This window comes from Paenibacillus lutrae (assembly GCF_009757775.1).
GTDB lineage: Bacteria > Bacillota > Bacilli > Paenibacillales > NBRC-103111 > Paenibacillus_F > Paenibacillus_F lutrae.
Genome location: NZ_RHLK01000003.1, coordinates 373,059 through 488,401, shown reverse-complemented (window position 1 = coordinate 488,401; position 115,343 = coordinate 373,059). Strand labels below are relative to the sequence as shown.

Here is a 115,343-nt window from a genome sequence, read left to right as displayed (position 1 = left end):
GCAGCGGCTTCCTTTTATTTGTGGTTAGGCTTTACGGAGAAGAAAGACGAGGAATTCATGACACATTTCCTGGATTTGAACACATTTTAAATCTATGAAGTGAACAACTAGGAGGAAGAATCCCTATTGCTTTTCCGTAGGCTCACTCTGTTGCTTTCTTGCTATCTGGATTGGATGTGTAAGGTCCCACGCAACAGATTCATCCATCTGACTTCCCTATGTGACTAGAGCTTCGATTCCGCTGAATCGGGCTTTTTTCTGTTCCGGGCACAACCGGGAGATCGATTGGAATGCGATAATTGCCCAACAATAAAAGGAAAAGGAATTAAGTTTTGAACGAAATGGCATAGGATAGTATAATTATGGAAATGTATCAAAGTGTTTTCCAGAATTTCTGAGGCATTTATGTTTAACGGTCAGTTGTTAGTCCACAATTCACAATCAAGGAAACGGGGTGCGTTTTTACATTACGGACACTAACTAATCAATCATTGGAGGTATCGAATTTTCTAAGATTGCGAAGGAGTCATACATGAGAAACATAAACAAGCCGCTTTTAATCGGATTGGTTGTATCTTTATTTTTCAATATGTGTCTAGTAACGAAGTATCTGGATCATAAGGAACACGAAGAGGAGATGGAGTACAAATATTTAGCGGCGATGGGGAGAATTTCCGTAGGGCTAAGGGAGGTTACGGCAGAGGATTCGAGGGGGTACATATTTGCGATGGAACAAGCCGCCAATGCAGCAGCGCTCGTGGAATTCACCCCGTATCCGAGAAGTTATTCGAAGGGAATCTATGATTCTCTAAAAAACCTTTATTTGAATCATACGAAATTTAAGAATGGAGATGAATTGTTCCGTCTTTTGGAGAAACTCTCCAATAACCCTCATGACGAGGGAAGCTACTTCCGAATTCAACATATATTAATCAATAGTTTGTAAGGAATAAAGGCGGTGCATAAGCCCCGCCTGCTTATCCCAAGCTTCTGTTCTAGTTAATATTTGCCGGGTTCAAATAGAAGTAATGTTTGAGGCGGTGCTTGCCATCCGGATAGGCTTGTGAGCCCGATTCGAAGCTGATGTACAGATTTGAACCATAGAAAGCAATTCCTTCCGCCATCGGAGGGATGGTCAGGTCTTTGATTTTAGTTCCATTCGCCCCCTTATTATGAATAAGAAGCATACTGCTGTTGTTCCTGCCGCAGGACTGGCTGTAAATAACCTGGTCGCTGGTCATGGCCATTCCCTGAATGCGGTCAGGTGTTTTCCATGTATAGGTCGGTGTTGTGGAAATTCCTTCGGTGCTGTTCAGCTTATAGCCATAGACGGTCCCTTGAGAACCCTTCGAACACTGAGTCGCTCCTTCTACATACTCACCAACCCATAAAACCCCGTCATAGAAAGTCGCATAGGAAGCTTTATGGCTCAAATCGTATTTCTGCATCTGGAGTTTGGCGTAATCGCTGGAGCCGGATATCGTGGTCAGCGGAATCCGGTATACATCGGTTCCCGATGCGACCCACAGATAACTGCCGCTGATCGCGAGCCCGCCTACATGACCCGTATGTTTAGTGCCATCCTCATGATACAAATAATAGGTCCGGACTCTTGTGTCCGCTGAATCTTTCTCTGAAATCATCAAGCTGCTGGCATCTGCATTAATGCTGGAATAATAAGAAGAGATAATCCACTTTTTGCTGGACCAGATCGCCATTCCTTGAGGAACCCACTTCTTCTCGCTGATGAGGCCGGGAGTAAGAGGGCCCTGCGCAGCTACGCTGTAAAAACCAGGATATTCGGATTGATCAGCCGCATACACAGCCGCCGGAATGACAGCTGCCGCCGTGCTGAATAACAGAGTGGTGCTTAGCAGTACAGCTGCGGAAAGCTTCTTTATTGTTCTCAATATATAACATCTCCCTTCTTCTTCACTTCATATTAAAGCGTTTTCATGAAAAAATAAATAGAAAATCATAAAAATAATATTTAGATTATGTTAATACGGTAATAAAAGGGGTTAGTTTACATTTGTATAATAATTGATTACAATACAGCCGTTCTGCAACAAGATAAACCAAAATAAAATCAACATAAAAGGACAGCAGAACGCTGCCCTTTTACTGTTTTAAATCTTGCTCGGGTTCAAATAGAAGTAATTTTTGAGCCGGTGCTTGCCGTTTGGATAAGCTTGCGAGCCGGATTCAAAACTTACATACAGATTGGAGCCGTAGAAAGCAATTCCTTCCGCCATTGGAGGGAGAGTCAGGTCTTTGACCTTGGCTCCATCATAGCCTCTTTTATGAATGAGCAGTTTACTGCTGTTATTGCGGCCGCAGGATTGACTGTAAATAACCTGGTCTTTGGTCAAAGCCATTCCCTGAACCCGGTCAGGCGTTTTCCATTTATACGTCGGGGTGGTGGAAATTCCTTCGGAGCTGCTTAGCTTATAGCCGTAAACAGTTCCTTTAGAGCCTTTCGAACACTGGGTAGAACCCTCCGTGTACTCGCCGACCCACAGAACGCCGTCACGGAAAGTGGCATAGGATGCTTTATGTTTTAAATCGTATTTTTTCATCTTCAGTTTGGCATAGTCTTTGGACCCGGAAATTGTAGAAAGCGGAATCCGGTACACATCGGTCCCTGAAGCGACCCACAAATATTTGCCGCTGATTGCAAGGCCTCCTACATGACCCATATGTTTGCTGCCGTCCTCATTGTACAAATAATAAGTCCGGACACGTTTGTCCTTCGAATCCTTCTCCGTAATCATCAGACTGCTGGCATCGGCTTTGGAGCTTGAATAATAAGAAGAGATAATCCACTTTTTGCTGGACCAGACAGCCATGCCCTGAGGCACCCATTTCTTGTCACTGACCAGCCCGGGAGTAACCGGTCCCTGTTTGGCTACATTGTAGAATTTGGGATAGTCCGATTTGTCTGCCGCATAGGCTGCCGTTGGTGTGATGACCGCAGCTGCGCTGCTGAATAACAAGGTTGTACTTAAGAGAGCAGCTGCCGAATTTTTTCTCCACATCTTAATCACTAAATCCTCTCCTTTCACACCTATTTAAAGTTTTTAGCTAAAAACTAAACAAAAAATCCGTAACAGACCTTTAATAGCATATATTTTTCTAATTAAAGTAACTAATTTACGAATATATAGCGAAATAATAATGGGCAAATTCACATTCAGTTAAATGTAAGACTGGCAAACCATATATATCCAAATCCAATGCAATCATGATAAGATGTGAAGAAAATCGACGTTGTGAGGTCAAGTGAGAGGCTTTATTTTGAAAAAAGTTCCAATCATCGTTTATAATGAAGAGATCAACAGATATATGGCGACCGCGGCATTGTAGGCCGGTCTAACGGACAAGCATGGAAGAAGAGCAGCGTTTGTAAATGGGGTACTTCATACACATAAAGAGGGAATAACGATGTTAATTAAAGATGATAGAGACAGTCTGGAAAATCTTAAATTGTTCGTGGAAGATTGGGCAGGCCCCGTACTGCCGGAGTATGGGCTGAAAGAGGAGGAAGTACCCGCTTATTTTCCCAAACCGCTAAGAGACCTTTATCTTTTCGCGGGCAATTGGCCGGTGAATTCCCGCAGCAGCCGGAAGAAAAGCCCCGCCAACGGGCAGCCGGCTATTTTTCAAATTCAGGATATCCTGATGAGCGTAGAGAATACGATCCGGTCGCAGGGCCGGATTTCATTTATTACGGAGAATCAAGGGAATTGGACTTGTGAAGTGGAAGAGGGAAACGATGAATCGCCGGTGTACTGCAACGCGGCTGCACTCTGGGACGATACGGTAAAGGGGCATGAAAGGGTGTGCAATTCGCTGCAGCATTTCCTGGTTACTTTCTGTTTGCAGGAGCTGATGTTCAGCAGCAGGTTTGTAGGGGCTATTCAGGCCGATCTGAAGCAGGAGCTTTTCCGGGAACAATTGGAGCCGATTTGGCTGGACGGGTACTATGTCTTCAAAGAACCGACACACTCTTTTTATCTGTGTGCGAATAAGCTTCTCATTATGGATTATGCAGGCTTGTGGTATGCGTCTAACGATGAAAGTGCGCTGTCCCTGATCAATAATCGGGGCTTGGTTCATTCGCTTTAATCTCTTTTGGAGTCCGAGAAATTTGCAAAGGCGGAATTACATAGATGAACCACCATGTTAGCCGCAGAAGAAGGTCATGGATCGCAGTGGGATGTGCCTGCACATTTGTGGCTGCGTCGGCTGCAGCCGGCTATCTGCTTAGCACGGATAAGAACAACGATTATCTGAGCGTACTTATGTTTCTGATGTTAACCTCCGGATTTCTGACGGCTGGCAATGCCGCTGTGCTGGTGGTTCGCAGGAGGCGAAAGCATGACTGAAGTGCAGCTATAGGAGGGATTCTACTTTGATTGATCCGGATAATATTTATCGCATAACGGATGTAAGCGGGTTTACACCTCAGATCGGCCGCTTGCTCTCGATGATGAATTATGCCAGACATACTACGATTCAGGCCGTGGAAGGACTTAGCACTCAGGAACTGGACTTTCTTGTAGAGGCGCAGAGCAATTCAATCGGTGCCCTGCTGCTGCATTTTGCCGCTGTTGAATATGCTTATCAGCTCCAGACTTTTGAAGGAAGAGACCTGACGGAGGAAGAGTTGTCCGAATGGGGACCCGCTCTGAATTTAGGCGAAGAAGGACGGAAGCATATCAGAGGCCATGATCTGGCCTACTACCTTGCCCGGATGGATCAGGTCCGCCTCAGAACCTATCAGCTGTTTCAAACCGTAGGCGACGATTGGCTTGGTAAAGAGGAGCAAGATTTCTGGTATCATAAGCCTGCCAATTATTATTTCATGTGGTTTCATGTATTTGAGGATGAGATCAACCACCGGGGCCAGATCAGGCTTATTCGAAAAAGAATCGGCCGAATGGAATTGGAGACTAAATGATCATTTGGATTAACGGCGCCTTCGGGTCCGGTAAAACTCAAACCGCTTTTGAATTACATAGAAGAATTCCGCATTCCTATGTGTATGACCCCGAGAATGCGGGCTATTTTATCCGGGACAATGTGCCTGAAGAAATAAGTGAAAGCGATTTTCAAGACTACCCCGTTTGGCGTGAAATGAATTACACGATGCTGAACTATTTAAATACCCGTTACGATGGCATCCTTATTGTACCGATGACGATACCGAATGCCCAATATTTTAGCGAGATTATAGGAAGGCTTCGGCATGAGGGCGTGGAAGTTCATCATTTTACATTGTGTGCGTCCAAAGAGGTTTTGCTCAAAAGACTGAGAAGCCGCGGAGAAGGAAGCCGTTCCTGGGCGGCCCGTCAAATCGACCGGTGCATTACAGGGTTCTCTAATGAGGTTTTCCGTCCGTATATCGAGACGGACAAGATGTCAGTGGAGGATCAGGCTGTATGTATCGCTTCACAGCTAGGTATACCGTTAGCCCCCGATACGCGGGGAAAAACAAGGAAGCTGTACGACCGCATTCGCATGCAGCTGAGGCACATACGCTTCTAGAAGATGTTCTTGTGACGCATGAGTAGGTTCAATCTTCGAGATTTATAGCCGATATTGGAAGAAGCGGGTTGTCCAAAAGCGCCTGGTCAGCATACGAAGTTGCATACAAAATGGTTTAGCTTGGTCGAAACCAGCCTCATATGGGTAACTCTTATTAAGGCAAAACCAATTTGGAGTAAAGCTGTACAAGATTGATTTCTATGCGGAAATGGAAGAAACTAACGTCTTATCGACGAATTTACAGGAGATGACATGAACAGAATTTTAATGATCAGTGATATCCATGGCTGTTTGGAACCATTCAATGATTTGCTGAAAAAAGTTGAATACGACCCGTCAGAGGATCACTTGATTCTGCTGGGGGATTATGTGGACCGGGGGCCTCAAAGCAAAGAGACCGTAGAGCGGGTGATGGAACTCGCTCAGAATCACGGCGCGGTTGCTCTTAGAGGCAATCATGACCAGCGGTTGGTAGATTTAGTCCGCGGGGATAGCTTTGAAGTGCAGGCCAAGTTCTTGGAGCATGGCGGGCAGCAGACGATTCACAGCTACTTCGACTTAGCCGGTGATCTGGTCGATGAGGAAGTGATAGGCGAAGCGAAGATGCATATCAATTACTGGTATTCGAGCCAGATAGAATTCCTCAGCAGTCTTCCTCTCTACCACGAAGATGAGCATCATATCTATGTGCATGCCGGGCTGAATCCGGTCTTTACTAATTATAGAGATCAACCCGAGCGTGATTTTATGTATATCAAAAAAGAATTTTTCCAATTCGAAACGGTTGTAGACAAGCCCGTTATTTTCGGTCATACGAGAACTGCGGAACTTCATAATAGTGCGGACGTTTGGTTTGGCGGGGATAAAATCGGAATTGACGGCGGTTGTGCCTACGGGATGCAGCTTAACTGTCTGATTTATGAGGATGGAGTCTACCGGGCGGAACGGGTTACCAATGTGCCGGTCAGAAAGAGGAGATAGAAGCGGCGATGGAAACCCGTTATAAGCCGTGTCCATTCGGGTGTGGTTGAATGATTCCAGCTCCATCGAAGATCTCAGCTTTTGTAAACTGAATTAATTGGTGTAAATAAGATATCCCACACATTTGGGCTTCGATGAGCTTATCGAGATAAGACCTCACATTCTCAGCCACATTCATGACCCCCTGCAGATCCGTATGTTCTACCGCAGCGATGGATTGTTTGAAATTCACGGTATCTTCTGAATACACGGAGTTTTGAAACATTTGAATCAACCTGATTTTTAGCAAATGAGATCCACTGAATCGACGATAACGGTTGTCAGGGTCCCGATCCGCCGTTACATATCCTGCTTGCTCCCAGTAACGGATTGCCGATTTGGGAACCTGCGTCAGTTCAGATACTTCGTTGATGGAGAACGGCTCCTCTGTATACGGAGATTTACCTTCGTTAGCGTATAGTTGAATGTCCTGGATTAACCTCTCTAATTTCACTTTTTCCCCGTACAAGGCAACTTCTTTTTCCCTGATGGTCCACATTGCAACTTGCGGTTTGTCCTGACGGAGACAACGCAGCACCTCGGCCGTCACTTCCATACCGAATGCCGGGGCCATGGCTTGGATACACGACAGATAGGCTTCGTGCTGGTCCGTATAGATACGGTAGCCATTTGTTAATCGCTCAGCTGGTGGTATTAGGCCTTTAGCCTCGTAATTCCTTATAGTACTGGCGCTAATCTTGAATTTCGCCGCCATTTTTTGGGGGTGCGTCGTCAACTCGTCATCTCTCCTCATTACAATAGATCAAGATTAAACCTGCTTCTAAGGTTTTCTATAAAAATTGTTGGTATTCCTTCTCCTTTTTTGCTCAACCTTCCAATTGGCTTGCAAGTTGTACAATGGAATTGAAATGAGGAGAAGGAGGCGTTGTTTGTGAAGAAAGAATTCCTGATTTTCCAGCCAGACATGGCGATCGAAGAAATTCGTGAGGTGGCCAACAGGTATATCGAGTCCGAGTGGAGGTCCATATACGAATCCATGCATGAACAATTGACGGCTGCTTTTGTTGAAATCGAAGATGCGGCCTATGGTCTTTATTTGGATCAGCTTATACCGCCCATATTCGAACAGTTGGAAGATGCGGGTTTCAGCGCTATGGAGAACCTCGAAGAGGATGATTTCGTTATCGCCAAGCGGTTGATTTTCCGAAACTCCCTTGAAAAATGGGGTGCGGAACACAACAGATCGAGAATATTTTGGAACGTTATCCATGACAAGCAAGGCAACCCAATCGGCACCATACTCACGGAAATTCCCCACTCCCATCTGAAATTCGACATCCCTTCGGCTCCGGTCATTTACTCGCTGCGGGAGAGTCTCAAAGAGCGGATCGTGCAAGAAATTCGGCTAATTAAGGAATCCGGCTGAGTTCATTAGAATTGAAATGTATAACTCTAACGGATGGAATGGATAGGTCCAAACCTGACGGAAAGGTTTGAATCGTTTAACTGGCCCCGATCGTGGATGATGGGGTCAGTTTTATTCTGCAGAGCTGGCTAAAATCGCAAGTTATGCAGGCACGCATATGTAAAAAAAATCCTCCAAGGCTTCAAATTCAAAACCGCAGAGTAAAAGTAAAAATGTTACCATATCAGGAAAATTATGATATACTGCAGCGGGTTTGCTCCGAGGGGAGGTGAAAATTCCTATGCGAACAGGCCTCAAAGGCCCTAAAAGACTGCGCATGGTAACCGCTAGCTTGAAACTCTCGCGAAGCAAGACTTCGATCTCGCAGTGAACAGCTCGAAAGCGTCTGAGTCCGCGGCGAAGTCGATGAAGAAGCTGATGGTTACGGAACAATAAGATGTGTATTCTCTCCTATAAGAACACATCAGCTTAGCAAAGCCTCCCGGGGACGCCTGGGAGGCTTTATCTTTATTCCAAATAGAAACGAAACCTACAAGGGCAAACTTGTAAAAGTTACCCGATTTTAGTATAAACGAGGATAAAGGAATATCTTTGTTTGAATAAAGCAGGAGGATTTATGAAAAAAATTGTCCTCTATGGATTAAGTTGTGTCATTGTATTCATAGTCGTATTTACTATTCACCAAAGTTTCTCGTATAAGATTAGAAACGACCTGAAAGAAATTGAAACGGCTATTGAAGTCTGGAGCAGCAGGGGAGAGGAAGTAATAACAGATTACACTCATAAGAAATCCAAAGATGTGGATGACACCAAGCTTGTTTATCTTTTTGTCGGGGATACGGATTATCAGGCTGACGCCATTTTAACTAAAGGTTGGAATGGTAAATATAAAATCGAATCTACCGGGCAAGGCTCTAATCTGTTTCGCTATAAAACGATGAAGACGGATAAAGGCAGTTATGTATGGATCATGGGAAAAAATTACGATTTGAAAATAGATAGAATAAAAACGTTTTTTAAGAATGAAACTTGTGAGATGCGTATACCAAAGGAAGAATTCTTTATTGAAGTTTGCCGTCTTAAGAAAACCGATGTAGGAGTTTACGCCTATCCTTATAAAATTAAAGTGCTGAATGATCAGGGAAGCGATATTTTACAGGATCTATATGTAAACTATCATTAACGAGATAGGAGAGTTTGCATGAATGCCGTCTACGCCCGTCTTATTTTACCTCACCCGACTGGAAATTTGAAAGAAGAGATTTACCAGTTCTTACTGCACAATCACCCTGCCACAGCTGAGCATTGTATGGAAGTGGGAGAGGAAGCTGGACGAATCGCCAAACAGTACGGGGCTAATGTTGAAGCAGCCCAAGCTGCCGGTTATCTGCATGACATCAGTGCAGTCTTTCCGAATCCGGAGAGAATCCGTGTGGCAGTTGAGCTGGGAATCGAAGTACTGCCCGAAGAAGAAGTATTTCCTATGATCATTCATCAGAAAATTTCCAAAGCCATGGCGAGAGATTTATTTCACATCCAGGATGACGAAATTTTGGATGCCGTAGGCTGCCATACGACACTGCGTGAGCATGCGACTCGGCTGGATAAAGTGTTGTTTGTCGCGGACAAGATCCGCTGGGATCAATCGGGAACCCCTCCCTATCTGGAACAAGTTAAGGCCAAGCTGGAACATTCACTGGATGCCGCAGCATTTGAATATATCCATTATCTATGGCAGCGTAAAGAAACGCTAAAGGTGATTCATCCATGGCTGGAACAAGCGTACTACGACCTGGAACAAGGAATATAGGGGAGGCAGCACCATGTTTACTAACAAAATTAATGACCATCTGGAGCTTAGATTGCTCGAGCCTAGATATGCCGAAGAATTATTCCACCTCATAGACCGCAACCGCGGGTATTTAAAAGAATGGCTCCCGTGGGTAGATGGAACAATGAAGGTGGAAGATTCACAGGCCTTCATCAGCGCCTCTCTCCAGACTTTTGCGAATAACGGGGCAGTGCAGCTAGGAATCTTTTATAGAAACAAACTGGCAGGCTGTATAGGCCTGCACGGTATAGACAGGTCCAACAAAAGTACTTCAATAGGCTACTGGCTTGGAGCCGAATTTCAAGGGCATGGGATAATGACGGACTCGTGCAGAGCCCTGGTGGATTATGTCTTTGCCGAGTGCGGGCTTAATCGGATCGAGATCCGGGCTTCGGAATTCAATGCCAAAAGCAGGGCGATCCCCGAGCGGCTTCATTTTGTGCAAGAAGGATGCGTAAGACAGTCGGAGTGGCTGTATGACCGCTACGTCGACCATGTCATTTACGGCCTGTTAAAAGAAGAATGGGCACAAATTCCGATAATCAGGGAAGGGTCAGATGAATCTTTACCATTATAGCAGCGAGCCGATACGCGATCTGATCGACAAGCTGGCCGATCTGAACATTGAAATCAGGCTGACGCCTAACCTGCATCCGCTGAAAGAAGCGATTCTAAATTCAACTCTCGATGATTTTGGGATGCATCGCTTCCATCTGGCCAGACCGCTTCATAGGAAGACCAATTAGCTGATGGCAGGGGAAATGTAACCAGGAGAAAAGAGAAGGGACGCGTCTATATTTATGAGCAGTCATACCAACTATGCCGATTGGAACGGCGAACGAGTCAAACTTACTTGGACTGCCTCCATGCAGCTTCCGGACCATGCACAAGTAACGAGCGTTCACGGGGTCTGTTTTCATAACGATAAAATTTTGCTGGTGCATGTGCACAACCGGGGCTTCAATCTTCCCGGAGGTCACGTAGAGGGAAGTGAAACACCGGAAGAGGCTTTTCACCGGGAAGCCATGGAAGAAGGATGTGTCCGGGGGCGGATCGGACTGATCGGCTGCATTGAGGTAAGTCATGAGGAGAATGAACACTTTAATCCAGACGGGAAATATCCGATGATCGGTTACCAGCTGTTTTACCGCATGGAAATTACCGAATGCCTGCCGTTCACTAGAGCGTACGAATGTTTATCCCGTATCTGGGTGGAGCCGGAGGAGATTCCTTACGTGATTGAAGACCATGCGCTTATTCCGATCCTTGTACAAGAAGCTTGCAGAGACCGGTCAAGCGGACAGCTCCTTTAGAAGAGTCTGGGCAATGAAGACCGCCTTATCAGCGGTCTTTTTCCCGTAACGGACGGTAATAAGGATAGTCCATTTTGTCTTGTACTTGAAGCGCGAATTCGGGGCTGGTCAACGTCTCTACAAGAAACAAGCCCAAATCAATCGACGTGGACACTCCACCTCCGGTGAAAATACCCCCGTCCCTCACGACCCTCTCTTGTACGACTTCTCTGCAGTAGGGAGCCAGGAGTTCGTAGGCGGACCGGTTAGTCGTTGCCCTTCTGCCTGTCAGGAAACCCGCTGCGCCCAGAAGAAGAGCTCCTGTACAGACGGATACTTTGTATCGGGCGGAATGCGCCGTCCGGATCCAGGAGACGAATTCGGGATCATGCCTGAGCTGGCGGGTGGACATTCCTCCGGGTATGAAGATCAGATCATATCCGGCAAGGTCCGGGCGGACATGCTTGATTCGGAGCGACAGCCCCCGGTCGTCCGTAATTTCCTCTTGAATGGAGCAGAAATCCCAGCTGACCTTTTCTTTTGCCTGCAAAATGCCCATCCATGTGACGGCTTCGGTGAAGCCGATCAAATCGAGTGACGTCATTCCTTCAAATGCGATAAATGCCATTTTCATCCTTGAGCACCACCTTCTAATGATCTGTTCACGACAAAAAGTACCGGATCACAAGGATCGGTACTTTGCCCAGGCGTACGGCGGTTATCCGAGTGTGCTTCCTCATGGTTCTCCATGCTACGCCAGTCGCACATCGTTTGATTTTCAATTATTTTACAAGAAGCATAATGAAAGTTCAAGCAGGTTTTAAATTGGTATAAGTACAGGCACCGTTTTATAATTAGGAACAAATGAGCTTTTAGCAGATTGGACATGAAACGATGATTACGTATAACATTTGCTTTATAAGGCAGGGAGACCGGATTCTGCTTCTGAACAGGGAAAAGCCAAGCTGGATGGGCTGCTGGAACGGGATAGGCGGCAAACTGGAAGAAGGTGAAACGCCCAGAGAGTCCATGGAGAGGGAAATTCTTGAAGAAACCGGTATTACGGATTACAGGCTTCACTATAAGGGTCTTGTGACTTGGCCCCTAAACGGAGCGGAGATAGGCGGGATGTATTTGTATGCGGCTGAGGTAGCGGAGGATTTCGTATTTGCCGGGCCTGTGAAGACCGAAGAAGGGATTCTTGACTGGAAAAAGATAGACTGGATCCTGCATCCCCAGAATAAAGGAATCTCCTCCAATATTCCGGTTTTCTTCCCTTATCTGCTGCATGAAGAGGGCTGCTACGACCATTTTTGCGATTACCGGGAAGGCAAGCTGGTCAAGCACCAATCCGTCCTGCTGGAAATAGCGGACGATAGTGTGGAAATGACCGAGTTCTATTTAAGGAATAAAGGGGCTGCATCATTTCCAAATCCATCCTGATCCTTTATACTCTTGTTTAAGACATCCGTTTATCATTTCAAAAGACGGTTTACTATGAGGTGGACGATGAAAAAAGTATTATTGCTAGGAGATTCAATCCGGCTCGGGTATCAGCCTCTCGTTAAGGAGAGACTAAGAGGGGAAGCGGAAGTTATAGGACCCGAGGAGAACTGCCGTTTTGCCAAACACACCCTTTGGGGTGTGAATCTCTGGCTGAAAGAGCTTGGCACCCCGGATGTTATTCATTGGAATAACGGGCTTTGGGATCTGCATCATGAAGCTCCTATGGTTGAAGCGCTGACGGCGCTGGACGAATACATAGAAACGCTTAGACGGATTATTAACGAGCTGCATCGTACAGGCGCTCCGATTATTTTTGCGACGACGACTCCTGTAACTCCTGATTACGTAGGGAGAAGCAATGCCGAAATCGACCTGTATAACACGGCGGCCGTTCAACTGATGAACAGGCACGGAATTGAAGTGAATGATCTGAACGCTCTCATTAAACAGAATCTCAGCGATTATCTGTGTGAAGATAATCTGCACATGAATGAACAGGGGAGCGCGGCATGCGCGGGGCAGGTTGCCTCCGTCATCCGACAATATTTGTAACCGGGATTGTTTGCTCGCGACAAGGAGAATAGAAATGGCTAGAAAGAAAAAAAAGTTCCTGATACGTTTTACACCGCCGCAAATACTCGCCTTGGGAATTCTGACGATTATCTTAATCGGATCGGTCCTGCTGTCTCTGCCGGCTGCTACCGTCTCAGGCCGGCCGCTGGCCTTCCTTAATGCTTTTTTTACCGCCACTTCGGCGGCTACGGTTACGGGGCTCACGGTCGTTAATACCGGAGCGGAGTTCTCTCTGTTCGGTCAACTGGTCATTCTGGCGCTCGTGCAAGTCGGCGGCCTGGGTTTTATGACGATGGCTACATTAATTGCACTGGTTCTGAGAAAAAAGATCTCTTTGAGAGAACGCCTTCTCTTGCAGGAAGCGATGAATCAAAGCTCTGTGGAAGGCATTGTACGGTTAATCCGCAAAGTACTGACCTACGCGCTGATCATTGAGCTCACAGGTGCTGTTTTGTTCGCCATTCGCTGGTCGTTCGATATGCCGCTGGGCAAAGCCATTTACTTTGGGGTGTTCCACAGTATTTCAATTTTTAATAATGCGGGGTTTGATTTATTTGGCAGTATCCCGGATTCCAAGGGAAGCCTGATGGAATATGTACATGACCCTTTTATTAACCTCGTTGCAATTGCGCTTATCGTACTGGGGGGGATAGGCTTTATCGTGATGGTGGATCTTCTGGATTACAAGGAGACACGCCGGCTTTCCCTGCATTCCAAAGTCGTTCTTTCCGCCACCGGACTGCTCATTCTGTTAGGGTCGATCGTTATTTTTATTTTTGAATTTACGAATCCGAATACGCTGCAGCCGCTGAGTTTTACGAGTAAGCTGTATGCCTCCTTTTTTCAATCGGCCACGACCCGTTCTGCCGGTGTAAATACGATTGATATCGAATCGATGCGGCAGGCTACCCAGTTTTTTATTATTATCCTGATGTTCATCGGAGCAGCTCCCGGTTCCGCGGGAGGCGGAATCAAAATCACGACATTTGCCATTCTCGTCGGAGCTGTGTACGCCATGAGCCGCGGCAGAGAAGAAATTGTCTTCTTCCGTAAAAGACTGGCCAAGGACAGGCTGTACAAGGCAACGACTTTGACTCTCCTCGCCTTGTTCCTGATCATTATCGGCACGATGGCGCTGTCTGTATTGGAGAGGGCTCCGTTTCTTATCATTATGTTCGAGATTACCTCGGCATTCGGTACGGCGGGCATGTCCCTAGGGTTGACATCTGAACTGTCCGTTCCCGGCAAAATGCTAATGGCGGTCCTGATGTTTATCGGCCGGCTGGGTCCGCTGACTCTGGCGTATGCCCTTACTCCTAAGGGAGGCAAGGAGCTGTACCGCTACCCCGAAGGTAAAATCACAATCGGATAAAAGAAGGCTCGGATGGAGTAGCCCTTATCATCTGCGGATACCCTAAGATGGCGTTCACTTGAGCATCACCTTGGAGGGAGGAATCAAGATGTCGGGCCAACCGAGTAACCGGGAGACGAATAAATTACCCGGCGGCGATCATCGTCAGCAGGGAATTTATGAAGATGTAAGTCCGCATGAGCGGACCGGTCTGAGGGCGGATGACTCCGTTCCGGTCTCAGAAGATTCGGATACGGACGTCACGGGAGCGATCCAGGAGCAAGACAGACAGAACGTCTGGGGTTAACTGTATATTCCCAAGAGGTGCCCGTGCCGGATAACCCCCCAGGATTGGTTTGTCCGGTCAGCTTGAGTGGTTCATAAATAGCGCGCGTCTGCGGTCGGGCGCGTGCTTTTTATAAATGCGATGCCCATCTCGCTCAGCTGATTTTCTGAAATCGTTGTTCATAAATTGACGTAGGATCTGGTTGAGTCTTCATGTTTCGTGGTTACAAAAGTAGGCAACGGTTGTTAAGTTTACATAGGAGGAGTTTAAAACTTTATGGCATCTGAAAAAACGGGCGAGAAAACAAACTGGATCGAATTGATCAAGAAAGGGAACGTATCCTCCGGCACGGCCGCAGTCGGGAATGCAGCTATCGCTGTCGCCAAAGGCGTTGCATCCGTTATGACGGGAAGCGGGGCTATGTATGCCTCGATGATGCACTCCATTGCCGATGCGGTCAATCAGGCATTTGTTTTTGTAGGAAGCGTGCTCGCTGAGAAGAAGCCGACACGCAGGTTTCCGACGGGATACGGACGCGTCATTAATATTTTCTGCATGATCGCGGTCATGGTCGTAACGTTCATGGCTTACGAAACGATTCGTGAAGGCATTCATCTTCTGCAGCACCCCTCTGAATCCAAAGGCTTTTGGATTAATCTGACTGTTCTTCTTTTTTCCATCATCGTAGACGGATTAATTCTTTTCAAAGCCATGAAAGAAGTGAACAAAGAAGCGCGTGTGGAAGCCAAAGGATTTGCGGGCACAGTCGGCAGCTCTTTCCGTAATGTTAAACGGGCAGCGCCTCCAACCCGACTTGTTTTTTACGAAGATCTCGTAGCCACCAGCGGCGCATTGCTGGCACTTGTTGCGGTCGTTGTAACAACCCTGACGAATTTTGCGGCGATTGACGGGATTTCCAGTATTCTGATCGGGATTCTGATGGTTATCGTAGCGTTCCGCGTCGGATATGATAACATGGTCGGTTTGATCGGTGTATCGGCACCTCCCGATGTGGAGAACAAGGTTGCGGCCATTATATTCTCCGATTCGAATGTGACAGATATTTATACGATGCGCGTCGTACAGGAAGGGCGCTATTATCATGTGGATGGTCTTATTGAACTGAAGCCGGGGATGACACTCGCCGATGCGGACGACGTTAAGCTAAGAATCCGTGAGAAGCTGCTGGGAGATCCGGATATTGCAGACGTTACACTCGGTATTCTGGAAGACAACGGAGTGAAGGATTGGGTGCCGAATCCCGCCGAATAATTCTCTTTCATCCAGCCCTAAATTATTTTAATGAACCGGATACAATCCCAACTTCAAAGAGGTTGGGATTTTTTTATGCCGCTGAGCCGCTCGATTATTCCTATGGTCTTTCAGTTCGTCACCTTCTGTGGGTGATTCACTCTCCGGAGTATAGACGCATACCCTGATAAGGATTCTAGTCTATTGGTTAAAGGAGTCTGCCCGCCGTGAAACCGAGTTACATGCTCGCCGTTCTTATCTTGTTTATTCTGCTGGTCGCCATTCTCTTAGGGTTTTTATAACGAAATATGAACAAACGGCTGCTCTCCGGAGACAGCCGTTTTTGTTACAGGTTATTTTTCAAAGGATTCTTGCGAAGAGGAGTCAGGACTAGCCGTTCACATTCTTTCCCATGCTTTTCCTTTCATACCTGCTTGCGGCCCGGACATGCTAAGAATTCAATTAAAGCCGGGAGGAGAGGGGATATCGTGGTCGAAGGGGTTGGGGATATTATGCTGCGCTCTCTGGGGGCGATCTTCATGCTGTTCGTGGTCACCCGGGTGCTCGGCAAAAAACAAATTTCCCAATTAAGCTTATTTGAATACGTAACGGGTATTACGCTGGGTGAGCTTGCCGGATTCTTGTCGACGGATATCGAGGCTCATTATCTGCATGGTGTAGCTGCCCTCAGTTTATGGTTCTTCATCCCGCTGACACTCGAATATACCACTTTGAAAAGCAAGCGGCTGCGTCATTTATTTGAAGGAAAAGGCAGGGTCATGATCCGGCAGGGCAAAATTCTGGAAGATAATTTAAGGAGAGAACGTTATACGGCGGATGAATTATTGGAACAGCTCCGGGCCAAAAGTGTATTTAAAGTCGCTGATGTTGAATTTGCCATGCTTGAAGCAAGCGGTGAGCTGAGTGTTCTGCTTAAGAAAGATAAGCAGCCGCTGACTGTCGAGGATGTGGGAATTATCAGCGGCCCGGACAGCCTGCCTCATACGGTTATTATGGATGGACAAATAAATGATGAAGAACTGGCGGCATCTTCCCTTTCAAGGGAATGGCTGCACAAGGAATTGGTCAAGCTAAACGCAACCGTAGACAATGTTTTTCTTGCCCAGGTAGGAGACAGCAACAAGCTGTATGTGGATTTCTACGACGACGGGAAAGGCCACAAGAAAGAGAAGCCGCAGGCTGAGCTGCTTGCCACCTTGCGCAAATGCACAGCCGATATGGATTCTCTGGCGCGTTCGAGCGGAACAATCGAAGCCCGGGTGAATTATGAAGAGACTGCGGCGGCGCTCCGGGAGGCTGTGCAGAAGCTGTCTGGCAAAGCTTATAAATAACCGCACAAGATAAAGGGGGTAATGCTGATGGCGAGTAACAAGAAGACAACGACACTTTCCCAGCAGAAATACCAGGAGTTAGCTAAGAAAAATGAACCCAAAAGACCCGTGGTCGCCAATTGTATCCGTGCTTTTATCGTCGGGGGATTCATTTGCATAATCGGGCAGGGCTTGATGATGTTCTTTGAGAAAGTGTTCGGCTTCACGAAGGAAACGGCGTCTAATCCGACAGTAGCTGTTCTTATCCTTATCTCCGTCATTCTGACCTCGATGGGCGTCTATGATAAGATCGCCCAGTGGTCGGGAGCCGGAACGGCCGTACCGGTCACGGGATTCGCCAATTCAATGTGCTCGGCGGCAATTGAGCACCGCAGTGAAGGCCTAGTGCTGGGAACCGCGAGCAATATGTTCAAGCTGGCCGGCTCCGTAATCGTATTCGGCGTCGTGACCGCTTTTCTCGTCGGTATCTTTACACTGATATTCGGAGGAGGAGCACATTGATTAGTCACAAAGGACAAACGTGGGAATTTCATAATCCCCCGGTGCTGATCTCGGCGGCAACCGTAGTCGGGCCCGATGAAGGACAAGGCCCCCTCGCTAATGATTTTGACTTGATTCATCAAGACAACACGCTTAAGCAGAAAAGCTGGGAGAAAGCCGAGAAAGCGTTAATGGAAGACGCGGCTGATCTCGCCATTAAGAAATCGGGAATGCAGAAGGACAACATCAACTTTTTCGTGGGCGGAGACTTGATGAATCAGATCATCTCCAGCAGCTTCGCGGCCAGAACCTTATCCATCCCTTACCTGGGCGTGTTCGGCGCCTGCTCTACATCCATGGAGAGCCTGGCGATCTCCTCTCTCATGGTAGGCACGGGAGCTGCCAAATACGTGCTTAGCGGCACCTGCAGCCATAACTGTACGGTAGAAAAGCAGTTTCGCTATCCGACGGAATACGGCTCGCAGAAACCCCCTACCGCTCAATATACCGTGACAGGTGCCGGCGCTTCTGTAGTAGCGGCGAAGGGGGAAGGCCCTGTGGTGACCTCCGCTACAATCGGCAAAGTCATTGACATGGGAATCACGGATCCTTTCAATATGGGAGCCGCCATGGCACCCGCTGCAGCCGATACGATCGTGGCTCATTTTCGCGATATGAAGCGCTCGCCGGACTATTACGATCTGATTGTAACCGGTGACCTTGCTTCGGTCGGATTCAAGATCGTCAATGAGCTGCTGAAGGAGCAGGGAATGCCGATTCCCAGCCGGTTGTTCAATGACTGCGGCCTGATGATCTACGATATAGAGAAGCAGGGTGTCCAAGCCGGAGGCAGCGGCTGCGGCTGTTCGGCCGTCGTTACATACGGGCACCTTCTCAAGCGGATTGAAAAGGGCGAAATCCGGCGTCTGCTCGTCGTCGCCACCGGGGCTCTGTTGTCCCCGCTGTCCTACCAGCAGGGCGAATCTATTCCTTGCATCGCCCATGCGGTAGCCATTGAAAGACAGGAGGGAGCTTAATCATGCAGTTTCTATGGGCATTTCTTATCGGAGGAGCGATCTGTGTCATCGGCCAGCTGATGATGGACCTGGGCAAGCTTACACCGGCACATACGATGACTACGCTTGTAGTGGCCGGAGCTATTCTGGACGGATTCGGCTTATATGACCCGCTGGTCCGATTCGCCGGTGCAGGCGCAAGCGTTCCGATTACGAGCTTCGGGAATGCGCTCGTACATGGCGCGATCAAGGAGCTGCAGTCAAGCGGCTGGATCGGCGTCATTACCGGTATCTTCAAAGTAACAAGCGCCGGGATCTCATCCGCGATTATTTTCTCTTTCCTGGCGGCCCTGTTCGTCAGGCCCAAAGGATAATTCGGCAGATGGGGCCCCGCTTCCCGCTTGAATAAACGTCCTGGTTCGATTCCGGAACCAGGACTTTTTGCGTACCGGGAAAAATGCGAAGCCTGCGGATTTACAATATCCTACGAAGTGTGGGATTTTTTTAAAATATAGGGAGCATTATTGTACACGCTTTCGACTTTCCTGTAATATAAAAACTAGCACTCCACAACCTTTTACCCGAAGGAGGATTTACGAAGTATGGCTGCTGTGTCCCAACCCAGAATGAGTGAAATTTCGCAAATTAGATCCAATCTGGAATCATGTATATTAGGTAAAAGTGAAGAGGTTATGCTGCTGTTAACGGCGCTTCTTGCTGGAGGACATGTCCTGCTTGAGGACGTTCCCGGCACGGGAAAGACGGTACTCGTCAAGTCGTTGGCGCGTTCGATTCAAGGACAATTCCGGCGCATTCAGTGCAATCCCGATCTGCTGCCGACCGATATTACAGGTGTATCCATCTACCATCCGAAGAATGAGGCTTTCTTTTTTCGGCCGGGCCCGATTATGGCCAACATTCTGCTGGTCGATGAAATAAACCGGGCGACTACGAAGACCCAATCGGCTTTACTCGAAGCGATGGAGGAGCATCATGTTACGGTGGACGGGGAAATCTACCCGCTCCCGCGGCCTTTTATGCTGCTCGCTACGCAGAATCCGATAGATTTTGAAGGCACGTATCTGCTTCCGGAGGCCCAGCTGGACCGTTTTATGATCAAATTCAGCCTAGGCTATCCCGACAGCGCGACAGAACTGGAAATGATATCCTCGCAGAGCCGGGTGCATCCGGTAGAGCAGCTTCAGCAGGTGGTAAGCGTGGAACAAGTTCTTGCCATGCAGGATGAAGTGAGAAGTCTTTATCTCGATGATGCGATTGCCCGCTATCTGGTGGATATAACACGCGGTACGCGGGAGCATCCGGCTGTCCATCTCGGCGCGAGTCCCCGGGCGACGCTTGCGCTTGTTCAGGCGTCTAAAGCTTACGCATACTTGAACGGCCGGGATTATGTGCTCCCCGACGATGTGAAATACTTGGCCCCTTATGTGCTCGGGCACCGGTTGATTCTTACCTCGGAGGCCCGCATGGAAGGAGAGACACCCCGGTCCGTGTTCGAATCGGTAATGGCGCGCACGAAGGTGCCGGTCCGTCTGGAGAAGGCAAGATGAAGCGCTTTGCCCCTTCGGCCACCCAAAAGAGCAGACAGGCGACATTCATTCTGGGCTTTCTGCTGGTCTTGAGCTTCCTGTTCATATTATTCCAGGGGGGCAAGCTGGCCTCGATGCTTTTTGTCATCCTGAGCTTGTTGACGGTATACCTCGTTCTGGGCAAATGGAGCGGAATCCGGCAGGCGGAAGCCCATAGAGAAATCATAACGGCAGACGATACTGAGCGAATTCAGGCCGGACAGTCGATACAAATCAAGCTGCGCATCCACGTGCCCGGCGCCTGGCCGATTCCTTATTTGCTTGTCAAAGACGAAATGATCCGCGGCAATAAGGAGAAAATGGGGATGAAAGGTTCTGTAGTCCTCAATTGGATGCGCAAAGGGGAGTATGTCTATAAAACCCCTCCGCTCCGCCGCGGCCACTACAGCATGAAGAAAGCCGAATTCGCCACGGAGGATGTATTCGGCTTGTACGAACATACCGGAACGGTAGATCTCCCGTACAGTTTCGTCGTATTCCCGCAGACAATTGAGATCCGCAACTGGGCGCAGTTTTCCCATTCTCCCCGGGGATCGAGGCACCATTCCGTCAACGCCCGCATGCAGCGGGAAACGACTCAGATAAACGGAGTCCGCGAATACATTCACGGAGACCGTTTATCCCGTATTCACTGGAATGCGACCGCGAGAACGGGCAACTGGAGATCCAAGGAGTTCGAAAGAGAGACTTTGCCGAAGATGGTCATAATCATCGACCGTAACCGCGGCATTTACCGGACGCAGGCTGATTTTGAACTCGCCGTATCGGCAGCGGCCTCCCTGCTTCAGTTCGGCGCCCAGCGCAATATCGCTGTAGGCTTATTATCCTCGGGCAAGGACACTTATATGGCCCTCCCTAAGACAGGACCCCGTCAGGCCGAGATACTGATGGACCACCTTGTAGAGGTGGAGTCTGACGGCAGCCGTACCTTGCAGCAGGTCATTAACAATAGTAAAGAGCTGTTCTCTCCCGGTACGCTTGTGATCTTCGTGACGCCCCGCAGAGGGACAGATACGCTGGCTCTTCTGCACAGCGTAGAGAAGCAGCGCATGCTTGCTTGTCATCTGTGTGTAGAAAGCGTCAAAGATTCCTCGACTGATCACTGGGTGCGGGAAATCCACAAGCTGGGCTTTATGGGCTACGCAATCCAATCGTTAACGGATCTGCCTGCCGCTTTGGGGGGTGCAAAACCGTATGCATAGGCTCTGGAGAATCATCCGGCGGCTGGCCGGCACGGAGAGCACTCAGAAAATGATGTCCCTGCTGGTTCTGTTATTCTTATTTCAATTTGTCGGCTGGATCCGCCAGGAAGAGGGCATGTGGCTTCCCGAAACCGTCACCGCCGTTGTGTGGACCTTATTTGCCGTCTGTTTTACGTATTTTATCCCCAAGTTGTATTATCTTGTACGTGAACTTTTGCAAATTATTCTTGTACTTCTTGTTCATGCCGTTGTACTCGAGTATCAGTTCGTTCCCTTATCCCAGGTAGATTCCATGACCACATGGCTTCAAGCGAATGTATCGCAGCTTGTCCCGTATATATGGTTTGGTCTTGCTGCCTGGTGGGTTTTCCTGATGATGATGTGGGCAGTCCGGACAAAAATCGGCGTATCTTTTGTTGTTATTTTGTCTATATTGTTTTTCGCCGTCCGGGATTCGTTCAGTGTCTTGCTGCTCTGGCCCCAGGTGGCAACGATTATCTTCTGCGGTTTGTGCATGCTGATCGTGCGCCATTTTGCCAATCTGAAGAAAAAAGCGCCGGAGAGCTGGGAGAATCTGGCCGAATATCCCGGTCCGCTGATCGTTCCTGTCATTCTGATTATTGTCATAACGTTCTCCATGGGGGCGATCGTTCCTGCTATCGATCCCATATTGACCGACCCGTATACAGCCTGGAGGCAGTTTAAGGGGGATAAGGTTTCTTTCCTGCCAAGCAGCGACAATTCGGGGAGAACCGTTATCCCGGAAGCATCGGATCCGCTTCTCAAATCGTCCGGTTACAGCCGTAACGATGCTCAGCTTGGCGGCCAGTTCCAGTATGACTACTCGCCGGTTTTTAATGTGGAGACGAGTGCTAGAACGTATTACCGGGGCGAGACCCGCGCTTTGTATACCGGCTCAGGCTGGGAAGCAAGCAGCGGGGATAAGCGCGCCAGGTCTGTGACGGTCGGAACGGACGGCAAGCTGGCCGCCGACCCGGCAGTGGATACCTCCAAGCTCAAGACCAATAAAATTACGCAGACGATTACGATGCGCAATAACGATGTATATCCGGTTCTCTTCGGGGCTTTCCCGATGGCTCAGATCACTTTGCTTGAGTATACCGGCAAAGAAGGTGAAAATCCCAGCCAGCCTGTGCCCGATCAGCACAACAAGCTGCGCTGGTCCGGCCGTCAGAGCGAGCTCCGTTTTAACCCCAGAACGAATTACCCCCGTCAATATGAGCTGGTGTCGGAGACACCGATGCTTGATCTGGACGGGCTTAAGAAAGTAGATATGAACAAACTGGACAAATCACAGTGGCAAGAATATTTGCAGCTGCCGGATAAGCTGCCGGATCGGGTTGGCCAGTTAGCCCGGGATATTACGAAGAACGAAACGACCGCTTACGGTAAAGTCCGTGAACTGGAAATGTACCTTTCCAGTAAATATCCGTATACGAATACACCGGATGTATCCAAAGGGAAGAGCAGTGATTTCGTAGACCGCTTCCTGTTCGAAATCAAGGAAGGCTACTGTGATTATTACTCGACCTCTATGGTCGTTCTGACCCGTTCATTAGGGATTCCGGCCAGATGGGTGAAGGGTTATGCATCCGGCACTTCCAATGAAGCATCCACGTTGGGCTATATCCGGGGTGCCATGTCCGATCCCGATGCGGGGGGTACGTACAGTATCCGCAATTCGGATGCCCATTCCTGGATGGAGGTGTATTTCGAGGGTTACGGATGGCTTCCCTTCGAGCCGACTGCCGGATTCTCCCTGCCGCAGAGCTATTACACCGAGCCGGCCGCTTCTGCGGAGGCGCCAGAAGCGAATTTAGACACATCCGGAACATCGGATGCGGCGGGCTCCTGGTCCTGGTTGAAATACACGGCATACGGCCTCTGCGCTGCGGTGCTGTTAATCGCTATCGTTGTCACTCTGATCCGTGTGTTCACCGGCAAAAATATTTTGAGCCGATTTAACCGCGGCCCCCGAGCCGACAACTATGCACAGAATATCGTGCAGGAAGTGAACCGGCTGCTCCGGTACAGCAAGCGCAAAGGCTACGTGCGCTACGAACATGAAACGATCCGGGAGGCTGCTGCCCGTTGGAATGCTCAGAGCTACTGGCTTGCTCCGGAGCTGGCACCTGTACTTGACCTGTTCGAGAAAGCCAAATACAGCTGTGCATCCGTAACAGAGGAAGACCTGGAAAAAGTGCAGCAAAGCATCAAGACGCTGCGGGCGCAAATGAAATAATGCCAGACAGGCCTCCGGGCTATTGGAAGCCGTTTCCTTCTATGGAGGAAAGCGGCTTCCTCTTTTTTATGAGGAAGTTATTTCCATTCATCTTATGCCGGTGGAACCGTTTTCTGCCCGTTGCTGTATGGATGACTCCCTTATCAGGGAAAGCTACTGAAAGACCGCTTTGTATCAAATGCTCCTTCCCCTTCATGCTGGTTGCGGCAGCCTTTTTCTTTTTGCAAGGAATTGGACATGTATGGTATAGTTCCTATAGATTCGAAAGAGGTTGGGGTGACGATGTTTGTTTAAAAAACTGGTACCGAGGCAGTTCGCACAGACGATCTACGATATTAATTTGGAGGAACTGTGGCGGAACGGAATTCGCGGGATCATTACGGACCTCGACAATACACTCGTAGGAGCGAAAGTGGCAGACGCTACACCGGAGCTTATTAATTGGCTTGGTAACGTAAAGCAGCTCGGGTTTAAGGTGGTCATTGTTTCCAATAACCAGGAACTCCGTGTCTCCGCATTTGCACTCCCGCTATCCATTCCATTCATTCATGCCGCGCGCAAACCGACGAATAACGCCTTCCGTAAAGCTTTGGCACTGATGGACACTACGGCTGAACAGACCGTTGTAATCGGTGATCAGATGCTCACTGACGTACTTGGAGGAAATCGGCTCGGCTTATATACCATTCTTGTAGCGCCGATCGCCGTGAATGATGAAGGTTTCTTTACACGAATCAACCGGCGCATCGAGAAGCTGGCCAATAACTACATCTCGAAGAATAAATAAAGCTTTCCTTCACGGGAAAGCTTCACTTTGCTTGCGGGGGGAATTCAGGTTCTCCTGCCGTAAGCTCAAGGAGGACACATGAACGAGGAAGAGATGAACTATTGCGGAGGCTGCGGTGCTACACTGCAGCAAGAGGACCCGGGTGCAACCGGGTATGTGCCGGAGGAGGCGCTGCAGAAAGAACCGATCATCTGCCAGCGCTGCTTCCGCATCAAGCATTATAATGAAGCATCGAGTGTTACTCTGAACCAGGATGATTTTCTGAAGCTGCTCGGTCATATCGGGCATAAAGAGGCTCTGGTCATCAATATTGTCGATATTTTCGATTTTGAAGGCAGTCTTATTAGCGGCTTGGCGCGTTTTGTCGGGGGCAATCCGATTGTGCTTGTCGTTAACAAAATCGATTTACTTCCCAAAGTAACCAACTGGAACCGGATCGTGAACTGGGTTCGCAGGCTGGCCAAAGAGCAGGGGCTAAAAGTTGTCGAGGTCGTCCTGTGCAGCGCCAAGAAGAACATAGGGTTCGACCGGGTTATTCAGGCGGTTGAACAATACCGCGACGGCAAAGATGTGTATGTGGTCGGTGCCACTAACGTGGGTAAATCTACCTTGATCAACCGGCTGATTTCGGATTACAGTGATCTGGAGGCTGAATTGACGACGTCCCACTACCCGGGTACGACGCTCGGTACGGTCGAAATTCCACTTGATGACGGACGGAATATTATTGATACACCCGGCATCGTGTATCAGCATCGTCTGACGGAGTTGGTATCGAAGAAGGACTTGGGCAAAATTATGCCGGGCAAGCCCCTCAAACCGATGGTCTATCAGCTGAACGAAGGCCAGACCCTGTTCTTTGGTTCTTTCGCCAGATTTGATTTCGTACGGGGTGCGCGTCAGTCCTTTACCATCTATGCGTCCAATGCCGTACCGCTGCACCGCACGAAGCTGGAGAAAGCGGACGAGCTGTATGCCAATCATAAGGGCGTTATGCTTGCGCCGCCTTCTGAGAAGGACCTGCTGGAACTGCCGCCTTTGGCGAAGCATACGCTTCATATCCAGAAGGGCAAGAGCGTAGATGTGCTTATTTCAGGCTTGGGATGGATCAAAGTAAACAGTGAAGCCGGAGCGGAACTCGCTGTTCATGCTCCTAAAGGCGTCAAAATCATTCAACGCGATTCCTTAATTTAAGGCGGGTATACCTTAAGTTGGGCAGATTAATGAGGTTCGGTAAACTGAATTTTCAAGGATCAGGATGTACGGGGGAGATATAAATCATGGTGGAGAATCTGTCTTTGGACAGCAACACGGTCCTTTATGGGGTTTTTGGTGATCCGGTTCGCCATTCCCGTTCACCGATAATGATGAACCGCGCTTTCAGCGAAGCCCGGATTAACGGCGTATACGCGGCGTTCCATGTTATGCCGGATCAGCTCGAGCGGGCGGTTAACGGAATCCGCTCGCTGGGATTCCGCGGCGTGAATGTAACCATTCCGCACAAAGTCAATGTGATGAAGTATCTGGATGAAGTCGACGCGGATGCTCAGGCACTCGGCGCCGTTAATACCATTGTGAATAACCAGGGCCGGCTAACCGGCTACAATACGGACGGCATCGGTTATGTCCGCTCTCTCAAAGAGGAGACAGGACTTAAACTGGAAGGGAAGAAAGCGCTGATTATCGGTGCGGGCGGCGCAGCCAGAGGGATCGCTTTTGCCTTGGCCAAGGAAGGCTGTTCGTTCATCGCCATCGCTAACCGGACCGTGGAAAGAGCGCATGAACTGGCTTCCGCTGTACGTAACCGTACAAGTGCGGTGGGCATGGGTCTGCAGGATTTGGGGGATATTATTCATGAAGTCGACCTCGTCATCAACTCGACTTCATCCGGCATGCATCCGAACGTTGACGAACTGCCGGTGCAGCTAGGCGGCCTCAGGCTCCGGGACGGGGTTATCGTGAGTGACCTGGTGTACAATCCCCTGGAAACGCGCTTTTTACGGGAAGCGGGAGAGCGGGGAGCTATCACCCACGGGGGTCTGGGCATGTTTATTTATCAAGGAGCGTTCGCGTTCGAATATTGGACCGGCGTTCCGGCTCCTGCCGCAGCGATGCGTCAGGTTGTAGAGCAATCATTTATTAAGAATTGAGGGAATTTTTTATATGCTTACTGGGAAACAAAAAAGACATCTGCGTGCGCTTGCACATCATTTAACGCCTATTTTTCAGGTAGGTAAAGGCGGGGTTAATGAACATTTAATCCAGCACATTGAGGATGCGATTGAGAGCCGCGAGCTGATCAAGATATCGGTGCTTAACAATTACACGGAAGATTGCAAAGAAGTGGCAAGGGAACTGGCGGAAGGCGCAGGGGCTGAACTCGTGCAGACAATCGGAAGAACGATCGTGCTGTACAAGGAATCCCGCGATAACAAACAAATCGTGCTTCCGAGATAGCCGCCGGTTGTGCCGGGCAGGAGATGTGGATATGAGAATTGGAATCATGGGAGGGACATTCGATCCCATTCATACCGGTCATTTGGTTGCAGGGGAATGTGCACGGTCTGCTTGCGGCCTGGACGAGGTCTGGTTTATGCCGGCCAATGTGCCGCCGCACAAGCCGAATGCGCCTAAGGCTTCGGCCGCGCAGCGGTGGGAGATGGTGTGCCGGGCGGTAGCGGATAACCCCGCTTTTAGACCCTTGGATTTCGAACTGCGCAAAGGCGGAGTTTCTTATTCGATTGACACGATCAAGCTGCTCCAGCAGCAGCATCCTGAGCACAGGTTTCAGTATATCATCGGCGCGGATATGGTGGAGTACCTTCCGGAATGGCATAAGATTGAAGAGATTATGGGGCTGATCGGATTTATCGGTCTACAACGACCGGGGTACGAGCTCGATTTGGATGCCCTGCCGGCCTATATTCGCTCGGGAGTGAGCATAGCTCCAATGCCCCTGCTCGATATATCTTCAACCGATATCCGCGGCCGCAGGAAAGATGGGCGTTCAATCCGATATCTTGTTCCTGCTCCGGTACATGACTATATCGAGGGGAATGATTTATATGGACCGTGAACAGATGATCCGGATCGTGCGGGAGAACATGCCCGAAAGACGCTGGAAGCACACCTTGGGTGTAATGGAAACCTCCGTTATTCTGGCCCGCCTGTATGGGGAAGATGAGAATCGCGCGGAAACGGCGGCTATTCTTCATGATGTATGCAAGTTCTGGCCGGTTGAGAAGCAGGCCGAGACGGTCCGCGAAAGCGGCACGGATACAGATGTGCTCGACTTCGACAAAGAATTGTGGCATGCTCATGCAGGAGCCTGGATTGCCGCCAAGCAGTTCGGTGTGGAAGACGAAGAAGTGCTGAATGCCATTCGTTATCATACGTCGGGAAGAGAAGACATGTCAAAGCTGGAGAAAATCGTGTGCTTAGCGGATTATATAGAGCCGAGCCGGGATTTTCCGGGTGTGGACGCAATCCGCAAGCTGGCCGAAACAAGTCTGGAGCAGGCCTTAATCGCCGGCTTTGACTCGACGATCTCCTTTTTGCTGGCCAAAGGAAAGCGGATTTACCCCCTTACGGTACTGACGCGGAATCGTTTAATCCGTGAATTAGAGGTGTAAGGAAAAGGAAGAGCTGCTGCTCAAGATCAGTCTTTTGTCTAGAAGACAAGACTTGCCGATAGAAGTCTGACCGCAAACGAACAAAAGATTGCTTAACGAAACAACATGAAGGAGATGATGGGATGAAAATAAGCCCCGAACAACTGATGAATATGGTCGTGGATGCGGCGGAAGACAAAAAGGCCATTAACGTGGTGGCGCTGGATTTGCAGGAAATTTCCCTGGTGGCGGATTATTTCGTTATCTGTCACGGTAACTCGGAGACACAAGTGCAGGCTATTGCAACGGAAATCCGCAAGCAGGCTAACGAAAAAGGCGTTACTGTCCGCGGTATTGAAGGATTCAATACGGCAAGATGGGTGCTGGTTGACTTAGGAGACGTGGTGGTTCATGTCTTCCACCGTGATGACCGGGAGTATTACAATATTGAACGTCTGTGGTCTGACGCGAGGGTTGTGGAACGCGTATGAATCTTGAAGCCGGAACACTCGTAACACTCGATGTGGCGCGGGAAGTGTCTCCTTACGGGTACTTTATGACCGATGGAGAGCGCGATGTTCTGCTGCATTACACGGAGACGACAACCAAGGTAGCGCCGGGTGACCGTCTGGAAGTGTTTCTTTATTACGATACGGAAGACCGGCTTGCCGCAACGATGCACCGGCCGATGCTTCTTCTGGGAGAGCTTGCCCTGCTCGAAGTAGTCGATCTTCATCCGCGTTTCGGCGCTTTTCTGGAGATGGGGATTGGCCGTAACCTGCTGCTTCCCTTCAAAGAAATGCCGGAACTCGAGGAGCTTCGTCCCCAAGTAGGAGACCGGATCTATGTCACGATGGATCATGACCGTCAAGGACGTCTGGTTGCCCGGCTTGCCGGAGAAGAAGTGCTGATGAACGAATGCTTCCCTGCTCCGCAGACGTGGAGAAATCAATGGAAGAACGCGCGCGTCTATAAGCCGCTGCAAATGGGCACTTTCGTCGTGGTAGACGGAGGCGTAGTCGGTTTCGGTGCCATCGGCCTTATCCCGGCTTCCGAGCGTGCCCGGCTGCTGCGTGTCGGCGAAGAAGTAAGTGTTCGTGTCACCTACATCAGAGAAGACGGGCGGATTAATTTGTCCATGCGTCAGCCCAAGGAAAAAGGGCGCGATGTAGACGCCGAGCGCATACTGGAAGTACTCCGTGAGCGGCCCAACGGAGCCATGCCTTATTCGGATCAGACCGGAGCGGATGTTATTATGACGAAGTTCGGTATCAGTAAATCCGCATTTAAGCGTGCTTTGGGCAAACTTATGAAGGACGGTCTCGTTTACCAGAAGGAAAACTGGACGTGCCTGAAGCAAGAGGAGAACTGAGAATGTCCTATCAGGATTTTGCCTATACGTATGACCGGCTGATGGAAGACATGCCTTACGAGGCCTGGATATCTTTTGCCAAAAAGGTTTGGGCAGCGTATGGAATTCAGCCTGAAACCGTCGTGGATCTCGGCTGCGGAACGGGGAATATATCCATTCCGCTGGCGAGAGACGGCTACAAAGTAACCGGGATCGACTTGTCGGATGACATGCTGGCTGTTGCGCAGCACAAGGCGGAGCGGCAGCGTGAGACAGGCCCCGGGATCCTGTGGCTCCAGCAGGATCTGCGGGACTGGGAACTTCCGCAGGACGAGGGGGCAGATACCGTTGTTTCCTTCTGTGACTGTTTCAATTATCTGCTTGAAGAAGAAGATATCCTGCAAGCTTTTGAGCAGGCTTTTCAAGGACTCCGCAGCGGCGGGGTGTTCTTGTTTGATGTACACAGTCCTGCTCAATTCACCGAGTATGCGGCTTTGCAGCCATTCGTCTTCGACGAGGAAGATATCGCATACTTGTGGACGTGTGAGCTGGATGAAGAGCGCACGGAAATTGAGCATGCCTTAACGATCTTTGTCCGGGAGAATGCTGCCGGGTCAGCGTCAGGCGAAGCTTTATTCCGCCGTATTGAGGAGACCCACCATCAGCGGGCGTACGATCCCCGGTGGATGCTGGATATGCTGGCTGCGGCAGGTTTTACCGATTTGCAGATCAGTACGGATTTTGAATGGAAGGAGAAGTTGACTCCGGATTCGAGGAGACTTTTCTTTTCGGCCCGTAAACCTTAGCGCTCCGGTGTACAGGGATACTTGACAAGATAAGTACAAATTGCCTATAATCATTACAAATTTGTATTCGTACCCGCTTTGAAGAGGACCAGTATTTTGTTTGTATATCCCAGAGAGCCGGCAGATGGTGTGAGCCGGTATATGCAGCAGAAGAACTCACCTTGGAGCCGGAAGGCGAACGGCAAATCCCACCGATGACCGAACTGGAAGCATGTCCTTACAGCGTCGGAAGAGAAGGCAGGGAGATGTCCAGTAACCGGACCGTTTAGCCCGCGTTAAGGGATCGAGTGAGCACAGGGCAAAGAATGCCGGTGTTAACTAGGGTGGTACCACGGGAATATATAACCTCTCGTCCCTAGCCAATAGAGCTAGAGGCGGGAGGTTTTTTGATTGTCAATGAATGTCAGGAGGAACGGATTATGGCTCAAGAGAAAGAACAACAAGGATACAACCCTCAGTTTATTGAACCGAAATGGCAGCAGTACTGGGACGCTAACAAGACGTTTGAAACGAAGGATGAGCCCGGCAAGCCGAAGTTTTATGCCCTGGATATGTTTCCTTATCCCTCTGGTGCAGGTCTTCATGTAGGCCATCCGGAAGGCTATACGGCTACGGATATCGTATCCCGTTATAAGCGGATGCGCGGATTTAACGTCCTGCACCCGATGGGCTGGGATGCTTTTGGTCTTCCGGCTGAGCAGTATGCCTTGGATACAGGGAATGACCCTCGCGATTTTACGAAGAAGAATATCGAGACGTTCCGCCGTCAAATCAAATCATTCGGTTTCTCTTATGACTGGGACAGAGAAATTTCCACGACAGATCCGGAGTATTACAAATGGACTCAGTGGATCTTTATCCAGTTGTACAAAAAAGGTCTGGCCTATGTGGACGAAGTACCCGTTAACTGGTGTCCGGCGCTTGGAACGGTTCTAGCGAACGAAGAAGTTATTGACGGCTTAAGCGAGCGCGGCAGCCATCCGGTGATTCGTAAACCGATGCGCCAATGGGTGCTTAGAATTACTGAGTATGCCGAGCGTCTGCTTGATGATCTGGAAGAGCTGGACTGGTCCGAAAGCATCAAAGACATGCAGCGCAACTGGATCGGCAAATCCAAAGGGGCCGAAGTGACGTTCGGCATCGAAGGTCACGATGCAGATAAGCTGACCGTATTCACGACCCGCCCGGATACGCTGTTCGGTGCTACTTATTGCGTGCTGGCTCCTGAGCACGAGCTTGTCTCCCGCATCACGACTTCCGTTCAGGAAGCCGAAGTAAAAGCGTACCAGGAGAAAGCCTCCCACAAGAGTGACCTGGAGCGTACGGATCTGGCCAAAGAAAAGAGCGGCGTCTTTACAGGAGCTTACGCGATTAACCCTGTTAACGGCGAGAAGCTGCCGATCTGGATTGCCGACTATGTGCTTGCGGGTTACGGCACCGGGGCCATTATGGCCGTTCCGGGACATGACGTGCGCGACTGGGAATTCGCCAAGCAGTACGGACTGCCGATCATCGAAGTTGTTCAGGGCGGCAATGTAGATGAAGCCGCATACGACGGAGAAGGGATTCATGTGAATTCCGGCTTTATCGACGGACTGGGCAAAGAAGAAGGCATTTCGCAAATGATTGCCTGGCTCGAAGAGCACGGCAAAGGCAAGGGCAAAGTAACGTACCGTCTGCGTGATTGGCTCTTCAGCCGCCAGCGTTACTGGGGCGAGCCGATTCCAATCCTTCATCTGGAGGATGGCACGATGAAGACCGTTCCGGAAGACCAGCTTCCGCTGCTGCTTCCCGAGATGGACAACATTAAACCGTCCGGTACCGGAGAATCTCCGCTCGCTAACGCAACGGATTGGGTGAATACTATTGATCCTGAGACAGGTATGAAAGCACGCCGCGAGACGAACACCATGCCTCAATGGGCTGGAAGCTGCTGGTACTACCTGCGCTTTATCGATCCGCGCAACGATGATGCTATCTGTTCACCCGACAAGCTGAAAGAATGGCTCCCGGTTGACCTGTACATTGGCGGTGCGGAACATGCGGTTCTTCACCTGCTTTATGCGCGTTTCTGGCACAAAGTCTTGTATGACATCGGTGTAGTGACGACCAAGGAGCCTTTCCACAAGCTGGTTAACCAGGGAATGATCCTCGGCGAGAACATGGAGAAAATGTCCAAATCGCGCGGAAATGTCATCAACCCGGACGTGATTGTGAATGAGTACGGCGCGGATACGCTGCGTTTGTATGAAATGTTCATGGGGCCCCTGGAAGCTACGAAACCGTGGAATGCAAACGGAGTGGAAGGTTCTTACCGCTTCCTTAACCGGGTATGGCGCCTGTTCGTGGATGACAATGGAGCAATAAACAGCAAAATCTCAAACGATGACAGTGCATGTGCAGATGCTTTTAAGAAAACGTGGCACCGCACCATTAAGAAAGTCACGGAAGACTATGAAGCCCTTCGTTTCAATACCGCCATCAGCCAGATGATGATTTTTGTTAACGAAGCTTATAAGACGGAACACCTGCCGGTTGCTGCCATGAAACAGTTTGTCCAGCTACTTTCCCCGATGGCGCCTCATATTGCGGAAGAGCTGTGGGCCAAACTCGGAGGCACCGAATCCATTACTTATGAAGCCTGGCCGGTGTATGAAGAGGCGTGGACCGTGGATGACGAGGTAGAAATTGTTGTTCAGGTCAACGGTAAAATCGCCGATCGCGTTAAGGTTTCCAAAGATTTGGATGAAGCTGGCATGCAGGAGCTTGCATTCGGTCTGGACAAAGTGAAAGAACTGAGCGCAGGCAAGACAGTCCGCAAAGTGATCGTGGTTAAGGGCAAGCTGGTTAACATTGTTGTCGGTTAATCGGTGCTTGAAACAGTAACATCTCTAGCAGAAGCAAAAGAAGAACCGTGTTGATTTCAGGACGAAATCGGACGGGATGCATGAATTCGGGCAGCTCAAAGCGGCGTACAGACAGCAATTCCTGACTCAGGTAAACTGCTGTACGCCGCCGTAAGGCCCGTTATTTAAACTCCTCACTCATACTCTTAAATACACAACTTGCAGGAAACCCTCTGCCATCTTTAAACTTCTATTATCCGCAGTCGCTTGAATCCTTACCTCTTCGTTGCAAAGACAGACTCCACTTTTTCCAAATCTTCTTCATATTTTGCATGTGTGATCTGGATCAGCCGGTTAAACATGCCGTCCAAATCATGATCCATCAAACGCAATCCTTCCGCTGTAATCCCCCCGGGAACACATACTCTTTTCTGCAAAGTAACAGGATCAAAACCTCCGGTCGTAAGCAGTTTACCCGTACCCAGTGTCATTTCCGCAGCCAGTATGTTAGCTTCTTCTCGCGATATCCCCGTTTCTTGAACGGCCGCATCTACATACTTTTGCAAAAAGAAAGCCAGAAACGCAGGCCCGCAGCTCGACAAATCGGAGCTTATTCTTGTATGCGCTTCGGACACCCGCACCGGTGTGGAAATATGAGTAAGTAAATTTTCTATCCATTCTTTGTCTTCGGGATGCATACGCTCTCCGTGGATGCAAAGCGAAGAACCTGTCAGCACATAATTGGTAATGCTCGGTATGACCTTGGTTACTTTGCAGGGCAGCTGGCTTTCCAGGTGCCTGAGAAGCACAGAACTGGTGATGGACACCAGAATTTGCGAGGGCTTCAGAACGGGCCGGATCTCGTCGATCACACGCTTATAATCAAACGGTTTTACGCAGAGAAACAGTACGTCGCTTCCGCCGGCAACTTCGGGGTTGTCAGAGGCTGCAACCAGTCCCGCGTACGTTTCCGCCAACCTTTTTACTTTACCGGGGGTGCGGTTTGCGGCGCAGATTTGCTCAGGATTGAGTGCTCCCGAATGGATGAGCGCTTCGATAAGAATACTCCCCATGCTGCCTGTACCGATAAATCCCGCTTTCATCGACAACCCTCCTTTTAGATTAGCCTGACCTATGCAGGAACGGGGCTCTGCCCCTCTTGCTTGCAACGCTTATGGCATCAAAGTAAGGGATAGGCCTGCTGAGGTAAAGAACCGCGCAGAGCTATCTTAAACGTTCATTCCCTAAGAACAGGAAGACGTTTCTTAACGGTATGACCATCGGGGCGCAAATATGCTTAATTTTATTAAAAAGTATTCCATTACCATGTTTTCCGGTGTTCTGTAATCTCGGTTGGCTTTCATGAGATCTAGTTCGATAACGAATCAGGAGGAACAAAGATGAATTGGATTTTTAAAATGAAAATAGGCGCGTTGTCGGCTCTGGCAGCTGCCGTTCTCGGTCTCGCGATCTGGTGGGTGCTGGCCGGCAGGGGGGAGGAGATACCCGCTGGATTTACGTCTTTGCATGGACAGATGGAAGAGGCCATGCTTCAAGCGGCTGGTGCATCTTCTGCAACTAAGCCGGGCATAACCGGAGGTTCCGGCAGCCCGGATGTTCCCGGTCAAGCAGCCGGTAAAGGCGGTGCAGAATCAGGCGCAGCAAAAGAGGCCGATAGCAGCAGGAGCGAAAGCAGTAAGAATGAAAGCAGCAAGAACGACATTGGAGCGGAATCGGCCATGCCGCCGTCCCCTTTGCCGGCCGGAGGTAATCCGCGGAACGATTCGGAAGACGGCAAGCCTGAGACTGTTGTACCGGGTGCGGTAGAGACGAGTACTATCGTATCCAGTACAGCCGCATCCGCCGAGGGGATTAAACCGGGCGAGAGCGGTAAAATCAGCGGTCAAGGAAAAGCGGACGGGGAAGGAGATCAGCCTAAAGTGGACATCAATTACGGCGGACTGGAGGAGCTCATGAAGCTGCCCGGTGTAGGGCCAAGCAAGGCTAAAGCTATCATCGCCTACCGGGAGCAGCACGGCAAATTCAAACGGATGGACCAGCTTCTCCAGGTAAAAGGGATCGGAGATAAGATGCTCGCCAAGATGAAACCGTATATATTGCTGGGTTCACCATAGTTATTTCCATTAAAACACATCCGTTTAGAAGGAATTTAGTAATCTTTCTTTCATTTTATTAGAAAATGTGAGAAAATAGGACAAAATCAGCTTGGCAAATTGCCACATAAAAGCGATAAAGGAGGAAAGAAACATGGCAGAAGAACGCCAGTATTCTCTAGAAACATTAGCCGTACATGCAGGTCAGGAAATTGATCCGACAACTCTTTCCCGTGCGGTGCCTATTTATCAGACGACTTCTTACGGTTTCCGGGATGCCGACCATGCGGCAGATTTATTCGCACTCAAAGAATTCGGCAATATATACACGCGTATTATGAACCCGACCAGCGATGTGTTTGAGAAGCGCATTGCGGCACTCGAAAGCGGAGCAGGAGCTCTTGCCACGGCATCGGGCCAGGCTGCCATTACATATTCCATTCTTAATATTGCGGGCGCAGGGGATGAGATTGTTTCGGCATCCAGTCTATACGGCGGAACTTATAATTTGTTCTCGACCACTTTTGCAAAGCTGGGGATTAACGTTAAGTTTGTCGATCCATCCGATCCGGAGAACTTCCGCAAGGCCATTACAGATAAAACAAAAGCTCTGTACGCAGAAACAGTCGGCAATCCCAAAGGGGATCTTCTCGATATTGAAGCCGTTGCGGCGATTGCTCATGAGAACGGGCTTCCCCTGATCGTCGATAATACATTCCCGACGCCGTATTTGCTTCGTCCTATTGAACACGGTGCCGACATTGTTGTCCATTCCGCGACCAAATTTATCGGCGGACACGGAACTTCTATCGGCGGCGTCATTGTAGACGGCGGCAAGTTCGACTGGAAAGCGAGCGGCAAATTCCCGGGCTTGACCGAGCCGGACCCTAGCTATCACGGTGTCATCTACACCGATGCCGTAGGACCGATCGCGTATATCATCAAAGCGCGCGTGCAGCTGCTTCGTGACATGGGGGCGTCCATTACCCCGTTCAACTCTTTCATGCTCCTGCAAGGTCTTGAGACGCTTCACCTCCGGATGGAACGTCACAGCTCCAACGCACTCCAAGCCGCCCAATTCCTAGAGTCGCATGAGGGGGTAGAGTGGGTAAGCTACGCCGGGCTTCCCAGCCACTCGTCGTACAAGCTGGCGCAGAAATATTTGCCTAAGGGTCAAGGCGCCATTATGACATTCGGAATTAAAGGCGGTATCGAAGCAGGCCGCAAGGTGATTGAGAATGTCAAATTATTTTCGCACCTAGCGAATGTCGGCGATTCCAAGTCCCTCATCATTCACCCTGCTAGCACCACTCATCAACAGCTTAATGAAGATGAGCAAGCCAGTGCGGGTGTAACGCCAGGAATGATCCGTCTGTCGATCGGAACGGAAGCTATCGACGATATTCTGCATGATTTGGATCAGGCCATCCGTGCCAGCCAGTTGTAGGTGAAGATGATGACCGGGCGCAAAGATTGGGACACTTACTTCATGGATATTGCTTACATGGCCTCAACGCGTTCACAGTGCAGCCGCCGACGGGTCGGAACCGTTTTGGTTCAAGGAAAAAAGCTTCTGGGTACCGCTTATAACGGAGCTCCTATGGGAGTTCCGGACTGCTCGGAGGAAGGTTGTATGCTGGTAGAAGAATTCGAGCTTCAGGTTATCGACGGCAAGGAGGAGATGATCCGCAAGCAGCGCTGCATCCGGACCATTCATGCGGAGCAGAACCTGCTGCTGTTTACAGACCGCGAGGACCGTGAAGGTTCGAGTGTATATGTAACGGATCAGCCTTGCTGGACCTGCTCGAACATGCTGGCCAACAGCGGGATAAAAGAAATCATATACCATCGGCCTTATCCGAAAGATAGTGAGAAAGTTCAGGCACTAATGGCGGCAAGGGGAATTATCTTTCGGCGAATGGACCATTATGAGCCTCCCGAAGGTACGGACCACAGCGTTGTTAATTAAAGAGATTGATAGATGGCGTGAGGAAGAACCTCCGCTGCTCTTACAGGGCAGCGGAGGTTTTTTCGTTGTCCGGGAGCAGGGAATCTATTAAAGGCAAACGCAGTATCGGCTCATATAGCAGCCGCTGCCCTGCGGCATTTGATGGCTTATCATGCAGCGATGCTTTAAGACTACTAAACTTCATGGAGGGGATAGATTGAATGGTATGGACTAGTAAAGACGGCGTATGGGTCGCCGTCCTATGGGTGGTCGGGTACGCTGCGGCGATGCATTGGAAGTGGCCGCTGCTGACAATCTGGGCCGGCATAGCGTGCGCTGCTGCGGCGCTGGCCGTGCTGGTGCTGCGCCTGCCGCAGCACCGCCTGATTGCCGCGGCGCTCATCGCCGCCGCGGCCTGCTGCTATTACGCCGATACCGACCGGCGTAATGTGACGGCGCTGCCCGCCGCTGCAGCCGCTGCCATGAGCGGCAGCGAAGTGGCCGTGGCGGGCACGCTTGTGACCCCTGTCGCCGTCGATGGCGACAGGGCTTCCTTCCAGCTGCGGGTTTCGCGGCTGGAAGGGGGCGGCGCGGATGCTGCCGCAGAGTCTCCTCCGGGTGAGCGCATGCAGGTGAACCTGCGCCTGCTGAGCCCGGAGGAGCAGACCACCGCCGCATCCTGGCGGAGGGGGGACCGGCTCACGCTGCGGGGCGTGGTGCAGGAGCCGGCCGCTGCGCGCAATTTCGGCGGATTCGATTACCGCCGCTACCTGCGGCAGCAGGAGATTCACTGGCTGCTTACCGCCAAGGGCACGGAGCAGGTGAATCATGCTCCCCCCGCGGCGTTATCAGCGGGAGGAGGCATGCGGCAGCTAAGTGACCGGCTGCTGCGGGGCTCGGACGAGCTGCGCTCGTTTCTGGGCAGCCGGATCGACATGCTTTTCACACCGGCTCATGCCGGGTTTATGAAAAGCATGCTGATCGGGCTCACGGATGATATGGACCCGGACCGCTACGTGCAGTTCTCGAACCTCGGCCTCACGCACATATTGGCCATTTCCGGGCTCAATGTGGCTGTTTTTACCGGTGTGCTGATTTGGATCTTGAAGCGGCTGGGGCTCGCGAAGGAAACTTACCTGCTGATTACTGCCCTCTTGCTGCCCTTTTATATTTTAATTACGGGTGCCTCACCGTCTATCGTAAGGGCAGGACTCATGACCATGATCGGACTGTTTGCTGTTCGTAAAAACCGTGAGAAGGATGTCCTTCAAATTGCATGTCTGGTTGGCTGGGCATTGCTGCTATGGAATCCGTATTATCTTCTCGATGTAAGCTTCCAGCTTTCGTTCCTCGTTACACTCGGCTTGATCGTCGGTGTTCCCCGCGTTACTCTTCTTCTCCCCGTAAAGAACGCGCTGCTCCGTAACACGCTAGCCATCACATTCGTATCCCAGCTTGCCTCATTTCCGGTATCCATTTATTATTTCAATCAGTTTTCTTTGCTATCCTGGCTGGCCAATGCCGTACTGGTACCCGTTTTCAGCCTTCTTATTTTTCCGGCCGGTCTGATCGCAATGATCGCCGGACTCGTGTTCGCGCCCGCAGGGCGTACGGTCGCTTGGGTGACGGAAAAAGTAAATGAAGTGGTATTTGAAGTTGTGCAGTGGCTGGATCAGTGGGACGGGTTTCAGACCATCTGGCCGTCTCCATCTGTTTTATGGATGTTGATGTATTTTTCTCTCCTGGTTCTGCTGTACCTATCGTTCCAGAAATATTTGACAATGCGGGATGAAGATTCGGGCGCGGGTCCTATGCTCCATATTCCCGTCGGTGGGCAGAGCCCGGGCCTGTCTCCTTCATTAGCATCCGCAACGAATTCTTATAATGGCGGAAAACACGGCACCGCTGCCGGAGCCCCGTTTTCCGTCAGGTCAGCTCATGAAGGTGCTTTCACGCGTGCTTCATCTTTGAAATCCAGCTTTCTCTCTGACGGTTCTATGCCTCAATCGGAGTATTTGGCCGAAGATTCGCAGCTGAAGGGGATTAAGCACAACCGCAGCTTTTTACATGACAAGCCGTTCGTTGTATATTTAAACAGGAGCTTTAAGAATGGGCTTGGCAGTCGAAAGTATGCCGCAGTTTCCGCCGTCCTGGCTTTTTGCTGGCTGGCTTTACTTTTCTACGGATACACACCGGACCGCTGGGACAGGACCGCCTATGTGGATATGATTGATGTGGGACAGGGCGACAGTATTCTGATCCGCTCTCCCGAGCGCAAGTTTATACTGGTGGATGGCGGCGGGACAGTTACGTTTCGCAAAGCCGGTGAAGAATGGAAGCAGCGCAGGGATCCGTTCGAGGTGGGCAAGAAGCTTCTGGTGCCTCTTCTCAAAAAACGCGGGGTTCATCAACTGGATGCCGTTATTCTCACGCATGCGGATCAGGACCACAGCGGGGGGCTTCAGGCGGTACTGGACGGGATTCCTGTGAAACAATTTATTTTCAATGGCACTTACAAACATAACGTGCAGATCGAGAAACTTTACCGGTCTGCCATGGACAAGAATATTCCGCTCTTGGCGGCATCCTACGGTAAAAGTCTGCAATTCGGTCCCGATACCCGGATTGATTTTATTTCTCCAAATTTTTCCTCCTACATAGAACAACAAAGGGACACGAATGGAACGCATGAGCAAAGGGATCCGAATACGGCTGGCAAAGATTTTGCTGATTCCTCCTTTCAGGATTCACGTGCAGAATCAAAAGAAAGCGTTTTTCTGTCCAGTGAGCAAAATGGATATTCAGTCGCATTTCTTATGACGATGCTGGGCACTCGCTGGTTATTTACCGGTGATATGGAGCTTGATGCCGAACGGAGTGTACTGGATTCTCTTCAGAGTTATACAAACGAATCTGCGGGGGCTGGTCCGGCCGGTTCTTCTGTAGCAGATATCGGGAAGACTCCGCCGGTAGATGTTCTGAAAGTTGCTCACCACGGAAGCAAGACATCAACCAGCGAGCAGTGGCTTCTGCACTGGAATCCGCGCTGGGCTATAATTTCAGCGGGAGTCAATAACAGATACAAGCACCCGTCTGAGGATGTTATGAATAGACTTGAACAGCACGGGATACCTGCATACCGTACGGACCTTTCCGGCGAGATTCAGCTGATTATCCGAAAGAACGAAATATGGGCCCGCACCAAGTTTACGGGGGATCCGATGTCTGTATCTCCCTAGGAATGGCTTATCCTTTTGAAATAGTTTAGAAATAATACTCTGTTACACTTAAATAAATGGTGTTTATCGGTTGCCGTTAGACCGTAAGGAAGCAGGATATAGGAGATTAGTTTCTCTGACATTTCCCATTATGTAAATTTTCTCCGGTTTAAGTATACCTGTGGTCTCTTTTTTGATATCCTATTAGAATGAAAGTCCTAAATTTATGTATATGTTGCAACATTCATGAATATAAAACCGTCTGTATAGTTGCAGGAGAGGGGGATTCTTGTGGTAGCGCCCGAACTGGTAAAAGCGGCTCAATCGGGTGACCGGGAAGCGCTTGTCGGAATATTGAGAGAAATTGAGACCCACGTCTACCGCACGGCATATTATTTGCTTGGTAATGAGCAGGACGCCCTCGATGCATCGCAGGAAGCGCTGATTCGTATTTATACGAAAATCCAATCTTACGAAGAGAAGGCTCTCTTCAAGACATGGGTGCAGCGTATTGTGACGAATATCTGTATCGACAAATTCCGCAAGACGAAGCCGACCGTATCGATTGATGAATACGAAATGACGTTCACTACCCCCAGGGACGTTGAAGACGAGGTCATGATCGGATACTTGGCTAAGGATATTAAAGATGCGATTGAGAAACTTCCGGATCATCACCGTTCGGTCGTCGTTTTGCGATATTTGCAGGACTTCTCGTATCACGAGATTGCGGACTGTTTGGGACTCCCGCTCAACACGGTAAAATCTTACTTGTTTCGGGCGAGACAACAGCTTCAAGGGTTACTCCAAGACTATCAGAAAGGAGGTGTACGGGGATGAATTGCAAAGAGGTGAAGGAGCTCATGCAGAGAGATCTTGATGGAGATTTAAATGATCTTGAGCGGCAGCGCCTGGCTCAGCACACACAGCAGTGTCCGGAATGCGGCGCTATGCTGCAGCGGCTGCGTATGTTGTCCAGGGAGCTTGAGAACCTGCCGAAGGTCAGACCCTCGTTCAGTATTGTCGATTCTATTCTGCCGCAGCTTGAGCAGCTGGATCAGGAGCTGAAGAAGGGAGGCCGCGAGGAGGCAGCCGGTCTCTCACATATCCATGATCGTTCCCCGCAGCCGCTTCCTTGGACGCGCCGGATAACTGCCGCCGTTTCATGGAAAACCGTGAGTGGTGTAGTAGCGGCCAGTTTTGTACTTGGTTTTTTTGCGTTCAATGCGCAGGGTCCGGTTCGTTCCGATGCGGAAGGGTTGCTGAATCCTTTCGGCGCCAGCGAGAAATCGTCGGACATCAGAACAAGTCCCTCGCCGGATGCTTCATCTACAGCGGTTTCGGATCAGAATAGCGATAAGAACAAGGCGGCACAGTCCAGCACGGACACTCCTGCCCAGACAACGGCAGGTTCCGTTAAGGAATCACCTGTACCAGCGGATAACGGAGTAAAAGCCCCGGATTCGCGTTCCTCGGATAAAGATGCCGGCCAGTCTGTTGGTACTCCTGGCAGCACGTCATCGGGTACAAAGGCTGCTAATGAGGCGTCACCGGGCGGCAGTGTCACAACGCAGCCGCCTAGTTCAGCGGTTACGCCAACGCCTCCCGTTACTCATGATAACGGGGACAAAGGAATTTCTAAAGACACTGGCAGCCAGACCACACCTGTTCCTACCCCCGGCTCTACCCCTGTTGTAGGAGAAGCGGATGGCGGCGGTCAAATCGCTACCAAAGAGCCGGATAAGGGAACTCCCCTGACGGTTCAGCAGAATGCCGGTTTATCGCCGGATAAGAAATTAACCGCTGCATTTGATGAGGGCCGGTTAACCATTCTTACAGTCAGCGGAACTTCCGTGTACGTTTCGGATAAACAGTGGAAAGAAACGGATGCCGTTAAGATAGTGGGCTGGAAAGGCAACGATGAGTTAACTTATCAGGTCACAAGCGGCGATCAGCAGCAAATCTTTATTGTATCCCTCAAAACAAAGCAGGAGCGCACTCAATAGAGTGTGCTTCTTTTTTTTGGACGCGCACCATTCATTCGATTGTGCGTATGCTGAATTAACAAGGCACTCCAAACAATGCACGGAGATCAGAAGAGATATGGGTGCTAAGCATCATGACAGCCACGGGATTAAAAGTTTCTAGAGCTTTTTTTCCGTGTTCAAATAGATGCCTTCCAAACGGTTGTATGCGGAGGCAGCATGTTCTTCTTCTGCTCGGGCACAGGGATTACGGCAAGACGGGAAACCGTTTTGACGTAATCCCTTTGTCATTGGTAAGATGGGGGAAGGGATACCGAAGAGGAGAACGAAAAGATGGATTACAAACAGGCATTAAAGCAAATAGACGAAGGCCGGTTCGAGCCGGTTTATGTATGTTACGGAAGCGAGTCGTACCTGATCCGGCAGTTTATACGGAGAATTTCAGATAAAATGATCGAGCCGGAGCATCGTGACTTTGCGGTCAGCAAATATGATTTGACAGAGACTTCTGTCCAGAATGTTATAGCGGATGCGGAGACACTTCCGTTCATGGTCCCGCGCAAATTAATTACGGCAGGCAATGCGCAGTTTTTTACAGGAAGCAAAGATAGCGGAAAGGTCGAGCATCAGCTTGATCGTCTGACCGAATATCTTCAGTCGCCTGTTGACTATACGGTGCTTATTTTCATGGTCCAGGCGGACAAGCTGGATGAGCGGAAGAAGATCGTGAAGCTCCTTAAAGAGAAGAATGTACTGGTACCCTGCCTGCCGTTAACAGCGGAGGAGCTCCAGCAGTGGGTGCGCCGGGAGGCCAAGCGAGAAGATGTGACTTTGACCGATCGGGCCGCCGAGCAGCTTGTTCTGTATACCGGAGGCCATCTGCAGACTTTAGCGGCCGAGATGGAGAAGATTGCACTGAATGTCGGGCGTGGCGGAACGGTCACGGAAGAACTGATTGAAGCGCTAGTCGTCCGAAGCACCGAACAGAATGTATTCATTCTGATCGAGCAGGTCGTGCAGCTTCGTCTCGACAAGGCTTTTGCTCTGCTGGAGGAGCTGCTTAAGCAGAGAGAAGAACCCATCAAAATTGTCATGCTGATGGCCCGGCAGTTCCGCATTATGCTTCAGGTAAAAGAACTCAGCAAACAGAGTTATTCCCATCAGCAGATAGCCGGACAACTTGGCCTTCATCCCTACGCTGTAAAGGTGGCGGAAGGGCAGGCAAGAGCCTATGATACGGAGAAGCTGAGCCGCATCATTTCCCAGCTCTCGGATTTGGATTTTAAAATGAAAAGCGGAGGAATCGATAAGGTGCTCGGATTAGAGCTATTTCTGCTGGGCCTGGCGGTATAGGGTGTACCATGTACTGCATACTTGCAGTCGATCCTTTTTTAAACGGACGAGGACCTGATAGCCTATAATCAGGGTTGTGTGCGGCGGTTTACGGGTTAATGGAATGGAGTATGTCCCGAAGCGTATGTACGATGTTGGATTAGGATCGACTGTTATATAAATGCTTGAGCAAAGAAGCGGGTTTAGTCCCCGCTTCTTTTTTCTCTGTACAAGTTAGAGATAAGAATGAGAATGATGCCCGCAATCATTCCAATAATACTGATAGTTCTATAAGGAATAAATTCCTTTATAATTATGAAGGCCAGACCCGTGGCGAATAATAAGGTGCCCAGAAGTGTAAGGCATTTCCTGATGGAGGATTTGCTCATTCTAATCCTTCTTTCTTAAATTATTATTATTGCCTGCTGCTTAACACGGGAAGAAATTAAAAAAGACCGGATCCCTTGAGGAATCCGGTCTTCTCGTCACCTATGTGTAGGTAATGCTTATTAGCCTTGTGCGGAAAGAGCGTTAAGCTTCTTCGCTAAACGGGACTTCTTGCGGCTAGCGGCATTTTTATGGATTAATCCTTTGGAAGCTGCTTTGTCCAATTTCTTGGACGCGTTGATCAGAGCTTCTTTAGCGGATTCTACGTTATTGCTGGCAACCGTCGTTTCGAAAGCTTTAACAGCTGTACGAAGAGCGGACTTGTCGGAAGCATTGCGCAGGCGACGTTTCTCACTTACTTTAACTCTTTTGATCGCGGATTTGATGTTTGGCATTGACATTCACCTCCTACTTCAGGTACACAATCGAACGTTTTCCATGATTGTTGACAACTCTATGTAGTTTAACACGGCTACTTTTAAAAATCAATAGCTTCTATCTAGCTTTCCGGAGAGTGCGAAACTGCCCGTTTCCGGTAGGAATATTGAATAATTTCTGACCGGCATCCGTACACTATAAGCACGCGAGAGGGCTGGAGCCCGTAACAGGAGGAATGATCAATGGCGGATCTTAGCGCCTATACCGTCAGAACCGATCTGGCGCTTGAAGCCAGAGACTTGGTGGCGGAAGCAAGAAGAAGCACGGAAATACCGGGAGTTATTTCGGAGATAACTGAAGATAGCGGTATTCGGATCACGAACATTCAGGTTACTACAGATGAAGGGGCGCGTGCAATCGGCAAAATGCCGGGACGGTATCTGACGATTGAAGTGCCGGAGCTTCGCAAGAAGGATTCCCAGCTGCAGGACCGCGTAGCTACAAAATTCGCCCAAGTCTTCGAGCAGTATCTGCAGCAGGCCGGGATTACGCCGGATTCCAAAATACTGGTTGTAGGGCTGGGGAACTGGAACGTGACACCGGATGCACTCGGACCGCTTGTCGTAGAGAACATCCTGGTCACGCGGCATTACTTCGAGTTGATGCCCGGACAAGTTAGTCCCGGTTACCGGCCGGTCAGTGCGGTTGCGCCTGGCGTGCTGGGCACGACAGGAATCGAGAGCAGCGAGATCGTCGAGGGCATTGTGAACAAATCGCGCCCGGATCTGATTATCGCAGTGGATGCGCTCGCTTCCCAGGCTCTGGAGAGAGTGAATACGACGATTCAGATTGCAGACACGGGAATCAATCCTGGCTCGGGGATCGGCAATAAGCGAAGAGGCCTCACGTTCGAGACGCTCGGTGTCCCGGTCATCGCTATCGGCGTGCCGACAGTTGTGTATGCCTCATCCATTGTCAATTCGTGCATTGATATGATGCAGCAATATTTCCGTTCGCAGACTTCCAATACGCAAGATATCCTCGGCATGCTGGATGATTTGCCGGAGCAGGAACGTCTGGCTCTCGTGAGGGAAGTACTGAACCCGCTCGGCCATGATCTTCTTGTGACCCCGAAGGAAATTGACGAGTTTATCGAAGATATCGCGAATATTATCGCATCGGGTCTCAACGCGGCTCTGCATGATGCGGTAGATACGAACAACGTGGCGGCTTATACGCATTAATCGCGGAGCCCCGCTGCCTCTAGGAGTATCCCGTACTGCTGACCGCAGTGCCGGATACTCTTTTTTGTATGAGATTCGGCTCACCGGCAGTCCTCGGGTATTTTGCAATTCCACAAGCAATAGCCGGGCACGGATTTAATCTGATAGATTGCGGTCTAACGTGGCAGCACAGCTAATTTTCATGGGAAAAGTGGTTCTAGCGAAAGGGACGGGCTCATAGATTGGGAGTAGATAGATTCACTTCCGCACGAAGCGGATCATTGAAACCGGACAGGTACCAGCCCAAATGCCAGGAGGAATCCCCATGAAAAGAACAGACGTTACCTTCAATCTCAGCAAAATTCGCCATACGTTTCAAAGTGCCGGAATCATAGGAAAAACCGCAGTTTCCCTCAGTTTGTGTACGTTGGTTTTGTTTGTTTTGCTTGGTATCGGAAGCATGCTGCAATCCCGGCTGTCCACTTCACCCGTCTCTTCGATGAAAGGACTGGCAGCCTCGGTTTCCAATCAGTTTTTTCTGGATATGCTGGGGTTAGAGGTGCCGCATCTCAGAAGCGATCACCGGAAATTCACTTTTTCCCAGCAGAATATGATGAGCTTCGCCGTCCGCTTCCTGACCGATATTAATCCCGGCGACCCCAAAAGTCTGATTGCCCAGGAAGTGCCCGGTCTGAAGGCGGAGAAAAGCACCGTGCTGCGCACGGGCAAAGACAGCGACGGCAGCGGACCGGTCGAGTATACGCCCGCTGAGGGCGTTGTGAACGGGAACACAGGGGGCGCGGCTTCATCGGAACCGCCGTCTAAACCGGCTCCGGCGCCGACTCCGGCAGCGGGAGATGATAAGCCGAAGGGGCCCGGACGCAACGTAGCTTTTATCTACCAGTCTCACAGCAACGAATCGTTTCTGCCGGAGCTTAAGGGAGTGACGGACCCGGATAAGGCGTACGATGCCAAAACCAACATTACGCTGGTCGGTAAGAAGCTTGCGGAATATTTGGAGAAGGAGGGCGTCGGGGCGGTTCATTCCGATTCGATCTATCCGAGCACCGTCAAGGATTTCAAATATGCGTACTCGTACAAGTATTCCTTGAAGACGCTTGAAGCGGCCGCGGGCAAGCATCCGGACCTCAAGTTCTACTTCGACATTCACCGCGACTCCCAGGAAAGAAAGCGCACAACGGTCAGTCTGAATGGAAAAGATTACGCCCAGGTTTATTTTATTCTCGGTGGCGAGAATCCGAATTGGAAAGAGAATGAGAGTTTTGCCGGTAAAATTCATGACATCTTAGAAGGCAAGATGCCCGGAATTTCCAAAGGTATTCACGCTAAAGCGGGACATGAAGTGAACGGCGTATACAATCAGAATTTTTCCCCGAACAGTGTGCTTGTCGAAATCGGCGGACCTTACAACACCTTGGAAGAGTGCTACCGGACTGCGGAGCTGCTCGCCAAATCCATCTCGGAAGTTATCATGGATGCGGAGAAAGTGACGGCTCCGGCAGGTAAAAAATCTTGATTCCTGATGAGCAGGAACAAAGACGGGAGGGCTGAACATGCCGCGCTGGTATTGGAAGCTGTTTATGTATGGGATTGTGCTGAGTTTCTGCGTCATGTTCGGAGTCGATCTGGCTTCCCGCGGCATGAACCGGATTGAAGGGCCGGAGAGCGGCGCGGACAGGCCTGTCTCATCTGCCGCAGGCGGGCTTACGGGTCCATCTGCGGATGGAAGTCCTCCTGCCGGAGAGACGGCCGTCAGGGCCCTGCCCCGTGGCGGCGTACCGGCGGCGGCCAGCCCCGCAGGCACACGCAGCGAAAGACCGGCCGGTTCGGATGCCCGGACAGGGGAGGACAGCCGCGCTCCGCAAGGAAACGGGGCTGCAGAGCAGCCAAGCCCGAAGCCTGAGCCGCCGGCGCCGCGTCCGATCACATCGGGCGGACCGGAAGAAATCGGCTCTATGAACCATCTTGGCAACAAGCTTGGCGATCTGCTGGAAATAACCGCCCAGTCCGGTATGGATGGTGTCGTTTCTTTGTTCGAATGGGTAGTGAAATAGGAGGAAACCCCCGATTTAATGGGTGTAATCCCTGTATATGCACGATGTAAACGGATAAGCATTGCCGCCGAACCTCTGGACTGATATAATAAAAGATACTGTATGTAACTGTGTGGGGGTTAGGCATGACGGACATTCGCCAAAGACAACAACAAATTCGAAACTTTTCGATTATCGCGCATATTGATCACGGTAAATCAACGCTGGCAGACCGTATTCTGGAATTTACCGGGGCTTTGTCGTCCCGTGAGATGCAGGAGCAGGTTCTGGACCAGATGGATCTTGAACGGGAACGGGGTATTACCATCAAGCTCCAGGCCGTCAGGTTGAACTACAAAGCCGACGACGGGCAAGAGTATATCCTGAATCTTATCGATACCCCGGGACATGTGGATTTCACCTATGAAGTATCCCGGAGTCTTGCCGCATGCGAAGGCGCCCTGCTTGTGGTAGACGCCGCCCAAGGTATCGAAGCCCAGACACTGGCTAACGTCTATTTGGCTTTGGACAATAACCTTGAGATTCTGCCGGTTATCAATAAAATTGATCTGCCGAGTGCAGACCCGGAGCGCGTCAAGCAAGAGGTGGAGGATGTTATCGGCCTCGACGCGAGCGATGCCGTTCTGGCTTCCGCCAAGGCGGGCATCGGCATCAAGGAAATTCTGGAGCAGGTATGCCAGAAAGTACCGGCTCCGCAGGGTGACCCTGACGAGCCTCTCAAAGCGCTTATTTTTGACTCGCATTACGATCCGTACAAAGGCGTCATTATGTACGTGCGTGTCGTTGACGGCTCCATCAAGACAGGTTCCAAAATCAAAATGATGGCAACCGGTAAAACATTTGAAGTCATCGAGGTCGGTGCTTTCATGCCTCGGATGACCATCGTCAACGAGCTTCATGTGGGCGATGTCGGTTTTATCGTGGCAGGCATCAAGACGGTCGGCGACACGCGTGTCGGTGATACCGTCACCAATGCCGCCAAACCGGCGCTCGAACCGCTGCCGGGTTACCGCAAGATCAACCCGATGGTATTCTGCGGATTGTATCCGATCGAGACCTCGGACTACAATGATCTCCGCGATGCGCTTGAGAAGCTGGAGCTCAACGATGCTTCGCTTACGTATGAGCCGGAGACTTCTACAGCGCTTGGCTTCGGCTACCGCTGCGGATTCCTGGGACTTCTCCATATGGAGATCATCCAGGAACGGATTGAACGTGAATTTAACATTCCGCTCATCACGACCGCGCCAAGCGTTATTTACCGGATAACCATGACCAACGGTGATGTGGTTGAAATTGACAACCCTTCGAACTATCCGGACCCTCAGCGTATTGATTTCGTAGAGGAGCCCTATGTCAAGGCGTCTGTAATTGTGCCCAATGACTATGTCGGAGCGATTATGGATCTTTGCCAGAACAAGCGCGGAGAGTTTCTGAACATGGAGTACCTGGATACGAACCGGGTGACACTGTCTTACAATATCCCGCTCGCCGAGATTGTATATGACTTCTTCGATTTGCTGAAATCGCGAACCAAAGGGTATGCTTCCTTTGATTACGAGATCTCGGGCTATAAGAAATCGAATCTCGTCAAAATGGACATCATGCTGAATGCCGAACAGGTTGATGCTTTGTCCTTCATCGTACACCGCGACAGCGCCTATAACCGCGGCCGCATTATATGCGAGAAGCTCAAAGAGCTCATTCCTCGGCAAATGTTCGAGGTGCCGATTCAGGCTGCAATCGGACAGAAGATTATTTCCCGCGAGACGGTCAAAGCGATGCGCAAGAACGTTCTTGCCAAATGTTATGGCGGCGATATCTCGCGTAAACGGAAACTTCTGGAGAAGCAGAAGGAAGGTAAGAAACGCATGAAGCAGGTCGGCAGCGTTGAAGTGCCGCAGGAAGCGTTCATGGCGGTTCTCAAAATCGACGACAACTAAACCTGCTGTAACAGCAGCTTAAATAGGAGCCTAGTGCTCCTATTTTTATTGGAATGACGCAAAGCAAAGCATCCCTGACTTCGATCTTGCCTACTTTTGTAGTACAATGAAGGAACGGCTTCAGCCGGACCTTGACTGGAAAGGAACAACCCGCAATGAAACCACTTTATTCCGCCCCAAAGGCGGTTTATATCCATATTCCGTTCTGTACGAATAAATGCTATTACTGTGATTTTAACTCTTACGTCCTTAAAGGCCAGCCTGTTATGGATTATCTGGACGGGCTTGAACGCGAGATGGAGCTTACGGTGAAATCAATGCCGCCCGGAGAAATTGAAACGATTTTCGTCGGCGGAGGGACACCTACTGTTCTGCTTCCGGATCAGATGGCCCATTTCCTCAAACTGGTGCGGACGTATTTTCCCGAGCGCCAGGCTGAGCTGGAGTTCTCGATGGAGGCTAATCCGGGGACGACCGATCTGGAGAAGCTTGCTGCGATGAAAGAGGGGGGTGTCAACCGGATTTCGTTCGGTGTCCAGTCTTTCGATAACGCACTGCTGGAGACAATCGGACGCATTCACAACACGGATGATGTCTACCGGAGTCTGGAGAATGCGGCAAAGCTTGGTTTTGACAACATGTCGATCGATCTGATGTTCGGCCTGCCTAAGCAGACTCCCGAAATCATGCAGAAGACTCTGGATGAAGCACTTGCACTCGATCTCAAGCATTATTCCATATACAGCCTGAAAGTGGAAGAGAATACGCTTTTCCATACGATGTATAACAAGAACCAGCTTCCGCTGCCGAGTGAAGATGAGGAGCTGGAGATGTATCTGCTCATTATGCGCCGCCTGAAGCAGGCGGGGTACGAAATGTATGAGATCAGCAATTTCGCCAAGCCGGGCTATGAGAGCCGGCATAACCGCACTTACTGGCGCAATGAGCCTTACTACGGGCTCGGCGCCGGAGCGCACGGCTACGCAGGCGGCTTCCGGCATGTCAACATTAAAGGCGTTCAGCCTTATATAAATAAGACCAAAGAAGCGATGCCTCATCTGGAACGCTTCGAGGTTACCCGTGAAGAGGCTATGGAGGATTTCATGATGGTTGGGCTGAGATTGCTGGAAGGCGTCAGAGACGAGGACTTCCGCGCTCAGTTCGGTATTTCTATAGAAGAAAAATTCGGGCCCATCGTCACAAGCCTCACATCCAAAGGACTGCTGGAAATTGCGGGGGATAGGCTCCGGCTTACTGAGCGGGGGATCTTGTTCGGCAATGATGTATTCGCCGCCTTTCTTTAGATCCAATGGGGATAACACGCCGTTTTAAATGAATTTTATGTAAAATGCCACTTGTGCGATTATGCAAGCTGATGTATATTTATTCAATAAACATACGGCTATGTATGATTCGTACAGGTGTTTTTTTACTTTTCAGCACGAAATGGTGGGAGTAGCGATGACGATAGCTTGCCGCAAAGCAAACGAAGTTGATGTGGATGAATTAGTAGAAATGATACAGGGATATGCGAGCCAAGGAATTATGCTTCCCCGCAGCAGAGAGATGGTACAGCAGCAGCTGGATTCCTTTGTTGTCGCGGTAGATGAAGGGGTCCTGATCGGCTGCGGCTCACTTACTAAACTGGGAGCGAATCTCGTGGAGATCCGGTCTCTCGGCGTATCGGAAGATTACAAGGGCAAGGGCGTCGGTTCGAAGCTCGTCGATTGTCTGCTGGAAGAAGCGAGAGATCAGAATATTACCAAAGTCATGGCGCTGACATACGAGGTGCGGTTTTTTCAGAAGAACGGATTCACCATTGTACCCAAACATATTTTTCCCGAAAAAGTGTGGACTGACTGCATGCACTGCAAAAAGCAATACTGCTGTGACGAAATTGCTGTACTTAGAGAGCTCGATTGACTTGACAACAGACCGAGAGGTCTGTTATTTTTGTATTATGATTTAGCACTCGCTAAGGTTGAGTGCTAACGAACGGACAACAGCCGGACGTTCCGGTTAGGCGTGCGTAGCGTGTACAATCCAAAGAGGAGAAGGAGGAGTTACCTGTGCTAACAGAGCGTCAACAGATGATTTTAACCGCCATAGTCGATGATTATATACGTTCTGCAGAACCCATTGGCTCGCGCAGTATTTCCAAACGCGGTGATGTAGGGTTCAGCCCCGCGACGATCCGCAATGAAATGTCGGATCTCGAGGAGATGGGCTTCCTGGAGCAGCCTCATACGTCCGCCGGCCGTATTCCTTCTCACAAGGGTTACCGCTATTACGTCGATCATCTTGTGCAACATGGCTCTCTGGATGCCCACGAAGTAGAGACGGTCAAGCGCTTCTTTGCCGAGAAACTCCAGGCTATGGAAGAAGTGATCCAGCATACGGCCAATATGCTATCGGGTCTGACGAACTACACATCCATCGTCCTTGGACCCGAAGTGTTTACGAATACGCTGAAGCATTTGCAGATCATTCCGATTAGCGACACGACCGCGGTTGCCATTATCGTAACGAATACGGGGCATGTGGAGAACAAGACAGTCCCGATTCCTCCGGGAATACCCGTAGCTGAAATCGAGAAGGTGGTCAACCTTCTGAATGCTAGGCTCAAAGGAGTGCCGCTTCTGCAGTTCAAGTCGAAGCTGTATACGGAAGTAGCCGATGAGCTGAACAAATATGCCTCCGGTTATTATGAATTGCTGGCCATGGTTGAAAGCGTACTGGAGAACGATGAGAAGGACCGCATCTTCTTGAGCGGAACGACCAATATGTTGACCCAGCCCGAGTTCAAGGACGTGGATAAGGTGAAAAGCATTTTGGATTTGCTGGAGCAGACGCCGGTTATTTTCAAATTAGTGACCTCATCGCCCAATGGTCTGCAAATTAAGATCGGCTCTGAGAACAGTCTAGCCGCTATGAATGATTGCAGTCTTATTACCGCTACGTATGCCTTTGACGACAAACCGCTCGGGACGATCGGGATCTTGGGTCCGACCCGGATGGAATATGCCAAAGTCATCAGACTGCTGGAGCATCTGTCTTCCAATATGGAAGTGCTGCTTTCGCGCTGGTATAAATAATACGGGCAGACGCCGGTTTATGCAGATTCCCTTAGGGGTAAACTTAAGCGTGGTCCGGCTGGAGCCAGCCGTCCACTCTTTTAAGGAGGTGAACACGACAAGTGAGTACCGAAGAAACGAAGAATAACCATCCGAATACCGACGCCGCAGAAACAGAAGCTACATATGAAGCGGGATACGCGGAATCGGCTGATGAGGCAGGTACTGGACAAGAAGCTGCCCAGCAAGACGGTGAACAAACCTCGGCTCGCGATGCCGAACTGCAGGAACTTCGCGTTCAGGCAGAGGAGAATCAGCAGCGCCTTTTGCGTACGCAAGCCGATTTCGATAATTTCCGCCGCCGTTCCAGACAGGAGAAGGAAGAGTTTGCGAAATACGCTTCTTTGAAGCTGATTGAGCAGCTGCTGCCGGTTATCGATAACTTTGACCGCGCCCTTCTTTCCAGCCGGGAAACACAAGATTTCGAAGCCTTGGCCAAAGGGATTGAGATGGTGTATCGCCAGCTGGAGCAATTAATGACCCAGGAAGGTCTTACGCCAATCCAGGCCGTAGGCCAGCCGTTTAATCCGGAGTTCCATCAGGCAGTTATGCAGGTGGAAACCGAAGAGTATGAAGAAGGAATCGTAGTGGAAGAGATGCAGAAAGGTTACATGCTCAAGGACCGGGTCATTCGTCCGACCATGGTTAAAGTGAGCGTGTAATATAGACCGACTACATCCCGCCCACCGGTTTAACATAGATCTACACATGACCCTATAAGGAGGACTTCGTTTATCATGAGTAAAGTAATCGGTATTGACTTAGGAACCACCAACTCTTGCGTAGCTGTTATGGAAGGCGGCGAGGCAGTCGTTATTCCTAACCCGGAAGGCAATCGTACAACCCCGTCCGTTGTAGGTTTTAAGAAAGACGGCGAACGTGTTGTCGGTGAGACGGCTAAACGCCAGTCTATTACGAACCCGGATCGTACAGTTATGTCCATCAAGCGTCACATGGGTACGAACCACAAGGAAACGATCGACGGCAATGACTTCACGCCGCAAGAAATCTCCGCCATCATCCTGCAGAAGCTTAAAGCCGATGCGGAAGCCTATCTGGGCACTACGGTAACGCAAGCCGTTATTACGGTACCTGCTTATTTCAACGACAGCCAGCGTCAAGCTACTAAAGACGCGGGTAAAATTGCAGGTCTGGAAGTTCTGCGTATTGTCAATGAGCCTACAGCGGCTGCACTTGCTTACGGTATGGAGAAATCCGAAGATCAGACAATTCTGGTCTATGACCTGGGTGGCGGTACGTTCGACGTATCCATCCTCGAGCTCGGCGACGGCTTCTTCGAAGTAAAAGCGACAAGCGGCGACAACAGCCTGGGCGGAGATGATTTTGACCAAGTCATCATCGACTACTTGTCAAGCGAATTTAAAAAAGAGCACGGAATTGACCTCAGCAAGGACAAAGCGGCTGTACAGCGTTTGAAGGATGCTGCGGAGAAAGCGAAGAAAGAGCTTTCCGGTGTTCTTACAACAACGATCTCTCTGCCGTTCATTACAGTGGTAGACGGCGTGCCGCAGCACTTGGAGCTTAACCTGACTCGTGCGAAGTTCGAAGAATTGTCCGCTGGACTCGTGGAGAGAACACTCGGACCTACTCGTCAAGCGCTCAGTGACGCTGGATTATCCCCGAACCAGATTGACAAGGTTGTTCTTGTCGGCGGTTCGACACGTATCCCGGCTGTAGTGGAAGCTGTTAAGAAACTGATCGGCAAAGATCCGCACAAAGGCGTGAATCCGGATGAAGTAGTTGCCCTGGGCGCTGCTGTTCAAGCCGGCGTTCTGACTGGCGACGTCAAAGACGTTGTCCTGCTGGACGTAACGCCTCTGTCCCTCGGTATCGAAACGGCGGGCGGCGTGTTCACGAAGATGATCGACCGCAACACGACCATTCCGACCAGCAAATCGCAAGTATACACGACCTATGCGGATAACCAGACGAGCGTAGAAATTCACGTTCTGCAAGGCGAACGCGCAATGGCTAATGACAACAAAACACTCGGACGCTTCATGCTTGGAGATATTCCTCCGGCACCGCGCGGCATTCCGCAAGTCGAAGTTACCTTCGATATCGATGCCAACGGTATCGTAAATGTATCGGCTCTTGATAAGGGAACGGGTAAGAGCCAGAAAATTACGATCACATCTTCAAGCGGCCTGAGCGACGATGAAATCGATAAAATGATGAAGGATGCAGAGGCTCATGCTGAAGAAGACCGTCTCCGTAAAGAACTCGTTGAAGTTCGCAACGGAGCCGACCAGCTGGTGTACTCCGCTGACAAAGTGATCAAGGATCTGGGAGATAAAGTGGACCAGGCCGAAATCGACAAAACCAATGCCGCAAAAGAAAAAGTGAAACAGGCGCTGGAAGGCAATGATCTGGAAACGATCAAAGCTGCGACTGAAGAATTGACTGAAATTGTTCAGCAATTGTCTGTTAAACTATATGAGCAAGCAGCTCAACAAGAACAAGGTGCAGGACCTGCCGGCGCAGCCGATGCAGGCAAGAAAGACAACGTTGTAGACGCAGATTACGAAGTTGTAGACGAAGACAAGAAGTAAACCGCGGCGTAGAACGTCTATTACAGAAGAGAAGTCAAAGCCGTCTTGACGGCTTTGACTTTCCCTGTGTTAGGGCGCTGCGGAGTCGGGTACGTTTTAGTGGGGGTGGAGCATGAGTAAACGGGACTATTACGAAGTGTTGGGCGTCAGTAAAGACGCGTCTGCGGAAGATGTTAAGAAAGCTTACCGTAAATTGGCGCGTCAGTACCATCCGGATGTTAATAAAGCGGATGATGCAGAAACGAAGTTTAAAGAAGCGAAAGAAGCCTATGACATACTCAGCGATGATCAGAAAAGATCAACCTATGACCGTTTCGGACATGTAGATCCGAATCAGGGCATGGGCGGCGGCGCTGACTTTGGCGGCGGCGGTTTCGGTGATATCTTTGATATGTTCTTCGGCGGCGGAGGCGGGCGCCGGAATCCGAATGCTCCGCAGCGGGGAAGCGACTTGCAGTATAACCTGCAAATTGAGTTCAAAGAGGCGGTATTCGGCAAGGAACTGGATTTGCAGATTCCGCGTACCGAAGATTGCGATAAGTGTTCCGGTTCAGGAGCCAAACCGGGCACTAAGCCGGAGACTTGTACGGTCTGTTCGGGTTCGGGTCAGCAGGAAGTGGTTCAGAATACGCCGTTTGGCCGTATTGTAAACCGCCGTCCTTGCTCCAACTGTAACGGGCAAGGCAAAACCATCCGCCATAAATGCAGCGATTGCGGCGGATCAGGCAAAATTAAGAAGCAGCGCAAAATACACATCAAAATTCCGGCAGGCGTGGACGACGGCGCACAGCTGCGTGTAAGCGGCGAAGGCGAAAGCGGTACACGCGGCGGTCCGTCAGGGGATCTGTATGTCGTGATTCATGTCAAAGCGCACGAATATTTCGAGCGCCGCGATGACGACATCTATCTCGATATGCCGTTGACCTTCGTGCAGGCGGCGCTTGGCGCTGAAGTCGAAGTGCCGACGCTGACAGAGAAAGTGAAGCTGAAGATTCCAGCGGGCACGGATACCGGTACGTATTTCCGTCTTCGCGGCAAAGGTGTACCGAAGCTTCGCGGCTACGGACAGGGCGATCAGCACGTGAGAGTCGTCATCGTCACACCGAAGAATCTGACAGACGAACAGAAAGATCTGCTCCGTGATTTCGCCAAGATGAGCGGAGAGGATACCAAAGAACACCAGGAGTCGTTCTTTGATAAGATGCGCAAGGCTTTCCGCGGCGATTAATGCTGCGAAAGCAGGCCGGCAGTACTGAAAGAAGCACCCTTTCATCCCTTAACGGGCATGAAAGGGTGCTTTTTTGGCGTGAGTTTGTTGAAGGGGCAAGGAGTAAAAAGTAACGCTAGATAACGATGCGAATTCATGTATAATAGTACGTTGTATCTATTCTCTAGCAGAATAAATCGTGCAGGTATACACATTTTCATCTATAAAGGAGAGCTTCGATTGAACCGACCAGTGGAACTTCAGCGAACTTTGAAGCTATGGCACATTGTTGTCATCGGATTGGGATATATGGCGCCTATGGCTGTGTTCGATACGTACGGAATCGTATCGGCAGAAACGGGCGGACACGTTCCGGCCGCCTATGCTCTGACTTTGTTAGCGATTCTTTTTACTGCTTCAAGCTACGGTAAAATGGTCCGGGTGTATCCGAATGCGGGATCTGCATATGCGTACACCCGGAATACGATCCATCCCTATGCCGGGTTTCTGGTAGGCTGGGCCGCGCTGCTTGATTATTTGTTCCTGCCGATGATCAATGCGCTCTTAACCGGCATTTACCTGTCCGCGGTATTCCCGGGGATTCCCGAGTGGATCTGGATTGTCGGTTTTGTATTGTTCATTACCGTCCTTAATTTGCTGAAGATCAAAATTACGGCTTCGGTAAACACCTTCTTAGTCTTGTTCCAGATCGTAGTCGTGCTCCTATTCGCAGCTTTGGCCGTAAGAGGCCTGATGAACGGAGACGGGCTCGGGCAGGTGTTCTCGGCACAGCCTTTCTATGGTCCGGATTTATCGCTGCCGGCTCTTCTTGTGGGCGCATCTATATTGTGCTTTGCTTTCCTCGGCTTTGACGCCGTATCCACCTTGACGGAAGAAACGGTCGATCCGGTTAAGAATACGCCGCGCGCCATTATTCTGGTTGCGATGCTCGGCGGAATTTTGTTCATGACGGCATCGTATTTTACACAATCCCTGTTCCCGGACACATCCGTTTTCGAAGATCCGGAAGCGGCTTCTTCTGAAATTGCGCTCTTTATCGGCGGCAAAGTATTTCAGCTTGTGTTCCTGGCAGCGGCTTTATCGTCCACGCTTGCATCCGGTCTGGTGTCTTTGACGAGTGTGACGAGGCTGCTGTATGCGATGGGGCGCGATCATTATCTGCCTAAGAAAATTTTCGGCTATGTTCATCCCAAGTACGGCACGCCTGTATACAATGTGCTGATTATCGGCTGCTTATCGCTGACCGCCCTGAAACTGGATCTGGTCACGGCGACTTCGTTCATCAACTTCGGCGCCCTGATCGCGTTCACATTCGTAAACCTTAATGTTATTATTCATTATGTGTTTAAAAAGAAGCAAAGAAGTGCGGTGGATTATGTACGCTATCTGATTTCACCGCTGATCGGCGCAGGCTTCGTGGCTTATATCTGGACTCATCTCGATAGTCATTCGATGACGTTGGGGTTGATCTGGACAGCGGCGGGAGCCGCTTATCTGATTTATTTGATTACGGTTGCCAAACGCGATGTCGGTAAAATGAGAATGGACGACTCGGAAGCGGACAGCTAAGTGGGCTGGCTGCATGTTCTCGCTTGCAAGGCAGAAGCAGGCATATCCGCTTCATTCTATCCGCGTATGGGCACCGGGTAACGAGCCTGGATTCAGTCCCGACACCTGATCACGAATGAAGCGTCTAATACGCACGCGCAGCGAATAAGAATGGCCTCCTTTAAGCATGCTACTGGGTAGTTTGTCATAAAGGAGGCCATTGTCATGAGCAAGTATCGTAATGAGAAGCAGAATCAAGAGAACGAGCTTCCGGTCGGGAAGAGCGAGGATGTCGAGTTCAGCGCAGAGATGGCGGATGCGGAAGACCTCGAAGCGCTGCAGCGCGCGGATGCGGCCGACAGCCGCCAGGAACGGATCAGCGAATGAGCGAGGAGAGCATTCTGGCGGCTTTTAAATCGCCGGAGGAGGCGGAAGCGGCGGCCGCTAAACTGAGAGTGCTGCGCGCGATCGATCTTCAGATCGACCGGATCGACCGCTATCAGGGAAACGACGTCCAGCAGGTGATGAATCCGCTGAGCGGAGGTTTTGCCAGCCTCGGCAATCTGACGCAGGCCGCCGAGTGGTTCAGTCCTGACGCGGGGATTCTAGGCGCGGCGGATACGACCGCAAGCGGAATGAGCGATGGCGGTCAGGGAATGCCGACCGGCAGGGATATCCTGCTGACGGTCGTGGTGGAGGAGAGCACCCGCCCGCTGGCGGTGCGCGTTATTGAGCAGTGCGGGGGCGAGATTTGAGAACCCCCGCAGTTCCAAGGTCCCGTCCAGTGAATGGACGGGACCTTAGTTATGCAGCCGCATCCGCTTATGGGTGAGCGGCTGGAGTGCCCGCGGCGGGCCTGTCTGGTTCTGTGCGGGGAAGTCCCGGCACTCCAGAACGCTGCGGCCGGAGCTCTGCGGATACCGGCGGCTGTGGAAGACGGCGCTGCGCGTAGCCGTTTCTGGCAAGGCCGCGTGCAGCCGGCTTCATAATCCGCGAATGGGCGTGTAGGGCCTAATCGGCGCCTAAGAACTGCCGGTCACAGCGGTTTGATCTTATGAAGTGCAGCAATGCCGGGGACGGATGAAACTGGAGCACCTCCCGCTTTAAGGGCGGACGCAGGTGTTCTTTTTTTATGCGAAAAAAGAGCGGAAGCACGTTTTACCGGACATGTAAAGTAGTGTACAATAGCTAGATATGTAAGCGGATAGAAAGCAGAATCCGCAAGGGGGACAAGATGACGATGCGTTGGCATGAAATAACCGTATATACCACCGAACAAGCGACCGAAATGATTTCCAATTTTCTTCATGAATTCGGGGCCGGAGGCGTTTCAATCGAAGAATCAGGTACTTTAAATAAACAGCGGGATACTTCCATGGGACAGTTTTATGAGCACCCGCTCAATGATATCCCGGAAGGATTTGCAGAGATTAAAGGGTATTTTCTCGAGGGTTCACCCCTGGAAGCTATTATGACCGAACTGAAGCAGCAGGTTGAAGGGTTGACGGAGTTCGGGATTGATATCGGAACACCGGTTTACGGACTGCGGGAAGTGGACGAAGAGGATTGGGCGAATGCATGGAAACAGTATTTTAAGCCGACCCGCATTACGGAGCGTTTAACGATTAAGCCGACTTGGGAAGAATATGAAGCATCTCCCGAAGAAATAATTCTGGAACTCGATCCGGGCATGGCCTTCGGAACCGGGACGCATGCAACTACTTCCTTGTGCCTCAAAACACTTGAAGAGGTGATCCAGGGCGGCGAAGACGTCATTGATGTCGGTACGGGTTCAGGAATTCTGGCGATCGCGGCGGCCAAGCTTGGAGCCCGGAGCGTACTTGCGGTGGATCTAGATCCTGTAGCTGTAGCCAGTGCGAGCGAGAATGCCGTCCTTAACGGCCTGGATGACCAAATTCATGTGAAGCTGAGCGATTTGCTGCAAGTATTCAAAGACAGTGAAGCAGGCCATGGAGCAGACCTGGGAGTTACTCTGCCTGTGAAAATCGTGGTCGCGAATATATTGGCGGAAGTTATTCTGCTCTTCGTGGACGATGTATACAAAGTGCTTGCACCGGATGGGTACTATGTCGTATCCGGCGTCATACAAAGCAAGGAAAAGGATGTAGAAAACGGCCTGCTGGCTGCCGGTTTCGAGGTCGAGGCGGTCCGCCGTGACGGAGAATGGGTAGCGATGGTAGCACGGAAGAGGTAGGTGGACAAGCTTGCTCGCATACGGTTTTGATGTTATTCCTTTTGTACTGCTCGTGCTTATCCTTGCGTTCACGGTACACGAATTCGCGCATGCTTATTCGGCTTATAAGTTCGGTGACCCTACGGCCTATAACGAAGGCCGGGTTACACTGAACCCGCGTGTTCATCTGGATGTATTCGGAACCATTGTGTTTATTCTCGTGGGCTTCGGATGGGCTAAGCCGGTGCCTGTGCGCCGTTCCAACTTTAAGAAGCCCCGGCTGATGGGTGTGATCGTCAGTGCTGCCGGTCCGCTCAGCAATCTGGTAATGGCTTTTGTCGGTCTGCTCATCCTGTACCTGCTGTGGACTTTTGGCGGCATTGAGACATGGTCGACCGGTACACAAAAAGCGGCTCTTCTCTTCCTGGTGCTGTTAGTTCAAATCAATATTGTGCTCTTTATTCTGAATCTCCTGCCTGTTCCGCCGCTGGACGGTTACCGGATTCTTGAGGATGTTCTTCCGGTTGCCGGACGTGAGAAAATGCGCCAGTATGAACAGTGGGGGATGATTGTACTTCTGCTGCTGGTATTTATCGAGCCCCTGTACCGGGTCACGCTGGGACCGATCTTTGCGCTCCAGTATGATATCATTGCGGCTTTTAATACAGCATTAAGCGGTATTTTCGGCTTTAGGATACCCGTCGAGCAGCTGTTCCGTGTTTCCGGCGGTTTGTAACGATAGGCCGGGCGGTGTTTTCAATTGTTACGGGAAGCAGTCTTGCTTAAGGAAAAACATTTGTATACACGTTTGGCTGCTGCAAAGATACATTCCAATTAACCCATGAAATTACCCCCAAAGGTAGCTTTTGAACCAAGAACATTGTAAGATAAAATGTATGCTTTTTTGAGTCCTGACAAAGAAAGAGTGGCCGCAATGCAAAGATATTTTGTTCCCGCAGAGAATTTCGGCGAGGATACAGTCCAGATAACGGGTGACGACGCTCACCATCTTGCGCGTGTTATGCGTGCCGAAGAGGGCGACCGCTGTATTTGCAGCGATGGGGTCGGCCGGGAAGTGCTTGTTGAAGTTACAGCCGTGGATAAAAATAAGGTCGAGGCGAAAATTGTCGAAATTCTGGCGATGACTGCGGAACCTGCTGTAGAAGTGTGGATTGCGCAAAGTCTGCCGAAAGGCGATAAAATGGAGACGGTCATCCAGAAGGGGACCGAGATTGGCGCCGCCCGCTTCCTGCCTTTCGTATCCGGGCGGACGGTCGTCCAATACGATGCGAAGAAAGAAGCGAAGCGCACGGAGCGCTGGAGTAAGATTGCCAAGGAAGCCGCGGAGCAAGCGCACCGGAACCGTGTTCCGGCTATCGATCCCGTGCTGTCCTGGAAGAATCTTCTCCAGCTTGCGGCAGAAACGAGCGGAGCCTGGATCTGTTACGAGAAAGAAGACGGATTCGGAATCGGTACGGCTATCCGGCGTTATTTTGACGATGCACGGGCAGAGAGTTCCGGTGAAGCTGTACACAGTGTCCGGGTATCCGGAGGACAAGAAGCGGGCTTAATTGCAGAGGCTCCTGCCAGATTGCTGCTGATCATCGGCCCCGAAGGCGGATTCAGCGAGCAGGAGATTAAGGAAGCGGAAGCGGCAGGTTGTGTGTCCGTTTCGCTGGGACGGCGAATTCTACGTACGGAAACGGCCGCTATGGTCGGCTTGACGTGCATCTTATACGAATCAGGAGAGATGGGAGGATAAAGTTATGTCAACAGTGGCATTTCATACCCTTGGATGTAAAGTGAATTTTTATGATACGGAAGCGATCTGGCAGCTGTTCAAAAACGAAGGCTACGAACAGGTCGATTTTGAACATACGGCAGACGTTTACGTCATTAATACATGTACCGTTACGAATACGGGCGATAAGAAAAGCCGCCAGATGATCCGCCGCGCCGTCCGCCGTAATCCGGAAGCGATTGTGGCGGTAACCGGCTGCTATGCGCAGACGTCGCCGGCTGAAATTATGGCGATTCCGGGTGTAGATCTGGTTATCGGTACACAAGACCGCGATCAGATTCTGACCCTTGTCAAGCAGTTCCAGGATGAGCGCAAGCCGATTAATGCGGTTCGCAACATTATGAAGACACGCCAGTTCGAAGAGCTGGATGTACCGGATTTTGCGGACCGGACCCGTGCTTTCCTCAAGATCCAGGAAGGCTGCAACAATTTCTGCACTTTCTGCATTATTCCTTGGTCGCGCGGACTCATGCGCAGCCGTGAACCGCAAAGCGTGGTAAAGCAGGCTCACATGCTGGTGGACGCCGGCTATAAGGAGATTGTCCTGACCGGGATTCATACCGGAGGCTACGGCGAGGATATCGAGAACTACAGCCTGGCACGCCTGTTGTGGGATTTGGATAAAGTGGACGGCTTGAAGCGCGTCCGTATTTCATCCATTGAAGCGAGCCAGATTACCGATGAGGTTCTGGAAGTGCTGAACACTTCGGATAAAATGTGCCGCCATCTTCACATTCCGCTCCAGGCGGGTCATGATCAGGTCCTGGCACGGATGCGCCGCAAGTACACGACCGCCGAATACGGCCGCAAAATCGAGCTGATCCAGAAGGCGATGCCGGGAGCTGCGATAACGACAGATGTAATTGTAGGGTTCCCGGGAGAGACGGACGAAATGTTCCGGGAAGGGTATGCATTCATGGAGCAGATGCAATTCTCCGAGATGCACGTCTTCCCTTATTCGAAGCGGACAGGCACGCCAGCCGCACGGATGCTGGACCAGGTTGACGAAGAAATCAAGAATGCGCGTGTTCATGAGCTGATTGATTTGTCGGAGCGGATGCAGCTGCAATATGCCCGTCAATTTGTCGGGAAGCAGCTTGAAGTCATTCCGGAGCGCACGTATAAAGGCGCCGCGGAAGACAGCGGACTGCTGATGGGCTACACGGACAATTACCTGCAGGTCGTATTCAACGCACCGGAAGAGATGATCGGCAAAGTGTGCACCGTACAGGTGAACGAAGCCGGTGTCAATGAATCTCAAGGTGTTCTGATTCGTACAGAGGATACCAAGCCGGCAGCAGAACGGATTCAAGCGATTGTTTAAAATTGTAAAATATGTATTGACAGTCCATATATGCGGTGATAAGATGGGGTACATCTAATTGAAGCCCTCTACCGGACCGCCGGAGACACAAGCGATTTGAGCTTGCTGTTTCCGGCTTTTTTGTTGTCCGCCGAGCAGTAGCGGAGTTGATTATCAGCAGGGGAAGGAGTGAAGAAATGAGGGTGGCAGGATGGGCAGCTATGGCTTGTAATTCTTGTCAGCAGTTGTTTGAGGAACGCTGCTGAAGTAAGAGAACAAATTTTTTTGTTTATAATTCCGAGTAAATACATGTGTTAACTATTATATAGGGAGTGAAAGTGTATGACAGTTGGCAAACAGGAAGTGGAGTTCGGCTGGTTTATCCCCACGACCGGTGACGGCAAGTACATAGGTGTGGAGCCGGAGAGAGAATCGACCGCTGATTACATGATTGAAGTCGCCCAGACAGCGGAAAAGGCCGGATTTACTTTTGCACTGATACCGACGGGCGGATCTTGCCTGGATGCATGGATCGTCGGCTCCTCTATTGCCGTACACACGAAGAAGCTGAAGCCGCTGGTTGCCCTTAGACCGGGGCTGATCGCTCCCGTACTTGCTGCGCGGATGGCCGCCACGCTGGATGTGATCTCGGGAGGCCGCGCTCTGATTAACGTCGTGACCGGCGGCTCGCCGAGCGATTTGCAGGCTACGGGAGATCCTCTGGCGCTGGCGCACGATGAGCGCTACGGGCGGACGCGGGAATTCCTTCATATTGTCAAAAGCATATGGACGCGCTCGAACGACAGCGGTGAGAAGTTCCTGGCAGGAGGAGGTTACCACTATGGCGGCGACGGGAAAGTTAATTTTAAAGGCCGCTACTATGAGCTGGAGAACGGAGCGGGCTTGCCTTTGCCTGTGCAGCAGCCGCACCCGCCCCTCTACTTTGGGGGCAGTTCTGAGGCTGGCAAACGAACCGCTGTGGAAACATCGGATGTCTACTTGATGTGGGCAGAGCCTCTTCCGTGGATTGAGGAGCAGATTCAAGAAGTCGAGCGTATTCGGAGTGAAGTAAGAGCTGAGAAGGGGACGGTCCGGGAGCTTCGTTACGGGCTTAGAGCGCAAATCGTTGTTCGGCCTACCGAGGAGGAGGCTTGGAAGGAAGCGTGGGAAATCATTTCGAAGGTAGAGCCGGATGCGGTGGAATGGTCCAGTCACCGTTTCAAAGAAACCGATGCCACGAACCAGCAGAGGCAGAATCAGCTCCGGGAAGGTTCTCGTGATAACGGATACCTGGTTGGGCCTAACTTATGGGCCGGAATTTCGATTCTGCGGGGCGGGGGCGCTATGACATTCGTGGGTACGCCCGGGCAGGTAGCGGACAGGCTTCTTGAGTTTGTCGACATTGGAATCTCGTCGTTTATTTTATCGGGCTATCCTAACTTGGAAGAAGCTCAAATTACGGGAGATCTGCTGCTGCCGGTTTTTAAGGAAAAGCTGGCACAACGCACCAACCAAACCAACCAAACCAACCAAACTAACTACACCAACCAAACTAACCAAACCAACCCAACCAATCCAACCAACCAAGAAGTCACCGTTGAAGTTTAAAAAAGGACGTGTCGCGCGGATTTTACAAATGGGATGGAACGACTCGCCGGAAGGTGACAATTGATTTGGGAAATAAAGGGGGAGCATGATGCTGAAAGGACGTAAAACCCGGTATATGTCGTTTTTACTTGCCGCAGCACTTATTGTGCCGGGGTTAATGGGCTGTTCCGCTAAGCTGGCTTCAAGCGGAGGGGAATCGGATGCTTCCCTGGGCGAGAAGAAAGAGAAGACAGTGGTTAACATCGGCATCCAGCACAGCCTTGGACCACTGTTGATCGCCAGGGAGAAGAAGTGGTTCGAGGAGGCGTACGCCCAGGTGGGAGCCGAGGTGAAATGGCATGAGTTCCAAAGCGGACCTCCTCATTTTGAAGCGATTACAGCCGGGCGCCTGGATTTCGGAATGGTCGGTAACGGACCTGTTATCGCCGCCCAGGCATCCAATCTGGATTTTAAAGAAATCGCTGTTACCGGGGACGGTAAAAAAGGCAACGCCATCCTGCTGCCCAAAGGAAGTCCGATACAATCCGTCCAGGATTTAAAAGGAAAGAAGGTAGCTGTAGCCAAAGGGAGCAGCAGCTGGATTTTCTTATACAGAGCACTGCAGGAGGCGAACGTGCAGCCTAAGGACATCAAGATCGTCCAGCTGCAGCCGGATGAGGCTAAACCGGCTTTTGGTTCGGGTGCTGTAGACGCATGGGCCATCTGGGAGCCTTTTATCACCAATGAAGTCGAATCATCAGGCGCCCGCATTCTTACCGATGGGGAGGAGCTGAATCTGCTTGGACCCGGATTTGCTGTCGCGCGAACCGCATTCACGAAGGAACACCCCGACTTAACCGTGCTGTTCTTGAAAACCTATGAAGAGTCACGCCTGTGGATGCAGGAGCATCGGGATGAAGCGGCCGAGATATTAGCCAAGGCCAAGAAACTGGAGCCTGAGACGGTGCGGAAAATTCTAGAGAATACGGAGCCGATGAATGCCGTTATTTCGGATGAATTTATAGAAGCGCAGCAGACAACGGCGGACTTCATGTACGAGAATGAAGCGATTAAGCAGCAAATTGATGTTACGAAGGTCGTGGACAATACCTTTATCAAGCAGGCACTGGCTCAGGTGGGGGGAACTGCCGCTGTCCCCGCTGCTCCATAGGGACTATTTTCATCCGCAGCCGATAAATAAACAGGAAGCAATCTGCTTTGCAGCCTATTATTTCTCCGTTTGACCGTTCCTTCTTATTAAGCTGTATGTGGCAGTCCGGATTACGGAAGCAGTCCCTTACAGCTTCCCCGCAAACTTTGAGTAAATTTATCCGCAACGTTCCTCTCATAAAGAAAGACAGCGTACTCCTGACGCTGTTTTTCTTTGTTATGGAGCTTATTTACTTTTGCACGTTTAGATAGAGAGCACTGTTGGGTAAGAGGTAAAAGAGAACTTCCATAGACGTTGGACGGAGGGGGACTTATGGCCAACAAGCAGGACAAAGCCGAGCTAGAGAAGACAACTGTTACGGCGCCTAAAAAAAAGAAAAAGAAAGCGGTTCGCAGAATCGCAGGGGTTGTCTTCATAGGTATGCTGACGATCGGTCTTGGAGCGGCCGGTTGGGCTGCCAAAACCGGATACACCATGTACGAGCAGACCGATATCACCAAACTGTCTCAGGAACCGCCTCAATCGCTCCGGATTTACGATGCCAATGAGAAACTGATAACGGAATTAACCAATTCACGGATGGAGTACATACCGCTATCTGATTTTCCGGAGAATTTGAAGAATGCCATCATTGCCGTGGAAGATTCCAGGTTCTATGAGCATGGAGGAATTGACTTTAAAGGCCTCAGCCGCGCCATGTACACGAATTTACGAAACGGTGATGTGGTTCAGGGAGGAAGTACCATTACACAGCAGCTGGCCAAGGTAATGCTATTCTCTTCCGAGCAGACGCTGGAAAGAAAAGTGAATGAAGCCGTAGCTGCCTTGAAAATCGAAAAGAACTACAACAAGAATCAAATTCTGGAGCTGTATTTGAATTATATTTATTACGGCAGAGGAGCGTGGGGGATCGAGCGGGCTTCCCAGACTTATTTTGACAAGAATGCTTCGAAATTGACGCTTGCCGAAGCGGCGCTGCTTGCAGGGCTGCCGAAATCACCGAACGTATATTCACCGCTGAACAATATAGAGAAGGCTAAGGAACGCCGTGATCTTGTGCTCTCTTTGATGGCGGAGCAGGGGAAAATAACAGCGGAGCAGAAGAATGAGGCTCAGAGCGAGCCGATTAAACTGACGGACAAATCGTCGCTCGCGGCCACGAACAAATATCCAAGCTATGTGGATCACGTGATCGAGGAAACGCTGAGCAAAACCAAAATGTCCGAGCAGGAAATTCTTTCTTCCGGTCTTCAGATCTATACGAATCTGGATCCGGCTGTCCAGGACGCCGCTGAGGCCGTGTACATGGAGAAGAAAAATTTCCCGGGCGATAAAGGCGGCCTGCAAAGCTCCGTCATTGTGCTGGATTCAAAGACGGGCGCCATTCGCGGACTGGTCGGCTCGCGCAGCGACAAGCGTGAATTCCGGGCTTTCAATTATGCGACACAGCTGCAGCGTCAACCGGGATCGACGATCAAACCGGTTGTCGTATATACGCCTGCTTTATTGGCGGGGTTCAAGCCGCAAGATTTGATCAATGATGTGGAGACGGAATTCGGAAACAGCTACAAGCCGGGCAATTCCGGCCAGCGGTTCCATGGCTGGGTAACGATGGAGACTGCACTGATGCAATCTTATAACGTGCCGGCGGTAGCATTGATGAAAGAAGTGGGGATCGGCAAAGCGATGGATTTCGGCCGCAAAGCCGGTCTGCCGCTCGAAGACGATGACCGTGTGTACGGTCTGGCGCTGGGCGGACTGAAATACGGCACCTCGCCGCTTGTTATGGCTCAGGCTTATACGATGTATGCCAATAACGGCAAACTGTCCAAGGCTTATGCGGTATCCAAAATTGTGGACCGCAGCGGTAACGTTGTTCTGCAGGAAAAACCGCAGACGAACCAGATCATCGATGCGAACACCGCATATACCATGACGCAGATGATGCAGAAGGTAGTAACGGATGGCACGGGCCGCAGTGCCCGGATCAAGTATCCGGTTGCCGGCAAGACGGGAACGACGCAGCTGCCGGATGTGGCTGAATTCAGAACAGGATCAGGCAAAGTAATCAACGGAATGAAAGATGCCTGGTTCGTGGGGTATACCCCTGAGCTGGTAACGGCTGTCTGGGTCGGTTATCCCGTCACGAACCGGGAGCATTATATTCCGTCAGAAGGCGGAACGCTTCCGGGGGAACTGTTCGCTAAGGTTATGAGCGGAGCACTCAAAAACCGTCCGGTCATCGCTTTCCAGCCGCCCAAAGGATATAGACTGGCCGGCGGTAAAATTCAGAGAATCAACGGAGAAGAAGATAAACTGTATGCTTCAGCCGATGACTCGTCTGAACGCAGGAGAAGCTCGGGCAAGACGGATTCTCCGATTAAGAAGGTTGACAGAGCGGACGTTTCTCCAAGTCCTACTCCGGCGGCTACTCCGGCTAAGAATGGCGATACAGCTCATAAGCCGGATAAGGAAACGACAGGTCCTTCTAATAATAAGGGGAATGGCGGAGATAAGAACGATTCTGAAGGAAGCAAGGATAAACCGGGCAAAGACAAACCGGACAAAGACAAAACAGACCAGACGGATCAAGACCGTCCCGGTAAAGAGGATGACAGCTCGTCCAAGGAACCGGGTAAGCCGGATAAGGACAACGGGAAGGACAAACCGGTCGTGACAGAGCCCGTAAAAACGCCGCCTGTCAAAGAAAGCGGCAAATAAACTTGAGCTTTGGTTTAACGTTGCTGCGGCTGGACATAAATCATATAAGGAAGACACAATCACCAGTCCTTAAGGGCTGGTGATTGTGGTATATATATGTACGGTTAATACCGAGCAAAGCTATCAAGAAGTCTTTCGGCTGCCGTAACTCTCCGGCGCACCGGAGCGAAGGTCTGAAGTTTATTGGTGGCTGCGAGGTTTTGGCGGAGCCGATCTGTTCGTTTCTTCCGGTTATCTGCGAAACCCTGTTGCTTGTCCGGCTGCTTATTAGTTAGAATGAAAGGCGTGACTAAAGCAAGACTTTACGAGGATTGTGAAAGGATGGTTCCAATGAAAGAAATATCAGGCGGCGGTGTGGTGTTCCGTGAGAAAGACGGACGGACAGAAGTGCAGCTGATCCAGGACCGATTCGGGAAGATGACGATTCCTAAGGGGAAGATGGAACCGGGTGAAACCATTGAAGAAACAGCGCTGCGGGAAATTAACGAGGAAACAGGTATTACCGGGCGTATTGTAGAGCCTCTTGAGAGGATAACGTATGATTACGAGCATAAAGAGTACGGCACGGTACATAAGGAAGTGCACTATTACCTGGTGGAGGCCGTCGGAGGCGACTTGCAGGCACAGATTGAGGAAATAAACGGTGTAGAGTGGTTCTCTCCGGAAGAGGCGTGGGAGAAACAGGTACAAGCCGGTTATGATAATAATGACGGCGTTCTGCGTAAAGCTCTGGATAAAATAGGATTTCGGGCGTAGCGCCCGGCGGCAATACGGGCAATACAGGCAATACGGGCAATAAAAGCCGGAACCGCTGCGGAGCACGGGTCCGGCCTGAGCTTACGTATGCGGCTGGAGACTTTTGCTGCGGCTGAAGGGCAGGTAGCAAAGCGGCAGAGCAATCAGGGAGCAGGCGATATTAAATAAAGTCTGCGCGCGCGCGATTTGAGCGGATGGATCCGAAGTCATCCAGGCGGAGACATCATGGAGCAAGCCGATCATCGGGAAAAATAAAGCGGCGCCGCCGACATTAAGCAGAATGTGCGACCAGGCAACAAAGACGCCGGCACGCGTTCCCCCTATGCTTGCCATCCAAGCTGTAATACAGGTGCCGACATTCGAACCGATGGTAATGGCGATCCCGAGCTCCGGGGAGATGACGCCGCTGGCGGCGAACCCCATCGACATGACAATGACGGCACTGCTGCTGTGAATGAGTGCCGCTACGGCGGCCCCGGCGGCTATTCCCCACAGCAGGCTGATCTTAGCGTGCTCGATGAACCAGGCGAACAGGCCGAGGTTCTCGAGTGCAGGGCCGATGCTCTGCATGATTTGGATGCCGATCAGCACAAGTGAGAACCCGGAAGCGGCCAGCGCGGCGTAGCGTACGCCGTGCAGCCAGCGGCGGGGCTTCCCGGGTTTGCCCGCCCGCCCGCCACCAGGGCCCGTCTGGCCGCGGCTGTTATGCGCTTGCCCTGCCGGCGGGATGCTTGTGCCGGGGTCAGTCCGGCGGGAGTCGACCCGCAGACTGCTGCTAGCCAGCCGGACTCCCCGGTCCGCCCGCCCTGCCGGCAGGCAGTTGTCTGCTGAGCGAGCGGCTGACGTATGCAGCAGCCGCTGCGGGCGGCCGCCCGGCCCGCCGTGTATGTGGACCGCCGGCTGCGCCGATGTTCCGCCCGGGGCAAGTTCCGCCGACCCCGGCGCTCCGCTTGTGGGGGCGTTCCCGCGGAGGTCTGCGCTGCGGGGCAAGCCCCGCGCTTCGTGCAGGCGACCCGCGGCCGTCCGGGGGCCTGGGCCTGCTCCCGGCGAGACCAGCCAGCTGCCGAGCCAGACGGCAGCGGAAGCCAGCAGCAGCGGGATTGCGATGCCCGCTGCGTTCAGCCCGATCAGCTCGGTCGTCAGACACGTGCCGATGTTCGTGCCGAGGATGATCCCGAGTGTTCTCGGGAAGGTGAGCACACCGGCGTTGACCAGGCCGATCGAGATGACGGTGACGGCGCTGCTGCTCTGGAGCAGCGCCGTCAGTGCTGTGCCGGTGGCCAGGCCGTGTGCCGGTGTCTTCGTTGCGGTTTCGAGAAACCGGTAGATGTGGGGGCCGGCGAGCTGGTGCAGCGCCAGCTCCATCATTTTCATGCCAAACAAAAAAACAGATAATCCGGCGAGCAGGGGAAGTGCAAGAGTCGTCCACATGAGGCCCAGCTCCTTTGATTTTTCTCCCGGGGTTACGGGTTGTCTGATTCATTCATTGAAGCATATATATGTACGCGCAGGACAGGGCATGACAAGTGTCCTTGTCCATAAGGTGCGGATAGAGCTTGATTTTCGCCGCCAAGCGGCGGATTCGGGCAACAGGAAGGGGCATTTACATGGCAGCGATTGTGTTGCAGAAAAAGAGAAAAAAACGGCTGGAGCAGGGACATCCCTGGATTTATGCAAGTGAGATTGAGCGCGTGGAGGGGGAGCCGGCCCCGGGGCAAGTTGTGGAAGTACGCACCCATGCCGGACAAGTGCTTGCTTATGCCTATTACAATCCGAAATCTCAAATAACGGGACGGGTGGTCAGTTATCAGCCGCTTGAGGCGATGACCAAAGAGTTCTTCTTGGAACGGTTCAGACGCTGTGCGCGTCACCGGGAACGTTTTCTGCAAGATTCAGATTCTTACCGGCTTGTATATGGGGATGCGGATTTTCTGCCGGGGCTTACGGTGGACAAGTTTGCAGACATCCTTGTTATTCAAATTTTAACGCTGGGTATGGATGTATGCCGGGAAGCGATTACGGAAGCGCTGGTTGAGGTTTTTGCCCCACAAGGGATCTATGAGCGCAGCGATGTAACGGTCCGAGAACTGGAAGGGCTGGAGCAATTGAAGGGCCCGCTGTATGGAGACTGTCCGCGTTATGTCCGTATCCTGGAAAATGGCCTGCACATTGAGGTCGATATCGAGCAGGGCCAGAAAACGGGTTATTTCTTCGATCAGCGGGAGAACCGCGCGGCGATTGACCCGCTAATGACAGGCTGGGGAGGAAGCGGCGGGATCGCGGTCCGCGAAATCGAGCACGAAGGCAAACTGCAGCAGCTTCCGGTCAATGCCAACGGCAAAGTGGTCACGTTCCCTTACTGGGACGGGGCTACTGTGCTGGAATGCTTCTCTCATACCGGGAGCTTTACGCTGAATGCTTGCAAATACGGAGCGAAGAAAGTGACCTGTCTTGATATCTCGGAGCATGCGGTCGAAAGCGCGCGCAAGAATGTGCAGCTGAACGGCTTTGAAGACCGCGTCGAGTTTGTGGTGGCGGATGCGTTCGAATACTTGCGCAAGCAGGTAAGAGGTGTCGAAGACCGGCGCCAAAGAGCACAGGCCGGACAAGGAGCCAAGGTCGACACATCCAAGCCGGTGGGCGAAGCCCGGACCTGGGATGTGGTCATTCTGGACCCGCCGGCCTTTGCCAAGACGCGCAGCGCCGTTGAAGGAGCCTGCCGCGGGTATAAGGACATTAACCTGCACGGGATGAAGCTGGTTAATGAAGGAGGCTACCTCGTCACGGCTTCTTGCTCCTATCACATGCAGCCGGATCTGTTCCTGGAGACGATTCACGCGGCGGCAGTCGATGCCGGCAAAATTCTCCGGCTGGTTGAGTTCCGCGCGGCGGGCAAGGACCATCCGAGGCTTCTTGGCGTCGATGAGGGCAATTATTTGAAGTTCGCCATTTTCGAGGTGCGAAGCCGTTAGAGGACCGTCCCGTTTTTTATTTTGCTCCACCCGCGTGTTACAATGAAGCGGAACACTTAGAATTGCAAGTAACCCGGGAGGTAATACGCATGGTTAAATTTCAGGATATCAACCCTTTTATGGATAAAGTCCGGCAGGATCTGATGAATGTGCTTCATTCGTTCGGTCCCGATGAGAAGCAGCTCAGAGAACAACCGGACGGCTGGACCGTGACTGAAGTTGTGGAGCATTTGAGTAAACTGGAAGGGATTATCCTCTATCAGCTGACTCAAGTCGTTGGCAAGGAGCCGGCCGGGCCGTCTGAGGCACCGGAGGACAAAGTAACCGATGTGATGGAGATTCTACAGAACAACGGGGTAATCGGCAAGAAAATCGATGCCCCGGAACCGTCCCGGCCGACCGGAACACTCTCCTACGAGGAGGCCCTCCAGAAGCTGGAGGAGGTCAGAGCCAAGACGAAAGCTTTCATTCCCAAGCTGGCAGAGCGAAACACAAACGACCTGCTGTTCCCGCATCCGCTCGGCTTTGAGCTGAACGCGGCCCAATGGGCGCATTTTATCGCTATTCATGAAACGGCTCACGTAAGGCAGCTTCAAAGAATCCGTGAAGCCAACCGTTAAGCGAGCGAGATCAGGCCGGTACACAAGCTGCGGAGCTTGTGTGCCGGCTTTTTTTTGCATACCCGCAGGCTTGAATCCTGTGATACAATGGGGGATGGTTTCACGCAGGCAAGCGTGCATGCATCCAGACCAATCCTAGATGAAAAGTGATGAGCTATGACTTATTTCGTACATATTTTTCTGAATAACATTGTCCCGCTGTCCATTATGATCCTTATTGGAGCGGCCATGTACAGGACGTTTAAGCTCGATATCAAAACCTTATCCAAGTTGAATTTTTTCGTATTTTCACCGGCTCTTGTCTTCGTGAAATTATATGAGTCAGAGCTTTCGGTTGCGGTACTTGGACAAGTCCTGTTTTTTTTCCTGCTGTTCTTTACGGCTATTTCCGTGATGGCAGAGATTTTTATCCGGATCCGCCAATACAAGGGCGGGATGAAGGGCGCTATGCGCAACAGTGTTGTTTTCTACAACAGTGCGAATTACGCCATTCCCCTTAATCAGATGGTGTTTGTCGGAGATGCTTTTACCATGTCCATTCAGATGATCATCATGATGATGCAGAACCTGCTGCCCAATACTCTGGGCGTCTACAACGTCAATGCCCACAAGAGCAGCTGGAAAGACATTCTGAGAACAGTCGCTTTTCTGCCTACGATTTATATGATCCCGCTTGCGTTTGTATTGAGACACTTCGAGGTTCCGATTCCGCAGCCGATTAATACCCCGCTTCATTACATTGCGGATGGTTTTATGGCGACGGCGTTACTTACGCTGGGCGTGCAGCTTGGAGGCATGAAGTGGAAGTTCATGTTCTCCGATGTGCTCTGGTCCAACTTCCTGCGTCTGATTATGGGACCGGTCATCGGTCTGCTGATCGTTCTGCTGCTTGGATTAGAAGGACCTATGGCCCAAGCCTTGGTACTGTCCTGCGCCGTTCCTACGTCCCTTAGCAGCGTGCTGCTTGCCGTCGAATACGACAATGAGCCGGATTTCTCCTCGCAGGCGGTGTTTATGTCTACGGTACTGAGTATGTTTACCGTTACACTTGTGATTTATCTGCTTCCATTTCTATAAGTTTAATCGTGAATGGGGAGCTTAAAATACGGGGATGCCATTCTTAGGTGTGGCCTACGAACAAGGAGGATTATGAATATGTTGATAGATATCAAGGCCCGCATTAGGGAAGAAGATGTGGCCGAACTGCTGGAGGCGGCTATTTTTCCTGATCCGCAGAGAATAGAGCAGGCTGTACTTACCTACGAGAATGATGCTGCGAGGCAGCTGTACGGTTACGAAGACCAGGGGGATTTAATCGGGATGGTCGGCTTTTCGGTAGACGGCGGTTCTTCCCTGACGATTCATCATCTGGCGGTACATCCGGAGTGCAGAGGAGCAGGTTATGGACGCGGACTGGTTCTAGAACTGATTGAGCTGAAAAAACCGCGCGAAATCATCGTAGAGACGGACGAAGAAACGGTTGATTTTTACCGCAATATCGGGTTTACGATCAGCAGTCTGGGCGAAACTTACCCCGGCGCCGAAAGATTCCGCTGCCACTACTTGGCTGATTTGGAAGACGGCGAATAAACTTGTACAAAGTGAAGAATGGATAGGGATAATCAGCGGACGAGAGCGGTCCGGGTTATCCGTTTGATTCGGCCGGCCGGGAGCACTTGGCCGGCTTTTTCTTGTGTCTTGCGGCAGAAGGTCTCCGCTTCAGAATTGCAAAATGTCCCACACGCCCGTCTTGGCCCCTCCCCTGTAAATTATGATACAATAGATCAATAGAGAACATAGATTCCCCATATTTGACAGGGTGAATGATTCATATAGAAGGTTGGACACAGAGCGCGAAAGGAGCGGAATGCCTTGAAGGTACGATTTATTGTAGGCCGTGCAGGAAGCGGCAAAAGCCGGCTGTGCATGGACGAAATGATACAAGAATTGAAGAAGCAGCCGGATGGGCCTCCACTCATTCTGATCGTCCCCGAGCAGGCTACTTTCCAGACGGAGCTTGCGCTGGTCGACCATCCGGATGTAGGCGGGACGATCCGTGCCCAAGTACTCAGCTTCCGCCGCCTCGCATGGCGGATTATGCAGGAAAGAGGCGGAACCGCGAGACAGCCGATTGATGATGTGGGCAAGAAACTTCTCCTTCACAAGCTTTTACATAAGCGTAAGGATGATCTCCGCTTTTATCAATCTGTCTATGAACAGACCGGTTTTGTTGACCGTTTAAACGATTTGTTCGCCGAATGGAGACGGTACTGTGTGACAGGAGACGGGCTTAGCCGCCACGTGGAGACTTACGAAGAGTTTCTGGGCAGCCGCAAGCAGCTGCTTCGTGACAAAATGCGTGATCTTCAAGTCATTTATTCGGCATTTGAAGAAGAAATATCGGTCCGCTATTTGGACGGAGAGGGTACGCTTGCGAAGCTGGCCGAAGAACTGGGGCAATCCCGGTATATGCAGGATGCGCGTATTTGGATCGACGGCTTTCATGGCTTTACACCCCAAGAGCTCCGGGTAGTCAGGGAGCTGTTCCGGACCAGCAGGGAAATAAGCGTGTCGCTCTGCCTGAACAGGCCTTATTATGCCGGAGAGATTCCGGAGGAGCTTGATTTGTTCCACCCGACCGCGAGGACGATGGTGCAGCTTCAAGAGCTGCTGGATGAGATAGACGGCGGGCCTGCTGAAACGATTGTCATAGAGCCGGCTATTAAGCCCCGCTTTGCGGCCAGTCCGATGCTGGCGCATCTCGAGCAGAATTTCGAGCAGCGCATGGGACGGTATGCAAAGCCCTATTTGCCTGCGGACAAATCTGCGGAGGGTGAACAGGTCACTTTGTATGCGGCTGTGAACCGCCGGGCGGAAGCGGAGGGCGTAGCCAGGGAAATGACGAAGCTTGCGCGTGAGCAGGGTGTCCGCTGGCGTGACATGGCTGTGATGGTGCGTGATATGGGCAGTTACGAGGATCTGCTCGAAACAACCTTTACGGATTACGGCATTCCTCATTTCTTTGATCAGAAAAGAACGGTTCTCCATCATCCGTTAGCCGAATTCATCCGCTCAGCGCTGGAAGTGGTCCTGCACAACTGGGGATATGACGCTGTGTTCCGGTGCGTCAAAACCGACCTGCTGCTGCCGTGGGCTCCCTCCGGCGCTGCACAGGCCGGGAACGGGAGCAGCTCCCCTCAAGGGGTTGATTCCGCAGAGCAGGCCGCAGCGGAGGCTATGGAAGCTCCGGCAGCGGCGGATCTGACGTTGACGGAACTGAGAGCCGCCATGGACAGGCTCGAGAACTACGTGCTGTCCTACGGGATCCAGGGGAGCAGGTGGACAGACGGCAAACCGTGGACCCACCGGTCCCGGGCATCTCTGGAAGAAGAAGAAACAGCGGCAAATGCGGCCGAGGAGAAGTTTCTGCAAGAGATTCAGCAAACCAGGCAGTGGGTGGCGCAGCCGCTTTTGCGTTTTCAGAAGCGCCTTCGCAAATCCAAAACCGTACAAGCCAGAACCGAGGCCCTTTATGAACTTTTGACGGATGTGCATGCACCGGAGAGGCTGGAAGCTTGGCACGCGGAGGCCGTGCAGGCCGGCAAACCGGAGAAAGCGCGTGAGCACAGCCAGTTATGGGGCAGCCTGATGGACTTGTTCGACCAGCTTATCGAGCTGATGGGCGATGAAGAAATTTCGGCGGAGCTCTATGCCGAGCTGCTCGAGACGGGTCTGGAGAGCATCAAGCTCGGACTTGTACCCCCGGCGCTTGATCAGGTTCTCGTCGGCAGTATGGACCGGACTCGTTCGATGAAAATCCGGTATGCCTTTATTCTAGGCGTAAGTGATGGCGTAATTCCTGCCTCTCAGGCAGAAGACGGCGTGCTGGCCGAATCGGAGCGGGAGCTGCTCCTGCAGACCGGCCTGCCGATGGCGGACGGCAACCGAAGACGGCTGCTGGATGAATCCTTCCTGATTTATTCTTCCTTGGCTGTACCCAGCCGGCAGCTGTCTTTGTCGTATCCGCTCGCCGATGAGGAAGGGAAGTCTTTGCTTCCATCGGAGCTGGTCCGGCAGATCAAGGGCCTGCTGCCCCATCTCAAGGAAGTGCAGTGGATGGGCGAACCATCCCCTGCGATGTCCGCATCAGAGCAGCTTGCCTATATGGCGAGCCCGGCCAGAGCGCTGTCCTATTTAGGCGTGCAGCTTAAGCAGTGGATGCGGGGAGCCGCCATAGGGGATATCTGGTGGGGGACGTATAATTATTTCGTTTCCGAGCCGCAGTGGCGCGGGAGTATGCACCGCCTCGTCCAAGGCCTGCTTTATTCCAACAGGGAAGAGCGGCTGCCCAGAGAGACCAGCCGTCTCTTGTACGGCCGGCATCTCCGTGCCAGCGTGTCCCGGATGGAACGTTATGTAGCGTGTCCGTTTTCGCATTTTCTGACGCATGGCCTGAAGCTCAGGGAGCGCAGAGTTTTCCGGCTTGAAGCGCCGGATATCGGACAGCTTTTTCACGGGGCATTGAATTTGTTCGTAAAGGGTATTCAGGAGGATAAGGTCGACTGGGCATCATTGTCTAGTACGGAGACTTACAGACGGACATCGGATGTGGTGGACCGGCTTGCTCCAAGACTGCAGGGCGAGATCCTGCTGAGCTCCAAACGATACCGCTATATCTCTCATAAACTCAAGCAAGTCGTCGGTAAAGCGGCGATTATGCTCGGTGAGCATGCCAAACGCAGCCGGTTCGCGCCTGTAGGACTCGAAATCGACTTTGGACCGGGGGGGACGCTGCCATCGTTGAGCTTCCAGCTCGATAATGGCTGCACGATGGAAATTATCGGCCGGATCGACCGTGTGGATCAGGCGCAGGGAGACAGCGGCCTGCTCCTGAGGGTTATCGACTACAAGTCAAGCCCGACAGCGCTGGATTTGTCCAGCGTCTATTACGGTTTGTCTCTGCAGATGCTGACGTATCTGGACGTTATTCTTACGCATGCACCGGAGTGGCTCGGGATGACGGCTACGCCTGCGGGCGTGTTGTATTTCCACGTTCACAATCCTCTGCTTCAGTTTACGAATGGAATGAACGTGCAGGATATCGAGAAAGAGCTGCGCAAACGGTATAAAATGAAAGGCCTGCTCATGGCCGATCCTGACGTTGTACGAATGATGGATAGCGGACTTCAGGATGCCAGCGGACACTCTCAGCTTGTCCCGGCGGCATTGTCCAAAGACGGGGGCTTCTATAAATCTTCATCCGTCGCATCGGAGGAGCAGTGGGATACGTTGCGCGGATTCGTACGCAGCAGAATCCGGGATATCGGCACGGAAATTACGGATGGACGCGTGGATATCACGCCTTACCGGACCGGCAATAAATCAGCCTGTCAGCACTGTTCGTATAAGGCCGTGTGTCAATTCGATCCGGTGCTGGAAGGCAATGAGCCTAATCATATGATCAAAATGGGCCGTGAGCGCGTGTGGGCCGAGCTGTCAAAAACGCAGCCGGACAGGCAAGAAAGCGGGAAGGGGGAACGGGACGCATGAGAGCTGATTCAATAAGTAAGCCGGCCGGGAGTACCTGGACGGACGAACAATGGGACGCGATATCTTTGAAAGGACAAAATATGCTCGTAGCCGCAGCAGCGGGCTCTGGTAAAACAGCCGTGCTGGTGGAAAGGATTATTCGCCGCATCTCGGACGAATCCGCTCCTCTGGATGTGGACCGCCTGCTCGTTGCCACGTTCACGAAAGCGGCTGCGGCCGAGATGAAGCAGCGCATTCGCGAGGCGCTGGAGAAGGAGCTGACGGCGAGGCCCGATTCACAGCATCTGAAACGTCAGCTTGCCCTTATGGGGCGGGCTTCCGTGACGACCCTGCATTCTTTTTGTCTGGAAGTGATCCGCAGGCACTACAGCCTGATCCAGCTTGACCCGGGCTTTCGCATTGCGAATGAGACAGAAGCCGAGCTGATGCGTCATGACCAACTGGAAGAGATGATGGAGCAGTACTACGGGGACAGTGTGGAAGACAGCCCCTTCTGGCGGCTTGTCGATACATTCGGCGGAGAGCGGAGCGATGTGCCTCTGCATCTGCTGATTCAGAAGCTGTACGATGAATCACGGAGCCATCCATGGCCGGAGCATTGGCTGCGCGAGATGGCGGCGATGTTCGGTCCCGGGCCTGCTGCTCATCAAGCCGCAGGGAATGCCACGGAAGACCGGACGCAAAGAGCAGCAGCGATCGATACCTTGACCGAAGCGTATAAGGAAGCTGCGGCGGCTGCTTCTACGGTACTGAGTGAGGGGACCGATCGCAATGAACCCTCTCTTGGGCTTGAAGACATCGAAGACACCGAAGACACCGAAGGCACCGAAGGCACCGAAGGAGATACCGGTCAGGGAGCGCCCGCAGATTTTTGGCTGGACAGCCTGATCGCAGATGTCCGGCTTGAACTTCAGGGGACCGCGGAACTGCTGAAGCAGGCCATTGAACTTACCGGACAGCCCGGCGGACCCTACCCTTATGAAGCCGCCCTGCAGGATGATTTAGCGGTTGTGAGCGGACTGTTGGAAATTGCCGATCATCATTCCTGGGAGATCCTGTACAGTGCTTTTCAAGCCGTATCGTTCGGTAAACTCAAAGCCTGCAAAAAGGAAGAAGCCGATCCGATGCTGCAAGAGCAGGTCAAAGATATGCGCAGCCGGGCCAAGGAACGGATCACTTCTCTCCGGGAAGAACTGTTCGGGCGTCCCCCGGGGCAATTTCTGGCGGAAACCCGTCAAATGGCGCCGGTCATTCATATTCTGGTCGATCTGGTTATCGATTTCTCAGAGCGCTACCGTCAGGCCAAAGCGGCCAAAGGACTGGTGGATTTTGCAGATTTGGAGCATTTCTGCCTCCGTATCCTGCGCGCGCCTGAATCGAGTCCTGCGGAGCTGTTTCCTTCGCGTGCGGCTATCGAATTCCGTGAGCAGTTTGCCGAGGTGCTGCTCGATGAGTATCAGGATACGAACCGTGTGCAGGAAGCCATCGTGGAACTGATCTCGGAGCCCGCGCCGGGCAACCGGTTTATGGTAGGCGACGTGAAGCAGAGTATTTACCGGTTCCGTCTGGCAGAGCCGGCCCTTTTCCTGGAGAAATACAAGACCTACCGGAGCGAAGGAGGCGGGCCGGGCCGGCGGATTGATCTTGCCCGGAATTTCCGGAGCCGGCAGGAAGTCGTCGATGCCGTTAACTTCATTTTCAGGCAGATTATGAACGAGGGTGTCGGAGATATCGCATACGATGCGCGGGCCGAACTGGTGAACGGCGCTTCTTATCCGGCCACGGGGAGCCAGAATCTAGCAGTTGAAATGCTCCTCGTTGACCGATCTGCCGCTTCCCAGCCAGGCGGAGAATCCGATTATACGGATGGCGATGAGGGCGCAGAAGACCAGGGTGAAGCGGCTTCGGGCGACGAAACCGGCATGATGCTCGAAGGCCAGGAGCTTGAAACGGCCCAAATGGAGGCGCGGGCCATCGCGCTTAAGATCAGGAATATGCTGGAGCCTGAGACTGGGGAGCCTTTCCTTGTGTATGACAAAAGATCCGGCAGCATGCGTGCGGCAACGTACAGGGATATCGTAGTTCTGCTTCGTGCCACTCAGCAGTGGTCGCCTATATTTATCGAGGAGCTGCGTCTGCTGGGAATTCCCGCTTATGCGGATTTGAATACGGGGTACTTTACCGCAACGGAAGTGGAAGTCATGCTGGCGCTGCTCAAGGTAATTGATAACCCTTATCAGGATGTGCCGCTTGCTGCGGTGTTACGCTCTCCTATAGTCGGGTTGACGGCTGAGCAGCTGGCATCCCTGCGGATTACCGGCAAGAATATTCCTTATTACGAAGCAGTCCGCTCTTATGCGGAAGGCGGTTCCGCGTTAAGTCAGCCTGCCGATTCCGGTCTCCAGGATGCCGCCGAATGGAAACCAGATCCGGAGCTCCGCAGCAAGATCAGAGACTTTCTTGAGCGGCTCGGGCAGTGGCGGAGTGAAGCCCGGCAGGGCTCTTTGGCCCGCTTGATCTGGCAGATCTATGGAGATACGGGTTATTTTGATTTTGTAGGCGCTATGCCCGGAGGTCTGCAGCGCCAGGCGAATCTAAGGGCGCTGTATGACCGGGCACGCCAGTACGAAAGCACCTCACTGCGCGGGCTTTTCCGCTTTCTCCGTTTTATCGAGCGGATGAAGGAAACCGGAGGAGACCTGGGTACGGCACGGGCGCTTGGCGAGCAGGAAGATGTGGTACGGATCATGTCCATCCATAAGAGTAAAGGACTGGAGTTCCCGGTCGTATTCGTCGCGGGTCTTGGCAAAATGTTCAACCAGCGCGATCTGCTCGACCCGTTCCTGATTCATAAGGAACTCGGGTTCGGTCCGCGCTTTGTCGATACGGAGCTGCGGATCGGCTACCCGACACTTCCGCAGCTTGCCATCAAACGGCGTATGCGGATCGAGACGCTGTCCGAAGAGCTTCGTGTGCTCTACGTTGCATTGACGCGTGCGAGAGAGAAGCTCTACCTGCTCGGTACGGTCCGCTCGCTGGACAAGGCTTTGCTGGGTTGGAGCCGCTATCTGGAGCACGGCAGCTGGGCCCTGCCGGATGATGAAGTGGCGCGTGCCCGCAGCTATATGGACTGGCTCGGACCTGTCTTAATGCGCCATAAGGATGCGAGCTTGTGGCGGGAGCGTGCCGGACTTCCGGAGCGCGTACCTGCTGCGCTTGCGGCTGACGGCTCCTTGTGGCACTTTGAAGTGTTGGCGCCGGATACGCTGGCTGCTATGGGTAAAGCGGATGAAGCCGTAACGATTCAGGCCGATCGCCTGGAAGCGTTAAAGACGCTTAACCGGGTGCCCACCTTTTCCAGCGAATGGGAGGTGCCGCTTGCGAAGTCGTTGTCTTGGACGTATCCGTATGCTCAATCCACCGCCTATTTCTCCAAAACCTCTGTGTCCGAGCTGAAGCGGCTGGCGGAGCGTACCGGCGGGGCGGGTCAAGATGAGAAGCCTTCAGCTCAGCTCATGCCAAGTCCCGGAAGCGGACTGATTTTACCGACAAGGCTGCTCAAACTCGCGACGGGAGAAGGCGCGCCATCATCCATAGAGAAGAAACCGTTATCGCCTGGAGCCGGCCAATTGCCAAGCTCCTCGTCCGCCAATGAAGTGAGTAGTAGGGTGAGGGCAGAAATGCCTCTTGATTTCATAGCCGAACAATTGCTGTTAACGGGTTCTGAGGATGCGCTCATAGTTGATTCCATGGCTGATTCCAAGCAGGAAGCGACCGAAGCTGCGGCGGATTCAACGCCTGCTGCCCGTTCCTCCCTGTTCAGAAGGCCTGCTTTTATGGAAGAAAAGAAGCTGACGTCGGCAGAGCGTGGAACAGTGTTCCACGCCGTGATGCAGCATATTCCGCTTGGGAATGTCACGACAGATACGGTAATGGGCACGGTACAGGAGATGATCGCCAAAGAATTCATTACACCTGCACAAGGCCGGGTGATTGATGCGGAGATCATTACGGGATTCTTTGCCTCTGAGCTGGGGGCCAGCCTGGCTTCGTCAGACCGGGTATGGCGGGAGGTGCCGTTCAGCTTGGGCCTGCCTGCCGGAACCGTGTACCCGCATGCCGATGCGGCTACCCGCCTCGAAACCGTGCTGGTGCAAGGGGTAGTGGACTGTTTGTTCGAGACGCCGGACGGGCTTGTTCTGCTGGATTACAAGACGGATAAGGTCACCGGTGTAGGAATTCCTCAATTGAAAGAGAGATATAAAGTGCAGATCGGGCTCTACGCGCAGGCTGTGGAAACCATTTGGCAGCGGAAGCTGGCCGCAACATATTTGTTCTTTTTTGACGGAGGACATGTGGTGGAGCTCGAAAGATAGTCGTTTGGATCCGAATTAATCGTGAGATATACACGCTGAATGAAATTATGAATTTGTTCGATGAAAGATTTGATTTTGTCAAAAAGAGTTGGGGGACTAGTTATGCGAGTACTGCATACGGGAGACTGGCATTTGGGCCGCACTTTGGAGGGCCGCAGCCGGTTTGATGAACAAGTGGCTTTCGTCGATGAACTTGTCGGGATCGTCAAGGAAGGAAACATTGATCTTGTGCTGCTGGCCGGGGATGTGTATGACACCGTCAATCCGCCGGCTGCGGCTGAGCAGCTCTTCTATGAAGCTCTGTCGCGGCTTTCTGAGGATGGGCGCCGTCAAGTTGTCGTGATCTCGGGAAACCACGACCATCCGGACCGGCTCGGAGCATCGTCTCCGATCGCCCGTGCGCAGGGAATCACGCTGATTGGTCTGCCCAAGGCGGGGCTTCTGGAAATCGGTATATCGCGGACGGGTGAGACGGCTAAGCTGTTTGCGCTGCCTTATCCGTCCGAATCGAGACTGGGCGAGCTGCTTAGCGACGATGCCGGAGAAGAAGTTCTGAGGCGTGCCTATTCCGAACGTGTGGGAGAATTGGTGCGGACCCAGACAGCCGGTTTCAGCCCGGATACCGTGAATCTGCTGATGAGCCACCTGTATGTGCTGGGCGGCAATGAAAGTGAATCGGAGCGCCCGATTCAGGTTGGCGGAGCGTATACCGTGGACACGTCGGCACTGGATGTCGGTGCGCAGTATGTGGCGCTCGGGCACCTGCACCGGCCCCAGACCATGAAGGGAGCAAGCCCCATCCGTTACTGCGGATCGCCTCTTGCCTACAGCTTTTCCGAAGCGGGACAGGCTAAATCCGTTACGGTTCTGGACGTGAAGCCGGGAGAGCCGGCTGTGATGGAAGAAGTTTTTTTGTCATCGGGAAGGCCTCTGGTAAAGTGGAAGGCAAAAGAAGGATTGGCGGAGATTCACCGCTGGCTGGATGAGGGACGCGACGCTAATGCCTGGATTGATTTGGAAATTCATGTGAGTGAAGCGATGTCTCTGCATGAAATACAGACACTGCGCAAAGCGCATGGGGGCTTTATACACATTAAGCCTGTTTACCCGCTGCGCAGCGCGCAAGAAGAGACGGCGGCGGCCTCAACGGCGGGGCTTCCGGTCGATGAGCTGTTCCGGCGTTTCTATGAGCGGCAGACAGGGGGAGCCGTGCCTGAGCCGGAACTGGTCCGGTTGTTTATGGAATTGCTGCAGGACGAGACAGGGAGTCCGGAGACGGCGGAATAGGAGGAGACGAAGCATATGCGTCCAATTATGTTGCAAATGTCCGGTTTGCAGAGCTACCGGGAAACACAGGAAATTGATTTTACGCAGCTGTGCGATGCGGGCGTGTTCGGGATATTCGGACCGACCGGGAGCGGTAAATCCTCGATTCTTGATGCGATTACCCTTGCGCTCTACGGCAAAGTTGAGCGGGCTTCAGGCGGCACTCAAGGGATTATGAATCATGCGGAGAATACGCTGGCCGTCTCGTTTACTTTCCAGCTCAGTTATCCGGAAGGACCGGTCCGGTACAGAGTGGACCGGCAGTTCAAACGCGGCACGGATGTATCCGTAACGAATACGGTCAGCCGCTTTGTCCGGCTCAGCGGCGAAGAACCCGTCGTGCTCGCAGATAAATCAACCGATGTTACGCACCAGGTCCAGCATGTTCTCGGATTGTCTATGCAGGATTTCACACGCGCCGTAGTCCTTCCGCAGGGGAAATTCGCCGAGTTCCTGTCGCTGACAGGCAAAGACCGGCGTCAAATGCTTCAACGGCTGTTTCACCTCGAAGCATACGGAGATCAGCTGAGCGCGCGAGTAAGCGGCAAACTAAAAGAAGCGGACGGCCTGCTGAAACAGCTTGCAGCCCGGCAGCAGGGACTGGGGGACGCTTCGGCTGAGGCGCTGGCAAGTGCCGAGCAGCGAAGGAAAGAAGCTGATCTGTATGCGGCAGAGCAGCGTAAAACGCTCCAGGAAGCGGTAAAGCGGCATGACGAGCTGAAAAGTATCTTGTCCCTGCAAGAGGAAGTGGGGCAGATCCAGGTGCAGCAGATGAAGCTGGAGCAGGAAGAATCAGCTGTTCGCGCAAGAGAAGAACGCGTCAAACGCGCAGAAGAGGCAGAGAAGCTCCGGCCTTACGCGGAACATCAGGAAGCGGCTGCGGCAGCGGAAGCCAAGCAGAGGAATCGGCTGGAGGAGACCCGGATCCTTGCAGAGGAAGCGGACCGGAAGCTAACGGCAGCCGCTCAGGTGTCCGAGCAGGCGCAGGCGGAGCTGGGGAAGCGGGAAGAGCTGCTTCTCATCCGGCTGGAGCACCTTAATCAGGCTCTGGAGCAGGAGAAAGAGCTCAAGGCTCTTCATCTTCAGTGCCGCGATATGCAGCAGCAGGAGAAGGAGCTGACCCGCGAGCTTGTTCAAACCAAGGAGGCATACCGTAAAGAATCCGACACCAAAGATAAAGCGCTCGCCAGACAGGCGGAATTAAAAGAAGCTCTTAAATCGGTACAGGTGGGATATGAGCTCCGGAGTAAACTCCAGCAGGCGATGGATGACAAAAGACAGCTGGATGGAGATAAAAGGCGCTTGAGCGAGCTTGCTGCCGAGAATCTCCGCAAGCTGGAACAAATTCGGACGAAGGAGCAGGAGGCCGCTGCTTCCGAACGGGAGATGAAAGTCTGGGCCGGGGATCTGGTGGACTGGATGGGACGTGTCGTAGAGGAGCAGCAGGAGACTTCCGCGCTGCGGGAGCAGCTGCACGTTAGCGAAGCTGCGGCAATTCGTCTGCTTGAAGTCCGCAGAGCCGAAGAGCGTGCAGCGGAACTGGAGCAGCTGGCTGCCAAGCTGGCGGAGCAGCTGCATGAAGGGGAAGCGTGCCCCGTGTGCGGAGCTGTGGAACATCCGGCTCCGCATCACAATCATTCATTGCCTGCGGCCGGCCGGTCGGCTGCCGATGGTCTGCGGGCAATAGAAGAATGTGAGCAGCTTATTCAACAATACCGGACAATCGCTGCCCAGGCGGACAAACATTTGCTTGCCCTGGACACTCTCGTGAAACGGGCAAAAGAACACGGAAGCGCAGATTCTAACCAGGCGCTGCTGCAAGCGACAGGGTCATCCGTCGGCATGCTTGCGGAAGCGGCTGCCGCAACGGCAAGTGCGGACGACGTTTCGGGAAGTGATCTTCCGGAGAGTCCTGCAGCGCCTGAAAATTCTTCTTCATCAGATCCGGATGCGGAAGACACTGGAAACCGCCTGGCAGATGCATGGAAGCGGATGGAAGCCCGTATGCGGTTGTTCGCCAGGGCGCAAGCAGAACTGGAAGAGGCTTATCAGTCACTTCTGCGGCGTTTACGTCCGCTTGAATCAGCGGCTCAGAAGAGCGAAGCCGAACTGCGCTCCCTGCGGGGGCTGCTTCAAGCGGATGAAGCCAAAGCTTCTGCACTGGAGCAGGCGATCCGCGAGCAGGACGCGCAGTGGCACGAGCGGCACGGGGCGGACGGCCTGAAGCAGGAAGATGTGGAAGGGCGGCTGAAGCAGCTTCACGAGCAGGAGCAGCAGGCGGAGGAGCTGAGCGCCCGCATAGAGAAGAGCATCCCGTTCATTGACGGGGTGCTCGCTAAGCTCGAACAGCTCCGGGGCGATGCGGCGGAGCTGGACAAAACCGTCCTGCAGCTCACAACGAAGCTGCAGGGGCTGACGCAGCTCGCCGCTGAGAAGTCGCAGCAGCTGCAGGGGCGCGCCGGCAGCGAGCCGGTGCCGCGCCAGATCGAGGCCGCCGCCGCCGAACTCGAAGCGCTCCGCAGCCGCTGCGAGCGGGCGAAGCAGGCGCACGAGGCTTCACGCCGCGAGCAGCAGGAAGCGGCGCAGAGGCTGAGCGCCGCGGTGCAGGCTGCCGCTTCGGCTGAGCGCCAGCTTGCCGAGGCGCTGGAGCGTCTAAGCCGCGCGCTGGAAGCGTCTGCGTTCGCAGATGCCGCCGCGGTGCAGGCTGCGTATATCGGCGAAGCCGAGCGCAGCGCCTGGGCGGCGGAGGCGCGTCTTCACCGCGAGCGGGAGCAGACGCTGCGCTCGCGGCTCGCGCAGCTTGTGGCGCAGCTCGCCGGGCGGTCGGTGACCGGCGACGGCTGGGCGGAGGCGCAGCAGCTGCTGCTCGGCGCCCAGGCGAGCGACGAAGCTGCGCTTGCGGCCCGCGCCAGAGCGGAGCGCGACTGCGAGGAGCTGCAGGCCAAGCACGAACAGTGGCGCGGACTTGAGGATCAGCGCGCGGAGCAAGAGACGCTGCACGGCCGGCTGGCTAAGCTGCAGTCGGTGCTCAAAGCGAATGCATTCGTCGAGTTCCTTGCAGAGGAGCAGCTCATGCAGGTGAGCCGTGCGGCGTCGCAGCGGCTCGGCCAGCTTACCCGCCAGCGCTATGCGATTGAAGTGGACTCGGGCGGAGGTTTCGTCATCCGGGATGACGGCTCTGGCGGCGTGAAGCGGCCGGTCGGTACGCTGTCCGGCGGCGAGACATTCTTGACTTCGCTCGCGCTGGCGCTTGCTTTGTCCGCACAGATTCAGCTTAAGGGCGAGGTGCCGCTGGAGTTCTTCTTCCTCGATGAAGGCTTCGGTACGCTGGACCCGGATCTGCTGGATATGGTCGTCACCTCCCTGGAGAAGCTTCATATGGACCGGCTCGCGGTCGGTGTTATCAGTCACGTACCGGAGCTGAGAGCCAGGCTTCCCCGCAAGCTCATTGTCGATCCGGCTGAACCGTCCGGAAGAGGCAGCCGTGTCCGGCTGGAGCTGCTGTAAGCTACGGCTTACCGTGAATACGTATACGGTTACTGTCCGGCAGCCTGTTTCATATCGTACGGGTGGACAGACCGGGGGCATAAGACCTTCTGTCACCCGCAGATCAATAAAGCGTATAACTCAGCGGAAGTTGAGTTGTACGCTTTTTTATGTGCGGCAAGAGGATTAGGTCTGCTCTGCAGCCGGCAAGCTGTGTTCACACAAAAAACTGCTTTCCCATGTCAGAAACCCGCATCCTGCGTGTAGTTGCCGGTTTATTTCTTACACTCTCCTTCCGCTTCGTTCACATGTTGTTCACTTTTTGTACATATTTCTGGAAGTGAATGTGATGTCCATCACATCTGCGATCCGCTTCTCCGGTTTATACTAAGTATGTGCTTAATTTCACATTATTCTTTTATAAAAGAGCAGTTTCATCAAGCAGGTTTTAAATAAGGCACAGACACCGGAGACAACGATCCGGACATGGAACAAAAGTGATGCCGCTCAAAGCAGCTTACGGAACGCGAAACGGTCCTTGATTCTTAGCTGTTAAGAGCAGCCCTATCGCTATAAAAGATCTACAATCGGCAGGAGGAGATACGCATGCGGCGAAATAAGCTGGTGCTCATCGGGAATGGTATGGCAGGCGTCGGAGTCATTGAGCAGATTTTGAAGCTGAATTCCGATTTATTTGAAATTACGATTATAGGCAGTGAACCTTACCCCAACTACAACCGGATTCAGCTCTCGTATGTTCTGGAGGGCAGTAAAACGGTAGACGATATTGTACTTAATGATTGGAACTGGTACCGCGAGAATGGAATTCGTTTATTAACAGGGACGACCGTTACAGGAATTGATACGGATGCGAGGCAAGTACTCACCGATAAAGGGGAGGCAGTGGCTTACGACAAGCTGGTGATCGCGACAGGCTCGAAATCGTTTATTCTCCCGATTCCGGGTGCAGATAAAGAGGGCGTCGTAGGCTTCCGCGATATCGCGGATTGCGACCGGATGCTGGAGGCTGCCAGACAGAAGACGAAAGCGGCAGTGATCGGAGGCGGTTTACTCGGTCTCGAGGCGGCTAAAGGACTGGCGAAGCTGGGCATGGAAGTTACGGTCGTCCATCTGATGAACGATCTGATGGAACGGCAGCTTGATCCGGCTGCTTCGAGAATGCTTCAGGATGAGCTGGAGCGTCAGGGACTGCATTTTGCCATGGGGAAACAGACCGCGGAAATCATGGGGGATGACCACGTAACAGGGCTGCGTTTTGCAGATGGGACAGAGCTCGATACGGAATTCGTCGTAATGGCGGTGGGGATTAAGCCGAACAACGATGTCGCCCGGGGCGAAACCATTGAAGTTAACCGGGGGATCGTCGTAGACGATTACATGCGCACCACGGCTGAGGATGTCTATGCGGTCGGAGAATGCTGCGAACACAGAGGTGTCTGCTATGGGCTGGTTGCCCCGCTGTTCGAACAGGGACAGGTGCTTGCCAAGCACTTGTGCGGCGTGGAAACCAAGCCCTATGAAGGAACCGTACTCGCCACCAAGCTGAAAATCTCGGGTGTAGATGTATTCTCGGCAGGAGAATTCATAGATAAACCGGAGCTGACGATTGTTAAAATGCAGGATGATTGGAGACACACGTATAAAAAAGTGCTGCTCCGCGACAACCGGATCGTCGGCGGTGTCTTGTTCGGGGATGTGACGCAGGCGACCCAGCTTCAGCAGTGGATCAAAGCCGGAGCGCTAATGACGGCCGATATGCATGCGTCGATCATGGGTCTTGCGGGTGAAGCTGCCGTGACGAATGCGGCGGAGCTGCTCGCAGATGAAGATATCGTATGCGGCTGTAACGGCGTAACGAAAGGTCAGATCATCGAAGCGGTCCGCGACCAGGGTCTTACGACTATTGATGAAGTGAAAGGCTGCACAGGTGCCTGCCGCTCGTGCGGGGGCTGTAAGCCGCTGGTCGAGCAGGTTATGCAGAGTGTGCTGGGAGATCACTTTACAGGTGCCGCCGCACAAGGCATCTGCGGATGTACCACGCACAGCCGTGATGAGGTGGTAGCTGCAATCCGTGACCACAAACTGATGACCACCGCTGATGTTATGGCACAGCTGGAGTGGAGCAACCCCGAAGGCTGCTCGAAATGCCGTCCGGCTCTGAACTACTTCCTGACTATGATGTGGCCGCGTGAATACGTGGAGGAGAAAGAATCGCGTTTCGTCAACGAACGCCTCCACGCCAATATCAACAAAGACGGCACCTACGCCGTTGTGCCGCGGATTTACGGCGGCGTTACAACCGCGGAGGATCTCAAACGGATTGCGGATACCGCAGTCAAATACGGTGTCAAAACCGTCAAGATCACGGGCGGGCAGCGGATCGACTTGCTTGGGATTGATAAGGAAGACCTTCCGAAGGTGTGGGAGGAGCTCGATATGCCGTCGGGCTACGCTTACGCGAAGGCGCTGCGGACGGTGAAGACTTGTGTCGGCTCGGCGTTCTGCCGGTTCGGCACCCAGGATTCGATGGCGATGGGGCAGCTGCTGGAGCGCAAATTTGAGCGGATCGATATGCCGGCCAAAGTGAAGTTCGCCGTCAACGGATGTCCGCGCAACTGCGCCGAAGCGTGTACGAAGGACATCGGAATCGTCGGGAATGACGGCGGCTGGGAGATCTATGTCGGCGGTAACGGCGGGATCAAGCCCAGACTGGCGGATCTGATTGCCAAAGTGAAAACAGACGAGGAATTAATTGATATTTCGGCGGCTATCCTGCAGCATTACCGGGAAACAGCCAAATACCTCGAGAGGACTTCGGATTGGGTGGAAAGAATCGGGCTTGCGGCCGTTGCACAGGCGGCTGTCCACGATTTGGAGAACCGGAAGAAGCTTGTGGAGAGAATGGAAGAAGCGCTGACCCGTGCGGCGGATCCTTGGCAGAAAGTAATCGGCAGCCCAGAAGACAAGCAGGCGCTCTTCGAAACAGTCAAGGTCGCCCCTAGAGAAACAGCGGACTAAATAAGGCAGCCCCGCAAGGGGCTGTACTCCAGCTAACCGAAAAGGAGTGGTTGAAATGATTCACGAACAGGCAGCGGTGGAAGAACAGAATGCCGTATACATCCGTGTTGGTCATTCAGAAGATTTTCCGCCCCGTTTGGGCAAAACGGTTTTTGTCGACAAGAAAGAAATTGCGGTTTTCCGGTTAACGGATGGGCGTTTTTGCGCCATCGACAACCGGAGTCCTAACCGTAAGGGAGGCCCGCTTAGCGAGGGAATGGTCTCGGGTCATACCTTATACGATCCTCTGTACGACTGGAAGATTAATCTTCTGGATGGCCAGGTAATGGCGCCCGATACGGGACAGGTGAAAATTTATCCGGTTAAAATCGAAGGAAGCGATGTTCTGATTGGTCTGTAAATGTTCCTCCTGCTTGAATCTCTTGTTTCCTTCATCTTGTTTTACTACCGCGAGGAGATGACTCTGCAATGTTTACCGAAACTGTAGAACAAATGGCGGCTGCGGCCGCAAAGAAGAAACAGTTCCTGTCGGATAGCCTGCTCCGCTACTTGGCCGCGGCAGGCTTAGCGGGCGCTTATGTCGGACTGGGCATTATCCTTATATTCTCGGTCGGAGCTCCCTTGTTCGCAGCGGGTTCGCCCGTAACGACGATGGTTATGGGCCTCTCTTTCGGAGTGGCGCTGACCCTTGTTATCTTCGCAGGATCGGAGCTTTTTACAGGGAATAATATGTTCTTTACGATCGGAACTCTCTCGCGCACGGTCACCTGGAAGGATACCCTCGTGAACTGGTTCTGGTGCTACATCGGGAATCTGGCGGGAGCGATGGTTCTGGTGCTGCTTGTGGTGGGAGCGGGCGTATTCGCCAAAATAGCGCCGGACCACCTGCTGATGACCATTGCGGCCAAAAAAATGAACATGGACCCCATGCAGCTCTTTTTCCGGGGGATCTTATGTAACTGGTTCGTCTGTCTGGCTATATGGACCTCGATGAAAGCCAAGGAAGATACCGCGAAGCTTATCCTTATCTTCTGGATGCTGTACGGCTTTATCGCTTCGGGTTACGAACACAGCATTGCCAACATGACGGTCCTTGGACTGGCTCTGATGCTGCCTCACCCGGAGACCATTACACTTGCCGGCTGGTTCAGCAACATGATCCCGGTTACTCTCGGCAACATCGTCGGCGGAGCCTTCTTCGTGGGCATGGTCTATTACTTCATCTCACCCGTTAAGAAAGGCGGCGGCAAAACGCTGTAATTCCCTAGAGCAGGAATCCACGGAGCTGCCAGAATTGCGCTATAAACGAATGTGCTTGATGACAAGAAGAAACGATTATTCGGATCTGTTTATAAGAAATACGGCCACACAGAAGAAGGACCTTCCCGCTCCATCCGTACAGGGGCTTAGAAGGTTCTTTTGCATGTCTTCCGGCCAATCGGCGATTAATCTGCGATCAATCGGGGCGTCGCGATTTCCGTGATCAGTGTAAAGCCGTAAGGCGCTATCCGGGCCTGTCTAAGGTTGCACACAAAAAAAGTGCGCCGGCTACATCCGGCACACTTCTATGGGGCAGTTCTCGCAATGGCAGATGCCTTTGAGGTAATCCAGATCACGGATCAGAATGTAGCCATTGTCCATTTCGATCGCCTGGGCTTTGCGGAGGTCGCTGAACATGCGGTTCACGCTCTCGCGGGTGGAGCCGATCATGTCGGAGAGCTCGGAGTGGGTGAGCTTCTTCGTGATTCGGATGGTTCCGTCTTCTTCATGTGCACCGTAGGTGTTCGATAAACGGATGATCGTAGAACAAAGAGCGCCCGGCTTGCCGTACAGCATCATATCCCGGTACTTCGTCTGGGTCATCCGGTGGGCAAGACCCATCCAGCGCATGAACTCCAGCGCGAATTCGCCGCTCTGCCAGATGAGCATCTCTACGTCCTTCTTGTGTGCGACGCCGATTACGCATTCTTCGAGCACCTCGGCACTGTACCAGTGCTTAGTATCGTCATAGGGGTCGATCATTCCGATTAAATCGCCTTGCTGATATAAGTAAAGGACAAGATCTTTGCCTTCGTCAGTGGACTTCGTAGCGCGGACTCTGCCGCTTTTAATGTAATACAGTTTATCAGCCGCATCGCCTTCCCAGAACAAATAGGAACCGGGCTGGAGCTTCTGCTCGTGCATGGCATCTGTAAGCTTCTGTAAGTTCTCTGATTTAAAAGAAGCGGTATTGCGCGGATTGGAGTTTATGACAGGATGTGTTTCGGTATTCATGAGGCTTCTCCTCCTCTATTCCTTCTGCTTCCAGTATAACGGATATGATCTTTATCATATATGACAAAAGTCACAGCACCGGTCTATTTTATTACCCTTTGGTAAAAAGTGCAAACTTTAGGAGTTGTCCGCGTACAACAGGCCCCGTTCATTCGTCCCTTTATAAGAATAAAAAACGGAGGGACATCATGAAACTTCTTTGGGTAGAAGACGAAAGAAGGCTTGTCGAAGAAGGTGCGTTTTTTCTGCAGCAGGAAGGTTGTGTGATCCACCATGCCGTTACAGCGGAGGATGCCCAGCATAGACTGCAAGCAAACCGGTATGATCTATTGTTAATTGACTGGATGCTTCCCGGCCGGCAGGGGATAGACCTGTGCAGAGAAGTCAGGAGCAAGTGGGGCACTCCGGTTATTATACTGACGGCAAGGACGGAAGAGGAGCAGAAAGTGCTTGCCCTTGAGAATGGGGCAGATGACTATATAACAAAGCCGTTTGGCATCAGGGAGCTTCTTGCCCGAATCCGTGCTGTGCTGCGCAGAACTTCTATGCCTGGTTCTACAGCCGAAACTTCTGCAGTTGATGGCCTTCCGTCGAACGCTTCTGACCGCTTCTTTGTTCAGTGACAAGCTCATACTGAATGTATTAAATAAACCGGCTGCACCTAATACGCCCGGATTCGGAAAAGACCCTGAACTGGAGGGAACAGCGGATATCGAAATTGCCGGATTCGCGGACACGAATACCGGTATGGAATTTTACAATACGATGTTCATCAATCCCGAGAGGGCGGATAAGTTTAGAACGGAAGGATTCAGGTGGGAGTATTTGACCGAGAAGGGTGAAGACATATTAAATGTAATTATGCACAAAAAGCTGACGCCCGTTTTCCGAAGGCATCAGCTTTCTTTTTTAAATGAAGAGACTGCGTGTGATATGACACCGGCTTCCGGCTAACTTACGAATAAAACTGCTCAATATCCGTCAGCATCTGTTCGGCAAGAGGGAAGACCCATTCTTTTTCTTTGCGCATATGCTCAAGCAGGATGAAGCACGACTGGAGTACGTGGGATACCGAACGTTTGGCGCATAAGCTTTCCATCGACTGCTCTTCTTTACAAGCCTGGAAGAATAAACGCAGGTTATGAACGGCCATCTTGTATTCCTGTTTCATAACAGCCGTCGGGCCCATTTTGTCACCGGTGTAGAGATCGACGATAGGGAATAGAGTCTCCTGCTCATCCTGCTGGTACTGCTGGAAAAATTTCAGAAAACGCTCGGCGCGCACTTTAAGCTCGTGCAGTTCCATCTTCAAAGCAGCCCGGTCACCTGTCGTACCGATACTGCGGGCAAGCATCTGCAGCTCCAGCAGATCGGTCTCCAGAAATTCATGCTGCTGCTTTAAGTAGTACAGGGCATCGGATAATTGGCTGCCGGGGTCCATTGCATGGAAGGGCAGTTGTTCCAGGGTTAACGTACTCATGATCTATTCCTCCTGTCGAGTCTTTCGGGTGACAAACGATCGGCTTGCGACTTAGGTGCGGAAAAGACGGATCCGCTGCAATTTATAACGGGCTATCCCGCTGTCAGGGCGAATGATTGCGGATCGTCCGGCGTATACATCGGATGTAAATAGCCGTTCTTAAGGGCGAGAACTTTTTCTCTCATTCCTAGGATAGGGCAGACTACGGTAATCTGTCTGTGAGAAATGTCATAGTGAAATATTTCACAATTCCCTTATAATGAAGGTGTAGAAAGAGAGATTAGGAGGCGGAGAATATGGCTGTACAGGAGGGAGAAGCTGTAAAACCGGCGGCGGCTGCCAAAGCAGAGGTAGACCGGCTGGTGGAGAGGGCTAAGAAGGCCCAGACGGCTTTTCAAGATTTCAACCAAGCTCAGATTGATACGATTGTGCAAGAAATGGCTCTGGCCGGTGCAGACCGGCATATGGTTCTGGCCAAGCTTGCTGTTGAAGAAACAGGGCGCGGCGTCTACGAGGATAAAATCATCAAGAATCTTTTTGCGACAGAGTACATCCACAACTATATCAAATATGACAAGACGGTTGGAGTGATCGAGGACGATCCTTTTACCAGCACTCAGACGATAGCCGAACCGATCGGTATTATTGCAGGCGTAGCCCCAGTGACGAATCCGACCTCTACGACCATGTTCAAAACACTGATCGCCATCAAAACGCGCAATCCGATCATCTTCGCCTTTCATCCGTCCGCACAGCGATGCAGTTCAGAAGCGGCCCGTGTCCTGTACGAGGCTGCAGTCCGCAGCGGGGCGCCCAAAGATTGCATCCAGTGGGTGGAGACGCCATCGATGGAAGCGACACATGAGCTCATGAACCACGAAGGAGTCGCGCTTATCTTAGCGACCGGCGGGTCCGGCATGGTCCGATCCGCTTACAGCTCCGGCAAACCGGCGCTTGGCGTAGGCCCGGGCAACGTGCCGTGCTTTATCGAGAAGACAGCCGATTTGCGCCAGGCCGTTACGGACCTGATTTTGTCCAAGACCTTTGACAACGGAATGATTTGCGCATCCGAACAAGCGGTAATAGTAGAGGAGGCCATTGCGGCCGATGCCAAAGCGCTGATGAAAGCGCAGGGCTGCCATTTCCTCAGCGCCAAGGATACTAAGAAACTGACTCTGTTCGGTATGAAAGGCGGTTGTGCGGTCAATGCCGCCATTGTGGGACAGTCTGCGGTGCGGATTGCCGAAATGGCCGGATTCGAAGTTCCGGCGGGAACGAAGATCCTGATCGCGGAGCTTGATGGCGTCGGACCCGCCTATCCGCTGTCAGCCGAGAAGCTCAGCCCTGTACTGGCCTGCTACACGGTGCCGGATGCAGCGGCCGGGATTGAGAGGGCTGCCGAGATTGCAGCGTTCGGCGGCCTGGGCCACACATCGGTCATCCATTCGAATGATGACGCGGTTATCGCAGCCTTTGGCAGCAAACTTCCGACGTGCCGTATTATCGTGAATGCACCGTCCACACACGGGGCGATCGGCGATATGTACAACGCCAATATCCCGTCGCTGACGCTCGGTTGCGGATCTTACGGCCGTAATTCAACTTCTTTGAACGTCACGGCTGTCAATTTGATCAACATCAAAAAAGTCGCACACCGGACGGTGAATATGCAATGGTTTAAAGTGCCGGATAAAATTTATTTCGAAAAGAATTCCACCCAGTATCTCGCCAAGATGCCGGACATTGCCCGGATTCTGATTGTCACGGACCCGATGATGGTTAAGCTGGGATATGTGCAGCGCGTGGAACATTATCTGCGTATGCGCAGGCTTCCGGTTGCGATTGAAATCTTCAGCGATGTGGAGCCGGATCCTTCCGTGGATACGGTCGAGCGCGGGACAGCTGCTATGAATGCGTTCCAGCCGGACTGTATCATCGCCCTGGGCGGAGGTTCGCCTATGGATGCCGCCAAAGCGATGTGGCTGTTCTACGAATATCCGGATGTTACCTTCCATTCCCTGAAGCAGAAGTTCCTGGATATCCGCAAGCGGACATTCAAATATCCGAAGCTTGGCAATAAAGCGAAGTTCGTTGCGATCCCCACTACATCGGGAACCGGCTCGGAAGTGACATCTTTTGCAGTCATCACGGACAAAAAGAACGGCCATACCAAGTATCCGCTGGCGGATTACGAGCTTACGCCGGATGTAGCCATAGTGGATCCGGAATTCGTATACTCGCTGCCCAAAACAGCCGTAGCGGATACCGGAATGGACGTCCTGACCCACGCCATCGAAGCGTACGTATCGGTTATGGCGAGCGATTATACGGATGGCTTGTGTCTCCAAGCGATTAAGATGGTATTCCAGCATCTGGAGAATTCGTATGCGACCGGCGACAAGCTGGCCCGCGAGAAGATGCATAACGCTTCGACCATTGCCGGTATGGCCTTCGCCAACGCGTTCCTGGGCATCAATCACAGTCTGGCGCACAAATGGGGCGGACAGTACGGTACGGCGCATGGACGCACGAATGCGATTCTCATGCCTTATGTGATCCGCTATAATGCGGCGAAGCCTACGAAATATGCTTCGTTCCCTAAATATACGCATTACTGCGCGGATGAGCGTTATGCCGAAATTGCCCGCACGCTTGGTCTGCCGGCTTCTACGACCGAAGAAGGCGTAAACAGCCTGATCGAAGCGATCCGCCGCATGAACAAGGCGCTGGGTATCCCGGCCACATTCCGCGAACTCGGATTCGATGCGGATGACTTTGAAAGTCGCGTCGAGCAGCTTGCAGACAAGGCTTTTGAGGATCAGTGCACCACTGCCAATCCGAAAATGCCGCTGGTCAGCGAACTGGCCGATGTGTACCGCGACGCTTTCTACGGCCGGATTTAACTTCATCCGCCAAGAAACCGATATAGCAGGTTAAGCATGCGGTATGCGGTAACGGCAGCCGAATACATCTTTAGAGTAAATTTCCGAACATGAACGTCTTACCGGACCGGCCGGTTGATCCGGCCGCTCCGTTCATTCCAAGGAGGGAACTGAAATGGCCATTGAAGAACGCGACATGCGTACGAAGTCTGCTGAAGAAGGAGTATACCGCGGGTTCCGCAAAGGAAAGTGGCAGCGGGCAATTGATGTGCGTGACTTTATCGAGCTGAACCTGACACCTTACGAAGGAGACGAGGCTTTTCTGGCCGCTCCGACGAAGGATACGAAGAAACTCTGGGAAGTCGTAAGCGATTTGACCAGGCGGGAACGGGATAATGGAGGGGTGCTCGACGTAGACGTCAATACAGTCTCCTCCATCGTATCCCATGCTCCAGGTTACCTGGACCGGGACAAAGAACGCATTGTCGGACTACAGACCGATGAACCGTTCAAACGGTCCGTACAACCTTTCGGCGGGATCCGGATGATGGAGGATGCATGCGAAGCTTACGGGTTTAAGCTTCCGGAGGATATGGTCCGTCTGTTTACGGACATCCGCAAGACGCATAATCAGGGCGTATTCGATGCCTACACGACAGAGATGCGCAGCGCCCGTAAAGCCGGGATCATCACAGGTTTGCCGGATGCTTACGGACGCGGCCGTATTATCGGAGACTATCGAAGAGTAGCTCTCTACGGTATTGATCGCCTTATTGCGGACAAGAAGCAAGAACTTCTCCTTCTTGAAGTGGATGCGATTACGGAGAATGTCATCCGCGACCGGGAAGAAATTTCCGAGCAGATCCGTGCACTGGCTGAACTGAAGAAAATGGCGGCGGATCACGGCTTTGATATCTCCAAGCCGGCGGCTAACGCCCAGGAAGCTTTCCAGTGGCTGTACTTCGGTTATCTGGCTGCCATCAAAGAGCAGAACGGGGCTGCCATGAGCCTCGGCCGTGTCTCCTCCTTCCTCGATATTTATATCGAGCGTGATTTGAAGGAAGGCACGCTGACCGAATCCGAGGCGCAAGAAATCGTCGACCATTTCGTCATGAAGCTGCGGATCGTCAAATTCCTACGTACTCCGGATTACAACGAATTATTCAGCGGTGACCCGACATGGGTAACGGAGTCCATCGGAGGCATGTCGCTTTCGGGCAAGACACGTGTAACGAAGAACTCCATGCGTTTCCTGCATACGCTCTATAACCTCGGGCCGGCTCCGGAGCCGAACCTGACCGTCCTCTGGTCGGAACAGCTGCCGGAAGGGTTCAAGAAATATTGCGCCAAAGTCTCGATCGAGACGAGCTCGATCCAGTACGAGAACGATGATCTCATGCGCCCGTTCTACGGTGATGATTACGGAATCGCCTGCTGTGTGTCCGCGATGAAGATCGGCAAGCAGATGCAATTCTTCGGCGCCCGTGCCAACCTTGCCAAAGCGCTCCTCTACGCGATCAACGGCGGTGTGGATGAGAAACTGGGCATTCAGATCGGACCGGAGTCCGTACCGGTTACCGCAGATGTGCTGAATTACGATGAAGTGATGCATAAATTCCGCGGTGTGATGGAGTGGCTTGCTAAACTTTATATGAACACCTTGAACGTCATTCACTTTATGCACGACAAATACTGTTACGAGCGGATTGAAATGGCGCTTCACGACCGTGAAATCGTCCGTACGATGGCTTGCGGCATTGCCGGATTGTCCGTAGTTGCAGATTCGCTCAGTGCGATCAAATACGCTAAAGTGAAGCCGATCCGCAATGACAAGGGAATCGCCGTAGACTTCGAAATCGAAGGCGAATATCCGATGTACGGCAACAACGATGACCGGGTTGATTCTATCGCCGTAGAACTGGTGGAAGCGTTCATGAGCATGATTCGCAAGCACCAGGCATACCGGAATGCGGTACCGACCCAATCCGTTCTGACGATTACATCTAACGTCGTATACGGCAAAAAAACCGGCTCGACACCGGATGGACGTAAAGCGGGAGAGCCGTTCGCTCCCGGCGCGAATCCGATGCACGGACGCGACCGCAAAGGCGCCCTTGCTTCCCTCGGTTCGGTAGCGAAGCTGCCTTACGAGCATAGCCTGGACGGTATTTCCAACACCTTCTCGATCGTTCCTAAAGCGCTCGGCAAGGAAGCCGAGACCCGGAAGATGAATCTCGTTCATATGCTCGACGGTTATTTTGAGAACAATGCCCATCATCTGAACGTGAACGTGTTTGACAGGCAGCAGCTGATCGATGCTATGGAGCATCCTGAACAGTATCCGCAGTTAACCATCCGTGTGTCCGGCTATGCCGTCAATTTCATTAAACTGACCCGCGAGCAGCAGCTCGACGTAATCAACCGGACGTTCCACGGTTCCATGTAAGCATGGCCCGGGATTCGTTCGAAGTAAAGGACGTGTTGTCATGATAGGCAGAATTCATTCCATCGAAACGTTCGGTACGGTAGACGGTCCCGGTATCCGATTTGTACTGTTCATGCAAGGCTGTGCACTCCAGTGCGGTTACTGCCACAACCCGGATACTTGGGATACGAGTACGGGGCGTAAGGTTACGGTAGAGGAGATCCTGGACGAGATGGAGCCGTATATTTCTTATTACAAGAAATCGGGCGGGGGCATCACGGTGACGGGGGGAGAGCCAAGCTTGCAGGCGGTGTTCGTAGCGGAACTGTTCCGTGAATGTAAAAAGCGCTTTGGGCTGAACACTGCGCTCGATTCATCCGGATTTTGCGAAGTGGGTCATGAGCATGTACGCGAAATGTTCGAAGAGACGGATCTTGTTCTGCTGGATCTGAAAATGATGGACCGGGACAGACATACCCTTCTTACGAGCCAGCCGAACGACAGAATTCTGCGGACAGCGCGCTGGTTGTCGGATCATGGCAGGCCTATGTGGGTGCGCCGGGTTATCGTACCCGGACTCACCGACACGGAAGATGAGCTGGTCCGTCTGGGCTCTTTTATCGGAAGTCTCGATCATGTAGAGAAATTTGAGCTGCTGCCTTACCATAGCATGGCGCTGTACAAGTGGGATTTGCTCCAGCGGGAGTACCCGCTTAAGGATGCACGTACTCCTACCGATGAGGAGATGCAGGCAGCCCAGCAAATTGTGGACCGGGCCCGCCGGGAAGCAGCTTCTCGAAATGCTGTTCATAAGAATTAGGACAAGTCTACCATCCGAATTTAATAGAATCCGCTGTCTTCTTCCTAATTGAGCTTCCGGCCGCCCCAGCGGCCGGAAGCTTTTTCGTCATGTTTGTCCAAGTTTCGCATCTGTAAAGGTTTCGTAACTACTTGTGTCGAAAGATGCTTTAGTATGAGTAATAGAGAGAACGTTGTGAAGGCAAACGATGCTCATCGTTACAGATACAGGCAGGCTCAGGCAGTTTTTGAAGACCTCATAACGATTCTATATGTAGATGGACTAACATAGACAGGCTGATAGAAACAGAGGACAGCCGGAGAGAACATAATGGGAGAAGGAAGTAAGCAATGAAGAAGAAAAGAAGGTTTAAATTGCGTTATCCGTTGATGCTGGCGTGCGGTCTGTTTATTGCCTACAATGCAGGGAATTCATTATGGCACGCAAGCGAAACGGGAACAGCGGGTACAACGGCACAGCTGGAGCAGCCTGCGGCAAGCATGGCTCCTTCGGCCGGCACGAGTACACGGCCGAGTCCGACACCGGCACATCCGGCCGAGACCTCCACACCCGCGCCGTCTCCAACGGTAACTCCGGTTAAGACGCCAAGCCCGGAACCGACGCCGACGCCGGAACCGGCACCCGCTACATCGTCACCCACACCGGTTCCGACGAAGACTCCGCAACCTTCGGACTCACTGAAGCCCGCCGTACCGGTACATTCTGTCGTCACTAATCGCAAGCTGGTCGCTTTAACGTTTGACGACGGACCTGATTTACACTGGACACCTCTGGTGATGGAAGTGCTGAGAGAATACAATGCGAAGGCGACGTTTTTTCTGGTCGGCCAGCAAATCGACAAATATCCCGATATGGTCAAGAAAATAGTTAGCGAAGGTCATGCCGTCGGCAACCATTCATGGAATCATGCCCAGCTTCCCAAGCTGACGGTGGAACAGGTCAGACTGCAAATGACACGGGCGGACGAAGCGCTGAAAAAAGCGATCGGGCATGGAACGAATCTGTTCCGGGCACCTTACGGAGCCTTGAATGAAAGTGTCAACCTGACGGCAACCAAAGAAGGCCAGACGATTGTCGGCTGGTCGGTTGATACGAAAGACTGGGCGGGGAATTCCGCGCAAAGTATTCTGAATAACGTCAAAGCGAATGTAAAGCCCGGTGGGATCATTCTCCAGCATAGCTACGGGGGCAAAGGCGGAGATTTAAGCAATACGATTGAAGCGACACGGCTCATTTGTGAGTACCTGCAAGGGCAAGGGTATGAAATTGTGACTTTGCCGGAACTTTTAGCGGCCCGATAAGCGGCTCCTGCAGCTGCCCTCTGGCGGGCGCAGAGCCGGATACAGCCGTCCATGCCTTGAGATAAGGCTGTGGGCGGCTTTGCTGTGAGAGGGGACAGGAATCGACCATATTTTTAGAGGCCCATGATCTGTAAAGCTTTGTTATAATGGACCTAGCATGAGAAAAGGGGAATGTCATGAAGTGGAGAACTGATAGGTTTCAGCGTCCGGCGGCAAGTCTGCTGACGGCTGCACTCTGTGTGCTGCTAAGCGGTTGTCAGCTTATCGCTTCTTCTCCCGTGGAATTGCTAAAGGCACCGGCTATGAGCTCTAGCTTGTACCAGTTGAGAGAAGCGGTTACGCATTATTTGCCGCAAGGCGCTGTTCTTACCAATCCCAACAAACTGCCGGACAATGGTGTGGCAGGTTCTATTTTTCAAGTGGATCTGAACGGGGATGGCCAGAAAGAAGCGGTAGCCTTCTACCGCCTTCAGAAGAACGGTTTTCAGCTGGGGGCAGTCATACTGGAGCAGGGTAACGGAGAGTGGCGTAAGGTTGCCGATATTAATGAACTCGGACGCGAGATTGACCGGGTGGATTTCGTGGATGTGACAGGGGATAAAGCATCCGAGCTTATTGTGGGCTGGAGCGCAGGCGAAACCCAGAGCAAGGAGCTTTTTGTGTATACAATGAAAGGTTCCGAAGTCAGTGAAATGGAGAAAATCGCTTATACCGAAATTGCTATCGGGGATATGGACGGCAATGGAATACCGGAGGTAGCGGCCATGCTCCTCGAGCGGGAGAAGCTGGAGGCATCCGCTTCTCTGTATTCTTTTGCAGATGGTAAAAAGAAACTTCTTCATAAATTGCCGATGGACGGCGGCGTTAACGGCTATTATCAAATGGTGATCGGTAAAGCGGCTCCGGGCCAGAATGGCATATTCGTTGATGTGGGTATAGGCTCTCACGCGTCTTATACGTCCTTGCTCGTGTGGAACGGCGGGAAGCTGAAAGATGTTTTCAGCCAGAAAGATGACATGGGCAACGTGATGACCTTCAAAGATTATCCCGGCAAAACTCAGGACATTAACGCGGATGGGGTTATGGAGATTGAGCTGCTCAAAATCCCTCCATTCAACGAAAGCAGCTCTTTGGCCGATATGCCCTGGATTCATCAGTGGTACCAGTGGGACGGTAAGAACGGTCTCAAGTGGGTGCATGATAACTACTACGACACCGGCGTATCGTACCGGTTTGATTTCCCGGAGACATGGCGGGGGAAAATTACGCTGGAGCGGTCAAAAACGGGCGGTACGGACGGTTATACGACTTTTTATTATTTGAGCGCTAACCGTAAAGAAAAAGCGGAGCTTCTGACCATCCGATATTACCCGACCGAGCAGTGGGAAGACATGAAGAAAGAAATGGAAAAGAAAGAAATCGATTTTGTTGAGCTTGACACGGTCTATGGCAGCAAAACGATTGCGTTCCTCCCTGAACGGCCGACGAATTTGTCGGTAAAGTCTCTGCAGGAATACAATCAAATGAAGCTGAGCAAGAAAGATGTTCAGGAGCGGCTGAAGCCCGCGTATTATTAAGGGACAAGGAGGAAGATCGGCTTGAGAGTACTCGTACTGGAGGATGAAGAATCCATCCGGGGATTTATCCGGATTAATTTAAAACGCAACGATATTGATGTTACCGAAGCGCAGACGGGAGAAGAGGCGCTCAGGATCGTGAAGGAGCAGGGTCCGTTTCATATGGCGCTTCTTGATGTGATGCTTCCCACTAAAATGTCCGGTTTCGATGTGTGTGCCGAGATCCGGAGAATGTATCCCAAAATGGGCATCATTATGCTGACCGCAAAATCCCAGGATACCGATAAAGCCGAAGGGCTTGAAATCGGGGCGGACGACTATGTCACCAAGCCTTTCAGCCCGGTAGAACTGATAGCGAGAATTAAAGCATTATACCGGCGGCTGGAAATACCTGAACGCGAGCCGGCTAAATTAAGCTTGTCCTGCGGGGCTTTCAGCCTGCAGCTTAAGGAGCGGAAGCTGCTTAAGGGCCAGACCGAAATTGATATTACACCGACTGAATTCGCCATCCTCAAATTATTCATGGAGCGGCCCAATCAGGGGATTTCACGCGATGAAATTCTGGATGCCGTGTGGGGGAAACACTTTGTAGGTGATTTGAAAATCGTGGATGTGAACATACGCCGCATCCGCCAAAAAATCGAAAGTGATCCTTCACATCCGGCCCATATTGAAACGGTCTGGGGTTACGGATACTTATGGAAGAAGGATTCCGGTTTTGAGCAGCATCAGGAGTAAGGTTGTATGGAATTTCTTGTTGATTATCGTATTTATTGTGCTGCTGCTTGGCGGTCTCTTCCTGGGGACAATTTACCAGTATTATTACGGAAGTGCTCTTCAGGCGCTGAGTGAGCGTGCCAAAGTAACGGTTGAATTCTACAACAAGTATTTCGCTATGTCCTCTTTGCAGGAAAGGGCCCGAGATATTTTGCAGGAGCTTGGCAATGATGAAATGACACGCGTCGAGATTGTGGATTTGAATGGAAATCTCATTATCGATTCGTACGGATTTGCCTCCAAACGCAAAATCGAAACGGCGGATGTGCAGTCGGCTCTTCTTGGCGAGCCCGGCAAATGGATCGGGATGAATGCCGATACGAAGGAAAGAATCCTGGCACTGTCGAATCCGCTCAAGAACGGAGACCGGATCGTTGGGGTTCTCCGCCATACGACGTCGATTGAAGAGATTGACGCCATGGTTATGAAGACAGCGTGGATTATTATCGGCATCGGAGCGGCGGTTATTCTTGTATCGTTGTCCGTAAGCTTAATTCTGGCGAACCGGATTGTACGGCCTATCCGGGAACTGACAGGCGTTGCCCAGAATATGGCTCAAGGCGATTTTCACAATAAGGCGCTTAAGAGGAATGACGATGAGGTCGGTCATTTGGCCGAAACGCTGAACTACATGGCTGAGGAGATTCTGCGGAACGATAAGCTCAAGAACGAATTTATTTCGTCTATTTCCCACGAGCTGCGGACTCCGCTGACCTCGATCAAGGGCTGGAGCGAGACGCTGGTTTCCGGTGATCTGAGCGAGAAAGAGGAGACGATGATGGGGTTGTCTGTCATCTCCAAAGAGACAGACCGGCTGATCGGATTGGTAGAGGATCTGCTGGACTTCTCGAAGCTGCAATCGGGGAATATGAAAATGCTGCGGGAACCCGTTGACGTAAACCGCATTGTGCAGGAAATGTACCAGCAGTTTGCGGCGAATTGTCAGCGCCGGAAGATGATTCTGCAGATATCGCTCGCCGATAAGCCGACATTCGTCATAGGCGATTCCAACCGGCTGAAGCAGATCTTGATCAATCTGCTCGATAACGCAATGAAGTTTACTCCGGAGAACGGGGTTGTCCGCATTGCGGCTGAGCAGGATGAGCATCAGGTGCGGCTGATCGTAGAGGACCAGGGGGAAGGGATTTCTCCCGAAGCGGTTAAATACGTAACCGACAAATTCTTCAAGGCGGATAACAGACAGCCGGGAAGCGGGCTGGGTCTGTCGATCTGCCAGGAAATTGCCCAGCTTCACGGCGGTACGCTGGAGATCAGCAGCCGGCTTGGCGAGGGAACGACCGTTACGGTCGTTCTGCCAAGATTTACTGAGCAAGAGTAGCTGGGGACAGGACGGGAATGCATAGGGATGAACAGACCCATTCGAGTGCGGCACCCATTTGTATCCCGATGAACGTCTCCAAACTGGAGCAGTTGGAAGTTTAGCTGCTGAAAGAGTACGAGCGTCATACGAATCTAGCGTTGTTTATTAGGCAAGCGGTAACTTTACACCGCATCCCACACCGTACACTCTACTCCGTACAAAAAGGCTCTCTTGCAGATCTGTGATCTGCAGGAGAGCCTTTTTCATTTATCGGATGTGGTTTCATCAGGTGAAACTAGGTTTGCATTTTCGTAATGAGATACATCTCCTCCGAACGACTGGAGGCCTTCGCTTCGCTCCTTCAGGATCCTTTTAGCCGTATTTCGCGCACTCACAATAGCCCGCTTCGCCTTTTACCTTGACTGGCCTGTGCGCAAAAAAAGCAGAAAGGGATGTTCTCCACGCTCCTGCTCCGTTGCAAGGGAGGGTTAATGGCGGATAGTTAGCGCATTATAGGTAGAAAACGGTTGGAAATGATTGTTTCCCAGCGGATAATGGGGGTTCTCTGCTACACTTACACCAAGTGAAAAGAAAGGGTGTTAACTGTATTGAATGTAATCGAATTAGGGTGGAATGCCGATTGGCAGGAAGCTTTGGATGAAGCAGGAATCGAGGGCGCACAGGCGGGGCGGGTAGCGCTTGAACATAAACGGATGTACCGGGTTTATACGGAAGCAGGCGAAGTGCTGGCCGAGGTAAGCGGCAATATGCGGTACCAGACCCGGAGCCGTGGTGACTTCCCGGCCGTAGGCGACTGGGTCGCAGTCCGTGTGCGCGAGCAGGAAGGCCGCGCTACGATTCACGCTCTGCTGCCCCGCAAGAGCGCCTTCGTGCGCAAAGTGGCGGGCTCGGTTGTTGAGGAGCAGATCGTAGCCGCGAACGTGGATGTGATCTTCCTTGTACTCGCGCTCAATGGCGATTTCAATCTGCGCCGGCTCGAACGCTATCTCGTTATGGCGTGGGAAAGCGGCGCCTCGCCAGTCGTTATTCTGAGTAAAGCCGACCTTTGTGCGTCGGCTGAAGAAGTTGCCGTCCGCGTAGGCGAAACCGAGGCTGTGGCGCCGGGAGTTCCGGTGCACGCCGTCTCTTCGCTGCTCGGAGCGGGCGTTGAAGAGCTTCGCGCAGCCTACCTCGGTGAAGGCCGCACAGCCGCCGTGGCCGGTTCGTCCGGAGCCGGCAAATCGACGCTGATTAACGCGCTGCTCGGGCGTGAAGCGATGGAGACCGGCGGCATCCGTGAGGAGGATGCCCGCGGCAGGCACACGACGACCCACCGTGAGCTTCTGCTCCTGCCGGGCGGCGGCGTGCTGATTGATACGCCCGGCATGCGGGAGCTGCAGCTGTGGGAGGCCGACAGCGGCCTCAGCGCATCGTTCGGCGATGTGGAGTCGCTTGCCGGCCAGTGCCGCTTCCCGGATTGCAGTCACCGGAGCGAGCCGGGCTGCGCCGTCCAGCACGCGCTACAGGAAGGGACGCTCGACCGCGGGCGGTATGACAGCTACGTCAAGCTTCAGAAGGAGCTGGCCTACCTGGCACGCAAGGAGAACAAGGCTCTGCAGCACGCGGAGACGGACCGGTGGAAGAAGATCGCCAAAGAGATGAGGCGCAAACCGCCCAAGTGACCGGAAGGAAACGGGATACTGGCGTTACAACTGGCAGCAGGGCAGTCCTGCAAGCCAGGCACGAGCCTTTGCCCGCGAGTTAACGAATAAGGTTAGAAAAGAAAAGAACTTTCAGTTCCACTCTTGCAGTGGTTTTGAAGGTTCTTTTTCATAGGTTAGAGAAGAATTCGTATTCCCCTTAACAGCGGCTTGTAAACACGGCTTAATTTTTGCCCTGGGACTTATGTAGTGGCCGGCCGGGAAAAACATGACTCCTGGAACAGGCGGTTTGGTGGAAGTCCGGCTTACACATTAGGACGTGAAGACTATTTCCATAACGATACAAATAACTGGAAAATATAGGCTTGTGTTCCGGAAGCGGAAAGCATATATTCATAACGTTTACCAAGTAATCTTTTGCTGTACCTGTTTATTGATATAGATTACGGCTGAGCGGAAAGGAATAGAGGGATGAACAACAAGTTTATAAACTCCCCGGTGATGTTTGCGTTAGGGATGTTTGCGCTGATGGTGCCGACTCAGGCGTTTAGTTCATTTTACAGCTACTTTTATGTCGAAAAATTAGGCTTGGGTGTCGGACTTGCGACTCTTGCACGTACTATTTATCTGATCTGGGATGCTCTCAACCAGCCTTTGTTCGGCTATTTATCCGACCGTACAAGAACGCGCTGGGGCAGGAGAAGACCATGGATTTATGCATCCATTCCTCTTTTTATGGCCACTTTTGTCATGGTATTTGCCGTTCCCGAAGGGCTTACCGAGACTTCCCTGTTTATCTGGTTTCTCGTGGCTCTGATTCTGTTTGAAGGCGTCTCTACGATTCTATGGGTGAACTATGGCGCTCTTTTCCCCGAACTGTTTAAAGGCGACCGGATGCGGGCTAAGGCCTCTGCGGTTCAGCAGGGTTTTCAAATCGTGGCGCTGCTCATTGGCGCTGCTCTGACTCCGCTCTTATTCGGAGCGATGGGTTTTGGCAGGATGGCCCTTGTCTATGCATTCGTTTTTGCTCTGTTTATGTGCCTGTGTGTCCTGTTCATCCGAGAGAATGCGGACGCTGCCAAGGACGAGCCGCTGCCTCTGCTGGAAGCTTTCCGGGAAACGTTCAAAAATAAGCAGTTTTGGATCTTTAATATCGCGAATTCATTTGCCCAGACGGTTAACGGTTTGCTGGGATCTATGATCCCTTTCTATGCGAAATATGTACTGGGCCTGCCGGAATCTCAAGTGTCGCTGCTGCTGGCCTCCGTCTTTGTACCGGTTATTCCGCTCGTTGCTGTGTGGTTCTGGGTCATCCGCAAATTCGGCAGCACTATGGGCTGGCGCATCTCCTTAGCTGTCTATGCCTTAAGCGTCCTTCCGCTGGGGTTTGCCTCCAGTCTTGGGACCGGCATTGCAGCCGGAGCGATAGCAGGCTTCGGACTTGCAGGTTTTCTGGTCACACCTGCCGTCCTGAGCGGTCAAATTATCGACCGGGACTTTGAGGCAACCGGCCGCAGAAGAGAAGGCATGTATACCGCAGTCGGAGGATTTATTACCCGCTCCAGCGGGCTGCTTTCGGCGCTTGCCTTCTGGATTGTGGGCATGATGTTCGGCTACGTCAGCGGTGAGAATCCCGGGCCGGACCCCGCCGGAACGTTTCGTGTGCTGATCTCGGCAGTTCCGTTCTGTCTGCTTATCATCTCCGTTGTCATATCCATGTTCTTCCGGGCTGGCCGGGGGAGTGAAGAGAAGCCCCTATAGGCTTTTTCCAGGCATAGCCGAAGTAAATCAGGCTAGAGACAGGATTAGTAACGGTTATACGCCCGACTACAAGCGGCGCTGGACAGCTCGGCATGATTGCAACATGCAGACACTGGCTGCAACAGGTTTGTTCACACATTTTTCCTTTTTTTCCAGGTTCATTCCTTATTTAGTTTGTATAATAAACATAAGAGAACTTGTAAAGGAGTGGCGCTAATGTCCCCATTCTCCCTTCATCGGTTTCACAGATCGACCGTTTACTTTATGGTATTTGTCCTGCTGACCCTGCTCGCTAACTTGACGGCGGTTCGTACGGTTACCTGGACGGCTGAGAATTCCGTGCTTCTCTATGCGATTTTATTCGACTTTATGCTTGCCATTCCCGTGTGTTATTGGCTGTTTATTCTGCGCAGGAAAGGGAAGTCGGTCTTGAAGGCGCTGCCCTTGACCTTTATCGGGGCTTTGGCTGCGTGGTTTATCCTGCCGGCCTCACTTAGGAGCGCTGCATGGGACGTCATCTGGCCGATTGAATTTCTTATTATTTTTGTAGAGGTCTTGTTTGTCGGCTACGAGATCAGAGTCGTGTACAGGATCGTAAAGCATTTTCGCCACGTAGTAAAAACAGAGCCGGTCAGAGGCGAAGCACTGCGGATTACAGTTAAGGAGAAGTTGGGACAAGGTAAGATTGCTTCTCTGCTTCTTCACGACGCCACCATGGCCTATTATCTATTTTTTTCCTGGCGCACGAGAAAGACTTCTGCCGCAATGGAATCCGGAAATTCCTTCACCTATCACCGTACAACGGGACAAATTCTTCACGCCGCGATTTTTACTAAAATTTTGTTGATCGAAAGTGTTGTGATCCACTTGCTTATCCAGCAGTGGTCCCACATAGCGGCTTGGATTCTGACTCTAGCGAATCTATGGCTGCTCGTTCTATTGTGGGCAGACTGCCGAGTCTCCGTTCTGAGGCCTGTTCAGATCACGCAGGGTGTCCTCCGGCTCCGGTACGGACTTCGTATCCAGGCCGATATTCCCCTTCGTGATATTGAATCGGCCGAAAGTGCCCGCGAGTATGCGCCGGATTCCAAGGAGCAGCGCGATGCCGCGCTTCCGGTTCTGGCAATCGCCAATGTGAGGCTCAGGCTGAGCCGTCCTGCCCCCGTCGAAGGCCTGCTATTTATGCCACGCGAGGTCAGCAGCATTTATTTGGCTCTTGATGAGCCGGATGTATTTATTCGCCAATTGCATGAGAAAATGCGCGAACAAGCTGTTTCCGAGTAACGAAAAAACGGTAGCCTTTTGCCCAGAGCTGCATATGTTGGGGTAGGAGGTGTTCGCGCATGCAGAAACAAGAAGTGCAGGGGCTGTGTCAACAGCATAAATACCGGTATGTGCTTGTTCAACTGAAGGACGGAACGATGCAGGATGGATTTGTGGAAGATGTGGACGACAATTATGTATACTTAGCTGTGCCGCACGATGGAAGAGAAAGCGAGGCTCAGGATTCCAGAGCCTACGGGTACGGATGGGGCTACCCGGGATTCAGTTATTATCCGTATCCGTACCCGTATCCGCGGCGCCGGTTTTTCCGCCGGGCATTCCCGCTGGCTGCCCTTGCAGCACTCACTTTACTGCCTTTTTATTAATATAGACGCAGGGTGTGTCTCATCCGGAGCCTTCCTTAAATAGGGGCGAAGAATAGAACCGCAGGGGATATGCAGGTTGCATCTTCTCTGCGGTTTTTGTGCGGGCTTAAAATTGATTTATTAAGTTCCGGGTATTTTCTTTTTAGTGAATTATTCAGTATGATAACAAGATAGTCCTACACTTTTTTCAGAAAAATATGAAGGAGGAAATGAAACGAATGGATTGCTTGTTCTGTAAAATACGAGATGGCCAGATTCCGTCCAAAAAGGTGTATGAGGATGACGACGTGCTCGCTTTTCATGATATCTCACCGGCTGCTCCCGTACATATTCTTGTTATTCCCAAAAAGCATATAGCTTCAATGAAAGATGCGTCCGGCGAAGACTGGGCGTTGATCGGATCCATACATAAGGCAGCGCAGCACATCGCCCGTGAACAGGGGATTGAAGAGAGCGGTTACCGGCTTGTTAACAACTGCGGACCCGACAGCGGACAGCTAGTTTATCATATTCATTATCATCTGCTCGGCGGTAAAAATCTGGGTCCGCTGGTAGCTTTGCATTAAACTGTGGGAAATGAAGTGAAATTAGCTTCACCTTTAGGTTGACACCTAGATTCGGTTTCCCCTATAATGAAGTTTGATGAACCGCTTTGATTGGACGGTCTGTTCGGAGGGAGGGAAAACTGGTGTCAGAAACTCGAGTTCGCAAGAATGAAACCATAGATGCTGCACTTCGCCGCTTTAAGCGTTCCATCGCTAAGGATGGCGTGTTAGCGGAGATTAAAAAGCGCAAGCACTACGAGAAGCCAAGCGTTAAGCGTAAGAAGAAATCTGAGGCTGCTCGTAAGAGAAAGTTCTAGGAGGCAACCAAAGTTCATGAGCTTAAGCGATCGTTTGAACGAAGATATGAAGCAAGCGATGAAGAGTCAAGACAAGTTTACACTCTCCGTAATCCGTATGGTAAAAGCAGCTATCAAGAATATCGAGATAGATACGCGTAAAACCTTAGATGACAATGAAGTGCTTGATGTTCTGAATCGTGAGGTCAAACAACGCAAAGATTCCCTCCAAGAATTTCAAAATGCCGGACGGGACGATTTGGCCGAAAGCCTCAAGGCTGAGATCGACATCCTAATGAAGTACCTGCCGCAGCAATTAACAGAGGAAGAAGTAAACGTAATTGTACAGCAGACCATCCAAGAAGTTGGCGCTTCCTCCAAAGCAGATATGGGAAAAGTTATGGCTGCTCTCATGCCCAAAGTAAAAGGACGGGCTGACGGCAAATTAGTTAACCAACTGGTACAACAAAATTTGTAATGCAAACAGGGTCGGGAGCAGTGATGCTTCCGGCCTTTTTTCATGAAGCGGCGCGTAGATTAATGAAACGTTTCCGGCTTGGATAACGTATTGTACATAGACATACCTCGGGATATGACACAAAAAGGAGGGAATGCCATGTCAAAATTGTACAGGGCAGGTTCTGTCGGCGCAGCATCGTTGATGCTGATTGCTTCAATGCCTGGCATTGCAGGGGCCGCCGCGTCTTCTGCAGCAGGTCCTACCGCCATTAGCGCCCTTGGGGGCTTTCTAACGCATCCCGTTGTGACGACACTGCTATTAATGATTGGAATTGTGGGAATCGGACTTGAATTGCTGCTATGGACATCCGGTCTGCTTGGTACGGTGGGCGTACTCGGATTCGGATTGTACTTTCTCGGGAACTACTTAGCGGGAGGGGTGGGATCTTTGGATATCGGATTATTCGTACTAGGTGTCATTCTACTGCTTCTCGAGCTGATCATACCAAGCTTCGGTATTCTGGGGATTGCTGGAACCATTTCATTGTTCAGCGGAGTTATTCTGGCGGCAGAGAGTCCTCAGGCAGCGGCATTGTCTCTTACCATTGCATTCGTGATCGGACTCGCTTTACTGTTCTTTATTGTTAAAAAATTTCCGCAGCGCGGAATCTGGAACCGGCTCATTCTTAAAGAGGAACTGACTTCCGAGCAAGGCTTTGTATCTTCATCCTTCAAACTGCATCTCATCGGACAAACGGGTACCTCGCTGACTCCGCTTCGTCCGTCGGGCACGGCGCTGTTTGGTGAAGACCGGATCGATGTCGTGACAGAAGGCGGCTTTATCACAGCCGGCAAGGCGGTCCGTGTCGTTCATGTAGAAGGCAACAGAGTTGTCGTTCATGAAGAGAAAGATGAGCATCCTGCACCAATAGACTAATCGGCATAGAGAAGCAGAGATGGTATCAGAATGTTACTAAACAAAGGGAGGTTTTAATGGAATGGAATCTTATTTTTACTTGCTTATAGCAGCGGTCGTGATTGTGCTGCTCATGGTATTCTTTACATTCGTTCCGGTGATGCTCTGGATTTCGGCATTGGCGTCGGGCGTGCGCATTTCAATTCTCACACTCGTAGCTATGAGGCTGCGCCGGGTTCTTCCGAGCCGGATTGTGAATCCGCTGATTAAGGCAATCAAGGCGGGTCTAGGTCTAAATATCAATCAGCTTGAGAGTCACTATCTTGCCGGCGGTAATGTGGACCGGGTCGTCAACGCGCTGATTGCGGCTCACCGAGCGGATATTAATCTGCCCTTCGAGCGTGCGGCAGCTATTGATCTTGCGGGACGTGATGTGCTTCAAGCGGTACAAATGAGCGTTAATCCCCGTGTGATTGAGACTCCTACCGTCTCTGCAGTAGCCAAAGACGGGATTGAAGTCAAGGTTATAGCGCGTGTAACGGTAAGAGCTAACATTGACCGTTTAGTCGGGGGTGCCGGCGAAGAGACGATTATTGCCCGTGTAGGGGAAGGGATCGTTACAACCGTTGGTAGCAGCGGTTCCCACAAAGACGTTCTTGAGAATCCGGATATGATTTCCCGTACGGTTCTGGGCAAGGGCCTGGACGCGGGTACTGCGTTTGAAATCCTGTCCATTGATATCGCGGACGTTGATGTAGGCAAGAACATTGGTGCCCACTTGCAGACGGAACAAGCTGAAGCAGATAAGCGCATCGCTCAGGCCAAAGCAGAGGAACGCCGTGCGATGGCCGTAGCTCAAGAGCAGGAGATGAAAGCGCGCGTCGTCGAAATGCAGGCTAAGGTTGTTGAAGCGGAATCTGAAGTCCCGCAAGCAATGGCAGAGGCTATGCGCGGCGGGAAGTTCGGAGTTATGGATTATATGAACTATAAGAACATTGACGCGGACACGAACATGCGCAGCTCCATCGGCAAAATGTCCGATGACGGAAAAGGACATGAGGAATGATTCCCGGATTAACGGGGTTTTCCGGCGGTCATAGGTCTAGACCAATCTGCCGGATCAGAAAGGAGGCGGGACCTTGGAACGTCTGATTGAATTTATTTCGGCTAACTTTTTCTTTGTCGTGTTAATCGGAATTTTCCTGGTCTCGCTGCTTTCAGGCAAAAGAGGAAAGTCCGGTTCATCGAACCGGATGCCTGATTTCAGCGGCCAGGGGATGCCGTCTGCTCCTCGCAGAACGCCAGGACGCCCCGGTTCTTCGGGGATGGACCGGGATACCCGGACCGGGATGTCAGGCTCCCGGACCAGCCAAGCGCCGCAGGAGCGGCGCAGCGCGTCCGAGGAGCAATCCTCAGACGGCTGGAGCTCAGCCGCTGATCCGGCGGCTAAGCATGCCCGGGACGCCGCAGGCGCGGCTGCCGGCCGTTCGGGGTTTGCTGCCTCGGGTACACGGCCGCGTGCGCCTCAGGCGCCCCCAGCCTCGTCTGGCAGCATACCCGCGTCCCAAGACACTCTGCATCCGCGTCATGCGGTGCAGGGGGCCATCTGGGCCGAAATACTCGGCCCGCCGCGGGCCAAAAAGCCGTTCCGCCGGTAACACCGGCCGGAACGGCTTTTTTTTGTGTCCGTCACCGTGTCCGTCACCGTGTCCGTCACCGTGTCCGTCACCGTGTCCGTCACCGTGTCCGTCACCGTGTCCGTCACCGTGTCCGTCACCGTGTCTGCACATAGCTTTCTTTTTCCATAGGAAGATCATAGTTAACGACATGCGTGATATTCTCA

The 115,343-nt window shown here is 51.9% G+C and carries 103 protein-coding genes, 1 riboswitch and 1 other annotated feature (1 of these 105 only partly in view); of the genes, 94 read left to right on the top strand and 9 right to left on the bottom strand.

What is annotated here, in order from left to right; genetic code table 11:
* Positions 1-90 carry the 3' portion of a GNAT family N-acetyltransferase gene (locus tag EDM21_RS25480; RefSeq protein ID WP_420850651.1) on the top strand. 168 nt of this gene lie to the left of the window's left edge, so the window shows 90 of its 258 coding nt (coding positions 169-258); its start codon lies off the left edge, out of view; it ends in the stop codon at positions 88-90.
* A gap of 442 nt (positions 91-532) precedes the next feature.
* Positions 533-946 (top strand): hypothetical protein, encoded by a 414-nt coding sequence (locus EDM21_RS08285; protein ID WP_157334529.1) that lies wholly within the window; start codon positions 533-535, stop codon positions 944-946.
* 49 nt (positions 947-995) lie between these two features.
* Here the strand turns inward: EDM21_RS08285 and EDM21_RS08280 are convergent, their stop codons facing one another.
* Positions 996-1,910, bottom strand: coding sequence for a hypothetical protein (locus EDM21_RS08280; protein WP_157334528.1), 915 nt, complete (start codon positions 1,908-1,910; stop codon positions 996-998).
* A 219-nt stretch (positions 1,911-2,129) separates the two neighbouring features.
* Positions 2,130-3,038 carry a hypothetical protein gene (locus tag EDM21_RS08275; protein ID WP_157334944.1) on the bottom strand — a complete coding sequence of 303 codons (909 nt, stop codon included), beginning with the start codon at positions 3,036-3,038 and terminating at the stop codon, positions 2,130-2,132.
* Between the two features lie 406 nt (positions 3,039-3,444).
* Here EDM21_RS08275 and EDM21_RS08270 point away from each other — a divergent pair, with 406 nt between their 5' ends.
* From EDM21_RS08270 to EDM21_RS08250, 5 genes are all read left to right on the top strand, one after another.
* Positions 3,445-4,128, top strand: coding sequence for a hypothetical protein (locus EDM21_RS08270; protein WP_157334527.1), 684 nt, complete (start codon positions 3,445-3,447; stop codon positions 4,126-4,128).
* A gap of 44 nt (positions 4,129-4,172) precedes the next feature.
* A complete protein-coding gene (locus tag EDM21_RS08265) occupies positions 4,173-4,388 on the top strand; it encodes a hypothetical protein (RefSeq protein ID WP_157334526.1) in 216 nt (71 codons plus the stop codon).
* Between the two features lie 101 nt (positions 4,389-4,489).
* A complete protein-coding gene (locus EDM21_RS08260; RefSeq protein ID WP_157334942.1) occupies positions 4,490-4,963 on the top strand; it encodes a DinB family protein in 474 nt (157 codons plus the stop codon).
* Positions 4,960-5,550 (top strand): AAA family ATPase, encoded by a 591-nt coding sequence (locus EDM21_RS08255; RefSeq protein ID WP_157334525.1) that lies wholly within the window; start codon positions 4,960-4,962, stop codon positions 5,548-5,550. The genes EDM21_RS08260 and EDM21_RS08255 overlap by 4 nt, the downstream gene beginning before the upstream one ends.
* Before the next feature lie 252 nt (positions 5,551-5,802).
* Positions 5,803-6,531 (top strand): metallophosphoesterase family protein, encoded by a 729-nt coding sequence (locus EDM21_RS08250; protein WP_157334524.1) that lies wholly within the window; start codon positions 5,803-5,805, stop codon positions 6,529-6,531.
* A gap of 19 nt (positions 6,532-6,550) precedes the next feature.
* Here the strand turns inward: EDM21_RS08250 and EDM21_RS08245 are convergent, their stop codons facing one another.
* Entirely contained in the window at positions 6,551-7,306 is a 756-nt protein-coding gene (locus EDM21_RS08245) for a MerR family DNA-binding transcriptional regulator (protein ID WP_235918095.1), read from the bottom strand.
* 156 nt (positions 7,307-7,462) lie between these two features.
* Between EDM21_RS08245 and EDM21_RS08240 the strand changes: the two genes are divergently transcribed.
* From EDM21_RS08240 to EDM21_RS08215, 6 genes are all read left to right on the top strand, one after another.
* Positions 7,463-7,957: a DUF6022 family protein gene (locus tag EDM21_RS08240; RefSeq protein WP_338043949.1), complete on the top strand. Its 495-nt coding sequence runs from the start codon at positions 7,463-7,465 to the stop codon at positions 7,955-7,957.
* Between the two features lie 616 nt (positions 7,958-8,573).
* Entirely contained in the window at positions 8,574-9,140 is a 567-nt protein-coding gene (locus tag EDM21_RS08235; RefSeq protein ID WP_157334521.1) for a hypothetical protein, read from the top strand.
* A gap of 18 nt (positions 9,141-9,158) precedes the next feature.
* Complete coding sequence (locus EDM21_RS08230; RefSeq protein ID WP_157334519.1) at positions 9,159-9,767, top strand: HD domain-containing protein; 609 nt, start codon at positions 9,159-9,161, stop codon at positions 9,765-9,767.
* 13 nt (positions 9,768-9,780) lie between these two features.
* On the top strand, positions 9,781-10,365 hold the full coding sequence (locus tag EDM21_RS08225) for a GNAT family N-acetyltransferase (RefSeq protein WP_157334517.1): 585 nt from the start codon (positions 9,781-9,783) through the stop codon (positions 10,363-10,365).
* Complete coding sequence (locus EDM21_RS08220; protein WP_157334515.1) at positions 10,346-10,534, top strand: DUF6886 family protein; 189 nt, start codon at positions 10,346-10,348, stop codon at positions 10,532-10,534. The genes EDM21_RS08225 and EDM21_RS08220 overlap by 20 nt, the downstream gene beginning before the upstream one ends.
* 54 nt (positions 10,535-10,588) lie before the next feature.
* Entirely contained in the window at positions 10,589-11,101 is a 513-nt protein-coding gene (locus EDM21_RS08215; RefSeq protein ID WP_157334513.1) for an NUDIX domain-containing protein, read from the top strand.
* A 28-nt stretch (positions 11,102-11,129) separates the two neighbouring features.
* Here the strand turns inward: EDM21_RS08215 and EDM21_RS08210 are convergent, their stop codons facing one another.
* Positions 11,130-11,714 (bottom strand): DJ-1/PfpI family protein, encoded by a 585-nt coding sequence (locus tag EDM21_RS08210; protein WP_157334511.1) that lies wholly within the window; start codon positions 11,712-11,714, stop codon positions 11,130-11,132.
* Positions 11,715-11,774: 60 nt separating this feature from the next.
* A riboswitch (ZMP/ZTP riboswitch) is annotated at positions 11,775-11,854 on the bottom strand.
* A 120-nt stretch (positions 11,855-11,974) separates the two neighbouring features.
* On the opposite strand from EDM21_RS08210, the gene EDM21_RS08205 reads away from it, so the two are divergent.
* From EDM21_RS08205 to leuS, 22 genes are all read left to right on the top strand, one after another.
* Complete coding sequence (locus EDM21_RS08205; RefSeq protein ID WP_157334509.1) at positions 11,975-12,523, top strand: NUDIX hydrolase; 549 nt, start codon at positions 11,975-11,977, stop codon at positions 12,521-12,523.
* A 66-nt stretch (positions 12,524-12,589) separates the two neighbouring features.
* Complete coding sequence (locus tag EDM21_RS08200) at positions 12,590-13,138, top strand: SGNH/GDSL hydrolase family protein (protein ID WP_157334507.1); 549 nt, start codon at positions 12,590-12,592, stop codon at positions 13,136-13,138.
* Positions 13,139-13,172: 34 nt separating this feature from the next.
* Positions 13,173-14,531 carry a TrkH family potassium uptake protein gene (locus EDM21_RS08195; protein WP_157334505.1) on the top strand — a complete coding sequence of 453 codons (1,359 nt, stop codon included), beginning with the start codon at positions 13,173-13,175 and terminating at the stop codon, positions 14,529-14,531.
* An 88-nt stretch (positions 14,532-14,619) separates the two neighbouring features.
* Entirely contained in the window at positions 14,620-14,817 is a 198-nt protein-coding gene (locus tag EDM21_RS08190; protein WP_157334503.1) for a hypothetical protein, read from the top strand.
* Positions 14,818-15,072: 255 nt separating this feature from the next.
* Positions 15,073-16,068, top strand: a complete 996-nt coding sequence (locus EDM21_RS08185; protein ID WP_157334501.1) for a cation diffusion facilitator family transporter — start codon at positions 15,073-15,075, stop codon at positions 16,066-16,068.
* A 467-nt stretch (positions 16,069-16,535) separates the two neighbouring features.
* Positions 16,536-17,399, top strand: a complete 864-nt coding sequence (locus EDM21_RS08180; protein WP_338043948.1) for a DUF421 domain-containing protein — start codon at positions 16,536-16,538, stop codon at positions 17,397-17,399.
* 27 nt (positions 17,400-17,426) lie between these two features.
* Positions 17,427-17,900, top strand: coding sequence for a stage V sporulation protein AC (spoVAC, locus tag EDM21_RS08175; RefSeq protein ID WP_068774302.1), 474 nt, complete (start codon positions 17,427-17,429; stop codon positions 17,898-17,900).
* Positions 17,897-18,916, top strand: coding sequence for a stage V sporulation protein AD (gene spoVAD / locus EDM21_RS08170; protein WP_157334499.1), 1,020 nt, complete (start codon positions 17,897-17,899; stop codon positions 18,914-18,916). The genes spoVAC and spoVAD overlap by 4 nt, the downstream gene beginning before the upstream one ends.
* A gap of 2 nt (positions 18,917-18,918) precedes the next feature.
* Positions 18,919-19,269 (top strand): stage V sporulation protein AE, encoded by a 351-nt coding sequence (spoVAE, locus tag EDM21_RS08165; RefSeq protein WP_068774304.1) that lies wholly within the window; start codon positions 18,919-18,921, stop codon positions 19,267-19,269.
* Between the two features lie 228 nt (positions 19,270-19,497).
* Positions 19,498-20,463, top strand: coding sequence for an AAA family ATPase (locus EDM21_RS08160; RefSeq protein ID WP_157334497.1), 966 nt, complete (start codon positions 19,498-19,500; stop codon positions 20,461-20,463).
* Positions 20,460-21,704: a DUF58 domain-containing protein gene (locus tag EDM21_RS08155; protein ID WP_157334495.1), complete on the top strand. Its 1,245-nt coding sequence runs from the start codon at positions 20,460-20,462 to the stop codon at positions 21,702-21,704. The genes EDM21_RS08160 and EDM21_RS08155 overlap by 4 nt, the downstream gene beginning before the upstream one ends.
* Positions 21,697-23,967, top strand: coding sequence for a DUF4129 domain-containing transglutaminase family protein (locus tag EDM21_RS08150; RefSeq protein ID WP_157334492.1), 2,271 nt, complete (start codon positions 21,697-21,699; stop codon positions 23,965-23,967). The genes EDM21_RS08155 and EDM21_RS08150 overlap by 8 nt, the downstream gene beginning before the upstream one ends.
* A 286-nt stretch (positions 23,968-24,253) precedes the next feature.
* On the top strand, positions 24,254-24,754 hold the full coding sequence (locus EDM21_RS08145) for a YqeG family HAD IIIA-type phosphatase (RefSeq protein ID WP_068774308.1): 501 nt from the start codon (positions 24,254-24,256) through the stop codon (positions 24,752-24,754).
* A 78-nt stretch (positions 24,755-24,832) separates the two neighbouring features.
* Positions 24,833-25,948 carry a ribosome biogenesis GTPase YqeH gene (gene yqeH / locus EDM21_RS08140; protein WP_157334491.1) on the top strand — a complete coding sequence of 372 codons (1,116 nt, stop codon included), beginning with the start codon at positions 24,833-24,835 and terminating at the stop codon, positions 25,946-25,948.
* Between the two features lie 86 nt (positions 25,949-26,034).
* Positions 26,035-26,904: a shikimate dehydrogenase gene (gene aroE / locus EDM21_RS08135; RefSeq protein ID WP_157334490.1), complete on the top strand. Its 870-nt coding sequence runs from the start codon at positions 26,035-26,037 to the stop codon at positions 26,902-26,904.
* A gap of 13 nt (positions 26,905-26,917) precedes the next feature.
* Positions 26,918-27,211, top strand: a complete 294-nt coding sequence (gene yhbY, locus EDM21_RS08130; protein WP_157334488.1) for a ribosome assembly RNA-binding protein YhbY — start codon at positions 26,918-26,920, stop codon at positions 27,209-27,211.
* A 31-nt stretch (positions 27,212-27,242) separates the two neighbouring features.
* A complete protein-coding gene (locus EDM21_RS08125; protein ID WP_157334486.1) occupies positions 27,243-27,830 on the top strand; it encodes a nicotinate-nucleotide adenylyltransferase in 588 nt (195 codons plus the stop codon).
* Positions 27,820-28,386, top strand: a complete 567-nt coding sequence (yqeK, locus tag EDM21_RS08120; protein WP_068774313.1) for a bis(5'-nucleosyl)-tetraphosphatase (symmetrical) YqeK — start codon at positions 27,820-27,822, stop codon at positions 28,384-28,386. Before EDM21_RS08125 ends, yqeK begins: the two co-directional genes overlap by 11 nt.
* A gap of 122 nt (positions 28,387-28,508) precedes the next feature.
* On the top strand, positions 28,509-28,856 hold the full coding sequence (gene rsfS, locus EDM21_RS08115) for a ribosome silencing factor (protein WP_068774314.1): 348 nt from the start codon (positions 28,509-28,511) through the stop codon (positions 28,854-28,856).
* Positions 28,853-29,737, top strand: coding sequence for a CvfB family protein (locus tag EDM21_RS08110; protein ID WP_157334484.1), 885 nt, complete (start codon positions 28,853-28,855; stop codon positions 29,735-29,737). The genes rsfS and EDM21_RS08110 overlap by 4 nt, the downstream gene beginning before the upstream one ends.
* Before the next feature lie 2 nt (positions 29,738-29,739).
* Positions 29,740-30,522 (top strand): class I SAM-dependent DNA methyltransferase, encoded by a 783-nt coding sequence (locus EDM21_RS08105; RefSeq protein WP_157334483.1) that lies wholly within the window; start codon positions 29,740-29,742, stop codon positions 30,520-30,522.
* A gap of 69 nt (positions 30,523-30,591) precedes the next feature.
* Positions 30,592-30,882: a binding site (T-box leader), on the top strand.
* A gap of 59 nt (positions 30,883-30,941) precedes the next feature.
* Positions 30,942-33,389 carry a leucine--tRNA ligase gene (gene leuS, locus EDM21_RS08100; protein WP_157334482.1) on the top strand — a complete coding sequence of 816 codons (2,448 nt, stop codon included), beginning with the start codon at positions 30,942-30,944 and terminating at the stop codon, positions 33,387-33,389.
* Positions 33,390-33,643: 254 nt separating this feature from the next.
* Here leuS and comER read toward each other — a convergent pair whose 3' ends face one another.
* The gene (gene comER, locus EDM21_RS08095) at positions 33,644-34,471 is read right to left on the bottom strand and encodes a late competence protein ComER (RefSeq protein ID WP_157334481.1); all 828 of its coding nucleotides are present in this window, start codon (positions 34,469-34,471) and stop codon (positions 33,644-33,646) included.
* A 297-nt stretch (positions 34,472-34,768) separates the two neighbouring features.
* Between comER and EDM21_RS08090 the strand changes: the two genes are divergently transcribed.
* From EDM21_RS08090 to holA, 7 genes are all read left to right on the top strand, one after another.
* Positions 34,769-35,503: a ComEA family DNA-binding protein gene (locus EDM21_RS08090; RefSeq protein ID WP_235918094.1), complete on the top strand. Its 735-nt coding sequence runs from the start codon at positions 34,769-34,771 to the stop codon at positions 35,501-35,503.
* 133 nt (positions 35,504-35,636) lie between these two features.
* Complete coding sequence (locus EDM21_RS08085) at positions 35,637-36,929, top strand: homocysteine synthase (protein WP_157334480.1); 1,293 nt, start codon at positions 35,637-35,639, stop codon at positions 36,927-36,929.
* Positions 36,930-36,938: 9 nt separating this feature from the next.
* Complete coding sequence (locus EDM21_RS08080; protein ID WP_157334934.1) at positions 36,939-37,451, top strand: deoxycytidylate deaminase; 513 nt, start codon at positions 36,939-36,941, stop codon at positions 37,449-37,451.
* A gap of 200 nt (positions 37,452-37,651) precedes the next feature.
* The gene (locus tag EDM21_RS25620; protein ID WP_157334479.1) at positions 37,652-40,669 is read left to right on the top strand and encodes a ComEC/Rec2 family competence protein; all 3,018 of its coding nucleotides are present in this window, start codon (positions 37,652-37,654) and stop codon (positions 40,667-40,669) included.
* Between the two features lie 270 nt (positions 40,670-40,939).
* Positions 40,940-41,488 (top strand): RNA polymerase sigma factor, encoded by a 549-nt coding sequence (locus EDM21_RS08070; protein ID WP_068774323.1) that lies wholly within the window; start codon positions 40,940-40,942, stop codon positions 41,486-41,488.
* Entirely contained in the window at positions 41,485-42,654 is a 1,170-nt protein-coding gene (locus EDM21_RS08065; RefSeq protein ID WP_157334477.1) for an anti-sigma factor, read from the top strand. The genes EDM21_RS08070 and EDM21_RS08065 overlap by 4 nt, the downstream gene beginning before the upstream one ends.
* 312 nt (positions 42,655-42,966) lie before the next feature.
* Positions 42,967-43,986 carry a DNA polymerase III subunit delta gene (gene holA, locus EDM21_RS08060; RefSeq protein ID WP_157334476.1) on the top strand — a complete coding sequence of 340 codons (1,020 nt, stop codon included), beginning with the start codon at positions 42,967-42,969 and terminating at the stop codon, positions 43,984-43,986.
* 488 nt (positions 43,987-44,474) lie between these two features.
* On the opposite strand, the gene rpsT is transcribed toward holA, so the two are convergent.
* The gene (gene rpsT / locus EDM21_RS08055; protein WP_068774327.1) at positions 44,475-44,747 is read right to left on the bottom strand and encodes a 30S ribosomal protein S20; all 273 of its coding nucleotides are present in this window, start codon (positions 44,745-44,747) and stop codon (positions 44,475-44,477) included.
* 225 nt (positions 44,748-44,972) lie between these two features.
* Here rpsT and gpr point away from each other — a divergent pair, with 225 nt between their 5' ends.
* The 22 genes from gpr to EDM21_RS07945 all read left to right on the top strand — a co-directional run bounded on the left by gpr (position 44,973) and on the right by EDM21_RS07945 (position 69,987).
* Positions 44,973-45,974, top strand: coding sequence for a GPR endopeptidase (gene gpr / locus EDM21_RS08050; protein ID WP_157334474.1), 1,002 nt, complete (start codon positions 44,973-44,975; stop codon positions 45,972-45,974).
* Positions 45,975-46,278: 304 nt separating this feature from the next.
* Positions 46,279-47,490, top strand: coding sequence for a stage II sporulation protein P (gene spoIIP / locus EDM21_RS08045; protein WP_157334472.1), 1,212 nt, complete (start codon positions 46,279-46,281; stop codon positions 47,488-47,490).
* A 37-nt stretch (positions 47,491-47,527) separates the two neighbouring features.
* The gene (locus tag EDM21_RS08040) at positions 47,528-48,028 is read left to right on the top strand and encodes a hypothetical protein (RefSeq protein ID WP_157334470.1); all 501 of its coding nucleotides are present in this window, start codon (positions 47,528-47,530) and stop codon (positions 48,026-48,028) included.
* Between the two features lie 125 nt (positions 48,029-48,153).
* Positions 48,154-49,971: a translation elongation factor 4 gene (gene lepA, locus EDM21_RS08035; protein WP_157334468.1), complete on the top strand. Its 1,818-nt coding sequence runs from the start codon at positions 48,154-48,156 to the stop codon at positions 49,969-49,971.
* 155 nt (positions 49,972-50,126) lie between these two features.
* Positions 50,127-51,275, top strand: a complete 1,149-nt coding sequence (hemW, locus tag EDM21_RS08030; RefSeq protein WP_157334467.1) for a radical SAM family heme chaperone HemW — start codon at positions 50,127-50,129, stop codon at positions 51,273-51,275.
* A 157-nt stretch (positions 51,276-51,432) separates the two neighbouring features.
* On the top strand, positions 51,433-51,894 hold the full coding sequence (locus EDM21_RS08025; RefSeq protein ID WP_157334466.1) for an N-acetyltransferase: 462 nt from the start codon (positions 51,433-51,435) through the stop codon (positions 51,892-51,894).
* Positions 51,895-52,040: 146 nt separating this feature from the next.
* On the top strand, positions 52,041-53,066 hold the full coding sequence (hrcA, locus tag EDM21_RS08020) for a heat-inducible transcriptional repressor HrcA (RefSeq protein WP_166541891.1): 1,026 nt from the start codon (positions 52,041-52,043) through the stop codon (positions 53,064-53,066).
* Between the two features lie 101 nt (positions 53,067-53,167).
* A complete protein-coding gene (grpE, locus tag EDM21_RS08015) occupies positions 53,168-53,767 on the top strand; it encodes a nucleotide exchange factor GrpE (protein WP_166541890.1) in 600 nt (199 codons plus the stop codon).
* Between the two features lie 75 nt (positions 53,768-53,842).
* Entirely contained in the window at positions 53,843-55,678 is a 1,836-nt protein-coding gene (gene dnaK, locus EDM21_RS08010) for a molecular chaperone DnaK (protein ID WP_157334465.1), read from the top strand.
* 112 nt (positions 55,679-55,790) lie between these two features.
* Positions 55,791-56,906, top strand: a complete 1,116-nt coding sequence (dnaJ, locus tag EDM21_RS08005; protein ID WP_157334464.1) for a molecular chaperone DnaJ — start codon at positions 55,791-55,793, stop codon at positions 56,904-56,906.
* A gap of 219 nt (positions 56,907-57,125) precedes the next feature.
* Positions 57,126-58,475 (top strand): APC family permease, encoded by a 1,350-nt coding sequence (locus EDM21_RS08000; protein ID WP_157334462.1) that lies wholly within the window; start codon positions 57,126-57,128, stop codon positions 58,473-58,475.
* 204 nt (positions 58,476-58,679) lie between these two features.
* The gene (locus EDM21_RS07995) at positions 58,680-58,841 is read left to right on the top strand and encodes a YfhD family protein (RefSeq protein ID WP_157334461.1); all 162 of its coding nucleotides are present in this window, start codon (positions 58,680-58,682) and stop codon (positions 58,839-58,841) included.
* Positions 58,838-59,209, top strand: coding sequence for a hypothetical protein (locus EDM21_RS07990; protein ID WP_157334459.1), 372 nt, complete (start codon positions 58,838-58,840; stop codon positions 59,207-59,209). The genes EDM21_RS07995 and EDM21_RS07990 overlap by 4 nt, the downstream gene beginning before the upstream one ends.
* Before the next feature lie 33 nt (positions 59,210-59,242).
* The gene (locus EDM21_RS07985; RefSeq protein WP_157334457.1) at positions 59,243-59,443 is read left to right on the top strand and encodes a hypothetical protein; all 201 of its coding nucleotides are present in this window, start codon (positions 59,243-59,245) and stop codon (positions 59,441-59,443) included.
* A gap of 251 nt (positions 59,444-59,694) precedes the next feature.
* Positions 59,695-60,669, top strand: coding sequence for a 50S ribosomal protein L11 methyltransferase (gene prmA / locus EDM21_RS07980; RefSeq protein ID WP_157334930.1), 975 nt, complete (start codon positions 59,695-59,697; stop codon positions 60,667-60,669).
* 10 nt (positions 60,670-60,679) lie between these two features.
* Complete coding sequence (locus EDM21_RS07975) at positions 60,680-61,384, top strand: site-2 protease family protein (RefSeq protein ID WP_157334455.1); 705 nt, start codon at positions 60,680-60,682, stop codon at positions 61,382-61,384.
* Between the two features lie 198 nt (positions 61,385-61,582).
* The gene (locus tag EDM21_RS07970; RefSeq protein ID WP_157334453.1) at positions 61,583-62,410 is read left to right on the top strand and encodes a 16S rRNA (uracil(1498)-N(3))-methyltransferase; all 828 of its coding nucleotides are present in this window, start codon (positions 61,583-61,585) and stop codon (positions 62,408-62,410) included.
* Between the two features lie 4 nt (positions 62,411-62,414).
* Complete coding sequence (gene mtaB, locus EDM21_RS07965) at positions 62,415-63,773, top strand: tRNA (N(6)-L-threonylcarbamoyladenosine(37)-C(2))-methylthiotransferase MtaB (protein ID WP_157334451.1); 1,359 nt, start codon at positions 62,415-62,417, stop codon at positions 63,771-63,773.
* A gap of 321 nt (positions 63,774-64,094) precedes the next feature.
* Entirely contained in the window at positions 64,095-65,360 is a 1,266-nt protein-coding gene (locus EDM21_RS07960) for an LLM class flavin-dependent oxidoreductase (RefSeq protein ID WP_157334449.1), read from the top strand.
* Between the two features lie 115 nt (positions 65,361-65,475).
* Positions 65,476-66,510: an aliphatic sulfonate ABC transporter substrate-binding protein gene (locus EDM21_RS07955; RefSeq protein WP_201280765.1), complete on the top strand. Its 1,035-nt coding sequence runs from the start codon at positions 65,476-65,478 to the stop codon at positions 66,508-66,510.
* A gap of 312 nt (positions 66,511-66,822) precedes the next feature.
* Positions 66,823-69,231: a transglycosylase domain-containing protein gene (locus EDM21_RS07950; protein WP_157334445.1), complete on the top strand. Its 2,409-nt coding sequence runs from the start codon at positions 66,823-66,825 to the stop codon at positions 69,229-69,231.
* Between the two features lie 321 nt (positions 69,232-69,552).
* Complete coding sequence (locus EDM21_RS07945) at positions 69,553-69,987, top strand: NUDIX hydrolase (protein WP_157334443.1); 435 nt, start codon at positions 69,553-69,555, stop codon at positions 69,985-69,987.
* A gap of 81 nt (positions 69,988-70,068) precedes the next feature.
* Here the strand turns inward: EDM21_RS07945 and EDM21_RS07940 are convergent, their stop codons facing one another.
* Positions 70,069-71,361 carry a Na/Pi symporter gene (locus EDM21_RS07940; protein ID WP_420850649.1) on the bottom strand — a complete coding sequence of 431 codons (1,293 nt, stop codon included), beginning with the start codon at positions 71,359-71,361 and terminating at the stop codon, positions 70,069-70,071.
* Between the two features lie 233 nt (positions 71,362-71,594).
* Here EDM21_RS07940 and EDM21_RS07935 point away from each other — a divergent pair, with 233 nt between their 5' ends.
* The 11 genes from EDM21_RS07935 (at position 71,595) to EDM21_RS07880 (ending at position 92,616) form a co-directional block, all read left to right on the top strand.
* Positions 71,595-72,959: a class I SAM-dependent rRNA methyltransferase gene (locus tag EDM21_RS07935; protein WP_157334439.1), complete on the top strand. Its 1,365-nt coding sequence runs from the start codon at positions 71,595-71,597 to the stop codon at positions 72,957-72,959.
* An 89-nt stretch (positions 72,960-73,048) separates the two neighbouring features.
* Positions 73,049-73,579 carry a DinB family protein gene (locus EDM21_RS07930; RefSeq protein ID WP_157334437.1) on the top strand — a complete coding sequence of 177 codons (531 nt, stop codon included), beginning with the start codon at positions 73,049-73,051 and terminating at the stop codon, positions 73,577-73,579.
* 156 nt (positions 73,580-73,735) lie between these two features.
* Complete coding sequence (locus EDM21_RS07925; RefSeq protein ID WP_157334435.1) at positions 73,736-74,656, top strand: AEC family transporter; 921 nt, start codon at positions 73,736-73,738, stop codon at positions 74,654-74,656.
* Between the two features lie 78 nt (positions 74,657-74,734).
* Complete coding sequence (locus EDM21_RS07920) at positions 74,735-75,169, top strand: GNAT family N-acetyltransferase (protein ID WP_157334929.1); 435 nt, start codon at positions 74,735-74,737, stop codon at positions 75,167-75,169.
* Between the two features lie 282 nt (positions 75,170-75,451).
* Positions 75,452-79,129 carry a PD-(D/E)XK nuclease family protein gene (locus tag EDM21_RS07915; protein ID WP_157334433.1) on the top strand — a complete coding sequence of 1,226 codons (3,678 nt, stop codon included), beginning with the start codon at positions 75,452-75,454 and terminating at the stop codon, positions 79,127-79,129.
* Positions 79,126-83,505 carry a helicase-exonuclease AddAB subunit AddA gene (gene addA / locus EDM21_RS07910; RefSeq protein WP_157334431.1) on the top strand — a complete coding sequence of 1,460 codons (4,380 nt, stop codon included), beginning with the start codon at positions 79,126-79,128 and terminating at the stop codon, positions 83,503-83,505. The genes EDM21_RS07915 and addA overlap by 4 nt, the downstream gene beginning before the upstream one ends.
* Positions 83,506-83,607: 102 nt before the next feature.
* Complete coding sequence (locus tag EDM21_RS07900) at positions 83,608-84,792, top strand: exonuclease SbcCD subunit D (protein WP_157334428.1); 1,185 nt, start codon at positions 83,608-83,610, stop codon at positions 84,790-84,792.
* Positions 84,793-84,807: 15 nt separating this feature from the next.
* Complete coding sequence (locus tag EDM21_RS07895) at positions 84,808-88,338, top strand: AAA family ATPase (protein ID WP_157334426.1); 3,531 nt, start codon at positions 84,808-84,810, stop codon at positions 88,336-88,338.
* Between the two features lie 585 nt (positions 88,339-88,923).
* Positions 88,924-91,356 carry a nitrite reductase large subunit NirB gene (gene nirB / locus EDM21_RS07890; RefSeq protein ID WP_157334424.1) on the top strand — a complete coding sequence of 811 codons (2,433 nt, stop codon included), beginning with the start codon at positions 88,924-88,926 and terminating at the stop codon, positions 91,354-91,356.
* A 55-nt stretch (positions 91,357-91,411) separates the two neighbouring features.
* Positions 91,412-91,756 carry a nitrite reductase small subunit NirD gene (gene nirD, locus EDM21_RS07885; protein ID WP_157334422.1) on the top strand — a complete coding sequence of 115 codons (345 nt, stop codon included), beginning with the start codon at positions 91,412-91,414 and terminating at the stop codon, positions 91,754-91,756.
* Between the two features lie 68 nt (positions 91,757-91,824).
* A complete protein-coding gene (locus EDM21_RS07880) occupies positions 91,825-92,616 on the top strand; it encodes a formate/nitrite transporter family protein (RefSeq protein WP_157334420.1) in 792 nt (263 codons plus the stop codon).
* A 288-nt stretch (positions 92,617-92,904) separates the two neighbouring features.
* Here EDM21_RS07880 and EDM21_RS07875 read toward each other — a convergent pair whose 3' ends face one another.
* Complete coding sequence (locus EDM21_RS07875; protein ID WP_157334419.1) at positions 92,905-93,630, bottom strand: Crp/Fnr family transcriptional regulator; 726 nt, start codon at positions 93,628-93,630, stop codon at positions 92,905-92,907.
* Positions 93,631-93,818: 188 nt separating this feature from the next.
* On the opposite strand from EDM21_RS07875, the gene EDM21_RS07870 reads away from it, so the two are divergent.
* The gene (locus EDM21_RS07870) at positions 93,819-94,253 is read left to right on the top strand and encodes a response regulator transcription factor (RefSeq protein WP_157334417.1); all 435 of its coding nucleotides are present in this window, start codon (positions 93,819-93,821) and stop codon (positions 94,251-94,253) included.
* Complete coding sequence (locus tag EDM21_RS07865) at positions 94,210-94,584, top strand: hypothetical protein (RefSeq protein WP_157334415.1); 375 nt, start codon at positions 94,210-94,212, stop codon at positions 94,582-94,584. The genes EDM21_RS07870 and EDM21_RS07865 overlap by 44 nt, the downstream gene beginning before the upstream one ends.
* 1 nt (position 94,585) lies before the next feature.
* On the opposite strand, the gene EDM21_RS07860 is transcribed toward EDM21_RS07865, so the two are convergent.
* Positions 94,586-95,110 (bottom strand): hemerythrin domain-containing protein, encoded by a 525-nt coding sequence (locus tag EDM21_RS07860; protein ID WP_157334412.1) that lies wholly within the window; start codon positions 95,108-95,110, stop codon positions 94,586-94,588.
* Between the two features lie 296 nt (positions 95,111-95,406).
* Between EDM21_RS07860 and adhE the strand changes: the two genes are divergently transcribed.
* The 17 genes from adhE (at position 95,407) to EDM21_RS07775 (ending at position 115,158) form a co-directional block, all read left to right on the top strand.
* On the top strand, positions 95,407-98,013 hold the full coding sequence (adhE, locus tag EDM21_RS07855; protein ID WP_157334410.1) for a bifunctional acetaldehyde-CoA/alcohol dehydrogenase: 2,607 nt from the start codon (positions 95,407-95,409) through the stop codon (positions 98,011-98,013).
* Between the two features lie 154 nt (positions 98,014-98,167).
* Positions 98,168-100,438, top strand: coding sequence for a formate C-acetyltransferase (pflB, locus tag EDM21_RS07850; RefSeq protein ID WP_157334409.1), 2,271 nt, complete (start codon positions 98,168-98,170; stop codon positions 100,436-100,438).
* Positions 100,439-100,478: 40 nt separating this feature from the next.
* Positions 100,479-101,237: a pyruvate formate-lyase-activating protein gene (pflA, locus tag EDM21_RS07845; RefSeq protein WP_157334407.1), complete on the top strand. Its 759-nt coding sequence runs from the start codon at positions 100,479-100,481 to the stop codon at positions 101,235-101,237.
* Positions 101,238-101,566: 329 nt separating this feature from the next.
* On the top strand, positions 101,567-102,538 hold the full coding sequence (locus EDM21_RS07840; RefSeq protein WP_157334406.1) for a polysaccharide deacetylase family protein: 972 nt from the start codon (positions 101,567-101,569) through the stop codon (positions 102,536-102,538).
* Between the two features lie 176 nt (positions 102,539-102,714).
* On the top strand, positions 102,715-104,115 hold the full coding sequence (locus tag EDM21_RS07835; protein WP_157334404.1) for a hypothetical protein: 1,401 nt from the start codon (positions 102,715-102,717) through the stop codon (positions 104,113-104,115).
* A 21-nt stretch (positions 104,116-104,136) separates the two neighbouring features.
* Positions 104,137-104,853 carry a response regulator transcription factor gene (locus EDM21_RS07830; RefSeq protein ID WP_068774368.1) on the top strand — a complete coding sequence of 239 codons (717 nt, stop codon included), beginning with the start codon at positions 104,137-104,139 and terminating at the stop codon, positions 104,851-104,853.
* Positions 104,834-106,231 carry an ATP-binding protein gene (locus tag EDM21_RS07825; RefSeq protein ID WP_157334402.1) on the top strand — a complete coding sequence of 466 codons (1,398 nt, stop codon included), beginning with the start codon at positions 104,834-104,836 and terminating at the stop codon, positions 106,229-106,231. Before EDM21_RS07830 ends, EDM21_RS07825 begins: the two co-directional genes overlap by 20 nt.
* Before the next feature lie 590 nt (positions 106,232-106,821).
* Positions 106,822-107,895, top strand: coding sequence for a ribosome small subunit-dependent GTPase A (gene rsgA / locus EDM21_RS07820; protein WP_157334400.1), 1,074 nt, complete (start codon positions 106,822-106,824; stop codon positions 107,893-107,895).
* A gap of 450 nt (positions 107,896-108,345) precedes the next feature.
* A complete protein-coding gene (locus EDM21_RS07815; protein ID WP_157334398.1) occupies positions 108,346-109,635 on the top strand; it encodes an MFS transporter in 1,290 nt (429 codons plus the stop codon).
* Positions 109,636-109,851: 216 nt separating this feature from the next.
* A complete protein-coding gene (locus tag EDM21_RS07810; protein WP_157334397.1) occupies positions 109,852-110,919 on the top strand; it encodes a hypothetical protein in 1,068 nt (355 codons plus the stop codon).
* 59 nt (positions 110,920-110,978) lie between these two features.
* Positions 110,979-111,284, top strand: coding sequence for a hypothetical protein (locus tag EDM21_RS07805; RefSeq protein WP_157334396.1), 306 nt, complete (start codon positions 110,979-110,981; stop codon positions 111,282-111,284).
* Between the two features lie 218 nt (positions 111,285-111,502).
* Positions 111,503-111,850 carry a histidine triad nucleotide-binding protein gene (locus EDM21_RS07800; RefSeq protein WP_157334928.1) on the top strand — a complete coding sequence of 116 codons (348 nt, stop codon included), beginning with the start codon at positions 111,503-111,505 and terminating at the stop codon, positions 111,848-111,850.
* A gap of 122 nt (positions 111,851-111,972) precedes the next feature.
* Positions 111,973-112,146 carry a 30S ribosomal protein S21 gene (rpsU, locus tag EDM21_RS07795; protein WP_024094532.1) on the top strand — a complete coding sequence of 58 codons (174 nt, stop codon included), beginning with the start codon at positions 111,973-111,975 and terminating at the stop codon, positions 112,144-112,146.
* A gap of 16 nt (positions 112,147-112,162) precedes the next feature.
* A complete protein-coding gene (locus EDM21_RS07790; RefSeq protein WP_068774374.1) occupies positions 112,163-112,603 on the top strand; it encodes a GatB/YqeY domain-containing protein in 441 nt (146 codons plus the stop codon).
* A 138-nt stretch (positions 112,604-112,741) separates the two neighbouring features.
* Positions 112,742-113,521, top strand: coding sequence for an NfeD family protein (locus tag EDM21_RS07785; protein WP_157334395.1), 780 nt, complete (start codon positions 112,742-112,744; stop codon positions 113,519-113,521).
* Positions 113,522-113,582: 61 nt separating this feature from the next.
* On the top strand, positions 113,583-114,566 hold the full coding sequence (gene floA, locus EDM21_RS07780; RefSeq protein ID WP_068774376.1) for a flotillin-like protein FloA: 984 nt from the start codon (positions 113,583-113,585) through the stop codon (positions 114,564-114,566).
* Positions 114,567-114,639: 73 nt separating this feature from the next.
* The gene (locus EDM21_RS07775) at positions 114,640-115,158 is read left to right on the top strand and encodes a hypothetical protein (RefSeq protein ID WP_157334394.1); all 519 of its coding nucleotides are present in this window, start codon (positions 114,640-114,642) and stop codon (positions 115,156-115,158) included.
* The last annotated feature ends 185 nt before the right edge of the window (positions 115,159-115,343 follow it).

What these genes read in the sequence shown, in the direction of transcription:
- EDM21_RS08285 (WP_157334529.1), top strand. Translation starts at nt 533, where the DNA reads ATGAGAAACATAAACAAGCCGCTTTTAATCGGATTGGTTGTATCTTTA.
- EDM21_RS08275 (WP_157334944.1), bottom strand. Translation starts at nt 3,038, where the DNA reads ATGTGGAGAAAAAATTCGGCAGCTGCTCTCTTAAGTACAACCTTGTTA.
- EDM21_RS08270 (WP_157334527.1), top strand. Translation starts at nt 3,445, where the DNA reads ATGTTAATTAAAGATGATAGAGACAGTCTGGAAAATCTTAAATTGTTC.
- EDM21_RS08265 (WP_157334526.1), top strand. Translation starts at nt 4,173, where the DNA reads ATGAACCACCATGTTAGCCGCAGAAGAAGGTCATGGATCGCAGTGGGA.
- EDM21_RS08260 (WP_157334942.1), top strand. Translation starts at nt 4,490, where the DNA reads ATGATGAATTATGCCAGACATACTACGATTCAGGCCGTGGAAGGACTT.
- EDM21_RS08255 (WP_157334525.1), top strand. Translation starts at nt 4,960, where the DNA reads ATGATCATTTGGATTAACGGCGCCTTCGGGTCCGGTAAAACTCAAACC.
- EDM21_RS08250 (WP_157334524.1), top strand. Translation starts at nt 5,803, where the DNA reads ATGAACAGAATTTTAATGATCAGTGATATCCATGGCTGTTTGGAACCA.
- EDM21_RS08235 (WP_157334521.1), top strand. Translation starts at nt 8,574, where the DNA reads ATGAAAAAAATTGTCCTCTATGGATTAAGTTGTGTCATTGTATTCATA.
- EDM21_RS08230 (WP_157334519.1), top strand. Translation starts at nt 9,159, where the DNA reads ATGAATGCCGTCTACGCCCGTCTTATTTTACCTCACCCGACTGGAAAT.
- EDM21_RS08225 (WP_157334517.1), top strand. Translation starts at nt 9,781, where the DNA reads ATGTTTACTAACAAAATTAATGACCATCTGGAGCTTAGATTGCTCGAG.
- EDM21_RS08220 (WP_157334515.1), top strand. Translation starts at nt 10,346, where the DNA reads ATGAATCTTTACCATTATAGCAGCGAGCCGATACGCGATCTGATCGAC.
- EDM21_RS08215 (WP_157334513.1), top strand. Translation starts at nt 10,589, where the DNA reads ATGAGCAGTCATACCAACTATGCCGATTGGAACGGCGAACGAGTCAAA.
- EDM21_RS08210 (WP_157334511.1), bottom strand. Translation starts at nt 11,714, where the DNA reads ATGAAAATGGCATTTATCGCATTTGAAGGAATGACGTCACTCGATTTG.
- EDM21_RS08205 (WP_157334509.1), top strand. Translation starts at nt 11,975, where the DNA reads ATGATTACGTATAACATTTGCTTTATAAGGCAGGGAGACCGGATTCTG.
- EDM21_RS08200 (WP_157334507.1), top strand. Translation starts at nt 12,590, where the DNA reads ATGAAAAAAGTATTATTGCTAGGAGATTCAATCCGGCTCGGGTATCAG.
- EDM21_RS08195 (WP_157334505.1), top strand. Translation starts at nt 13,173, where the DNA reads ATGGCTAGAAAGAAAAAAAAGTTCCTGATACGTTTTACACCGCCGCAA.
- EDM21_RS08190 (WP_157334503.1), top strand. Translation starts at nt 14,620, where the DNA reads ATGTCGGGCCAACCGAGTAACCGGGAGACGAATAAATTACCCGGCGGC.
- EDM21_RS08185 (WP_157334501.1), top strand. Translation starts at nt 15,073, where the DNA reads ATGGCATCTGAAAAAACGGGCGAGAAAACAAACTGGATCGAATTGATC.
- spoVAC (WP_068774302.1), top strand. Translation starts at nt 17,427, where the DNA reads ATGGCGAGTAACAAGAAGACAACGACACTTTCCCAGCAGAAATACCAG.
- spoVAE (WP_068774304.1), top strand. Translation starts at nt 18,919, where the DNA reads ATGCAGTTTCTATGGGCATTTCTTATCGGAGGAGCGATCTGTGTCATC.
- EDM21_RS08160 (WP_157334497.1), top strand. Translation starts at nt 19,498, where the DNA reads ATGGCTGCTGTGTCCCAACCCAGAATGAGTGAAATTTCGCAAATTAGA.
- EDM21_RS08155 (WP_157334495.1), top strand. Translation starts at nt 20,460, where the DNA reads ATGAAGCGCTTTGCCCCTTCGGCCACCCAAAAGAGCAGACAGGCGACA.
- EDM21_RS08150 (WP_157334492.1), top strand. Translation starts at nt 21,697, where the DNA reads ATGCATAGGCTCTGGAGAATCATCCGGCGGCTGGCCGGCACGGAGAGC.
- yqeH (WP_157334491.1), top strand. Translation starts at nt 24,833, where the DNA reads ATGAACGAGGAAGAGATGAACTATTGCGGAGGCTGCGGTGCTACACTG.
- aroE (WP_157334490.1), top strand. Translation starts at nt 26,035, where the DNA reads ATGGTGGAGAATCTGTCTTTGGACAGCAACACGGTCCTTTATGGGGTT.
- yhbY (WP_157334488.1), top strand. Translation starts at nt 26,918, where the DNA reads ATGCTTACTGGGAAACAAAAAAGACATCTGCGTGCGCTTGCACATCAT.
- EDM21_RS08125 (WP_157334486.1), top strand. Translation starts at nt 27,243, where the DNA reads ATGAGAATTGGAATCATGGGAGGGACATTCGATCCCATTCATACCGGT.
- yqeK (WP_068774313.1), top strand. Translation starts at nt 27,820, where the DNA reads ATGGACCGTGAACAGATGATCCGGATCGTGCGGGAGAACATGCCCGAA.
- rsfS (WP_068774314.1), top strand. Translation starts at nt 28,509, where the DNA reads ATGAAAATAAGCCCCGAACAACTGATGAATATGGTCGTGGATGCGGCG.
- EDM21_RS08110 (WP_157334484.1), top strand. Translation starts at nt 28,853, where the DNA reads ATGAATCTTGAAGCCGGAACACTCGTAACACTCGATGTGGCGCGGGAA.
- EDM21_RS08105 (WP_157334483.1), top strand. Translation starts at nt 29,740, where the DNA reads ATGTCCTATCAGGATTTTGCCTATACGTATGACCGGCTGATGGAAGAC.
- leuS (WP_157334482.1), top strand. Translation starts at nt 30,942, where the DNA reads ATGGCTCAAGAGAAAGAACAACAAGGATACAACCCTCAGTTTATTGAA.
- comER (WP_157334481.1), bottom strand. Translation starts at nt 34,471, where the DNA reads ATGAAAGCGGGATTTATCGGTACAGGCAGCATGGGGAGTATTCTTATC.
- EDM21_RS08090 (WP_235918094.1), top strand. Translation starts at nt 34,769, where the DNA reads ATGAATTGGATTTTTAAAATGAAAATAGGCGCGTTGTCGGCTCTGGCA.
- EDM21_RS08085 (WP_157334480.1), top strand. Translation starts at nt 35,637, where the DNA reads ATGGCAGAAGAACGCCAGTATTCTCTAGAAACATTAGCCGTACATGCA.
- EDM21_RS08080 (WP_157334934.1), top strand. Translation starts at nt 36,939, where the DNA reads ATGACCGGGCGCAAAGATTGGGACACTTACTTCATGGATATTGCTTAC.
- EDM21_RS25620 (WP_157334479.1), top strand. Translation starts at nt 37,652, where the DNA reads ATGGTATGGACTAGTAAAGACGGCGTATGGGTCGCCGTCCTATGGGTG.
- EDM21_RS08065 (WP_157334477.1), top strand. Translation starts at nt 41,485, where the DNA reads ATGAATTGCAAAGAGGTGAAGGAGCTCATGCAGAGAGATCTTGATGGA.
- holA (WP_157334476.1), top strand. Translation starts at nt 42,967, where the DNA reads ATGGATTACAAACAGGCATTAAAGCAAATAGACGAAGGCCGGTTCGAG.
- rpsT (WP_068774327.1), bottom strand. Translation starts at nt 44,747, where the DNA reads ATGCCAAACATCAAATCCGCGATCAAAAGAGTTAAAGTAAGTGAGAAA.
- gpr (WP_157334474.1), top strand. Translation starts at nt 44,973, where the DNA reads ATGGCGGATCTTAGCGCCTATACCGTCAGAACCGATCTGGCGCTTGAA.
- spoIIP (WP_157334472.1), top strand. Translation starts at nt 46,279, where the DNA reads ATGAAAAGAACAGACGTTACCTTCAATCTCAGCAAAATTCGCCATACG.
- EDM21_RS08040 (WP_157334470.1), top strand. Translation starts at nt 47,528, where the DNA reads ATGCCGCGCTGGTATTGGAAGCTGTTTATGTATGGGATTGTGCTGAGT.
- lepA (WP_157334468.1), top strand. Translation starts at nt 48,154, where the DNA reads ATGACGGACATTCGCCAAAGACAACAACAAATTCGAAACTTTTCGATT.
- hemW (WP_157334467.1), top strand. Translation starts at nt 50,127, where the DNA reads ATGAAACCACTTTATTCCGCCCCAAAGGCGGTTTATATCCATATTCCG.
- EDM21_RS08025 (WP_157334466.1), top strand. Translation starts at nt 51,433, where the DNA reads ATGACGATAGCTTGCCGCAAAGCAAACGAAGTTGATGTGGATGAATTA.
- dnaK (WP_157334465.1), top strand. Translation starts at nt 53,843, where the DNA reads ATGAGTAAAGTAATCGGTATTGACTTAGGAACCACCAACTCTTGCGTA.
- dnaJ (WP_157334464.1), top strand. Translation starts at nt 55,791, where the DNA reads ATGAGTAAACGGGACTATTACGAAGTGTTGGGCGTCAGTAAAGACGCG.
- EDM21_RS07995 (WP_157334461.1), top strand. Translation starts at nt 58,680, where the DNA reads ATGAGCAAGTATCGTAATGAGAAGCAGAATCAAGAGAACGAGCTTCCG.
- EDM21_RS07990 (WP_157334459.1), top strand. Translation starts at nt 58,838, where the DNA reads ATGAGCGAGGAGAGCATTCTGGCGGCTTTTAAATCGCCGGAGGAGGCG.
- EDM21_RS07985 (WP_157334457.1), top strand. Translation starts at nt 59,243, where the DNA reads ATGGACGGGACCTTAGTTATGCAGCCGCATCCGCTTATGGGTGAGCGG.
- prmA (WP_157334930.1), top strand. Translation starts at nt 59,695, where the DNA reads ATGCGTTGGCATGAAATAACCGTATATACCACCGAACAAGCGACCGAA.
- EDM21_RS07970 (WP_157334453.1), top strand. Translation starts at nt 61,583, where the DNA reads ATGCAAAGATATTTTGTTCCCGCAGAGAATTTCGGCGAGGATACAGTC.
- mtaB (WP_157334451.1), top strand. Translation starts at nt 62,415, where the DNA reads ATGTCAACAGTGGCATTTCATACCCTTGGATGTAAAGTGAATTTTTAT.
- EDM21_RS07960 (WP_157334449.1), top strand. Translation starts at nt 64,095, where the DNA reads ATGACAGTTGGCAAACAGGAAGTGGAGTTCGGCTGGTTTATCCCCACG.
- EDM21_RS07955 (WP_201280765.1), top strand. Translation starts at nt 65,476, where the DNA reads ATGTCGTTTTTACTTGCCGCAGCACTTATTGTGCCGGGGTTAATGGGC.
- EDM21_RS07950 (WP_157334445.1), top strand. Translation starts at nt 66,823, where the DNA reads ATGGCCAACAAGCAGGACAAAGCCGAGCTAGAGAAGACAACTGTTACG.
- EDM21_RS07945 (WP_157334443.1), top strand. Translation starts at nt 69,553, where the DNA reads ATGGTTCCAATGAAAGAAATATCAGGCGGCGGTGTGGTGTTCCGTGAG.
- EDM21_RS07940 (WP_420850649.1), bottom strand. Translation starts at nt 71,361, where the DNA reads ATGAAAATGATGGAGCTGGCGCTGCACCAGCTCGCCGGCCCCCACATC.
- EDM21_RS07935 (WP_157334439.1), top strand. Translation starts at nt 71,595, where the DNA reads ATGGCAGCGATTGTGTTGCAGAAAAAGAGAAAAAAACGGCTGGAGCAG.
- EDM21_RS07930 (WP_157334437.1), top strand. Translation starts at nt 73,049, where the DNA reads ATGGTTAAATTTCAGGATATCAACCCTTTTATGGATAAAGTCCGGCAG.
- EDM21_RS07925 (WP_157334435.1), top strand. Translation starts at nt 73,736, where the DNA reads ATGACTTATTTCGTACATATTTTTCTGAATAACATTGTCCCGCTGTCC.
- EDM21_RS07920 (WP_157334929.1), top strand. Translation starts at nt 74,735, where the DNA reads ATGTTGATAGATATCAAGGCCCGCATTAGGGAAGAAGATGTGGCCGAA.
- addA (WP_157334431.1), top strand. Translation starts at nt 79,126, where the DNA reads ATGAGAGCTGATTCAATAAGTAAGCCGGCCGGGAGTACCTGGACGGAC.
- EDM21_RS07900 (WP_157334428.1), top strand. Translation starts at nt 83,608, where the DNA reads ATGCGAGTACTGCATACGGGAGACTGGCATTTGGGCCGCACTTTGGAG.
- EDM21_RS07895 (WP_157334426.1), top strand. Translation starts at nt 84,808, where the DNA reads ATGCGTCCAATTATGTTGCAAATGTCCGGTTTGCAGAGCTACCGGGAA.
- nirB (WP_157334424.1), top strand. Translation starts at nt 88,924, where the DNA reads ATGCGGCGAAATAAGCTGGTGCTCATCGGGAATGGTATGGCAGGCGTC.
- nirD (WP_157334422.1), top strand. Translation starts at nt 91,412, where the DNA reads ATGATTCACGAACAGGCAGCGGTGGAAGAACAGAATGCCGTATACATC.
- EDM21_RS07880 (WP_157334420.1), top strand. Translation starts at nt 91,825, where the DNA reads ATGTTTACCGAAACTGTAGAACAAATGGCGGCTGCGGCCGCAAAGAAG.
- EDM21_RS07875 (WP_157334419.1), bottom strand. Translation starts at nt 93,630, where the DNA reads ATGAATACCGAAACACATCCTGTCATAAACTCCAATCCGCGCAATACC.
- EDM21_RS07870 (WP_157334417.1), top strand. Translation starts at nt 93,819, where the DNA reads ATGAAACTTCTTTGGGTAGAAGACGAAAGAAGGCTTGTCGAAGAAGGT.
- EDM21_RS07865 (WP_157334415.1), top strand. Translation starts at nt 94,210, where the DNA reads ATGGCCTTCCGTCGAACGCTTCTGACCGCTTCTTTGTTCAGTGACAAG.
- EDM21_RS07860 (WP_157334412.1), bottom strand. Translation starts at nt 95,110, where the DNA reads ATGAGTACGTTAACCCTGGAACAACTGCCCTTCCATGCAATGGACCCC.
- adhE (WP_157334410.1), top strand. Translation starts at nt 95,407, where the DNA reads ATGGCTGTACAGGAGGGAGAAGCTGTAAAACCGGCGGCGGCTGCCAAA.
- pflB (WP_157334409.1), top strand. Translation starts at nt 98,168, where the DNA reads ATGGCCATTGAAGAACGCGACATGCGTACGAAGTCTGCTGAAGAAGGA.
- pflA (WP_157334407.1), top strand. Translation starts at nt 100,479, where the DNA reads ATGATAGGCAGAATTCATTCCATCGAAACGTTCGGTACGGTAGACGGT.
- EDM21_RS07840 (WP_157334406.1), top strand. Translation starts at nt 101,567, where the DNA reads ATGAAGAAGAAAAGAAGGTTTAAATTGCGTTATCCGTTGATGCTGGCG.
- EDM21_RS07835 (WP_157334404.1), top strand. Translation starts at nt 102,715, where the DNA reads ATGAAGTGGAGAACTGATAGGTTTCAGCGTCCGGCGGCAAGTCTGCTG.
- EDM21_RS07815 (WP_157334398.1), top strand. Translation starts at nt 108,346, where the DNA reads ATGAACAACAAGTTTATAAACTCCCCGGTGATGTTTGCGTTAGGGATG.
- EDM21_RS07810 (WP_157334397.1), top strand. Translation starts at nt 109,852, where the DNA reads ATGTCCCCATTCTCCCTTCATCGGTTTCACAGATCGACCGTTTACTTT.
- EDM21_RS07805 (WP_157334396.1), top strand. Translation starts at nt 110,979, where the DNA reads ATGCAGAAACAAGAAGTGCAGGGGCTGTGTCAACAGCATAAATACCGG.
- EDM21_RS07800 (WP_157334928.1), top strand. Translation starts at nt 111,503, where the DNA reads ATGGATTGCTTGTTCTGTAAAATACGAGATGGCCAGATTCCGTCCAAA.
- EDM21_RS07790 (WP_068774374.1), top strand. Translation starts at nt 112,163, where the DNA reads ATGAGCTTAAGCGATCGTTTGAACGAAGATATGAAGCAAGCGATGAAG.
- EDM21_RS07785 (WP_157334395.1), top strand. Translation starts at nt 112,742, where the DNA reads ATGTCAAAATTGTACAGGGCAGGTTCTGTCGGCGCAGCATCGTTGATG.
- floA (WP_068774376.1), top strand. Translation starts at nt 113,583, where the DNA reads ATGGAATCTTATTTTTACTTGCTTATAGCAGCGGTCGTGATTGTGCTG.